This is a genomic window from Streptomyces canus (assembly GCF_041435015.1).
Classification (GTDB): Bacteria; Actinomycetota; Actinomycetes; order Streptomycetales; family Streptomycetaceae; genus Streptomyces; species Streptomyces canus_G.
In genome coordinates, this window is the sequence record NZ_CP107989.1 from 1,423,281 (window position 1) to 1,536,750 (window position 113,470).

A 113,470-nucleotide genomic window follows, 5' to 3' on the forward strand; every position below is an offset into this window, starting at 1 on the left:
AGTGGTTTGACCGCGTTCCGGGAGATCGCGGCCCGGGCGGAGGCGGCCCGGATGGAGGGCCGGCCGGTGCCGACGCTGGAGCGTGAACAGCGGCGCCTGGAACGGGAGATCCGCTCCCGGACCCTCCACATGCGGGGAGACGCACCCGGTGACGGCTACCGGTTCGACCCGCGCAGGCTGCTGGAACGGCTCGGTGACGACGTACGGCTGGTCGAACTGGCCGTGCTCGACGGGCGTGTTCAGGTGCTGCTGTGCGCGCAGGGGCGGGTGCGGCGGTTCGAGGGCGGGTTGCTGGCCGACGCGGAGCGCGAGGCGGAGCATGTCCAGGCGGGGCTGAGGCGACTGGCCCATCCGGGGGCGGAGGCGCGGCTTCCGGTGGTGGAGGCGGCCGGACGGCGGCTGGAGGAGCTGCTGCTCGGGCCGGCCGCGGCACAGCTCGGCTCCGGACCGGTCGTGGTGGTGCCGCCGGGGCGGCTGCACCGGGTGCCGTGGGCGCTGCTGCCCTCGCTGCGGGAACGGGTGTTCAGTGTGTCGCCGTCGGCGAGCAGCTGGCTGCGGGCGAGGGAGACCGTGCCGCCGCCGGGCGGGCGTCAGGTGCTCGTGCGCGGGCCGGGCCTCGCGAGCGGGGGCGCCGAGGTGCCCGAACTGGCCGGGCGCCACGGGTCCGCGACCGTCCTGGAGTACGACGACGCGCGCGTGCCGCGGGTGTTGGCGGAACTGGACGGGGCGGCGCTGGCGCACATCGCCGCGCACGGCACGTTCCGTGCGGACAGCCCGTTGTTCTCGGCGTTGCGGATGGCCGACGGGCCGCTCATCGTCCACGACTTCGAGCGCCTGGACCGCAGCCCGTACCGGATCATCCTGTCGTGCTGCGACACCGCCCGGTTCGCCTCGGTGGGTGCGGACGAACTGCTCGGTCTGGTCACCGCGCTGCTGCCGCTGGGCACGGCGGGAGTGGTGGCGTGCAGCGCGCCGGTCAACGACGAGGCGGTCGTGCCGTTGATGCTCACGCTGCACAAGGGGCTCAGTGCGGGGGCGTCGATGGCGGAGGCGTTGCGCGACGCGCGGGCCTCGCTGCCGGGGGACTCGGTGCATCAGGCGACGGGGTGGGCGTTCTCGGCGTTCGGGGCGGCGTGATGCCCCGGGGGTGCGTGAAGTGTGGGGCGGCCTGACCCCTCCCCCGAATACTGGGGGTCAGACCGCCCCGGTCCGGGTACGGCTCAGGCCGGCTGTGCCTCCGGCAGCTCGACCAGGCACGGCAGCGCGTCGCGGTCGCTCGCACCGAGGCGGGCGTACGCGCTGTAGAGGTGGTTGCCGACGGTGCGGATCGACAGGGTGAGCTTCTCCGCGATCTGGCGGTTGCTCAGGCCGGCGGCCGCGAGGGTGACGATCTGCCGCTGCCGGGCGGTGAGTTCGCCGAGGACCAGCCCGGACAGGGCCGGGGTGCGGGCGCCCTGGCAGCGCCGGGCCAGGGCGACGGCTCGGGTGCGTGAGGTGCGGGCGGCACCGGGGTCGCGGTGCGACCGTACGGCCTGGGCGTACGCCTCGGCGGCGAAGAGCAGGAAGCCGCGCTCCTCCAGCGCTTGCGCCGCCCGGTCGAGGGCGGGACCGTCGTCGTGGGCGAGCGCGTCGGCGTGTTCGGCGAAGACGCCGGTCAGCCGGCCGACGGCCCGCTCGGGCGCGCCGAGCCGGACGGCGTCGTACGGATCCTCGCCGACCGTGCCGAGCGCCGCGTCGAGATCACCGCGGGCGGCGGCCCACCAGGTGACCGCCGAACCGCCCGCGACCTCCCGCGAGTCGGCTGCGCCGCTCGACCCGGTGGGGGGCGCGGTGAGTGGGGGGGTACTGGAGTCGACGACGGCCGCGCGAGGTTGGAGGGGGCCGGCGAATCGACTGTCACTGGACCCGCCTCGGGACTCGACGGAGTCCGGTGCCGTGGACCCGGCCGGGACGACGGCGGCCCTGTCGTCGGACCCGGTCGAGGGCTCAGAGGATCGGTCGACGTCCGGGCCGGCCGGAGGTGCCGCGAGCTCCGGGTGTCCCGACTGTGCCGCGGCCAGGGCGAGTTCGAGACGGCAGGCCGGATCATCGGCAGCGGCTCGCAGTCCCTCCCTCGCCCAGGCCGCGGCCTCCCGCAGTTCCCCCCGCAGGCGTGCGAACCGTGCCCGTACCGCGGCGTGCCGGGCCGGTACGCCGGCGCCTTCGTCCAGGAGCCACTCCCCCACCGGCGCGAAGACGGCGCGTACGTCCCTCTCGCCGATCGCCCGGGCCAGGGCGGCCGTCTCGGTCTCCAGGGCCGCCGCGCAGTCGGCCGGGGTGGGGGCCAGGCGCAGAGCCTTCAGGCGTCCGGCGGCGGCTCGCAGCACCGGGGCGTGGAGCGGGTGGGCGAGGCGGGCGGTGCCCTGCTCGTCGACGTGGACCAGACCGTCGGCCTCCAGACGCTCCAGGGCGTCCAGGTCGAGCGTGCCGGCGTCCACGGGGAGCGGCTCGCCGAAGGCCAGACGGTCCAGGGTCTCGCGCTCGCCGGGACCCGTGCGGTCGAGGAGGTGCGCGGTACGCTCGCGCACGGTCGCGGTGATCGGCACCGGGCCGCGCCACTCCGATTCGGTCGAGTCCGGGACCCGGGCCATCCGGTCCTCCTCGCGCACCGCGTCCACCACCTCGCGCAGCAGTCGCAGATCGCCCCGGCACATGCGGTACAGCCGGCTGACGGTGAGGGCTTCGAGGCCGCCGACGCCGGAAGCGAGCAACTGCGCGGTCTCCTCGCGGGGCAACGGCTCCAGGGCGAGGCGCGGCAGGAGTTCTCCGGTCCACAGACGGGAGATCGCGCCCGGTGCACGGGCCCCGTCCGTGGCGACGACCAGCAGACGGGTGCGGCCGTGCACGGCGAGCTGGTGGACCAGGGCCGCCGAGGCGTCGTCCAGCAGATGGGCGTCGTCGACGAGCAACAGTCGTACGCCCGACAGGAGTTGGACCGCGCGGTGCAGGGACGCGGTCTCCGGGACAAGGTGCGCGAAGGCGGCGAACGGGAGCCCACGGGTCTCGGGCGTGCCCGCCACCCTGGCACAGTCGGTGCCGCGCACGGCCTCCGTGACGAGCCGGGTCTTGCCCCGGCCCGCGGGACCGGTGACCACGATGCCGTGCCGTCCCCCGGCGACAGACCTGCGGACCAGCTCGAGTTCGTCCTCCCGCCCGGTGAACGGCCAGGGCAGCTCCAGGGTCTTCGGGTCCCGTTCGAATGTCATCACGGAAGCAAGAGCACCGCTACTCAGTCCTGATACAGGGGGACTTGAGTAGCCCCCGACTCAGGCGCCCCGAGACGCCTCACGGCACGCTGAACCCCATGACCGCACGCTACTGCTCACTCGCGCAGCAGTCGGCTCCGGCGTTCGCCCCGGGGCTGGCCGCCGAGCGGCTGAGTGCGCTCATCGGCGGCGGCCGGATGTGGGTCAACAGCACGGTCCTGCACTACTGCTTCTTCGACGGCGACACCGACGGGTCGGTCATTCCGGTTCCGGGGACGGGGCAGTCCCGTCCGGTGTCGTGGGTCGGAGCCAAGGAGCAGCGGGACGTGGTGCGCGAGTGCTTCCAGGAGTGGCGGGGCCTCGGGATCGGCGTCACGATCACCGAGGTCGGCGACCGCTCGGAGGCCGAACTGCGCATCGGGTTCCAGCTCGGCGACGGCTCCTGGTCGACGGTGGGCAGGGACGCGCTCCAGGTCGGTCTGAACGAGCGCACCATGAACTTCGGCTGGGACCTGACCGCGCCCGGGGGACGCGGGACGGCCCTGCACGAGATCGGGCACGCGCTCGGCATGCTGCACGAACACCAGAGTCCGTTCGCCGGGATCCACTGGGACGACGAGGCCGTCTACGCCGATCTGGCGGGCCCGCCGAACTTCTGGAGCCGGGACCGGACGTTCTACAACATCCTGCGCAAGCTCGACCCGGACGAGGTGAACGGCACCGTCTGGGACCCACAGTCGATCATGGAGTACGCCTTCGAGGCGGGACTGATCCTGGAGCCGGAGCAGTTCCGCGCGGGCCTCGACCCGCCCGGCACCCTGTCGGCCGCCGACAAGGAGTACGTCCTGCGCTGGTACCCGCCGACCGAGCCGACCCGGCCGCCGGCGCTGGTGCCCTTCCGGTCCGCGCCGCTCGGGCTCGGACCGGGTGAGCAGGCCGACTTCACCGTGGAACCGCCGGAGACCCGCGAGTACACCGTGGGGACCTTCGGCGACAGCGACACCGTGGTCGTGGTCTTCGAGGAGCGGGACGGGGAACCCCGCTATCTCATCGGCCGGGACGACGGAGGCACTCCGCACAACGCCACGATCAGGGCCCGTCTCGTGAAGGGCCGCCGCTACTTCGTCCGTGTGCGCCTGTACTCCGCGTGGGGTTCGGGGGAAACCGCGGTCATGTGCTGGTGACAGCACAGACGGGCCGCACGGGCGAGGCTGGACCGCTGTCCGGCGCCGGGGGAATGGCCGGCGCACGTCACCTTCGGGGGAGGGAGACGTGCGCCGGCCACACGGCGTCCGCGTTCCGGGTGCAAGGGTGGGGCCATGCTGATCGTCATCGGCGGCCTGCCTGCCACCGGCAAGACCACCCTCGCGCGGCTCCTGGCCTCCAGGACGGGCGCGGTCCATCTGCGGGTCGACACCATCGAGCAGGCGGTCGTCCGCTCCGGACTGACCCGGCATCCGGTGGGGCCGGTGGGCTATGTCGTGGGGTACGCCCTCGCCGAGGAGCAGCTGCGGCTGGGGCTCACGGTGGTCGCGGAGTCCGTCAACCCGCTGGCGATCACGCGCGATGCCTGGTGCGGCGCCGCGACGAGGGCCGGGGTGCCCGTGGTCGAGGTGGAGGTCGTCTGCTCCGATCCGGACGAGCACCGGCGTCGCGTGAAGTCGCGCTCGGTGGACATCCCGGACCTGCCGCTGCCCACCTGGCAGCAGATCGCCGACGGGGAGTACGAGCCGTGGCATCGGGACCGCCTCGTGGTCGACACCGCGGGACAGGCGCCCGAGGATTCGCTGGGCCCGCTGATCGACGCGATCCTCACCGCAGGTCCCGGGTGAAGACGACGCGGGGACGGCCGGGGCCGTCGTAGTCCTCCACCACACGGGCGTCGAAGCCGAGGCTGCGGTGGAAGGCGATCGAGCCCTCGTTGGTGACCGAGGTGATCGCCTTGAGGCGGACCGCTCCCTGACCGCCGACGGCCTCGGTGAACGCCTCGTAGAGGGTACGGCCGAGGCCGGTGCCGCGGGCGTCGTCGCGGGTGGCGATCAGGTGGACGTAGCCGGTGTGGTCGGGGGTGACGAATCCGAAGAGGTAGCCGCGGATACCGTCCTCGGCTCTGGCGACCAGACAGGTGGAGCCGAACTCCTGCACCAGCGCCGTGAGATGGAGTGCGCGCAGGTCGCGCTCGCCCCAGTAGCGGGCGTGGTCCGCCAGGACGTGGTGGAGGTCGCTGACATCGGCGAGGTCGATTCGGACGGCCATGGCGCCGATCATGACATGAGGTCGGACGCGCCGTAGCGTCCTCCGTGAAGCCCCCGATCAGCAGGGAGTCAGCACATGATCACCGGATACGTCATCGGCGAGAGCCTTCGGCCCGGCGCGGTGTTCGAGCCGCGCGGACTGCGGTTGCGGAGGGTCAGCAGGGTCGAGATCGGCGGGGCGAGCGACGCGCAGCCGCCGGTGTGGACGCTCGTCGAGTGGGAGACCGACGGGGAGGACGTCGGTACGCTCGCCGACGCCTTGGCCTCGGCGCTGGAGCCGGAGAACGGCTGGTACGCCGACTTCACGGCCGGGGACGAGCGCGTGGTCGTCTTCGCGGGGAAGGTCTTCCGCTATCGGCGCGGCGACAAGGCGGGCCGCGCCGAAGCGGTGGCGTACGGGCGGTCGGTGGGTACGCCCGGGCATCAGCTCGACTGGGAGGAGTGACCTCGCTTCACGATGCGACCCGCTGCTCGTCCCGGACGTCGTCCGGGTGGGCGAGGCCGAGGTGATGGCGGAGGGTCGGACCCTCGTACTCGGTGCGGAAGACGCCCTGTTCCTGGAGGAGCGGGACGACCTTGTCGGCGAAGGCGTCGAGACCGGTCGGGGTGATGTGCGGGACGAGGATGAAGCCGTCGCTCGCGTCGGCCTGCACGTACGCGTTGATCGTGCGGGCGATCGTCTCCGGCGAGCCGACGAAGTTCTGCCGGTTGCCGGTGTTGATGACCAGGTCGCGGATGGACCAGTTGTTGGCGGCGGCCAGTTCGCGCCATTCGCGAGCGGTGGCCAGCGGGTCCCGGTACATGCGGACCTGGGCACGCCCCTTGGAGATGTGGTCGTCGCTGACATCCGGTTCGATGTCGGGGAGCGGTCCTTCGGGGTCGTACGACGACAGGTCCCGGTTCCAGACGAACTCCAGGTGCTTCAGCGCGGTGGCGCCGCTGACCTGCTGACGCCTGACGATCCGGGCCAGTTCCTCGGCCTCGGCGTCGGTGTCCGCGAGGGCGAAGGAGGCGGCGGGCAGAATCAGCAACTGGTCATGACGACGGCCGTACTTGGCGAGGCGGTTCTTGACGTCGGTGTAGAAGGCCTGGCCCTCCTTGAGGGTGGCGTACCGGCTGAAGATCGCGTCGGCGGAGGAGGCTGCGAACTCGCGGCCCTCCTCGGAGTCGCCGGCCTGGAAGACGACCGGGCGGCCCTGCGGGGAGCGCGGGACGTTGAACTGCCCGTGGATGTCGAAGTGTTGCCCGGTGTGGACGAAGGAGCCGGCCTTCGCGTCCCGCAGGAACACGCCCGAGGCCTGATCGGCGAGGATCTCGTCGCCGTGCCAGGAGTCGAAGAGCTCCAGGGTGGTGGCGAGGAACTCCTTGGCGCGGGAGTAGCGCTCCTCCTGGGGCAGGAAGCCGCCGCGGCGGAAGTTCTCGCCGGTGAAGGCGTCCCAGGAGGTGACGACGTTCCACGCGGAGCGGCCGCCGGAGAGGTGGTCGAGGCTGGCGAACTGGCGGGCCACCTCGTAGGGCTCGTTGAACGTGGAGTTGATGGTGCCGGTCAGGCCGAGGTGCTCGGTGACGGCGGCCAGCGCGGCGAGGACGGTGAAGGTGTCGGGGCGGCCGACGACGTCCAAGTCGTAGATCTTCCCTCCCTGTTCCCGCAGACGCAGGCCCTCGGCGAGGAACAGGAAGTCGAACTTGGCGCGTTCGGCGGTCTTCGCGAAGTGCGCGAAGGAGCTGAACTCGATGTGGCTGCCGGCCTCGGGGTCGCTCCACACAGTGGTGTTGTTGACGCCCGGGAAGTGTGCGGCCAGATGGATCTGCTTCTGCGGCTTGCTCATGTCGGTGCGGTCCTTCCGGCTCAGGCGCTGGCGGCGTAGCGGTTGGCGGGGCGGTCGAGGCCCAGCAGGCCTCGCAGGGTGTCGGCCTCGTAGGCGGTGCGGAAGGCGCCCCGGCGCTGGAGTTCGGGGACCAGACCGCGGGTGATCGCCGGGAGGTCGTGGCCGAGGACGGCGGGCCGCAGCCGGAAGCCGGTGAGACCGGCTGCCTGGAACTCACCGAGCAGGTCGGCGAGTTGGGAGGGAGTGCCGGTGAAGACGCGGGCGTCGCTCTGGTACGGCTCTCCCGCGAGGGTGTCGAGACGGTCCCGGCGGGCTGCGGCCGCTGCCTGGTCGTCGTCGAGGAAGACGACCAGGTCGCCGAAGACATGGAGGAGTTCGTCGCTCCGCCCGGCGGTCTCCTGCTCGGCGCGGATCTCGGCGACGATCGCGCGGGCCTGGTCGGTGTCGTGTGGGGTGATGTAACCGACGTCGGCCTGGCGGGCGATGAGCCGGTAGGGAACGGTCTGGTGACCGAGGGCGGTGACGAGCGGCTGGCCCTGCGGCGGTCGTGGCGTGATGGAGGGGCCCTTGACGCTGAAGTGCTTTCCCTCGAAGTCGATGTAGTGCAGCTTGTCCCGGTCGATGAAACGGCCGGTGGCGGCGTCGCGGATCTCGGCGTCGTCCTCCCAGCTGTCCCAGAGCCGGCGCACGGCCTCCACGTAGTCGGCGGCCTCGTCGAAGAGGTCGGTGACCAGTTCCTGGCTCTCGGGACTGTCGTAGGCCTCGATGCGCGGGATGGTGCGGCGACCGAAGTGGGCGGCCTCATTGGGGCGCGCGGTGATCTGGACCCGCAGGCCCGCGCGGCCGGTGCTGACGTAGTCGAGGGTCGCGACGGCCTTGGAGAGGTGGAACGGCTCCGTGTGGGTGACCACCGCGGTCGGGACCAGGCCTATGTGCCGGGTGAGCGGGGCGATGCGCGAGGCGATCAGGACGGCGTCGAGCCGGCCGCGGACCTGGTCGGTGCGCTCGTCGGGGTCGAGGAAGTGGGAGGACTGCGGGCCGAGGCCGTCCTCGATGGTGACGAAGTCGAGCAGGCCGCGCTCGGCCTCGGCGACCAGGTCGGCCCAGTATCCGGCGGTGAGCACGTCGCGGGGCCGGGCCTCAGGCTCGCGCCAGGAGGCGGGGTGCCAGCCGGTGCCGTCCAGAGCGACGGCGAGATGCAGCAAGGAGGGAGACGAAGAAGAGGGGGACACGGGTGGGTGCCTTCCTGGAGGTCCGTACGAGAGGGCCGGCCCGTGGATGCGCGGGGCACGGCGGCTGGGGCGTCTGACGGGTCAGGAACAACAGAGCGCGGTGGACACGCGCTGGAGATCGATGTGGGGCCGGGAGTGGAGGTGGGCGGAGCGGAGTGCGCTGATCACGCCCGTCACCTCCTCCTTCTGAGCGCGCGACGGCGCCCGGCGGATCTCGTCGTGAGTCACAACACCGCGCCCGGGTGGGATGTTCCTGGACTGCGGACCAGGAGGACGGGCGAGCGGCGGCGCAGGGTGAAACCGATCCACTCGTAGAGCCGGATCGCGTCGGCGTTGTCGGCGGCGGCGTGCAGGAACGGGATGTCCCCGCGCTCCCGGATACCGGCGGCGACCGCGCGGACCAGGCGGGTGGCGAGGCCCCGGCCCCGGTACGCGGGGTCGGTGCAGACCGCGCTGATCTCGGTCCAGCCGGGCGGGCGGAGCCTCCCCCAGCCTTCGGCCGGGGGACCCCCATCTCGCTTCGCTCGCCTGCCAGGGCGATCAACCGTCCCCGGTCGCGGATGCCGAGGTAGGTGCCGAGTTCGATGGTCCGCCTGAGGAAGGGTCCCGGGTTGGTACGGGCGACCAGGTCCAGGATCTCGGGCACGTCGTCGGGTCCGAGCCGTATCGCCTCGGGGCCGGGTTCGGCCCGCAGCGCGGTGTCGACGAGCTGGACTCCCACTCCCCCGCCGCGGCCGGGTCGCGGGGATCGGCGAGGGCGGCGAAGGCGTAGACGTCCGCCGGGTAGCGGGCGGCCTGGCCGACGCGTTCGGCGAGGTGGGCGTGCGGCCCGTCGAGGGCGGCCCATACGGCGTTGTCGAGGACGGAGGTGTCATGCGCGGTGGGTCTCGAGGAGGCTCCGCCTGCGCGGATGTCGGTCTGCTGGGCCACGGAGGCGGAGTCCTTTCCCACCGGGTTCGCCGAGGACGGGTCAGGAGTTGTCGAGCGGCAGCCCGGGCGGGTTGACCTCCGCCTTGGAGACGGCGTCGTTGGAGAGGTTCCACGCGGTGAGCCACTTGGCGTACTGACCGTTGTCGATCAGGTAGTTGATCGCGTCGGCGAGGGGCTTGGCGAGGCCGCTGCCCTTCTTGGCGGTCGCGGCGATCAGGCCCTGGAGCGTCTCGCCGGCACCGGAGTACTGGCCCGCGATGCGGGTCGCGTTGGGCGTGCTCGCGGTCTGGGTGACGTGGTAGGAGGAGTTGGGGCTGGGGCCCAGGTAGGCGTCGATCTTGCCGCTGGCGAGGGCCAGGTAGATGCTGGGGGTGTCCTGGAAGTACTTGATGGTGAGCTTCTTGCCCTCCTTCTTCAGCTTGGCCTGCCACTCCAGCAGGATCCGCTCCTGGTTGGTGCCGGCGCCGACCGAGACGGTCTTGCCGGCGAGGGCCTCGTAGTCGCCGTCGAAGGTCCACTTCGAGGTCTTGAGCGTCTCGAAGGCGAGGTCGTCCTTGCGGTAGGAGGCGAACTCGTACTTCTGCTTGCGCTCCTCGGTGTCGGTGATGTTGGAGAAGCCGACGTTCACCTTGCCGCTGTCGATGCCGACGAAGAGGTTCTCCCAGGTGAAACGCTTGACCTCGGGTTCCAGGCCGAGGACGGCGGCGACCAGGCGGGCCAGGTCGGTCTCGGAACCGGTGAGGGTCTTCTGGTCGCTGCCCACGAAGCCCAGCGGCGGGGAACCGGAGGGCAGGGTGCCGGAACCGATCACCAGCTTGCCGCTCTTCTTGACGGCGTCGGGCAGCTCGGCGCTGATGGACTTCACCTCGGCGACCTTGAGCGCGGTCTCCTTGGCGGCGCCGTTGGACAACCGGCCCACGGTGACCGTGCCGGCGCTGTCGCTCGTCCTGGTGGCGGCATCGCTGTCACCGCCGCAGGCCGCGAGCCCGCCGGCGAGGGCGGCGACGGTGGTCGCCGCGGTGATGCCGCGCATCAGGCCGCGTCGGGAGGGGTGAATGGGCATGGCTGTCCTTAGGAGTTGGGAGGAAGAGGGTGAGGAGTGGGGCGAAAGACGGTTCAGAGGACCTTGCTCAGGAAGTCCCGGGTCCGCTCGTGCCGCGGCCGGTCGAGGACCTCGGAGGGCGGGCCCTGCTCGACGATGCGTCCGCCGTCGATGAAGACGACCCGGTCGGCGACCTCGCGGGCGAAGCCGATCTCGTGGGTGACGATGACGAGCGTGGTGCCGCTGGTCGCCAAGTCCTTGATGACGGCGAGGACTTCACCGACGAGCTCGGGGTCGAGGGCGGAGGTCGGCTCGTCGAAGAGGATGACTCCCGGTCGCAGGGCGAGGGCGCGGGCGATGGCCACGCGCTGCTGCTGGCCACCCGACAACTGCCGTGGATAGGCACCGGTCTTGTCGGCCAGGCCTACCCGGCCGAGGAGTTCACGGGCGAGCTCCCTGGCCTCCGTCCCGGTGAGCTTCCCGGTCGCCACCGGCGCGGCGGCCACGTTGTCGAGGACGGTCAGGTGCGGGAAGAGGTTGAAGTTCTGGAAGACGAACCCGATGCGGCTGCGCTGGGTCAGGATGGCGCGCTCGCTGAGCTCCTTGAGGCGGTCGCCCTGTCGGCGGACGCCGATCAGTTCGTCGTTGACGCTGACATGGCCGATCTCCGGCTTCTCCAGGTGGTTGATGACCCGCAGCAGGGTGGACTTCCCGGAGCCGGACGGGCCGAGGATCACGGTGACCTCGCCGGGCCGCACGGTCAGGTCGACCCCGTCCAGGACCCGGTGGGTGCCGTACCACTTGTGCACTCCGTGCACTTCGAGCGCGACGGGGGTGATGTCGGTGACGGTCATATCGCGGTCTCCCTGCGGACACGTGCCGTGAGGTCGGTGAGACCGGCGCGCAGTTTCTGGAGCGGGGTCGGCGGCAGGGAGCGGGTGGCGCCCCGGGCGTAGTACCGCTCGACATAGAACTGGACGACGGACACGGCGCTGGTGAGGATCAGGTACCAGACGGTGGCGACCAGGAGCAGCGGCACGATGTCTCCGGGGTAGGTGGAGCCCATGGACTGCACGGTGCCGAACAGGTCGAGCAGGGAGACGTAGAAGACCAGCGAGGTGCTCTTGATGAGGCCGATGAGCTGGTTGACGTAGTTCGGGGTGATCGAGCGCAACGCCTGCGGGAAGACGACCTTCCGGAACTGGTAGCCCTTCGGCAGACCGAGTGACGAGGCCGCTTCGTGCTGGCCCTGGTCGACGGAGAGGATGCCGCCACGGACGACCTCCGCGGCGTAGGCGGCCTCGTTGAGGCTGAGGCCGATCACCGCGATGACCATGTCGGTGGCGAGCCGGGACTCGTCGAAGGAGAAGAAGGCCGGGCCGAAGGGGACGCCGACGCTCAGCGTCTTGTACAGGGCACTGAAGTTGTAGAGGAACAGCAGGAGGACGATCAGCGGAATGGAGCGCAGAGCCCACACGTAGGTCCAGCTCACCGCCCGCAGCACCGGGCTCTTCGAGAGCCGGGCCAGGGCGAGCAGAATGCCGCCGAGGAGTCCCAGCACCGCGCTGTAGGCGGTGACTTCCAGGGTGATCACAAGCCCGTCGAGGACGGTCGGCCGCAGGAACCAGTAGCCGAACCGGTCCCACTGGTAGAACGGGTTGGTCACCAGGCCGTGGACGAACTGGGCCGCCAGAACCAGGACGACGGCGGTGGCGATCCAGCGGCCCGGTCGCCTCAAGGGCAGAACGCGCTGCGCTGCGAAGGGGTTTGACGGGGCGTCGGGGCGTGGCGGCGCCTCGGTGACGGACACGGCGGCGCCTGGGGGTTCACTCATGAGGGGCTCCGGCGGAGTCGGGATTCCCCTGGGGCACGGCGAACGCGGCGCACTACGGGCGCAGGACGCGACGCACGGGAACCGGGGGCAGGGCGGACAACGGCACACCGCGAGCGCGGTGTTCGTCAGGAACGCGGGGGCTGCGGAGGCGGAACGTCAGCCCCGACAGCGGGCACGGCCCGGTGCGGTACACAGTGCGCTGCTCACGCGGAGCAGATCGACGGCCCGGTTGGCGACGAGCGGGTTGCCGTACGGACGTACGCAGCCCGGGGAACGGCGTGAGGCCGTCCTGGGAGCTGCGTACATGTCGGTCACCGTCGCTGTTCTCGGGGTTCAAGGCTCTTGTGAGCCGCAAGTAAAAGCAGGTGCCCGGACCGGTGTCAACGCCGGTCCGGCAGATGGGACGGTCAGGAGCGCCTGGCGGGCCGGGCGGCGTGCGCGGCCCAGTCCAGAATCTGTACGGCGGCCCCGGCGGCCTCCAGGCCCTGGCAGTGGGCGTGGTGCCGGCGGGCGATGCCGTCGAGGTCGAGGTGGGTGCCGAAGGCCGGGTGGGCGGTCAGCCGGCGGGCGTAGGCCCACAGCGTGGGGTGGCCGGCGATGCGCTGCACCGCGGCGGCGTCGAGGTGGTGGCGGTGCACGGTGTCGAGTTGCACCAGCGTGACCCACAACTCGACGTCGGCGGCGGTGATGTGATCTCGGATCAGGAACTCACGGTCGACGAGCCAGCGCTCCAACGAGCCCAGGGATCCCAGCAGTTGCTCGAGGGCGGCGACACGGTCCTCGTCGTCACCGCCCGCCGACCCGGCCTGCTGCGCGGCCTGCGCGATGCCGCTGCTCATCCGCTCGACGGCCTCGGTCTCCGACTCCGCTCCGCACGGGTACAGGGCCGGACGTCCGCCGCCGAAGTGCCGGGCCAGGTCGCGGGTGATGTCGGTGGCGTGGGTGCTGACGATCCGCCCTGACCAGTCGTCGCTGAGCACCGGTGCGACGGCCGCGCCGGTGTATCGGTGCGCGCTGGCCTCGTACAGCGGGCGCAGCGCGGAATGCCCCCCGTCGGGACAGTCGGGGACCGGGTCCAGGAGGGTCACGGGACAGATGTCGTCGAGGCCGAGCAGGCTGTGCGCGACGGCGATGCGCAGACCGTCCGCGCAGGCTGCGGCCAGGTGCAGCCGGTAGCGGCGCGGCACGGCGTAGTGCCCGCTGCGTGCGTCCTGGCCGATCCGGCCCCGGAACGCGGGGGCCGGGTGGGGTGCGGAGATGCAGGCGAGCGGTGTGACGGACATGGGTCTCCCCGGGGTGTCGGTGCGCAGACGTGTACGCGGCGGAAGCGTCGGGCTCAGCCCAGGGGCCTGATGGCGCTGCAGACCCGCAGCAGATCGATGTGACGGCGGGAGGTCAGAAGAGGCGACGGCCGGGATGTCCGGCTCACTCGGCCGACGGCCGGTTCCACGCGCCTCATATTTCCCTACCTGTTCACTAGGATTCCCATCTGGAGTGTCGATCGGGCCGGAGCGCACGTCAAGAGGGCGTCCACGAGGCGGTCGGGGGCAGGGTTCGCGGCCCGGCCGGGCGGCGAGGTGGGGATCGCCGGCCGCGAGCGATCAGTGCGACTCGCGGCTGACCTGCGAGCCGCTGGAACCGAGGAGGAAGTCCAGGTCGGCTCCCGTGTCGGCCTGTTGGACGTGGTCGACGTACAACCGCTCCCAGCCCCGCCCCGGGTTCGCGAAGCCCTCGACGGTGGCCGCGTTCGGGGTGCGGGCGGCGAGTTCGTCGGCCGGCACCTCGAGGTCGATACGGCGGGCCTCGACGTCGAGGCTGATGACATCGCCGGTCCGCACGAGGGCGAGCGGACCGCCCGCCGCCGCTTCGGGGGCCACGTGCAGGACGACCGTGCCGTACGCGGTGCCGCTCATCCGGCCGTCGCAGACGCGGACCATGTCCCGCACCCCCTGCTCCAGCAGCTTGGTGGGCAGCGGCATGTTGGCCACCTCGGGCATGCCCGGATACCCCTTGGGGCCGCAGCCGCGCAGGACCAGGACGGAGTCGGCGTCCACGTCCAGGTCCGGGTCGTCGACGCGGGCGTGGAAGTCCTCGATGCTGTCGAAGACGACCGCCCGGCCCCGGTGCCGCAGCAGATGGGGTGAGGCGGCCGCGGGTTTGATCAGCGCTCCGTCGGGGGCGAGGCTGCCGCGCAGAACGGCGATGCCGCCCTCCTCGACCAGGGGCCGCGCCCGGGTCCTGATCACCTCCGCGTCCCAGATCGGGGCGTCGGTGAGGTGGTCCACCAGCGGCCGGCCCGTGACGGTCAGCGCCTCGGGGTCCAGGAGGTCGGCGACCTCGCGCAGCACGGCGAGCAGGCCGCCGGCCCGGTGGAAGTCCTCCATGAGGAAGCGTCCGGCGGGCTGGAGGTCCACCAGGACCGGCACCCGGGAGCCGATGCGGTCGAAGTCGTCCAGGGTCAGGTCGACGCCCAGCCGGCCCGCGATGGCGAGGAGATGGACGACGGCGTTGGTGGATCCGCCGATCGCGGCCAGCGCCACGATCGCGTTGTGGAAGGACCCCTTGGTCAGGAAGGTGCTCGGGCGGCGCTCGGCGGCCACCAGCTCCACCGCGAGCCGCCCGGTGCCGTGCGCGGCCGCCAGGAGCCGGCTGTCCGGCGCGGGCGTACCGGCCACCCCGGGGACGACCGTACCCAGCGCCTCGGCGACCAACGCCATCGTCGAGGCCGTGCCCATGGTGTTGCAGTGCCCGCGGCTGCGGATCATCGAGGACTCGGAGCGGATGAACTGCTCCTGGGACAGGGTGCCGGCGCGGACCTCCTCCGACAGCCGCCACACGTCCGTGCCGCAGCCCAGCGGTGTGCCGCGGAAGGTGCCGGTCAGCATCGGCCCGCCGGGCACGACCACGGCGGGCAGGTCCACCGAGGCGGCGGCCATCAGCAGCGACGGGATCGTCTTGTCGCAGCCGCCCAGCAGGACCACGCCGTCGAGGGGGTTGGCCCGCAGCATCTCCTCCGTGGCCATCGCCGCCATGTTGCGCCAGAGCATGGCCGTGGGCCGCACATTGGTCTCGCCCAGCGACACCACCGGCAGGTCGAGGGGGATGCCGCCCGCCTCGTACACACCGTCGCGGACGGACCTGGCCACCTCGTCCAGGTGTGCGTTGCAGGGCGTGAGGTCGGAGGCGGTGTTGGCGATGGCGATCTGGGGCCGGCCGGTGAAGGCGTCGTCCGGGACGCCCCGGCGCATCCAGGCCCGGTGGATGTAGGCGTTGCGGTCCTGTCCCCCATACCACTGTGCGCTGCGAAGGCCCATCGCTCGGCTCTTTCCGGTAATCGGTACGACGGTCTACTATCCGGAACGCGATGCAGCATACGCAGCCCTTCCCCGCTTCGACAGCCCCCGTCACGGACAGCGCGGAGGGCGACCGTCTCGTGGGATCGGACCGGGTGCTCGCCGTGCTCAAGGAACTCGCCCGGCACCCGGACGGGGTGTCGCTCGAAGCGCTCACCCGGGTGATCGGCAGCCCCAAGGCGACCGTGCACCGGGCCCTGGCCGCCCTGCGCCGGGCAGGTCTGGCGGGCCAGGACTCCCGCGGCCGCTATCTGCTGGGCGACGAGTTCCTTCGGATGGCCTTCGCCCATCACGAGGCCCGCCCCGAACACGTGCGTGTCCGGCCGCTGTTGAAGGCACTGTCGGACCGGTTCGGCGAGACCGTCCACTACGCCGTCCTGGACGGCCGTGAGGTCGTCCACCGCGCCAAGGCCGACCCGCCCACCGGCGCCGTCCGGCTGACCTCCACGGTCGGAGGCCGCAGTCCCGCCCACGCGACCGGCGCCGGAAAGGCGCTGCTCGCCCAGGAGTTGGGCACCCTCGACGCCGTACGGCAATGGATCGGCGAGACGCCCCTGGAGCGCCGGACGCCTCGAACCCTGTGCACGGCAGCGGAGTTGCACCGCGAGCTGCGGGCCACGCGCGAGCGGGGGTACGCCCTCGACGACCAGGAGCACGAGACCGGCGTCAACTGCCTCGCGCTGCCCGTGTACGGCACCTCGCCGACGGTTCCCTCCGGGGCGGTGAGCGTCAGCGCGCTGGCGTACCGGACTCCGCTGCGAACGCTGGTCGACGCGGTCGAGGAGATCCGCGACGCCCTCGGCCCCCTGAAGGAGCCCCCGAGTTGAACGCACCCGGCGCCGAGATACGCGCCTTCGTCCTCACGGCCCCCGGCGAGTTCGCGGTCCGGGCGGTACCCGCGCCGGTACCCGCACCCGGCGAGGTCGTCGTCGACGTGGAGCGGGTCGGGGTGTGCGGCACCGACCTGGAGTTCTTCACCGGGGCCATGACCTATCTCCACCAAGGACACGCCGCCTATCCGATGCGGCTGGGCCACGAGTGGGCCGGTCGGGTCCGGACGGTCGGCGCCGGTGTGGATCCCGTCTGGACCGGGCGCCGGGTCATGGGCGACACCATGCTCGGCTGCGGGACCTGCCGCCGCTGCCGGCGCGGAGCGCAGCATGTCTGCGAGCAGCGGGAGGAGGTGGGCATCCGGGGCGGCCGAGCCGGTGCCCTGGCCGAACAACTCGCCGTGCCCGTCGGCTCGTTGCACATCCTGCCCGACTCCGTGGACCCGGTGCTCGGCGCGCTGGTCGAACCGGGCGGCAACGCCCTGCGGGCCGCGCGGGCGACAGGAGCGGGGCCCGGCGACCGGGTCCTGGTGCTGGGTCCCGGGACCATCGGTCTGCTGGTCGCGCTGTTCGCCCGGGCCGCCGGTGCGGAGGTGCATCTGCTGGGCGCCGGCGAAGCCTCCCTCGCCTTCGCGCGCTCGCTGGGCTTCCCGCACGCCTGGCGCGAGGACACCCTGCCGGACCTGCCGTTCGACGCGGTCGTCGACGCCACCAACGCGGTCCATCTGCCCGCCCTGGCACAGGAGCTGGTCGAACCGGGCGGGCGGCTCGTGTACATCGGCCTGGCCGGCGAGCCCAGCAGGATCGACACCCGCACACTCGTCCTGAAGGACGTGACGGCGATCGGCGTCCTGTCGGCCTCCCCCGGGCTCGACGCCACCATCAAGGCGTACGCCGAGAAGGTCGTCGACCCGCGACCGCTCGTGGCCGCCACTGTCGCACTGGACGCGATCGGCGCCGTACTCGCGGGCGAGCGCCCGCCCGGCGCCGGTCCGGGGCCGAAGATCCACGTCGATCCCGGCCTGGTCTGAGTCCGCCTCCGTTCGAGGCGGCTCACGAACGGAGGCTGGCATTCCGCCCGTGCGGTGATCAGACTCGGTCCGTCAAGTGACACCGTCGGCATGTTCGGCGACCAGACATGATCGACGAGACGAAGGGTTCAGTCCGGTGAACTTCAAGGTGCAGCCGACCGCGCAGGTCGACGAGACGGCGGCGATCGGCGAGGGGACGACGGTCTGGGATCTGGCCCAGATCCGCGAGAACGCCCGGCTGGGGAGCGGGTGCATCGTGGGCCGGGGCGCCTATGTCGGCCCCGGGGTGCGGATCGGCGACAACGTCAAGCTCCAGAACTACGCGCTGGTCTACGAACCCGCCGTGCTCGGCGACGGGGTGTTCGTCGGCCCGGCCGCCGTCCTCACCAACGACTACTTCCCCCGGTCGGTGGACCCGCAGGGCAAGCTGAAGCGCGGCGCCGACTGGGAGGCCGTGGCGGTGGAGGTGGCCGAAGGGGCGTCCCTCGGGGCCCGGTCCGTGTGTGTGGCGCCGGTCCGCGTCGGCCGCTGGGCGCTGGTGGCGGCGGGCGCCGTGGTGACCCGGGACGTGCCCGACCACGCGCTCGTGGCCGGTGTTCCGGCGCGCCGGATCGGCTGGGTGGGCCGGGCCGGCGTCCGGCTGGTCGAGCGGGAGGGCGAGCCGGGCACCTGGGAGTGCCCCGAAACGGGCGCTCTGTACGACGAGAAGGACGGCGGACTCGTCGAACGCCCATGACTCCTTCTTTACGCCAAAACGCAAATCATCGAACATTCACCGGCATAACATGTGTGCGAACTGTGCAGACCAAGCACAATGGGCACACGAACCAGTAGTGCCCAGGGGGGGTTACCGGGTGGAAACACCTATGCCTGAAATCAGGGTCGGCACAAGCTCCGAAGTCTGACGTCCGCCTGCCTTCCACCGCCCGGCCGACCGCGCCGCGGCGCTCATAAGTCTGCGCAAAAACAGGGGGGTTGGTGTGTCCAACCGATGAGCATCACACGTCTGGCCGCGCTCGGTCGTGAGGAACCGACGCTGCTCCCACTCGCCCAACGACTCCTCACGGTCGCCGAGTCGGGGCTGCCGTCGATGCTGCTGCCCGGCGGCGAGGCCTTCGCCTTCACCATGGCCGGGCGGCCGACGGCTGCGGGTTCCTGGACCCTGGAGCAGCGCGGCACCAGCACCCGGTACGCGGCCATCACCGCGCTGGGTGTCCGGTTCCTGCCGGAGGACCGCCAGCGCGCGGCCCTCGGCGGGCGCACCGCCGAGGAGTTCACGGGCCTGCTCATCGAGTCGCTGCCCGGCGTCACGAACCTCGGCGACGCGGCGCTCATCGCCTGGGCCGCCGCCGAGACCGGACACCCCAAGCTCTCCGACGCCCTGGCCCGGGTCGACGCCCTGGACGACGAGGGCCGGCCGCAGTACACCGTCGAGGCGGCCTGGGTGCTGTCCGCCCTGGCGACGGCCCGCGACTCGGTCGATGTGGAGAGACGTTTCTCCGCAGCTCGCGACCGTCTGCTGCGGGCCCGCATCGGCGACAGCCCGCTCTTCCCGCACGCCACCGGCCCCGGCCTGGTGCCCTGGTACCGGGCGCATGTGGCCTGCTTCGCCGACCAGACGTACCCGCTCCAGGCCCTGGCCCGCGCCCACGCGAGCGACGGGGCCGGCGATCCGGAGGCGCTGGCCGCGTCCGAGGCCTGCGCCACGCGCATCTGCGAGCTCCAGGGCGACGGCGGACAGTGGTGGTGGCACTACGACGCGCGTACCGGCCACGTCGTGGAGGGCTACCCGGTCTACAGCGTCCACCAGCACGCGATGGCGCCGACCGCGCTGTTCGATCTCACCGACGCCGGTGGCAGTGACTTCGGCCCGGCGATCCGCAAGGGCCTCGGCTGGATGACGGACGTACCCGAACTGGCCGGACACCCGGAGCCGTTGATTCTCGACGAGCTCGGCGTGACCTGGCGCAAGGTCTACCGGGGCGACCCGAAGAAGGCCGTACGCGCCGCCCGGGGGCTCGGCACCCGAGTGGCCCCGGGCCTCCGGCTGAAGGCTCTGGACCGGATGTACCGGCCGCTCTCCGTGGACCGCGAATGCCGGCCGTACGAGTTCGGCTGGATGCTGCACGCCTGGCAGGGGGGACGCATATGAGCGAGCGCCGGACTCTGTTCGGGTTCGAGCTGGACCCGCTGACCATGGACGAGACCGTCGAGCGCTGCCTCGAAGCGGTGCGGGACGACAGACAGCTGGAGATCGGCGTGGTCAACGCCGCGAAGCTGGTCAACATGCGGCGCGATCCCCGGCTCGCCGAGGCCGTGTCGGGCTGTGACCTGGTCCTCGCCGACGGCCAGGCCGTGGTCTGGGCCGGCAGGGTCCTGCGCACCCCGCTGCCCGAGCGGGTGGCGGGCATCGACCTGTTCCTGCGGCTGCTGGCCGAGGCCGAGTCGGCGGGCATCTCCGTGTACTTCCTCGGCGCCAAGGAACAGGTGCTGGAGGAGATGCTGCGCCGGGTGGCCGACCGCTTCCCCGGTCTGAAGGTCGCCGGCAGCCGCAACGGCTACTTCGACGACTCCCAGCAGGAGGCCATCGCGGGCGACATCGCCCGGAGCGGCGCCCAGATGCTCTTCCTTGGCATGACCTCGCCGAAGAAGGAGATCTTCACCGCCGCCCACGGCGCACAGACCGGCGCCCGAGTGGTGCACGGAGTGGGCGGTTCCTTCGACATCCTGGCCGGGATCACCAAGCGGGCCCCCGCGTCATGGCAGCGGTTCGGGGTCGAGTGGCTCTACCGCGCGCTCCAGGAGCCGCGCCGACTGGGTCGGCGCTACCTCACCACCAACACCGCCTTCCTTCTCATGACGGCGCGGGAGTTCATCCGGCTCATCCCGCAGGCCGCTCCCGCGAACAGGAGTCACTGATGCGTGTCGTCGTGGTTGGACAGGGATACGTCGGCCTGCCGCTGGCCATCCGGGCCGCCGAGGTCGGACACGAGGTGATCGGCTACGACGTCGACTCCCGGCGGGTCAAGAGCCTCGCCGCCGGTGAGTCCTTCGTCGAGGACGTCACCTCCGAACGGATCCGCGCGGCCCTGGACAGCGGTGCCTACCGGCCCAGCGAGTCGGCCAAGGACTGCGGCGGCTTCGACGTCGCGGTCGTCACCGTGCCCACCCCGCTGCACGAGGGCACGCCCGACCTGCGCTACATCCGCGAGTCGGCGGTCACCCTCGCCCGCTATCTGAGACCCGGGGCGACCGTCGTCCTGGAGTCGACCACCTATCCCGGTACGACCCAGGAGATGTTCGCCCCGATCCTGGAGGACGGCTCGGGCCTGACCGCGGGCACCGACTTCCAGCTGGGCTACAGCCCGGAGCGCATCGACCCCGGAAACGCCGTCTGGGGCTTCAAGGAGACCCCGAAGGTCGTGTCGGGCGTCAACGAGGCCTCGCTCAAGGCCGTTCAGGACTTCTACGCCGAACTCGTGGACACCACGGTGCCGGTGGGCTCGCCGAAGGAGGCCGAACTCGCCAAGCTCCTCGAGAACACCTTCCGGCATGTGAACATCGCACTGGTCAACGAGATCGCGATGTTCGCCCACCACCTGGACATCGACGTCTGGCAGGCCATCGACGCCGCCTCCACCAAGCCCTTCGGCTTCATGCGGTTCACGCCCGGACCCGGCGTCGGCGGTCACTGCCTGCCGATCGACCCCTCGTACCTGTCCTGGCGGGTGCAGCGCGAACTCGGCCAGAGCTTCCGCTTCGTGGAGCTGGCCAACGACATCAACAACCACATGCCCGAGTACGTGACGCGCCGCATCACGGACCTGTTCAACGAGCGACGCCGCTCGGTGAACGGCTCGCGCATCCTGCTGCTCGGCCTGGCGTACAAGAAGAACACCGGCGACGCACGTGAGTCGCCGGCCCTGCGCATCTCCCAGCTGCTGCTCGACATGGGCGCCCAGGTCAGGGCGGCGGACCCGCATGTCGTCGAGGGACTGCCGGTGGACACCCGGCTGGTGCGGGTCGAACCGGACCCGCAGGAGCTGGCGGCCGCCGACGTGGTGGTCCTGCTCACCGACCACGACGCCTTCGACTACGACCTGATCGCCGAACACGCCCCCTTCGTCCTCGACTGCAGGCGTCGGCTGCCGTCCGGACCCACCATCGAGGTGCTCTGAACCATGCCGCGCATCGTCTGCGTCGCCGGGGCCCGCCCCAACTACATGAAGATCAAACCGGTGATGGACGCCCTGGAGAGCCGGGGCGCCGAGGTGATCCTCGTCCACACCGGCCAGCACTACGACCCGGCCATGAACGACGTGTTCTTCGCCGACCTGGGCATCCGCCCGCCCGACCGCTTCCTCGGGGTCGGTTCGGGCAGCCACGCCGAGCAGACCGGACGCGTGATGACCGCGTTCGAGCCCCTGCTCGGCGAACTCGCCCCGGACATCGTCGTCGTGGTCGGCGACATCAACTCCACCCTGGCCTGCGCCCTGGTCACCGCGAAGGCGGGGCCGCTGCTCGCCCATGTCGAGTCCGGGCTGCGCAGCCGGGACTGGAGCATGCCGGAGGAGGTCAACCGGGTCGCCACCGACCGCGTCAGCGACTATCTGCTGGCCCCCTCCCCCGACGCCGTGGAGAACCTGCGCGCGGAGGGGTACCGGGACGACCAGGTCCACCTCGTCGGCAACGTCATGATCGACACACTGCTGACCAACCTGGAGCGGGCCAGGGCGTCGGACGTTCTCGACCGGTACGGCCTGACCAGGGGCGGGTTCGGCCTGGTCACCCTGCACCGTCCGGCCAACGTGGACGACCCCGAGATCCTCGCCGGGCTGCTGAAGGCGCTCGGCGAGATCGCCGGCCGGCTGCCGTTGCTGCTGCCCGTGCATCCGCGCGCGGCCGGCCGGCTGGCCGAGATCGGCGTACCCGGCGGCATCCAACTGGTGCCGCCCGCCGGTTACCTGGACTTCATCGCCCTGCAGGACGCCGCCCGGATCGTCCTGACCGACTCGGGCGGAATCCAGGAGGAGACCACCGCGCTCGGCGTGCCCTGCGTGACCCTGCGGGACAACACCGAGCGGCCCATCACCGTCGAGCAGGGCACCAATGTGCTGGCCGGCCGGGACCCGGCCCGGATCGTGTCCGTCGTGAGCCGGGTGCTCGACGCGCCTCCCGCGCCACGCCGGCCCGAGCTCTGGGACGGCCACGCCAGTGACCGGATCGCCGAGGTCCTGCTGGAGGGAGGCACGGCGAACACACGACCGAGGCCCACCGATCGAACGTTCCCCATATGATCCGCTTGCAACATATGCTCGTCGAACGTTTGGGCGCGAGGGGGGACCACCATGGATCTCGCTGAGATCTTCCGGGTGATGCGCAGGCGCTGGTACATCCTGCTGCCGGGGCTGCTGCTGACGATCGGCCTGACGGTGGCCGTGGCACTGACGGTCCCGGTCACCTATCAGTCGCAGAGCACGGTGGTCCTGCTGAACTCCGAGAAGGCGACCAAGGCCTACGACGGCAACCCCTTCCTCAGCACCCAGACCTCGCTGACCGGCATGGCCGACAGCCTGGCCCGCAACCTCAACTCCGATGTCTCCCTCCGGGAGCTCAAGTCCCGGGGCGCCACCGGCACGTTCGAGGCCAAGCTCGCCGACAACGCCCAGGGTCCGCTCATGTGGCTCACGGTGACCGGCACGGACAAGAAGGCCGTACTGAAGTCGGACCGCCTGCTCACCGAGTACGCCGACGAGCGTCTGGTGGAGTTCCAGAAGCAGCAGTCGGTCACCGAGAACGCCAGGATCCGCATGATGACGATCGTGGCCCCGCAGAACCCGATGGCGCAGACCAAGACCCGGCTCGAGTACATGATCATGGCCGGGGGTCTGGGTCTGGTCCTGAGCCTGATCGCCACCTTCTACGTGGAGGCGCGCCGGCGGCCGCGTCCGGCGGTGCGGGAGAACGAACCCGCGCAGCCGGCCGCCGAGCCCGAGCCGGTGACCGGGGCGAAGGAGTCGGTCGCCGAGCAGACGATGGCCCTCAGGACGCCGCCCAGTTGGTCGCGGTCCGCCGAGAAGACGCGCGCCGAAGGCCTCAGGGCCGGACGGAACGTCATGACCGTGGCGCCCGCCGCCGAGGCGCTCGACGAGGAGTCGACACATGGACAGCGTTCGCACACCGGACAGCGAGAGACCTGAGGCGGGCGAGAGCCCGTCGTCTCCCGCTCCTGCCTCCCTCGGCAGGAAGGTCCGTTCCGCGGCCCGCTGGAGCCTGATCAACACCGTGGTCATGCGCCTGGGCAACTTCGCCACCGGCATCCTGCTGGCGCGGTTCGCCCTCGGGCCCGCGGAGTGGGGCGTCTACGGCATCGCCCAGACCGTCCTCCTGGTCCTGCTCTCCGCCAACGAACTGGGCGTGGGTCTCGCCATCATCCGCTGGGAGGGCGACCCGCGCCGCTTCGCGCCGACCGTGCTGACCCTGAGCGTCCTGTCCAGCGGCCTGCTGTACATCGCCCTGTTCGTCTCGGCGCCGACGGTGGCCGGACTGCTCGGCTCGCCGGACGCCTCGGGCGTCCTCAGGGTGATGTGCCTGTGCCTGGTGATCGACGCGGTGGCGCATGTGCCCGCCGGCATCCTGACCCGGGAGTTCGCCCAGGGCAGGCGCATGGTCATCGACGCGCTCAACTTCGTCCTCAGCACCGCCGTGACCCTGCTGCTGGCCTTCTCCGGCTGGGGGGCGATGAGCTTCGCCGTCGGCGCGGTCGTGGGCAACATCGCCGCGCTCGTCGGCTGCGCCGTGGCCGTCCCCGGCACCCTGCGGTTCGGCTGGGATCCCGAACAGGCCCGTGCCCTGCTGAAGTTCGGGCTCCCCCTGGCCGGCGCGAGCCTGCTCGCCCTCGCCGTCGTCAACGTGGACACCATGGTCGTGGGCTCCTCCCTCGGACAGATCTCGCTCGGCTTCTACGTCCTGGCGTTCAACATGTCCGGCTGGCCGGTACGCGTCATCTCCGAGGCGGCCCGCCGCGTCTCCTTCGCGGGCTTCTCCCGCCTGGCCGACTCCCCGCAGGCCCTGGCCCAGGGCTTCGGCCGCGCCCTGGGGGTCCTGGTCACCGGCACCGTGCCGCTGTGCGTCCTGCTGGGCGGACTCGCGGCCCCGGTCATCCACCTCGTCTACGGCGGCAAATGGCTGCCCGCCGCCGAGGCGCTGCCGTGGCTGATGGCCCTGGGCCTGATCCGTATCGTCTGTGAACTCGCCTACGACTGTCTCGTCGCGGTCGGACAGCGCCGCTCGCTCATCCTCGTGCAGGGACTGTGGGTCGCCGCCCTCGTCCCCGTCCTGATCGTCGGCTCCCGCATGAACGGCATCGTCGGCGTCTCCCAGGGCCATGTCCTGGTCGGCGCGGGGCTCGTCGTCCCGGTGTTCCTCTACGCGCTCTCCCGCGCCGGGATCGGCCTCGGCCACATCACCAGGGCCTGCGCCTGGCCCTTCCTCGGGGGTGTGGCGATGACGGTGGTACTCCTCGGCGCCAAGCGGCTGCTCGGCGACGGCACCCTCGCCCTGTTCCTCGTCGGCACGACTTCCCTGGCCTGCTACGTGGTGTGCGTGCTGCCCAGCCGCCGCTTCCTGCTCGGCTCCCGGACCCCGGAGACCGTATGACCACGCTCCGCCGACTGCTCGTCGGCCTGGCGCTTTTACTGACGGCCGCCTGCTCCTCGGGAGGGGAAAAGGCAGACCGCGCCGAGCCGACGCCCACGCGAACGCCCTCGGCCGCCGCCGACCCCACGCCGTCCGCGAGCGCCCCGGCCTCCGTGAGTCCCCGTATCTCGACGCCCACCCACAGGCCCAAGCCGTCCGCGCCGCCCCGTTCTCCCGGCACCGCCCCGGCCACCATCGCCGCGCCCCCGGACGCCGGTTTCCCGAACGCCGGGACCACCGGCCCCCGCCTGCGGCTCAAGCCCCGCGCCGCCGGGAACATGAGCGTCACGACCGACGGGGCCGTCATCAGGGGCCAGGACATCACCGGCTCGCTCGACATCTACGCGAACAACGTGACGGTCATCGACAGCAGGATCACCTCCACCAACTGGTGGGGCATCAACCTGCGTCCCGGCCACAGCGGGCTGAGGGTCCTGCACACCACCATCACCGCGGTGCCGGGCAAGGGTCCCGACAACGGGGGCGTGAACTACGCCGTCTCCAACATGGGCAGCAGCTCGATCGAGGTCGGCTGGTGCGACATCTCCGTGTTCGGCAACGCCCTGTCGATGGGCCAGGGGAACCTCCACGACAACTACGTCCACGGCCTGGTCCCCTTCCGCAACAACGGCGGCGAATGGCAGCACACCGACGCGGTGATCAGCGGCGGCGGCAGCGACGGCACGCTGGTGATCCGGCACAACACCCTGCTCAACGCGGTCCCCGTCGACCAGGGGGCGTCCGCCGCCGTCGGCCTGTTCGCCGACACCGGGCACGTCTCCAACACCGTCATCGACGGCAACCTGCTGGCCGGGGGCGCCTACGCCCTCTACGGCGGCGGTGACGGCGCCACCGGGATCACCGTCACGAACAACGTGTTCTCCACCCGGTACCACCGCTACTCCGGCGTCTACGGAGCCGTCACCGCCTGGAACGCGGGCGGCGCGGGCAACGTCTGGCGCGGCAACCGGTTCTCCGACGGCACCCCCATCACCCCCGAACCGGCAGGCTGAGGAAGAGAGTCATGCGACGCATCGCCCGCGCCCCCTGGGAGCTCCTCAAGGGCGCCTTCGGCTGGCTGGTCCTCTTCGAGCTGCGCAACAAGGTCCTGCTCATGGCGTCCGCGGCGCGGCTGCGCCGTCTCGAGAACGCCGAGACCCGCCGGCTGGTGGCTGCCCTCGGGCCCGTGCCCGAGGCCCTGGTCGCCACCGTCATCGCCACCCACCGGCGCCCCGACGCGCTGCGCGCGGCGATCGCCTCGGCGCTGGCCCAGACGGTTCGCGACCAGGTCGTCATCGTCGTCGACGACGGCGCGGGACTCCCCGAACTCCCGGACGATCCACGCCTGTTCGCGGTCTCCCTGACGCGCAACACCGCCGTGGCGGGCGTCGTGCGCAATGTCGGCATCCGCCTCACCCGGTCGCGGTACGTGGCGTTCCTGGACGACGACAACCGGTGGGAACCCGACCATCTGGAACGGGCGTTGGCTGTCCTGGAGGCTCCCGACGGCCCCGCGGGTGTCTACACCGCACTGCGCCGGGTCCTGCCGGACGGCACCGAACGGGACGTCCTGTCCGTGGAGTTCGACCGCCGTCGGGCCGCCCGGGAGTCCTTCCTGGACACCAACGCGTTCGTCGCGCGACGCGACGGTTCGCTGCACTTCAGCCGTCTGCGCAGGACACCGGAGGTGCTTCCGCGCGAGGACTGGGAGCTCGTGTACCGCTACAGCCGTGATCATGTCGTACGCCATGTGCCGCACGCCACCGTGCGGTATCTGGTGAACCCCGGGAGTTTCTACACGACGTGGTCCGGCTGAGCGGCGGCTCGCAGCGCGCCCGGCCGGAGCAGGGCGCCGGCCGCCGCGCGGCTGGCGCGTCTGCCGAAGGCGGCCCGGGACGCCTCGCGCAGGAACACGGCGCCCCGGAAGGACGCTGTCGCGACAGCCCCGTGGCGTCGCCCGTACAACCGCACCCGGTTGAGGGTGAGCAGGGTCCACAGCCGGGGCGACACCTGGGAGTCGCCCCCGAGGTGCACGGCCTCGGCCGACGGCTCCAGCTGCGTGGCGTAGCCCAGATCCCGTGCCCGCAGGCAGTACTCGGTCTCCTCCGAGTAGAGGAAGAAGGACTCGTCCCACGGACCGCAGGCGGCCCGGCAGTCGGCCGCGATCGCCATGAGCGCGCCGGTCGCCCAGTCCGCGCGTGTCGGCCGCCGGTACGCGCCGGGGTCGGTGACGAGTTCACTCAGCCGCGGGAAGCGTCCGGCCCGACGGTTGCCGATGACGGCCTCGCCGAGAGCCCGGAGCACGCTCGACTCCCGGCGCAGTGAGTAATGGGGCGTGTCCCGGCCCTCCTCGTACAGAAGGGGTACGGCGATCCCGACGCCGTCGCCGAGACTGTCGACGAGGCGTTTGGCGCAGCCCTGCCGCATCCGGATGTCCGGGTTGCAGATCAGGGCCGGCCCGTGCTCGCCGACGGCCTTCAGCGCCGCGTTGACGCCGGCCGCGTACCCGGCGTTGCGGCCGGTCTGTACGACGGTGGCCTCGGGGGCCAGCTCGTGGAGGACCTCGACGGTGTCGTCGGCGGAGTCGTTGTCGGCGACGACCAGCCGCCAGTCGAGGCCGGCCATGCCCTCCGGGAGCGCGGCGAGGAACCCGGGGAGCACCTTGGCGCTGTTCCAGGTGACGACGATGACGGCGACGGGGCTCAACGGGACTCCACGAGTTGGGGAAGCCGGTCTTCGGAGACCTTGCGAGGGGCGGCCGGGGCCGCGGCGGCGGCCGCCTCGCGCCGGACGAAGCCGAGATAGCTGCCCCCCGCCCCCAGCACCAGGAAGAACATGCCGGCGAACATGGGGAAGCTCAGCGAGTCGAAGGTCGCGCTGCTGACCAGGGCGACCAGCGACGAGGCGAAGAACGCCTGCCCGAGTTCACGGTCGGACTCGGTGCGGGCGAGTCGGCGGATGGCGCCGCCGTGGTGGATGCCGGTGATGAACAGGACGAGCAGGGCGACGAGTCCGAGCGCCCCCATCTCGGCCAGGGTCAGCATGTACTGGTTGTCCGTGAAGAAGTACAGGTCCGGGGTGAAGGTGCCGAAGCCCCGCCCGAACAGCGGGTGTTCCTTCAGATAGGGCACGATCGCGCTGTACTTGACCGTACGGGCCTGGGTGCTGCTGTCGGAGTTGGACAGGAACGACGCGAACAGACCCGTGATCGTGCCGATCAGTCCGGGGACGAGCACCTTGAAGACGGCCACGGAGGCCGTCATCACGCCGATCGCGGCCCAGCGCCGGGCCGGCTTCCAGCGCGGCACCATCACCAGGGCCACCAGCAGCAGCCCGATGATGGAGGTCCGTGACACGGACAGGGGCAGCGCACCGCCCATGAGCACCACCGGGGCCCAGCGGCGCAGGACGTGGCGGTGACGTCGTACGGGATCGAAGGCCTGCTGGATCGCGAAGGGCAGCAGGATCGCCAGCATGCCGGCGAACTCCAGCGGCTGGGCCGTGGTGGCCCGGGGCCGGGTGAAGGCGCCCCGGTCCATGGCGCTCACCTGGGCCACGCTGGTCTGCAGGCCGGGGATGTGGATGGAGTCGGCGATGTTGGTGGCCGCGAAGAAGTCGTAGAAGCCGATCGCGGCGACGACGGACGCCAGGACGACCACCCGACGCATCAGGACGTCCAGCCGCCCGCGTTCCTGCATGGCCGCCGAGGTCAGGACGACGAGCGACACCCACACCAGGTATCCGATGAGCCCGCGGTCGGCCCCGAGTACCTCCTGGTGCGAGCTCTCGCGCATCGCGTCCGCGATGTAGGCCATGAGGACGGCCGTGCCGAGCACGCACATCGAGACGCGCACGAACCTGGTCCCCGGCGCGGGCAGGATCCGGCCGCCCAGCCAGGTCGCGAGGTACCACAACAGGCCGAGCAGGGCGAAGACGTTGGCCGGGGTGCCGACGCCGCCGAGCGCGGGCAGGGCCAGGTTCGAGGGGATGAAGAAGGCCAGCGCCAGATAGACGGTGAGGATCGCGGTGGCGTCGACGCGGCGGTTCAGCCAGCTCACCCGTTCGCGGGCGGGGGCCTGACGCGGCCGGGCGGGGGCCTTCCGGCGGCGGCGCACCACCGTGACGCCCTCCACCAGGATCGACAGCAGGAACGCGCTGACGACACCCAGGATGACGACGGCCGCGATGCCCTGGTAACGGTTCTTGGACTCCGCCACCGGGGTCTGCGGCAGGACCACGGGGGCCGTCTGCACGAGATACGCGGGCGGCACCTTGGCGGCGGCCTGGAGGGCGTCGAGCTGCTCGCCCGCGAAGGCGGTCAGGATGTCGGTCTCCTTGAGCACCTTCGCCCGGTCGGTCCCGGTGACACTGAGCACGAGCAGCGGGCTCTCGCTGTCCGGGGCGAACCCGGAGGTGTACGGGTCCGTGACGCCCCTGCTGTGCAGCTCCTTGGCCGCGTCGCTCGATTCGAGGGTCCTGATCAGCACGTCGGCCGTGACGATCAGCGAACCGCCCGCGTTCGAGATGGGGTTGCCGAAGGTGGGGGCCAGCCGGGCGACGGCCGAGGAGTCCAGCAGCGCGACCGAGCTCTGCGACTGGTAGGAGACCGGGACGGTCTCGTACAGATAAGCGCCGCCGAGCAGACTCAGCACGGTGAAGGGCACCATGAAGTACCACCGTCGGCACAGAATGGCCCATATCTCACCAATGCTCACGAACCATTCCTCCTTTCGGTGGCATCCGGCCACATGTCCTGCCAGTATCGGGGGCGACGGAAGGAACTCACATGTCGCCCGGGAACGTCGCCGATGCGCTGCTCCGCCGCTGGTACGTCCTGGTGGCGGCGCTGCTGTTGACGGCTGCCGGGGCCTACCACGTGGTGCGCCCCACTCCTCAGTACGTCGGCTCCGCGGTGGTGGTGCTCAAGCCGCCGGTGACGCAGAACCAGCCCAACCAGCTCACCAATCTCCAGCCGCCCCTCGCCGTGCTCTCCTACGGCGTCGTACGGCAGCTTGAATCGCCCGCGGGAACCAAGGAGTTGAAGGCGGCGGGCGTGCACGGGTCCTACCATCTCGTCCCCCGCAACAGCGGCACCAGCGCGACGCCCCGCTACCTGATCCCCTCCCTGCAGGTGCAGTCGCAGGCGTCCGGAGCCGAGGCCGCGGTGACGGCGGTGAGCCGCATCATCGACGTCTACACCCGGCACGTGGACGCGGTACAGAAGGCCGAGAAGGTCCCCGCGGGGGCGCGGATCACCGCGACCGTCCTGACCTCCCCGAGCGCCGCCCAGGTGCAGGGCGACAAGATGCGGGGGCTGGCCGGTACGGCCCTGCTGGGCGCGGCGGGCGGCATCGTCGGCGCGCTGTGGCTCGACCGGTATCTGCTGAGCCGCCGCAAGGACGCTCCGGGCCGGCGCCGTCGCACCGAGCCGGTGCCCGTGGTGAGCTGAGGGGAACGGGTGGTTCATCAGATTCCGCGGCGCTTCCAGGACTCCCACCACAGCCACTCGCGCCCACGTTCGGCCACGGCCGACCACACCAGCGGCTGAAGGTACGGCATGGCCTGGGGGCCGATCCGCCGTCTGAGCCGCAGCGCACGGTACTCGGGCAGGGCCCGGTAGCCGGGCAGGCACTCCTCGGCGAACGCGACGCACTCGTCGACCGGGACGACGGCGGTACGTCCCCGGTCGTAGGCCCGGTAGGCGCGGCGCAGCGCGAAGCGGGCGAGCCGGGTGTGGACCTGGTCGGCCAGGCGGTCGGCGTCGGGCAGCCGGTCGGCGCATTTGGTGAGCACCGAGTCGAAGGCCACGAGCCGCTGGCGCAGGTCGTCCAGTTGGCCGCCGAAGTCGACGGTGGACATGTTCTTGCCGTGGACGCGGTAGAAGGCCTGGTCGGCGCCCCGTATGTAGCCCACGTCGGCGTGCGCGGCGAGCCGCATCCACATCTCGATGTCGCCGGCGTGGGGCAGCGCGGGGTCGTAGCCGCCGACGGTGCGCTGGAGGCTGGTGCGCACGACGACCTCCGGCGAGGTGATGCAGCCGGTGCCTTCGCGAAAGCGCCGGTCCAGCCACCAGTGGCCGGGGTAGACGACCGAACCGGTGCTCCGGGTACGGGCCTCGGGCAGCGGGCCGCCGTGCTGGAAGCGCAGGGGGCGCCCGTAGGCGAAGCCCGCCTCCGGGTGGGCGTCGAGGAGGGCTGCCGCCCGTACCAGCGCGCCCGGGACCAGCCGGTCGTCGGCGGACAGGAGGGCCACGTAGTCGCCGTCGGCCCAGTCCAGCAGGCCTTCGTTGTACGTGGCGATGTGGCCCTTGTTGGTCTCGTGGACGTGGACCTCGATCCGCGGGTCGGAGGCCGCCAGTTTCTGCGCGACCTCCGCCGAGTCGTCGGGCGAGGCGTCGTCGATGATGAGCACCCGGACGTCGACGCCGTCCTGCTCGTCCAGGACGCTGCTGACACAGTCGGCGAGGAAGTGGCCGTACTTGTAGCAGGGGATCACAACACTGACGGTGCTCATCTGTGGGGAAGCCAATCCCCGGTGGCGGTCCGCGCCGGGCTCGGCGCGGACCACCACCGGTGGGTTCTGGTCGGTCAGTTCTTCTTCTTGCGGACGGTCGTCTTGCTGGTCAGGGTCCAGGTCTGGGACTTCACCGTGTGGCCCTTCTTGTCCCGGGCCTTGACGCCGACCTTGAACCGGGTGCCGTCCGGCAGCGGGGACGACAGGTGGACGGACACCTTGTGGGTGGCCCTGTTGTAGGAGGTGACGGCCGTGACGTGGAGCTTCTTGGCGGCCTTGGAGCCGCTCAGGATGGTCACGGTCGCCTTGACGGACGACAGCTTGGTCGAGGCGGGCAGGGTCGTGACGAGGGGGCTCGTCGCGTCGGCGGTGTGCGCCAGCGAGGACGCTGTCACCTCCGAGGCGTTGGCCGTCGCCAGGGACGCGCTCGGGTCGTCGGCGGTGAAGACCGGGCCGACCCAGTAGTTCGCGGATCCGTAGGAGCCGTTCGGGAAGGCCGCCGAACTGCCGTACCGGTAGAGCCCGTTGTGGTGGGCGCTGGTGTCGGCCGTGGCCGTGAGCGGATACGACTGGTGGGCTGCCGTGAAGTAGCCACCGTCCACCGCGTAGTTGCCGTTCGGCGCGTGGTAGGAGGCGACGTAGGCGGTGCCTGCGGTGACGGCCACCGGGGTGGCGAAGGTCATCGTCTGCCAGCCGGATGCCGACTCGGTGGTGAAGGTGCCGGTGGCGAGCAGCGTGCCGTCGTCGGACCACAGGCTGCCGGTGTGGGTGCCGGTGTTGGTCGCGCCCTTGTAGAACGTGACACCGGTGATCCAGCCGTCCGCCGAGGAGATGAACCGGGTGCCGAGTTCGACCGAGTTGCCGTCACCGGTGACGGCGGCGGTGGCCGGGGTGGCGGAGGCGCTCCACAGGGTGCAGGGGCAGGTGACCGCCGGCGGCTGGGAACTGGTGGTGAAGCTCCAGGTAACTGGGTCCGCCATTTCGTTGCCCCACAGGTCGGAGGCCTGGACGGACGCGGTGTACGTGGTGTGCAGTGCCAGCTCGGTCGACGGGGTGAAGGTCGCCTTGTTCGACGCGGGAAGCGTCTTGGTGCCCGGCACGGTGTTGCCGTCCGGGTCCTTCACGGTGAACGTCAGGCTGTCGACGTCGATGGCGTGGTCGAAGACGGCCGACACCGGTGCCGTGATCGACGTACCGGTCGCGCCGGACGTCGGCGAGGTGGAGGTGACGGCCGGCGGGGTCGTGCTGGCCGTCGAGGTGTCCAGCACCACGTCGACCCAGTAGTTGCTGCCGGAGGACGCCGAGGACGGGAAGGCGCTGGTCGAGCTGTAGCGGTAGACGCCGTTGCCGCCGTCGGTGCCGGACTGGAGTCCGGTGAGCGGGGCGAGGCCCGCGGCCTTGTCGGAGAAGTAGCCGCCGTCGTAGGAGTATCCGCCGTTGGGGGCGAAGTACGAGGCGACGTAGGTGGTGTTGGCCTTGACGGTCACCGGGGTGGAGAAGTTCAGCTGCTGCCAGCCGGAGGCCGTCTCGCTGCTGAAGGTGCCGGTGGCCAGACGGGTGCCGGAGGCGCTCCACAGGCTGCCGGTGTGGGTGCCGGTGTTGGCCGGCGACTTGTAGAAGCGGACACCGGTGATCGAACCGGCCACCGTGGTACGGAACTTGACGCCGAGCTCCAGGGAGCTGCCGTCACCCGCGTTGACGGTGCCGGGGACGGCCGAGGCCGGCCAGATGGTGCAGGGGCAGGCCTGGGGGCCGACGGTGAGCGCGACGGTGGTGGTGGAGCCGATGTTGACGCTGTCGTCCACCGCGCGGACCTTGATCGACGCCGAGCCCGGGGTCGTCGGGGTCCACGTGTAGCTCCAGGACGTGAGGCCGGTGGCGGCGTTCCACGTCGACCCGCCGTCCGTGGACACCTCCACGCGGGCCACCACGCCACCGGAGTCGGAGGCGGTGCCCTTGATGGTGACCGGCTTCAGCGCCGGGACGGTGGTCCCGGAGGCCGGACTGGTCACGGTGACGGCCGGCCCGGTGGTGTCGGTGGAGGCCGTGGCGGCGACGAGGTTGCTCTGCCGGGTGAGCGGCTGGACGCCCATGTCGGCGAGGATGTTCACGGTCGCCTGCTGCATACGGGCGTCCTCGGTGACCACCGTGTCCGCGGGGTCGTAGGTCGGCAGGTTGGTCAGGCCCCACGACCACTGCACGGTTCCCGCCCCGAACACCAGGGCTCCGGAGTCCTGGTCGCGGAACTCGACGAGATTGTGCGTCGCGGTGCCGTTGCCGTACATGTTGCCCCAGTCGAGGCGGTACTTCCCGTCGTTGATGTCCACCGTCGTGGACGACAGGTCGATCGCGCCGGCCGGTCTGGTGCTGTTGGAGATGTCGCTGTCCCACTCGTAACCGAGCGTCCCGGTCGGGAAGGTGGCCGTCTGGCTCGCCGTGAGGTTCGCGATGGAGGTGCCCCGCCACAGCCGGTTCTTGCCGTACGAACCGGGGACGGTGATGGCGTCGGAGCGGTAGCCGTTCACCGTGAACATGGAGCCGGTGAGGATGTTCGGCGGCTGGTAGGTCTGGCCGTAGTTCGTGCTGGCGGGGTCCATCCAGGTGCCGGTCCACTCGCCGCTGGGGTCGGCGATGCCGTTGTTCTGGGCCATCTTGGTCATCTTGTAGCAGACCAGGGTGCGGTTGGCGGTGCTGGTGCCGTCGATGCTGGGCGTCAGACGGGTCTTCCAGAACACCTCGTTGCCGCTGAAGAAGGCCTGCCGGACGCCTGCCTTCCGGGCCGCCAGGACGTTGCTGTACTGGCTCTGCGTCCAGTACTCGTCATGGCCCGAGGACATGTACACCTTGTGCTTCTTCAGCAGGGTGGCGCCGTTGGTCGACACGTCCACGCCGGAGAGATAGCTGACGTCGTAGCCGTTGCGCTCCAGCCAGGACAGCATCATGAACTCGGAGCCGTAGATGCCGTTGTCGCCGCCGATGTCCAGCGGGCGGTTGTAGCTGACCTCGTAGGCGCGGCCGTCGGGCGCGGGCCCGGTGCCGCCGTAGAGGTCCTGGCCGCCGTAGTCGTTGTACGCCTGCCAGGTCTGGTCGCTGGTCTGCACGACGACGTCGGAGGTGCTGGAGTCCTTGCGGACGACGAACGGGTACGGCATCAGGCCGTCGCCGTCGTTCTGCGTCAGGTTCGCGATGTACAGGCCGGACACGGCGTCACTGGGCACGGTCCAGTTCGCGGTCACGGGCCAGTTGCCGCAGTCGACCAGGCCGGTGGCGGCCTTGGTGGTGCAACTGGCGGCCTTGGACGTGTAGTTGGCCGGGTAGGTCACCGCTGCCTGGGCCGCGGTCGACATCAGGCGCGCACCGTCGCCGCCGTACCAGCCGAGGCGGTAGATCTCGACGTGGTAGGAGACCGGCGACTGGATCTTGAACTGGACGGTGTCTCCGGCCTGGACGCTCTCCTTGGTGGAGAACCCCTTGATGTCACCGTAGGCGTTGGGCGAGAACCAGTCGGACTTGGGGCTGCCCGTCTTGCTGTTCTCGCAGACGATCGGGTTCGAGCCCGTTCCGCAAGGATCGGAAGCCGCCTGGGCGATCCCGGCCTGCGGGAGCACCGCCCATATCAACGCGGCTATGACGGCGAGGCGGCCGCCCCGGAGCCGTCTGCTCCATCTGTTCATGTGTACCTCTCAGCGGTGCTGTGCAGGACCGACCCGGAAGTCGGGGGTGAGGCGTGTGGTGAGGGGACCGATCAGCCTCGGAGCGCTTCGGCGAGCGCGGCCACGACCCGTTGCTGCTGGTCGGGGGTGATCTGGGGGTAGAGCGGAAGCGACAGGATCCGCTCCGCCGCCTTCTCGGCGTGCGGGAAGTCGCCCGGGACGTGGCCGAGATGCCGGTACGCCGGGGTGAGATGGACCGGAGCGGGATAGTGCACGCCCGCACCGATGCCCTCGGCGTTGAGCTTGCCGACGATGTCGTCGCGGTCGGATCCGTCGACCTGGACGACGTACAGGTGCCAGACGTGGACGTTGCCGGCCTCGGTGGTCGGGAGCACGACCTGTCCGGTGGCCGCCAGGTCGGCGAGCAGCTCGTCGTAGCGGGCGGCGGCCGCCCGGCGGGCCGCGTTGCCGTCCGCCAGCCGCCTGAGCTTGGCCCGCAGGACGACGGCCTGGAGTCCGTCGAGGCGGCTGTTGAACCCGGGGACGTCATGGCGGTACTTGGCGACCCCGCCGTGGTTGGCGATCGCCCGAACCAGACCGGTGAGTTCCTCGTCGTCGGTCAGCACCGCGCCGGCGTCGCCGTAGGCGCCGAGGTTCTTGCCGGGGTAGAAGCTCGTGGCCGCGACGGTGCCGCTGCCCGGCGACCGGCCGTCGCGGGTCGCGCCCTGGCACTGGGCGGCGTCCTCCACGACCCGTACCCCGTCGGGCAGTCGGGCGGCCAGGTCGGTCACCTCGGCCATCTGCCCGTACAGGTGGACCGGCACGACCGCGCGGGTGGCCGGGCCGATCGCGTCCAACGCCTTCTGAGGGTCGAGGAGATGGCTGTCGGGCAGGCAGTCCGCCAGGACCGGGCGCGCGCCGATGCGGGCGACCGCGCCCACGGTGGCGATGAAGGTGTTGGCGGGCACCACGACCTCGTCGCCGGGGTTCACCCCGCTCGCGCGCAGGGCGAGTTCGACGGCATCGGTACCGTTGGCGACGCCGACGCAGTGGGCGACGTCGCCGAAGTCGGCGTATTCGCGCTCGAATCGGCGCACCTCGTCGCCGCCGACGAACGCGGTGTTCGCCAGGATCCGGTCGAATCCGGCCCGGACCTCGTCGGCGACCTCTTCGTGGGCCGCCTTGAGGTCCACAAGCGGAATCTGGTTCATGTCAGCGGTCCCCCCACTGTTCTGTTGGCAAGTTCGTTCAGCGCCGGCTCCCCCGCCGCGCGCAGCCGCCGGGCCGGGCTCCCCACCCAGATCTCGCCCGGCGGGACGTCACCGAGTACGGCACTCCCCATGCCGATCTGTGACCAGGCACCCACCGTGGTGCCCTCCCGGACCAGAGCGCCGGAGCCCACATAGGCGCCCCGCTCCAGCCGTGCTCCCCCGCCCAGGCGGACTCCGGACGTGAGCGTCACGTAGTCCTCGACGACGTCGTCATGGGTGAGGACGACCTGCGGCATCACCGCGACATGCGCGCCGACCCGCACGGCGGCGGTCAGGACGCAGTGCGCGAGCAGGACCGAGCCGGGGCCGACCTCGGAGGTCGCCGACACCACCGCGGTCGGGTGGACCACGGTGGCGTAGCGGCCTTCGGGCAGGCCGAACCTGCGGACCAGCCGGGCCCGGACCGCGTAGTCGCGCGGGTTGCCCACGCAGACCACCACCCGCGCCTCGGACAGGTCGTTCACCAGGTCGCAGCCGCCCAGGACGGGCACCCCGTCCACGTCGGTGCCGTGCAGGTCGGCGTTGTCGTCGAGGTGCCCGAGCAGCGTGAAATCGCCGGCGTCCCGTACGGCCTGCGCGGTCTCCCGGGCGAAGCCGCCCGCCCCGACGATCACCAGTTCGTTCATCTTCGGGCCTGCTCGCGCAGTGCCGCGACGACTCGGTCCTGCTGGGCCTCGGTCATCGTGTGAAACAGCGGCAGGATCAGCGAGTCGCGGCTGATCCGCTCGGTGACCGGCAGCGGCACGCTCGGGTGGTCCGCGTAGGCCGGTTCGAGGTGCGCGGCCATGATCCCGCGCCGGGCGGAGACTCCGGCGTCGGAGAGCGCGGCGAGCAGGTCGTCCCGGCCGACCGGGAAGTACTCGGCGAGCAGCACCCAGTAGGACTGGAAGTTGCTCTGCCCGTGCCCGGGGTCGCGGACGGGGGTGAGGCCGGGGACGTCGCGCAGCAACGCGTCGTAGCGCGCGGCCAGTTCACGGCGGCGGGCGATCATCGCGTCGAGCTTGCCGAGCTGGACCAGGCCGATCGCGGCCTGCACGTCGGTCATCCGGTAGTTGAAGCCGACTTCCAGGTAGCTTTCCAGCACCGGCTTGTTGCTCGCGTGGCGTTCCGCCGCCGAGGCGTTCATGCCGTGCTCGCGCAGCCGGCGCAGCCGGACCGCCCACTCGGCGTCGTCGGTGGTGACCATGCCGCCCTCGCCGGTGGTGACCACCTTGCGGGGGTGGAAGGACCAGGCGGCCAGCAGCGCGCCGTGGCCGACGGGCTTCCCCCCGACGGTCGAGCCGATGGCGCAGGCCGCGTCCTCGACCAGCGGCAGGTCCCAGTCGGCGCAGGCGGCGCGCAGGGCGTGCACATCGGCCGGCACGCCGCCCTGGTGGACGGCGAGGACGGCCCTGGTGCGCGGGGTGCGGACCTGGTCCACGGTGTCCGGCGTCAGGTTGCCGCTGACCGGGTCGACATCGGCGAACACCGGCTCGGCGCCGACGTACCGTACGGCGTTGGCGGTGGCGATGAACGACAGCGACGGCACCACGACCTCGTCGCCGGGCCCCACCCCGAGAGCGACGAGCGACAGGTGCAGCGCGGTGGTGCAGGAGCTGACCGCGACGGCGTGCTCGGCGCCCACCCGCTCGGCGAACGCCTTCTCGAAGGCGGCGACCCGGGGGCCCTGGGCGACCCATCCGGACAGCACCGCGTCGGAGGCGGCGCGCGCCTCCTCCTCGCCGAGCCAGGGGATCATCACGGGGATGCGGTCGGTGCTCACTTGGCGTCCTCCTGGTCGGCGGAGCGCTCCGCGCGCCACCACTGGACCAGGTCCCTGAGCCCCGTGCGCAGGTCGATCTCGGCGGTGAAGCCGAGCCGTTCGGCGGCCTGCGAGGTGTCCGCGAGCCTGCGGACCACCGAGTTCACCGAGCGGGCGGGCCCGTGCACCGGCTCGAGACCCTCGGCCCCCATCGCCTCCAGCAGGCCGTCGGCGAGTTCGCGCAGCGAGGTCTCGGTGCCGCTGGCGACGTTGAAGACCTCGTCGGTGACGTCCGACTCTGCGGCCAGCACATTGGCTCTGGCGATGTCGCGGACGTCGACGAAGTCCATGGTCTGCGTGCCGTCGCCGAGGATGAGCGGCGGCTCGCCCGCCTCGATGCGCTCCATCCAGCGGATGAGCACCTCGGTGTACAGGCCGTGGATGTCCATCCGGGGGCCGTATACGTTGAAGTAGCGCAGGGCCACGTAATCGAGCCCGTACATGGCGTGGAAGCTGCGCAGCATCCCCTCGTTGAAGGCCTTCGCCGCGCCGTAGAACGTGTCGTTGTTGTACGCGTGGTGGCGCTCGGTCGTCGGGAAGACCTCGGCCATGCCGTAGACGGACGCCGAGGAGGAGGCGATCACCTTGCCGACGCCGGCCGCGGCCGCCGCCTCGAGCACGTTGAAGGTGCCGTCGACCAGGACCTCGTTGGCGAGCCTCGGCTCCTCCGCGCACTGGGTGATGCGGATCGCGGCGAGATGGAACACCAGGTCGGCGCCCTCGGTGACCTTCTTCACGGTGTCGATGTCCCGGACGTCACCCTCGACGACCTCGACGACTCCGCTGGGCAGCGCCTGCGCGAGGTTGGCCCGCCGCCCGCGCACGAAGTTGTCGAGTACGACGACCTCGCGGGCGCCGGCCTCGGCCAGCAGGTCGACCAGGTTGGAGCCGATGGTGCCCGCTCCCCCGGTGACCAGGATCTTCTTGCCACGTACGCTGCTCAACTGCTGTGCCCTCTCAGGGAATTGCATCGCTTGTTGGATGTCGCTCAACGACCGGCGCGCAGGCCGACGACCGCGCCCTTGAACTCCAGGCTCCGCGAGGCCGCCTCGAGGATGTCCAGCACCCTGAGGCCCGCCCGGCCGTCGGTCAGCGGCGCGCGGCCTGTCCTGATCGCGTCGGCGAACTCGTCGACCATGCTGCGCAGCGCTTCCTTCTCGCCGATCGCGGGCGCGACCATGTCTCCGGAGCGGTACGAGATGAGCATGTCCCTGCGCTCGTCCGCGCCGATCTCCTGCGGTGCGGCCATGTCCACGCCCCGGTCGTAGACGGACACCCGCTGGAGGGGGTTGAGGTCGTCCCAGAGCAGGGTGCGCTTGGAGCCGCCCACCATGGTGGTCCGCACCTTGGTCGGTGACAGCCAGTTGACGTGTACGTGGGCGATGGCCCCGGTGCTGAGTGTGAGCGTCAGATAGGCGATACAGGCCTGTCCGGCGCCGATCGGGTCGGCACCGTGGGCGGCGACGGCGACCGGCTCGACGCCCTCGGGGAGGATGAAGTCCAGGATCGACAGGTCGTGCGGGGCGAGGTCCCACAGGACGTCGATGTCCTTCTGGACCAGCCCCAGGTTGATGCGGACCGAGTCGACGAAGTGGACCTCACCGAGTTCACCGGAGTGGACCAGGTCCCTGATGCGGCCCACGGCGGGGGTGTAGCAGTAGGTGTGGTCGCACATCAGGGTGAGCCCGCGTTCCTCCGCCTCGGCCACCAGACGCATCCCGTCGGCGTACGTCGCCGCGAGCGGCTTCTCCACCAGGACGTGTTTGCCGGCGCGCAGGGCGGCCAGGGCGATGTCGAGGTGGGTTCCGGCGGGCGTGGCCACGGCTATGGCGGCCACCTCGGGATCGGCGAGTACGGCCGCGTAGTCCGCGGTGGCCTCGACGGTCGAGTAGCCGCCGAGAACCCGGCGGGCACGGTCCACGTCGAGGTCGCACAGATAGCGCAGCCGGAACTGCTCGCCGGCCTGGAAGTTGCGGACGAGGTTGGGGCCCCAGTAGCCGGCCCCGACGACCGCGACTCCCAACGGCTCACTGGTCTGCGTCACTTGGTTCCTCTTCCTTCGGTCCATCAGTAGGCCCCCGTTCCGCGCACCACCGCTGTCGTGGTGCGCGCCAGGATGGACAGGTCGAGGCTGGTCGACCAGTTGTCCACATATGCGAGATCGAGCCGGACCGCTTCCTCCCAGGGCAGGTCCGAGCGGCCGCTGACCTGCCACAGCCCGGTGAGGCCGGGCTTCACGAGCAGTCGGCGCCTGACCTCCGCCGGATACCCGTCCACCTCCTCGGGCAGCGGCGGGCGCGGGCCGACGAGTGACATGTCGCCCCTGACCACGTTGATCAGCTGCGGCAGTTCGTCGAGCGAGCTGCGGCGCAGAAAGGATCCGACCCGCGTGATCCGGGGGTCCCCCTTCACCTTGAACAGCAGACCGTCGCTGTTCTGGTTGAGGTGTTCCAGCTCCTCGCGCAGCGCCTCCGAATCGGGGCGCATGGTACGGAACTTGAACATGGTGAAGTGGTCGCCGTACCGGCCCACCCGCTGCTGCCGGAAGAGTGCCGGCCCGGTGCTGTCCAGGCGGACGATCAGGGCGAGCACCAGCATGGGCAGGGCGAGCAGGAGCAGGAGCGCCGCCGCGAAGGAACGATCCAGCAGTTCCTTCGGCAGCCGCGAGGTCCTGGAGAGGTTCGGCGCCTGGATACGTACCAGCGGCACCCCGTTGGTGGGCCGTACCGCGAGCCGGGCGGTGGACACGTCGGCCAGGACGGGGGCCAGCAGGAAGTCGACGCCCCGCGCGGCCGCCGTCCAGGACATCCGGCGCAGGACGGAGGCATCGAACTCGGGCGCGGGCAGCACCACCACGGTGCCGATGCCCATGGCCCGGATGACGTCGTCCATGGTGTCCACGCCACCGAGGACGGGGATCCCCAACTTGCGGACCTCCGTGGCGTTTCCGGGGTCGCTCAGACACACGCCGGCGGCCCGGAGTTCCTGGACACCGTCGCGCCGCAGCACGGCGACCAGCTCCGCGACGCCGCGCGCCGGACCGACCAGGAGCGTCGCGCTCCGGCCCCGGTTCCTGGCCCATCGCCGGTGCAGCCGGCGACGGAGCGCGTACCGGGCCGGCAGGGCGATGGCAGCCGCCGGCACCGCAGCCATGATCATGTCATGAAGGAGGCCCGCATCGTGGGTGAACGACCAGTGCGCGATCGCGGCGAGGGCCGGCAGTGCCACGGCTCCGCGGAGCACCCGTCGGTACTCCTCGGTCCCCAGCCCCAGGGCGCTGCGGTCGTAGGTGCGGTGCGCGACCATGGCCACGATCCACGTCGGAGGCAGCACCAGGGCCACCGCCCAGCGACCGTACGCCGCATGGATCACGAAGGCCGCGGCAACAGCGGCGAGGCTGTCCGCGACCAGCAGGACGATCCGGTACTTCTGTTCCCAAGGTCTTCGGCGACCTTGTGGACTGCTGTGTTCCACAAGCTGTTGCTCATGCGTGACCTCAATGGTCATGCGCCCCCCACACGTGCACGGTTACCCCTGACCGAACGCCGATGCGCCCCCAGCACATCGGCGGGTGAAAACAAAAGAAGCCTCAGCGGTTCCCCAACCGCCTCATGTCCCCATACATGTCGGCTCGGGTCTCATGTTCCCCACCCAAACCGGTTCGGCGGCCCTCAATCTAGACCACCGAACGCAGTCACGGGAACAGTTGGACGAAACACACATCGCATTAGTGACATCGACTGCATACTGCCCACGTGACGAGCATCGTGATCCCGGCCCACAACGAGGCGCAAGTCATCGGCCGGCTCCTCGATTCACTTCTGGCCGAATCCCCGGAGGACGAGACAGACATCGTGGTCGTGTGCAATGGCTGTACGGACGACACCGCGCATATCGCGGCCGCTCGCGGTCCACGCGTGCGGGTGGTCGAGATCCCCGTGCCGTCCAAGCACGCCGCTCTGCGCGCGGGCGACGACCACGCGCGCGGCTTCCCGCGCCTGTATGTGGACGCCGACGTCGTGATCGGGAGCGCCGACGTACGGGCACTGACCGCGCCTCTGGACGACGACGCCTCGGGCATCCTCGCCACCGCGCCCGAACGGCGCATTCCGCTGGCCTCCTGTGCCTGGCGGGTGCGCGCCTACTACCGGGTCTGGCAGCGGCTGCCCGCCGTACGCGAGGGGCTCTTCGGCCGGGGCGTCATCGCGGTCTCCAAGGCCGGGCACGTCCGGCTCGCCGCGCTGCCGCCGCTGATGGCCGACGACCTGGCCGCGTCCCTGGCCTTCGCGCCGGAGGAACGGCTCGTGGTGGACGCCGCCCAGGTCGTGGTCCAACCGCCTCGAACATGGCCGGATCTGATCAAGCGGCGGATCCGGGCGGCGGTGTCCACCGCCCAGGTCGAACAACATCATCAGGGCCCGGAAGAGGCTTCGGCGCGTACGAGCAAGGCGGATCTGATCGCCCTGGTCCGCGGCGAGCCGAGGCTGATCACGGGTGTCGTAGTCTTCGTCGCGGCGGCGCTTGTCGCCCGGCGCGGGGCCGCGAAGGCCATCCGGGCACAGGACTTCGGCACCTGGCTGCGGGACGAGAGCAGCCGACAGAACTGAAGCGCACCAGATCCGGAGTTCCCGATCATGTACCTCACCGACCGCACCGCGCCCGCGGGGGCGGGCACCGACCGGGGCCGAAGACGCGGCCCACGTCCCGGGGTCGCCCCGGTCGTGCTCGTGCTGGGCACGGTCAGCCTGATCACCGACATCTCCTCGGAGATGGTCACCGCCGTCCTGCCGCTGTACCTGGTCACCACGCTCGGCTTCAGCCCGCTGGCCTTCGGCACCCTCGACGGTGTCTACAACGGCGTCGGCGCACTGGTCCAACTGACCGGCGGCCACCTCGCCGACCGCATCCGCAACCACAAACTGCTCGCCGGACTCGGCTACGGTCTGTCCGCGCTGTGCAAACCGCTGCTCCTGCTCGTGAGCAGCATCGGCGCGCTCGGCACGGTCCTCGCCCTGGACCGCACCGGCAAGGGCCTGCGCACCGCCCCGCGCGACGCGATGATCTCCCTGTCCACACCGTCCGGGAAACAGGGCCGGGCCTTCGGCGTGCACCGGGCGATGGACACCACCGGAGCGATGCTCGGCCCCCTCGCCGCCTTCCTCATCCTGAGCGCGGCGGCCGACGGCTACGACGCGGTGTTCGGCGTGAGCGCGTGCGTGGCGGTGCTCGGGGTGGTCGTCCTGGTGCTGTTCGTGCCGGGGAGGAGACGTGCTGCGCGAGCGGATCGGGCAAGTGAGGCGGAGGGCCGGCAGCCTGGTGTGGTTCGCGAGGCGGGTGCGGCGGACACCGGGGTGCCGGAAGCCGGTGCCGCCGACGGCAAGCCTCCCGTGCGTATCCGCGAAGCGTTCGCGCTCCTGCGCCTGCCCCGCCTGCGAGCACTCGCCGGCTGTGCCGCGCTGCTCGGCCTGACCACCGTCAGCGACGCCTTCGTCTACCTGCTCCTGCAGCGGCGCGCCGGCATCGGCGAACAGTGGTTCACGCTCCTGCCGCTGGGCACCGCACTGGTGTTCCTGCTGCTGGCCGTGCCCCTCGGCGCGCTGGCCGACCGGGTCGGACGGCACACCGTGTTCCTCTCCGGGCACGGGGCACTGCTCACCGGTTACGCCCTCCTCCTGTGGGCCCCTGCCACCCCGGCCCTCCCCTTCCTCGTGCTCGCCCTGCACGGCGTCTTCTACGCGGCCACCGACGGCGTGCTCCCGGCCGCCCTCGCGGACATCGTGCCCGAGGAACTGCGGGCCAGCGGTCTCGCCATCGTCGGCACCAGCCAGGCGCTGGCCCGGTTCTGCTGCTCGCTGGCCTTCGGCGCGGCCTGGACGGTGTGGGGGGACGGCCCGGCGCTGGCCGCGTCGGCGGTCGGCCTGCTGTGCTGCGCGGCCGTCGCGGGCAGGGTGCTGCGGCCGGCGGACGGCAACCGATGACCACGACAGCCCCGAGGGCGCGCGGGTCCCGATGATCACCACAGCCACGAGGAACCACATGACACCGATACGCCGCCGCCTGCTCGTTCTGGTCACGGCGGTCGTGCTGCTCGCGGGCGTGGGCACCGGGATGGTGCTGCACGCCGCCGACCGCGCCGACCGGGCGAACCGGCCGCAGTCGGGCGGCCCCGCCGTCAGCACGGGCCGGCTGACGCTCGACCAGAAGAACCGCCTGACGTTCATCAACGCGGCCGCCGGCCCGCACCGCACCGCCGTCGCCTCGGTCCCCTCCGCGGATCCGAAGGGCGGTCGGACCGCCTCCGACCTCAAGTGCGCGCGCTTCTACGCGGCGGCCGGCACCGGTATCTGCCTCCAGTCCAACCCCGGTGTCCTCAAGCAGAGCAACCGCGCGCTGCTCCTGGACGCCGACCTGCGCACCCGGCACACCTACGCCCTCGCGGGCACCCCCAGCCGGGCCCGGGTCTCCCCCAGCGGCCGCTTCGTCGCCTGGACGGTCTTCGTCTCCGGCGAGTCCTACTCGTCGGCCTTCTTCTCCACCCGGACCTCGGTCCTGGACACCCGCACCATGAAGCTGACGCCCAGTCTGGAGACGTTCTCCATCGTCCTGGACGGCACGTCGTACCGGGCCTCGGACGTCAACTTCTGGGGCGTCACCTTCGCTTCGGACGACGACACGTTCTACGCCACCCTCAACACCGCCAACAAGACCTATCTGGTGCGGGGTTCACTCTCCCGCAGGACGGTGACCACGCTGGCCGAGAACGTGGAGTGCCCCTCGCTCTCCCCCGACGGAACCCGAGTGGCCTTCAAGAAGCGGGTGTTGTCCCGTACCGACCTGTGGCACGAGTACGTTCTCGACCTGCGCACCCTCAAGGAGACCGCGCTCGCCGAACGCCACAGCGTCGACGACCAGGCCACCTGGCTCGACAACAGGACCGTCGCCTACGCCCTGCCCACCGACGGCAAGGTCGGCAGCAGCGACCTGTGGAGCGTGCCGGCCGACGGCACGGGCATACCCCGCCTGTTGATCTCGGGTGCGTCCTCCCCGGCACCCCTGTGAACCACCCCGTTCAGTGCAACTCGACCTCCACGGGCTCGTCTTCGAGGAAGCCGCCCGACTGGTGGTGCCACAGCTTGGCGTACGGGCCGTCCAGCGCGAGCAGTTCCTGGTGACTGCCCTGTTCGACGATCCGACCGCGGTCGAGGACGACGAGCTGGTCCATGCCCGCGACCGTGCTCAGCCGGTGCGCCACCACGAGCGCCGTCCGCCCCTCCATGAGCCGCCACAGCGCCTCCTGGACCAGGATCTCGCTCTCCGAGTCCAGGGCGCTGGTGGCCTCGTCGAGCAGCAGGATCGGCGCGTCCCGCAGGATCGCCCGCGCGAGGGCGACGCGCTGGCGCTGTCCGCCGGACAGTTTGACGCCGCGCTCGCCCACCAGGGTCTCGAAGCCCTCCGGCAGCGCGTCGGCGAACTCCGTGACGTGTGCCGCCTCGGCCGCGCGGCGGATCTCGGCCTCGGTGGCGTCGGGCCGGGCGAAGGCGATGTTGTCCCGCAGGGTGCGGTGGAACATCGCCGGGTCCTGCGGCACATAGGCCATCAGACCGCGCAGGTCGGTCTGGCGCAGTCTGCTGATGTCCTGTCCGCCGACCAGGATCCGGCCGCCGTCGATGTCCTGCATCCGCAGCAGCAGCCGGGTGAGTGTGGTCTTGCCGCCGCCGGACCGGCCGACGAGCCCCACCTTCGTCCCGCCGGGCACGAACAGGTCGAGGCCCTCGAAGAGCAGCTCCGCACCTGTGTGGGCGAAGTTCACCCGCTCGAATCGGACGTCGGCCTTCCCGGGCAGCAGCGGCTCGGGCGCGGGCGGGTCGAGCACCGTCGGCGGAGTCAGCAGCAGCTCGGTGAACTGCGCGGCCTCCGTCATCGAGCTCTCCAGGCGACGGTAGATCTGGTTGAACTCGAACATGATCCGGGTCGCGTTGGAGTAGTAGGTGAAGGCGACCACGACCGCCTCCACACCGTGGCTGCCTCCGCCGAGCGTGACCGCGAGGAGCAGGCCCAGCGCGTTGGTCAGCACGGACATCGGCGCCACGAAGGTGTCGATGCGCAGGTTGCCGTAGTCCCACGACCGGAGCGTGAGCCGGCGTGAGGTCGCGACGCGGGAGCGGTGTTCGGCGGCCTCGCGTGCCTCGGCGCCGAACGCACGGACGGTGTCCATGTTCATCAGGCTGTCGGCGACGTGTCCGGAGACCCGCGCGACCGCCGCCTCGCGCTCGGCGACCAGCGCCTGGCGGCGCCGGATGAGGGGTGCCGCGCACAGCGCGGTCACCGCGATCATCGTCAACAGGCCGACGACGAGCAGCGGTTCGTAGCGCCACAGCACCACCGAGCCGAACAGCAGCGGTACGACGTTGCCCACGACCTGGAACGCCAGGGTGTCGACGAACGGCTCGAAACGGGTGGCGAAGCTCAGGACGCGCTTGGTGAGGGACCCGGCGAAGTTGTCATGGAAGAACGTGGCGTCCTTGGCGAACAGTTCGTCCATTCCGATCACGTACAGATGCTCGATGCCAAGGGCGTCGAGACGGTTCATACAGTGCAGGGCGACTCGCCACAGCGCCTCCGCGAGCAGCAGGACACCGGCGAAACCCAGGACGTACGGGAGTGCCGACCCGGCGGTCAGTTCGGCACCGTCGGCGATGTCGCCGGCGAGCCTCGCGACGATCAGCGGGGCGATGTAGTTGAGGCCGATGCCGCCCAGCGCGAACAGCACCATGGCGGGAACCGTCAGCCGGCGGAGCCGGGCCAACTCCCGTCCGTAGTAACGAAGCGCGAGGAGCACCGCGCCCCTGCGCGGCGTGATCTTCTCCAGCTCAGGTGTGTGCATCCTAACCCTGTGTGTATGGGGCGTAGCGGTCCGAGTTCGGCAGTGTCCCGCGACGGCACCTTCGCGGTCCACGCGTTTTTCGGCAGGTCACACCCCCCGGGGACGGTCACATCCCGAGTGACGCAAGGGGATTGACGTAGAAAGCGCTTGCCGCCTACGGTCCCCCGAATGGGTATGCAGCGAAGATTCGGCTGGGCGTCCCTCGCCGCGGCGACCACCATGGCACTGGCGGCAGGAGTGACCGCGGCGCCCGCCGCCCACTCCGCGGACGACCCCGTGCAGATCGTGGTCGACGGGAACGACGTACGCGCGGACAACGTGAACGGCCTGACCTACAAGGGCCTCGGCCTGCTCAGCTGCAACAGCACGAGCAATCTGCTGATGGACTACAAGGCGGAGCACCCCGAACGGTACTGGCAGCTCATCAGGGTCCTGTTCGGCGGGAAGAGCCCCCTGATCAACCACGTCAAGATCGAGATGGGTTCGGACACCAACACCTCCACCGGTTCCGATCCCGCGACGATGCGCACCCGCGACGAACTCGCCGACGCGTCCCGCTCCCCCGGCTTCCAACTCGCCGCCGACGCCAAGACGGTCAACCCGAGGCTCAAGGTGTCGATCCTGCGCTGGGTGATGCCCCAGTGGGTGCAGAGCGAGTGGAACAAGGGCACCGGCACCGACGAGATGTACCGGTGGTACAAGGAGACGATCCTCGACGCGTACCAGAAGTACGGGTACATGGTCGACTACGTGAATCCGGACACCAACGAAACCCAGAAACCGGACATCTCCTTCATCAAGTGGTACAAGAGCACGCTGGCGAACGACACCGAATTCAGCGATTCACGCTATGGCCTGACTGCCCGTCAGCAGAAGTCGGCCGCGAAGGCGTACCACGACATCAAGATCGTCGCCTCGGACGAGAACACCACGAAGAACATCGGCCCGGCGATGCTCACGGACACCGAGCTGTTCGGCATGGTCGACGCGGTGGGCTACCACTACACCACCGACGACCGGCTCGACGGCACGTCGGACAGCGCCACCTACCGGCCGTACACGAAGCTGGCGACCGGCGACAACACCTACGGTCAGGACAAGGAGGTCTGGTACAGCGAGGGCGTCGGCTCCTTCGGCTGGACGGACTACCGGGTCTCCAACACCGAGGGGCCGGGCGGCGCGAGCACGGGCATCGGCGGTGTGCAGAGCGCCCTCGACGTCGCCAACCGCTCCGTGAAGAGCTACGCCAACTCCAAGCGGACGCACTACATCTTCCAGCCGGCGATCGGGTCCTTCTACGAGGGCGCGCAGTACAGCCACAAGGAGCTGGTCAGCGCCCGTGACCCGTGGTCGGGGAGCATCCATTACGACGCCGCCGTGTATGTGATGCAGCACTTCACCCAGTTCGCGAAGACCGGCTGGGAGAACGACACCAACACGGCCGGCATCTGGCGCACCGTGCCCGAGGCGAGCTACAGCGGCGTCAGCGGCACCGAGAACGTCGACGGCTCGAACGGCGCCCCCAGCTACATGACGCTCGCCGACCCGGCGAAAAAGGACTTCTCGACGATCGCCGTCAACGACAGCGACCGGACGAAGAGTTACCGCATCAAGGCCGAGAACATGGCCCTGGGCGGCGATCCCACCATGGAGGTCTGGGAGACCCGCGCGGCGGACCCCGGCCAGGCCTACGACGCCAACTTCAAGCATCTGGCCGCGCAGATCCGGCCCGACAGCGACGGCTACTACACCTACACCGTCCAGCCGCGCTCGATCGTCACGTTCACCACCCTCGACCGCAGCTCCGACAAGGCGACGAAACAGCGCCTTCCGGAGTCCGCCGCCCGCACGGTCCTCGACACCGACGTGGCCGGCAAGAGACACGACACCCACGACAGCGTCCTGTATGCCGACGACTTCGGGTACAAGGAGGAGGGCCGGGTCCAGGTCGGCACGGACAACGGCGCCCGCAAGGTCTCCCAGTCGTACCTCGCCTCCCGTGGCAACCAGCCCCGTTACCTGGTCGACCAGACCGGCGCCTGGGAGGTCGGCAAGGGGCCGAGCGGCGACAACGTGCTGTACCAGTACCTGGACCAGTCCATGAAGGACACCGGCGCCTGGAACCGGAACACCCCCAACACCACGGTCGGCGACTTCCGTTGGGAGAACTACCGGGCCTCGGTCGATGTCTCCTTCCCGGACCCGGCCGGCGGCCTCGCCACCCTGGGCGTACGCCAGCAGAAAGGCATGGCCGCGACCGACGCCGCGTACAGCGTCGGGATCGGCCCGAGCGGGAGCTGGACCTTTTACCGGTACGGCACGGCGCTGCGGACCGGGACGGTCGCCGCGTCCGACGGCTACCGCCTCGCCGTCGAGGCCAAGGGCGCGACCGTCACCGCGTACGTCGACGGCCAGGCCGTCGCCGGCTACCAGGACCCGACGCCGGTGACCGAGGGCCGCGTCAAGCTCGGCACCGATTTCCACACGACCGCGTTCGACAACCTGCGGGTCGAGAAGGTCGCCGGCTACACCCCGTACGCCACCACGCTGACCGACAACATGGACGGCTCGGTCGCCTACGAGGGCACCTGGAGCCGGAACGCCTCCCTCGGCGACGCGATGAACTGGTACCGCTCGACGTCGACCAGCGCCACCGCGGGGGCGACCGTCACCGTCCCGTTCCGCGGCACGGGCATCGACGTCATCGGCGGCAACGACGGAAGTGCCGTCCTCGACGTCCTGGTGGACAGCCGGCCCGTCGCCCGGAACGCGAGGACCACCGCCACCGACAAGCGTCAGGCGACGTACTCGCTCCGCGGCCTGCCCGACGGCAGACACACGGCGACGTTCACCCTCAGGTCCGGGAAGATCGTGCTCGACGCGTTCACCGCACTCTCCGGCGACGTGGACGGGCCGGTCGACACGACTCCGCTCCGGACCGCCCTGGACGCGGTGGGCTCCCCGGACCGGAGCGACTACACGGCCGACTCCTGGGCCGACTTCGCCACCGCACGCACGGCCGCCAGAGCCGCGGTGCGCGGGCAGAAGGGCCTCGACGTCCTCGGCGTCGGCCAGCTCGCGAGCAGGCTCGTGGATGCCTACGACAGGCTGGTCCGCACGGAGCCCTGACGACGCCACCGGCGGGCCCGTCCCTTCGGGCGGACCCGCCGGCCAGGGGCAGCGAGGGGGAACCTGCGAAGGCGTCGTCCCGGCATCGATTCAGTACCGGTTCCTCACCTGCCGTCCACAACCTCCCGCGTCGCTCCCGAAGATAACCTGGTCTGCGGTAACTCCGGGGGAGGGGGACGAGTTGGGGTGGATGGGCGACCGGGGCTCGGCACGGTCGGGCTCGTTGGAGGACGCCGACGAACGCCGTCGGCTGTCCACACTGGATCTGGTGGGGCTCGCCGCCGGCGGTGTCGTGGGTTCCGGGTGGCTGCTGGCGGCCGGTAAAGCCCACTGGGCGGCCGGTGACAACGCCGTGTGGGCCTGGGCGGCCGGCGGAGCGCTGATGCTGCTGATAGCGGCCGTGATGGTCGAACTGGGCATCGCCGTCCCCAAGACGGGCGGCCTGATCTTCCTCCCCCTGCAGGCCGCGGGCCCGCTGGTGGCCACGGTCGTGGCCGCCGGGCTGTGGATCGTGTACGCGGTGAATCCGGCCAGCGAGGCGGTGGCCATGGTGCACGGACTGGCGTACTGGTTCCCGTCGTTGCTGCGGAACGGGGAGGCGCTGAGGAACGTCGCCGCGCCCACCCCGCAGAGCATGGAACACGCCTACGACTTCTCCATGACCGGCGTCCTGTGGGCTGTGGTGTTCATGGCGCTGATCGTCGGGCTCAACCTGCTGCCGCCGCGCCGGCTGATCAGGCTGAACCTCTTCATCACCATGGTGAAGGTCCTGGTGCCGGTGCTGATCATCGTCTGTCTGGGGTTCGCCGCGTTCGACGCCGCCGAGAGCTGCAAGCCGGAGCAGGTCTGGTACCTCAGCGGGCGCTCGGGAACCGCCGAGCACCTGCAGAGCCAGGCCGGGCACCTGTCGCCGCTGTACGTGGTCCTGGGCGGCGCCGTCATCTACGCGTACATCGGCTTCCAGGCGCCGCTCGACTTCGCCGGCAACGTCAAACGGCGGGGCATGGGCGAGGCGGCGCGGCTGCGCTGGGCGGTGTACGGCACGCTCGTCGGCGCGTTCGTGCTGTACACGGCGCTGCAGTACGTGTTCGGCAGGCACTGCCAGGGGCTCACCGGGAACATGCTCGAATCGCCGTACTCCCAGTTCGCCGCGGCGGCGACGCTGACCTGGCTGGCCTGGCTGATCCGGGTGAACGCGGTGCTGTCGCCGATGGGGTCAGGCCTCGTCTTCACCCACGCCCTGACCCGTGAGGTCGCTGCCCTCAGCCGCGCCCACCTCACCCACCGCGGGCTGCAGACGGCGCGCCGGGCGTCGTTCCGGTTCCGGGACGGCGAGATCGACGCGTACTGGATGATCCTGCTGGTCAACTTCGCGATAGGGCTGGCGATGCTCGTCGTGGTGCGGGGCAACTGGGAGGAACTGGTCACCCTCAACAGCGTCCCGACGCTGGTCGTGTACGCCACGCCGGGCGTCGTCCTGGTGGCGCTGAAACTGCCCGGGTTCGGGCGCACGCGCCGGATGGTGCACCTGACGCTCTCCGCCACCGCGTTCGTCGCGATCGCCGTCGTGATGCTCGAGGCGGGGTGGCCCAACGTGTGGCGGGGCATGGCCGCCGTGGGAATCGGCTCGGCGCTGCTGCTCGGGCTCCCCTGGCTGGCCAGACGCGATCTGCCCTTCATAGGAGGCCTGTTCAGGCGCTACGACGCCCGGGACCACGTCTCTCGCTTCGCCACCCGCGGGGACCCGGCGGTACGACCGGTGCTGCTGTTCCTCGCGCACTGGGCGGTGATCGTGTCGTGCACACTGCTGCGGGACGTCCTGAGCGAGGATCTGGCCATAGTGCCGCAGCTGATCGTGGCCCTGTCGGCGGCTGTCGTCTTCCCGCTGCTGGTCCGGGCCTGCCGACGCTACATGGACAGAGTGCCGCCCACCCTGCCCGTGCCCCGCCGTGAACCTCAGGAAGTGCCCGTCACCGCAGGGACTTGATGACCCACTCCGCCGCCTCGTGCTGCTCTGCCGCCCGCAGTTCGGCCACCGCGTCATCGCGGTGGCCCACGTCCGACCAGCGGCCCACGGTGGCCCGCAGCAGCAGCTCGGCGTCCGGCAGCGGCAGTGCCAGTACCCCGCCCACGACCTGGACTACGGCGGCCGGAGTCACCAACTGCTCGTTCTCCAGGAACCGTTCGAGCAAGGTCCAGGCCTCGTCGCGCAGGTCGGCGCGGTGCAGACGGGCCGCGACGTCGGCGACGAGGGCTGCGTCGACCGTCAACCAGGTCGAGGGGTCGGAGAGTTCGCGGCAGGCCGCGTCCACCGCGGCCGAGTGGCGGGTCCGCAGCGCGCTCACGCACTCCACGAACCAGTCCCGGTCCGCGTGCGGCTCCATGACGGCCAGAGCCAGCCGGCGTCCCGCCTCGTCCGCGGCCCGGGTCCGGTCACGACTGCGCTCGACGTTGTCCAGCAGCGCCACCAGTTCGATGCCGGAGCGCCCCTCGACGCTCACGGCGGCGACGTAGCGCAGCAGCCGGGAGCACTCGGGAGCCGCGTCCTTCTCCGGCAGCCACTCGTCCAGGTGTTTCAGCTCGTCGAGGGGGCGGGGGGCGGAGCCCGGGGTGGCGGAACCCGCCACGATGTCGGCCAGCAGCTCCCGGGTGGTGCGGGTCAGGGCCGGCTCCTTGTGCCAGTACGACACGAGCGCGGCGAGTTCCTGGACGTTCGTGTGCCCGGCCGCGTAGTGACGCACCAGGGCGCACTTGGCGGGTGAGTCCTCCTCCTTCGCCAGCAGCGCGCAGAGCTTCACCACGTGCCGGGGCCGCGTGGTGCGGCCGATGTGCTCGGCGAGGGCGTCGTGGCCGGTCCCGCGCCGGGCGACCAGCTTCGCCACCAGTCGCCGGGTCATCTCCACCTGGGTCGCGTCCGAGGCCTTCAGTCTCTCCTCGATCCAGCGCTCCAGAACCCGCCCGACCGGGCTGAGGTGCTGGAACGCGCCCGACAGGTCGGCGATCTCCTCGCCCTCCTCGCCCGGCCCGGCGCCCGGGTCGCTGTCGGCCATCGCCCGCAAGGTCAGTTCCAGCAGCCGGTCGGCCTCACGGTCACAGCCCTCGTCGCGGAGCGCGGTGTACAGCAGTGCCTTGTCGAGGTTGGTGCGGCCGGAGCCGGGGCCCGCGAACACCTGCACGGTGCGCTCCGCGAGGTCGGACCCCCGCTCCTCCACGACCCGCACGAACACCGCCACGTCGAAGGCCGTGCGCTGGCAGGCCACGTCGTGCACGATGCTCGCGGTGATCGGGGCGCGCTCGCTGCCGGACTCCGCCTCCTGCTGCATCACGGCCAGCTCGGCGGCCTCTCCGACGGGCCGTGACAGGGCGGCCGTCGCCATCAGCATGACGCCGTCCCGCGGGTCGAAGTGGTGGGCGAGCTCGACCAGTTCGTCGACCGGACGGCGCAGCGCGAAGGCGTACAGGGCGCGCATGGCCATCGCCTCGCGATGCTCCTTGCGCATCCTGTCCAGGATGCCCATGAAGTGCCTGACCTCGGCCCGCGCGACCCAGGCGTACGCCTCGTTGAGCGACTCGGCCAGGTCCGGCTGGAAGAGGTGATGGGTGCGGCGGTCGCCCGCGGCGCTGTCGGCGCCGGTCATCCGCCGCCCAGCATCGCGGGTTCGATCTCACCCCAGTACCTGACGAAGTCGGCGGGGTCGGGCAGCAGTTCGCCGGCCTTCCGGTCGACGCGGCGTGCCAGGTCCCGGCTCTGCTCGTCCCCGGCCTTCAGTCGTACGACCACGCGGCCCGCGAGGTCGGGTCGGCGCATCAGATCGGCCAGGTTGCGCTCGCCGTTGAGGAGCAGCTCGCGCACCCATTCGTCCACCGTGCCGAGCGCGCGGGTCCGGGGCCGGCGGCCCTTGGCGTGGTTGGTGAACAGCGGGGCCGCCTCCGAGGCGTCGTTCAGCAGCATCCGCGGCGCGTGGTGCACGCCGCACTCCTGCATCCCCTCGTCGATACCGGCGCGGAGTGCGCCGAGGGTGAGGTCCTCGGGGTGCTCGGGCATGCCCTGCCCGAGCACGTTCAGCAGATGGCCGCTGAACGGTGTGCAGGTGTCGAGGGGGTGAGGCAGGTTCTGGCAGGCGCCGGCCCACGCGTTGTGCACGCTGCCGCCGACCGCGGTGAGGACGCAGGTGCCGTTGTAGCGGGTGCCGAGAGCGCCCGGCAGGGCGGACTCGGGTCCCAGGTGGGGCAGCATGCTGGAGTAACAGCAGTCCGCTATCAGCACTTTGAGGCCGGCCTTGCTCTTCCTGATCGCCCGGTACACGTACCAGGCGGACAGCCATGTCCAGGGTTCGCTGACGCGCGAGGAGCCGACCGCGAAGTGGACCTGGCCGCCGGGCACGTCCTGCCAGTAGGCGCCGTGCCCGACGTACACCACGAGCAGGGTGTCCTCCGGGCCCTCGCCGGCCGCGGCCGCCTCCTGGAGGGCGCACATCACGTCGTCGGCCGTCCGCACCTCGTCCGGCTCCAGCACCGGGGAGCGGTCGGCGGCGCCCCACCGCGGGTCCCGGGCCAGCGCGGCCCCGTAGGCACGGGCGCTCGCCTCGATCGTCGGATAGCCCTGTATGCCGGATTCGTCACCGTATGTACCGACGCCGATCACCAGCGCCCGGGATGCCATGCCGGTCAGCTCCCCTCGGGGGTGGTGAGGCCGTCGGTGCGCGGCGCGGGCCGCGGGTCCTGGGCGGGCGGCGGGGCCTGCGGGGGCTGGACGACGATGATGGTGACGGGTGGCGGATCGAGCCTGCGGCCCCGCCAGGTCTCGATCGCGCGTTGCACGGCGACCTGCACCGCGGCACCGACAGCGCCGCCGAGCACGGCCTCCAGCATGATGGCGGCGAGGCCGCCGTCGAGGGTGCCGTCCTGCCCGGCCGTCTCCAGCCGCCAGGTCAGCCCTGTCTCCCGTCCCAGCTCCTCCAGGAGCTGCTCCGGCTCGTCGAGCCCGACCGGTCCCTCGACCTTCACGGAGATCGTCGCCGTCATCCCTCGTGCCTCCCCTGCCGCCGCGCGGCGTACCCACCCCACTCTGCCAGGCCGAACGCCTGCTGTGCGAGGGCGCGTTGACGCTCGTTACAGGGTCAGTACGTCCGCGCCCGCGATCGCCCACAACGGCGGAGGGGAAGCGGGCCGTTGTGCGCCGGTTCCTCCCGGCAGCCTCCATCGAAAAGGGCCCTCGCGGGTTGTCACCCACGAAGGCCCTCCGTGCCGTCGGGACGACAGGATTTGAACCTGCGACCCCTTGACCCCCAGTCAAGTGCGCTACCAAGCTGCGCCACGTCCCGGCCGCGTCTCCCACGGATGTTCCGTGTGATCGCGCAGGTAGACCCTACCTCACACGCGCGGCCGGACCGACTGGCGGAAGGTCAGCCCCGGGTGGCGACCGGCTCGCGAAGCTCCGTGGTCCCGGTGACGATCCGGCGCCCGGCCCGCCGTACCGGAACCAGCAGGGCAGCCAGCGCCGCCGCCAGGCACAGCACCGCGAGCAGGGTGAAGCCGTGGGCGTAGCCGGACTCGTACGGCAGTCCCGAGGCCTGCAGATGCCCCGTGACCAGGACGCTGGTCACGGCCGCGCCGATGGAGCCGCCGATGGTGCGGATGTTGGCGTTCATACCGGTGGCGGCGCCGGTCTGGTCGGCCGGGACGCTGCCCACGATCAGGTTGGCCATGGAGGCGAACGCAAGACCGATGCCGAGGCCGAACAGGCCCGCGACCACGGCGATCTGCCACTGCTCGTCGTGCCAGAGAGCGAGGAAGCCGCAGGCCACCGCGCCCAGCGCGGCACCGGTCACCAGAAGAGGCTTGGCGCCGACGACCGGCTCCAGACGGCCGCTGAGCACACCGGAGAAGAACATCGCCACCAGCATCGGCAGCATGAGCAGCCCGGCGGCGGTGACGCTCGCGCCGAAGCCGTACCCGGCCGACGACGGCGTCTGGACGAAGCCCGGCAGGAAGGACCAGATGGAGTACATCCCGGCGCCGAAGAGCAGTGCCACGGCGTTGGTGGCCCGGACGGCCGGCAGGCGCATCACCTTCAGGTCGATCAGCGGGCTGCGGGAGCGGGCCTCGGAGTACAGCCACAGCGCGAACAGCACGACGGCCGCGCCGAACAGACCGAGCACCCGGGCCGAGCCCCAGCCCCACGTACCCGCCTGACTGAGCGGCAGCAGCAGCGCGACCAGCCACGCGGACAGCAGGACGGCACCGAGCCAATTGACGTTCCCCTGGGCCCTGTTGGGCGACTCGGGCACATATCGTACGGCGATGAGGGTGGCGGCGATCACGATGGCGACCGGGATCCAGAACAGCCAGCGGTAGTCGAGCGCGGTCACGATGGGACCGGCCGCCACCATGCCCACGCCACCGCCGGCGGCGATCACGGCGGAGAGGTTGCTGATGGAGCCGCTCACCTCGGACGCGGCGAACTCGTCCCGGATGATGCCGAAGGAGAGCGGGAAGAGGGCGCCGCCGACACCCTGGACGACCCGGGCGACGATGAGGACGCCGATGCTCGGCGCGAGCGCGGCGAGGAGACAGCCGACCGCCACGGTCACGAGGACGGCGACGAGCGTGCGCTTCTTGCCGATCAGGTCGCCGACGCGGCCGAGGATCGGTGTGAAGATCGAGGCGGACAGCAGATACGCGGTCATCACCCAGGTCGCGGTGGACTGCGAGGTGTGCAGCGCGTGCTGGACGGTCGGCAGGGCCGGCGCGATCAGCGACTGGAGCATGGAGAACACGCCGGCACCGGTCGCGAGGACCGCGAAGGTGAGGCGGGTGGACTTGCGGGGCATGAAGAGCCTCTCCGAACACAGAGTGCGGCCGGAGCCTCGTGGGAAGCGGTCGCGGAAAGGACGATGGAGGTACCTCGACTGCTAAAGTGGAGGTACGCCTCCACTCTATCGGAGGCAAGCCTCCGCTTCAACCCGTACCGGAGGTGCACCTCCGTTTCCTCCCCGGGAGGCAGCCGTGACCGCCCCGTCGTTCCCCGTCACCGAGATCGTCGCGTCCCGTCGGCCCCACCGGAAGGACGCCGCCCGCAACTACGACGCCCTGCTGGCCGCCGCCCGCGAGGCGTTCGCGGAGCACGGGGCGGAGGCCTCCCTGGAGGACATCGCGCGCCGGGCGGGCGTGGGCATCGGCACGCTGTACCGGAACTTCCCCACCCGCCGCCATCTCTTCGAGACGGTCTACGCGGACGACGTGAACACCCTGGTGCAGGTGGCCCAGGACCTCGCCGACGAGGAGCCCTGGCAGGCCCTCACGACCTGGCTCGACCGGTTCGCCGGCTACATGGTGACCAAGCGGGCCGTCCGCGAGGCCCTCAACGACGAGTCGGAGATCTTCGCGGCCTGCCGGGACTCGATGTACGCGGCGGGCGGGCCGTTGCTGGAGCGGGCGCAGGAGGCGGGCCGGGCGCGGCGGGACATGGACTTCGTGGACCTGTTGCGGATGGTCGCCGGCATCACGGCGACGGCCTTCGACGACGACGCCCAGCGCGACCGGGTGCTGTCGATCGCGCTGGACGGGGTGCGCGTGTCGCACTGAGCCGGAGCACGCCCGGGAACTCGGGGCGACCTGTCGTGTTGATTACGTCAGCTCCCCCGTCCCCCACCTCTCCCGCAACATCGGCAACAGCCTGGCGACCCGGCGGCACCGCCGCCGGAGCGTCCGCGCCGAACGCCGGCTCCCGCGTCCTCGCGGTGGCCGGCATTCGTCCTCGCCCCCTGGGGCGGCAGGTCGGGTCAGTGTGCGGCCACCAGTTCCCGCTCGCCGTCGGTGGCCGTCCGCTGGGAGCTGCGCAGGGCGGCGATACCGATGAAGACCATCAGCTTCTTGCGCCCGATCCGGTCGGCGATCGTGCCGGCGACGAGGGCGCCGACCAGCATGCCGAAGGTGGCGTAGCTGCCGAGGTCGCCGGCCTGGTCCGCGGTGAGGCCGAAGGTCCTGGTCTCCAGCAGGTGCGGCAGCACCGAGCCGTAGATGAACATGTCGAGACCGTCGAAGAGCACGGCCAGCCAGCACAGACCGACGACCAGGAGGGCCAGCCTGCTGCCGCGGGCCGACAGGAGCGGGGAGGGGGAGGTGGACATCGTTGGTTACCTCTCGTACGTGGTGCGCCAGACGCTAAGGAGCCACCGCCCGGAGTGTCACCTCTTTTGTCAACAATCTCATTGACAATCGATGCCCGGGGGTGGCTCCACACGCCTCAGCCGACCGGCGGCGTCCCGTGCGTGTGGAACGACTCGATGGTCTTCAGCCCCCAGGCCTGCCCCTTCTTCCGCTCGTCCTCGGTCCAGGTGACGAGCGGCCAGTCGGGCGCCAGCACCAGCCGGGTGAGCGGGTTGCACAGCTCGATGCGGTTGCCGCCGGGCTCGTAGACGTACAGGAAGAACGTCTGCTGGATGGCGTGCTTGTGGGGGCCCGTCTCGATGAACACACCGGTGTCGATGGCGAGATCGGCCGCGCGCAGGATGTCCTCGCGGGTGTCGGTCGCGAAGGCGATGTGGTGCAGCCGTCCCTCGCTGCCGGTCCAGTCCGAGGTGTAGACGACGTCGTACGACTTGTTCGTGTACGTCAGCCAGCGCGCCGCGATCTTCCCGCTGTCCAGCCGGATCTGTTCGGTGGGCCGGGCGCCGAGGACGTGTCGCTGGAACTCCGCGTTCGCGAGCACGTCGCCGGCGAGAAAGTTGATGTGGTCCAACCGCCGTACGCCCACTCCCCTGTTGGGCTTGGCCTGCGGCTGGTTCTTCAGCGCCGGTCGGAGTTCCTCCGGGGCACGGTAGTACTCGCTCTCCCAGTAGAGGGCGTGCTCATGACCGTCCGGGTCGGTGGTGACGTACAGCTTGCCCAGGCCGGGTTCGTCCTCGACCCATCTGCCCGTGCCGCCCGACTCCTCAACCGCCTTGATACGGCGGTGAAGTGCCTCCTCGCCGGAGGTGCGCAGGGCGAGCCTGCCGAGGCCGGGCCGGTCGCGGGCGGTGAGCACCAGGCTGTGGTGCTCGTAGTCGTCGTAGGTCCGCAGATACACCGTGTCGCCGTCCTGGCCGTTGACCGTCAGGCCCAGGTAGTCGGTGAAGAAGGCGACGCTGGCGTCCAGGTCCGGGGTGAAGAGCTGGGTGTGGCCGATGTGGGCGATGTCGCCGAGCGGCGGAGTCATCAGAGACCTCCTGTGAGTCGGTCGACGGCCCGGGGGAACACGGTGCCGTCGAAGATCTTGCGGGCCGTACGGACCACGGCGGTGCGCCGGGCGGAGGGCGGGCCGCCGGGGCCGGCGGTCAGGCTGCTCTCGATGTCCAGGAATCCCGTGGGGTGTTCTATGCGGACGCGGTCGCTCCCGGGATCGATCTCCGCGAGGCCGGCGCCCACACCCCCCTCGATCCGCAGGCCCGCGGCCACACTGGCCGCGCCCAGGACGCCGATGGAGGGGTGGCAGCGCACCGGGATGAAGGTGCGGGTGGTCACCGCACCGCCGTCGCGCGGCGGGGCGAGCAGCGTGAGCTTGGGGACGGTGGCGTCGGACACGTCCCCCAGGCCCATCAGACGGCCCGCCGCCAGCCGTATGGAGTGCAGCCGGTCGGCGAGGGCGAGGTCCTCCTCCAGGTCCCCGGGCCGCTCGTAGCCGGTGACCTCGAGCGAGGACGCCGGGATCAGGACGGTCGGCATGCCGTTGTTCACGCAGGTCACCTCGACGCCGTCGATGACGTCGGCGGCCTTGCCGGTGGGCAGCAACTCCCCGGCGCCCGGCGGGAACTCGATCACCACGGGCGCGGCCGTCCCCGGCACGCCCGAGATCTCGGCGTCCCCCGTGTACCGCACCCGGCCCCCGGGGGTCGGGAAGGTCGCCGTCGCGTGGTCGCCGGTGTTGACCATGCGGATCCGGACGGAGGTCTCCTGCTCCCCCGCCGGGACGAGTCCGCGCTCGACGGCGAACGGGCCGACGCCGGCGAGGAGGTTCCCGCAGTTCTGACGGTCACTCACCTCGGGTCGGTCGAGCACGACTTGGAGGAAAAGGTAGTCGACGTCGGCCTCCGGGTCGGCGGACGGGGAGATCACGGCGACCTTGCTGGTGAGCGGGTGCGCGCCGCCCAGGCCGTCGATCTGCCGTTCGTCCGGGCTGCCCATGATCCGCAGCAACAGGTCGTCGCGCAGGGCGGGTTCGGCGGGCAGGTCGTCGGCGAGGAAGTAGGCGCCCTTGGACGTGCCGCCCCGCATCAGCAGGCAGGGCACCCCCTCGGTCACGGCCGCTCCCCCTCGCACTCCTCGTACGTCCGGTACTCCACGCCGAGCCTCTTCAGCGTCTCCCGCAACCCGTAGCGATCCAGCCCGAGTTGGCCCTCGACGAAGGCGGCGCGGGTGGCGGCCTCCTTGGCCTCGCGGGCTTCGGACCTCTCGACGGTCTCGCGGGCACGCTCGCGGGGGACGACCACGACACCGTCGTCATCGGCGAGGATCACGTCGCCCGGGCGGATCACCTGGCCGTCGATGGCGATCGGCACGTTGACCGAGCCGCCCGTGGCCTTGACCGTGCCCTGCGAGGAGACGGCCCGGGACCAGGCGGCGAAGCCCATATCGCGCAGCTCCTGGGTGTCGCGGATGCCGGTGTTGGTGACGACCCCGCGCACCCCGCGCTGCCGCAGGGCGGTCGCGAACAGCTCGCCGAACAGGCCGTCCGTGCACGGCGAGGTGGTGGTGACGACGAGGAGGTCGCCCTCGCCGCACTGCTCGACGGCCGCGTGGATCATGAGGTTGTCACCGGGCCAGCCGATCACGGTGACGGCCGTGCCCGCGACGCGTACGCCCTGCTGGACAGGGCGAACGGCCGGGCCCAGCAGGCCGGTTCGGCCCATCGCCTCGCTGACGGTGGCCACGCCGTACCGCGCCAGCGCGTCGACGTCCTTCAGGTCCGCCTTCGGTGGGTTGGTGACGATCACGCCCATCACGCCAGCTCCTTCGCGATCTGCGGGTAGGGGCGCATGTACGCCTCGGCCATGGTCTTGTGGGCCAGACCCAGGTTCGGGCCCGCGTTGCGCTTGAGCTGGACGCCCCGGCGGACGGCGAGGTCGGTGTAGTAGTCCCACAGGTGCTGCTGGGCGCCGAGGCACTCCATGGCCTTGCGCTTGGTCTCCCAGACCTCGGTGATGTCGAGGAGCACCTCGGGCTTGAAGCCGCTCATCTCGGGCTGGTGGGGCTCGAAGTAGAAGACCGGCGGGGCGCCGATGATCTCGCCCTCCCCCGGGTAGCCGATGGCCTGCGCCAGGACCCTGGCCTCCAGGGCCATACGGTGGGCGGCGGGATGGTCGCCGTTGTACGGGTCCTCGACCGGGTGCGTGAGCACGACGTCGGGCTGCGTGGCCCGGTAGACCCCGACGAGCTTGTCGGTCAACTCGGCGGTGGCGACCAGCGGGTAGTCGCCGGCGTCGAAGAAGCGCACCTCGGCGCCGAGGGTCGCGGCGGCGCGCTCGGCCTCGTCCCGGCGTATCGCCTTGATCTCGTCGAGTTTCCTGCCCTCGCGCCAGGCCTTGGCGGACTCCCCGCGCTCGCCGAAGGTCAGACAGGCGATGGTGACCTTCTCGCCCCGGGAGGCGGCCAGGGCGATGGCTCCGCCCGCCCGCCACACGAAGTCCCCGGCATGCGCGGTGATCACCAGTGTCGAACGTGGAGGGGCGGGCGCGCCTGACTGCGTCATTACGGACATCTCCTTGAAGTCGACAGGTTCGCGCCCGCCTCGCGCGGCTCAGTCGCGCAGCGCCTCGATCACGCTGGTGAGGTGGGCGCGGACGGCCTTCTCGGCCGCCTGCGGGTCCCTGGCCCTGATCGCCTCGATCATCGCCAGATGCTCGTTCAGGGAGTGCTGCGGGCGTCCCGGCCGGAGCGCCAACTGGAAGCGGTGACGCACCAGTTGGGCGTTCAGCCGCTCCAGCAGATCCACGGCGGTCCGCTGGCCCGAGAGCTCCCGCACCCGGGCGTGCAGCTCCTGGTTGAGCTCGGAGTAGGTCATCGGCTCGCCGTCGGCCACGGCCTTGGTCATCGCCGTGCCCAGTTCGGTCAGCTCGGCGAGCTGCTCGTCACTGGCCAGGGTCGCCGCCTTGGCCGCGCACAGTCCTTCGAGGACCATGCGGCACTCGGTGATGGCGACCGCCTCCTCGACGGTCACCACCCGCACCCGGGAACCCCGGTTGCGGATCCGCTCGACGAGGCCCTGGGCCTCCAGATCGATGAGTGCGGCCCGGATGCTGGCCCGTGTCACACCGAACTGCTCGGCGAGCTCGTTCTCCACCAGCCGCTGCGCCGGTGCCATCTCGCCGTGCAGGATCGCCTGCCGCAGCTGCGCGAGCGCGTGCTGTTTGGCCTGCTCCCCGGTGCTCGGACGGGCTTCTTTCGGCATCGCTGCCCTCCCTGAGTGAGTGCCTGTCGAACCTAAATCTAGCCAAACAAGATTGTCAACAATTTTGTCTGCCATATCGGGAAGCCGCGCCGCACAGCACACCGCCATTGAACTTGCTTAAGTCAATCAATTGCGATTCACTTGAGTGAGTCAAGCAATACCAGGTTCCCTGCCGGAGGCCCAGCCATGTCCGACGCCCTTGCCCAACCCGCCGAACCGGGGTCGTCAGCCCCACCCGAGCCGAACGCCGTGGTGGCGGTCCTGGCCCTGGCCGGAATCGTCGTCTCGCTGATGCAGACCCTGGTCATCCCGATCGTTCCCGAGCTGCCCGAGCTCCTGCACGCGGAGCCCTCCGACACCGCCTGGGCTGTCACCGCCACCCTGCTCGCCGCGTCCGTGGCCACGCCGGTCGTCGGGCGGCTCGGCGACATGTTCGGCAAGCGCCGGATGCTGCTGCTCAGCATCGTGCTGCTGGTCTCCGGTTCGCTGGTCTGCGGCCTCGCCGACTCCCTCGTCCCGATGATCGTCGGACGTGCGCTGCAGGGTCTGGCCGCCGCGGTCGTACCGCTCGGCATCAGCATCATGCGGGACGCGCTGCCGGCCGACCGGCTGGCCGGGTCCACGGCGTTGATGAGTGCCTCGCTCGGTGTCGGTGGTGCGCTGGGGCTGCCCGCCGCCGCGTTCATCGCCGACAACTGGAACTGGCACATCCTGTTCTGGGTCTCGGCCGCTCTCGGTGCCGTCGCCTTCGTGCTCGTCCTGCTGATCGTGCCCGAGTCCAAGGTGCGCGCCGGGGGCCGGTTCGACCTCGTCGGTTCGCTGGGTCTGTCGGCCGGTCTGGTCTCGCTGCTGCTGACCGTCTCCAAGGGCGGTGACTGGGGCTGGACGAGCGGCACCACAGTCGCTCTCGGCACCGCCGCGGTCGTGATCCTGCCGGCCTGGGGCTGGTGGGAACTGCGCAGCCCGCAGCCGCTGGTCGACCTCCGGACCACCGCCAAGCCGCAGGTGCTGTTCACCAAACCTCGCCTCGATCGCGCTCGGGGTCTCGATGTTCGCGATGTCCCTGGTGCTCCCGCAGTTGCTCCAGCTGCCCGAGCAGACCGGCTACGGCCTCGGCAAGTCCATGCTGACGGTCGGCCTGGTGCTGCCCCCGCAGGGCCTGGTGATGATGGCCATGTCCGCCGTCTCCGCGGCCGTCACCAAGGCCAAGGGCCCCAAGGTCACGCTGATGATCGGCGCGCTGATCGTGGCCGCCGGCTACGCGCTCAACATCGTCCTGATGTCCGAGGTCTGGCACCTCGTCCTGGTCTCCTGCGTCATCGGCGCCGGCATCGGCTTCACCTACGGCGCGCTGCCCGCCCTGATCATGGGTGCCGTGGACCCCACCCAGACAGGCGCCGCGAACAGCCTCAACACCTTGATGCGATCCCTGGGCACCTCCTTCGCCAGCGCTCTCGCCGGTGTGATCCTGGCCCGGATGACCACCGATTTCGGCGGCACCGCGCTGCCCTCGGAGATCGGCTTCAAGGTCGTCATGGTGATCGGGGCGGGGGCGGCGCTGCTCGCGTTCGCCGTAGCGACCTTCATCCCCCGCCGGCGGCACGCCACCCCGCAGCCCCCGGCCGACGGGCCGACGAAGCCGACGGAGGTCGGCGCCAAGGCGTAGGACCGGGCTCGGTACCGGACTGACCGGCCGTCGCTCCCTGGTCGGGGCGGCGGCCGGGGCGGCGTTGGCGTGGCCGCGCCCGACCGCGGGGCGGCGACCACGATCACCCGGGCCACCAGGCGCCGCCAGGTCGCGACGGAGTGTCCTCCCACCTGCGCCGACACTCCACACACTGTCGACCCACGGGCCGGGAACGACCTCGCTAGGGTCTCACCATGGACCACAGCTTCGTACTCCACATCCCCGACGCCGAGCTCGAATCCGAGCCCCTCGCGCGGGAGCAGATCGTCTCGGGGACGCCCGAGGTGACCGGAAAGGTGGTCTGGGAGTCGGAGGACGGACGACAGATCCGTGGCATCTGGCAGATCACGCCCGGAGTCGTCACCGACACGGAGGCGGACGAACTGTTCGTCGTGATCAGCGGGTCGGCGACCATCGAGGTCGAGGGCGGGCCGACGCTGAAGGTGGGGCCCGGCGACATGGCCGTACTGCGTGCGGGCGACCGTACGACGTGGACCGTGCACGAGACCCTGCGGAAGGCGTACGCGATCAATCTGTGAGCGGGCCCGCCGTGGTCCCCCGGATCTCCAGCACCGGCGCTGCGAGATCCGTGCGCCCCTCTCCCCCACGCCCCTCGAACCGGTCGAGCAGACACCGCGCGGCCCGGCGGCCGACCTCGTGGCTGGCGTTGTCGACGGTGGTGAGCCAGACGTGGCGGAGCCGGGCGATGCTCGTGTTGTCGTAGCCGACGACGGACAGGTCGCGCGGGACGCTCAGGCCGAGTTCCTCCGCGGCCGACACCGCGCCGATCGCGGCGATGTCGTTGAAGGCGAAGACGGCCGTCGGCCGGTCGGGGCGGCTCAGCAGCCGGACCGTCGTGCGGTAGCCGCCCTCCTCGGTCATGTCACTCGCCTCGACGACCGCCTCCTGGGCGAGGCCGTGCGCCCGCATCGTCGCCTCGAAGCTGCGCCGGCGCAGCTCGCCGACCGCCCCGTACCCCGCGATGTGCGCGACGCGGCGGTGACCGAGGCCGATCAGGTGCTCGGTGACCAGGCGGGCGCCGCGCTCGTCGTCGTTGGCGACGACGTCCACCCCCGGCAGCCTGGGCTCGCGCGCGCCCGCCACGACCACCGGGAGCCGCTCGGCCACCGCCCCGAGCGCGGCGGCGTCGGGCAGCGTGCCGACCACGATCAGGCCGTCCACCCCGAGGTCCAGGAAGGGACCGGCCGGATCCTGTCCGGTACGGCGGTTGAGACGGGCGTCGGCCAGGAGCATGCGCAGGCCGTTGTCGTGGAGCAGGGAGTTCAGACCGTCGAGCAGATCCACGAACCAGGGGTTGCGCAGGTCGTTCAGGAGGACGCCGACCGTGCGGGTGCGCTGCTCGCTGAGGCTCCGGGCGGCGGCGTTCGGACGGTAGCCGAGTTCGCGCACGGCCCGCAGCACGGCCTCCCGCTTCTCCGGGCGCACCTGCTCGGAGCCCCGCAGCACGAGGGAGACCAGCGACTTCGAGACACCGGCCCGGTCGGCCACATCGCGGATCGTCGGCGCTCTCATGGGTATGGACCGTTCCATGGCGCAGCACGGCTTGTCAAAGGGTTGACATCAAGCAAATACGGCACCCAAGGTGGCCTGGACAGGAAATGGACCGGTCCAAAGAGGTGCTCCCCCATGGTCGATACGCTCGGTGTCGCCGTCGTCGGATTCGGCTGGATGGGGCGGGTGCACACCCAGGCCTACGCCCGTGTCCCGCACCACTACCCCGGGCTCCCGCTGCGCGCCGAACTCGTGACCGTCGCCGAGGACGTGCCGGGACGGGCCGAGGAGGCGGCCGCGCAGTTCGGGTTCGCCTCGGCCACCCACGACTGGCGCGAGGTCGCCGCCGACCCGCGTGTCCAGGCCGTCAGCATCACCGCGCCCAACTTCCTGCACCGCGAGATCGGCGTCGCGATGGCCGGGGCCGGCAAACACATCTGGATCGAGAAGCCGGTCGGCCTCACCGCCGAGGACGCCCGCGCGGTGGCGGACGCCGTGGCCCGGACCGGCGTGCGGAGCGCGGTCGGCTTCAACTACCGCAACGCGCCCGCCGTAGAAAGCGCCCGCGAGCTGATCGCCTCCGGGGAGATCGGCACGGTCACCCATGTCCGCGTCCGGCTCTTCAGCGACTACGCGGCCCACCCTCAGGGTGCCCTGACCTGGCGTTACGAGCGTGAACGCGGCGGCAGCGGAGTGCTCGGGGACCTCGCCTCGCACGGCGCCGACCTGGCCCGCTTCCTGCTCGGCGACATCGCTTCCCTCACGGCCGACACCGCGATCTTCGTGCCCGAGCGCGCCCGCCCCACCGGGGCCACCGCAGGGCACACCCTGGCGACCGGAGAGCTCGGGCCCGTCGAGAACGAGGACTACGTCAACTGCCTGCTGCGCTTCACCTCCGGTGCCCGTGGCGTCCTGGAGGCCTGCCGGGTCTCGGTCGGCGAGCAGAACAACTACGGCTTCGAGGTGCACGGCACGAAGGGCGCGGTGTTCTGGGACTTCCGCCGCATGGGTGAGCTGGGCATCAGCCGCGGCACCGGCTACCAGGACCAGCCCGTCAGCACGGTGCATGTCGGCCCGGGCGACGGCGAGTTCGGCGCCTTCCAGCCGGGCGCGGCCAACGCCATGGGCTACGACGACCTCAAGGTCGTGGAGGCGTACCGCTTCCTGCGTTCGGTCGCCGAGGGCACGTCGTACGGGGCCACGGTGGAGGACGCCGTGCACAGCGCCGTCGTACTGGACGCCATGTCCCGCTCCGCGGAAAGCGGTTCATGGGTGGAGGTGTCGGCATGACGGTCCGGGTGGGGGTGATCGGGGCCGGGGTGATGGGTGCCGATCATGTGCGGCTGCTGCACGGGTTCGTGTCGTCGGCCGAGGTCGTGGCGGTGGCGGATGTCGACCAGGCGCGGGCGAGGGCCGTCGCGTCCGGTGTACCGGGGGCGCTCGTCAGCCCCGACGCGTGGGCGCTGATCGCCGAATCCCGCGTGGACGCCGTCGTGGTCGCCTCGCACGACTCCACCCACGCCGAGCTCACCGTGGCCGCCGTGCGCGCCGGGAAGCCGGTGCTGTGCGAGAAGCCGCTGGCGCCGACGGTCGCCGAGTGCGTCGAGGTCGTCCGTGAGGACGACAAGGCGGGCGGCGGGCTCGTGTCGGTGGGCTTCATGCGGCGGTTCGACCCGGCGTACGTCGCGCTGAAGGCCGCGCTGGGAGAGGGCCGGTGCGGTCGGCCCAGGGTGGTGCACTGTGTGAGCCGGGGTGTGACCTCGGCACCGGGCGCGGTCAGCGAGTTCAGCGTCACCGGGTCCTCGATCCACGAGTTCGACGTCGTGCCGTGGCTGCTGGACTCACCCGTCACCGCGGTGTCCTGGCACGCGCCCGAGGGTGAGTCCGCTCCCGGTCTGCGTGACCCCCAGGTCATGCTCCTGCACACCGCCGACGGCACGCTCACCACCCTCGAGACCTTCCTCAACGCCCGCTACGGGTACGAGGTCCGCTGTGAGATCGCCGGCGAGCGGGGCGCGCTGCGGCTGGCCGATCCCGCGCTGGTCGTGAGTTCGCTGGAGCGCAACCGGTCCACCGGATACCCGGCCGACTGGCGGCCCCGGTTCACCGAGGCCTACCGGCTGGAGCTGCAGGCGTGGATCGACTCGGTCGTCGCCGGACGGTCCTCGCCGCTGGCCTCCGCGCGTGCGGGGCTGACCGCGTCCGCGGTCGCACAGGCGGTGATCGCGTCGATGCGGGACGGCGGCCGGACCGTGCCCGTGTCCGTACCGGCCCTGTGAGGCATGCCGTGACCACACTTCCCGCGCCCCGCACCCCCGATCCCATGGCCGCGCCCGCCCTCAACTGGGGTGTCCTCGGCACCGGTTGGATCGCCGAGCGGTTCGTCGATTCGGTCCAGCGGCACACCCGTCAGCGGTTCACCGCCGTGGCTTCGCGCGATGCCGCCCGGGCGCAGGAGTTCGCGGCCCGGCACGGGATCAGGCGCGGATACGGCTCGTACGAGGAGCTGGTGGCCGCCGCCGACGTCGATGTCGTGTACGTCGCCACCGAGCACACCGCCCATCTCGCCTGTGCGCGACTGGTGTTGGAGGCCGGCAAGCACGTCCTGGTCGAGAAGCCGCTCGGCCTGAACGCGGCGCAGGGCGCGGAGATCGCCGAACTCGCCGCCTCGCGTGGGCTGTTCTGTGCCGAGGCGTTGTGGACGTTCTTTCTGCCGCGCTTCGATGTCGTACGGCAGGTGCTCGACTCCGGGATGCTCGGCCAGGTGCGGTCCGTGCTGGCCGACCTCGGTGAGTACTTCGACCCTGCGGGGGGACATCGCATCCTGCGTGCCGATCTCGCCGGTGGGCCACTGCTCGATCTCGGTACCTACCCGGTGTCGCTGGCCACCTGGGTGCTGGGCCCCGCGGAGAACGTGCAGGCTTCGGGGCAGGCACACCCCTCGGGGGTGAACGGGCAGATCGGTGCCGTCCTGGACGGGCGGGCCGTCCTTCACACCACCCTGTTCAGTGACACTCCGAGCACGGCGGTGATCGCGGGGACCGAGGGGACCCTCCGGCTGCCGGGGCCCTTCCACCAGCCCGGGGACGTGGTGTTCAGGCCGGCCGGAGGGGGCCCGCCACTGACGTACACCGAACCTCGTACGGGCCACGACGGCCTGCACTTCGAGGCCGCCGAGGCAGCCCGCCGCATCCGGGACGGCCTCGTCGAGACGCCTCTGCGGCCGCTTGCCGACTCGGTCGCCACGCTGCGGGTGATGGACGAGATCAGAAGACGGTGCGGGATCGTCTTCCCCGGCGAACAGCCGGCCCGGACCCGCGGCCGGACAGCGACCTAGTACGGCATGTTGTACGGCGTCACCACCTGGATCGCCGAAGGTGTCGTCGGCCCCGCCGGCGGCAACGCCCCGTGCGCCCGCATCACGATGTGGCACGCCTCTCGCATGTCCTGCCGCAGGTCGTGATGGAGGACCGCCGACAGGCGGTGTTCGCGCAGCAGCCGGTCGTTGTCGTGGTCCAGGTCGTGGGCCACGAACACCGCGCACTCCCTGTCCAGGTCCTCGAAGGCCCGGAGCGTGGCGATGTTGCCGCCGCCGATGGAGTAGACCGCCCGGATCTCCGGATCCCGCTCCAGGGCGGCCCGGACGAGGTCGTACTGCGTGGCGTCCAGGCCCTGTCCCTCGGCGATCTCCACCACCGCGCGTTCCGGGTGGCGGGTGCGCATCGCGCTGCGGAACCCCATCTCGCGCTCCTCCTCGTTGCGGAAGAAGCCGCTGCTGAGGCTGGTGAGGACGTTGCCGGGGCGGTCGCCGAGCCACTGGCCCATGAGGTAGGCGGCGGTCGCTCCCGCCGCCCGGTTGTCGATGCCCACGTAGGCGAGGCGGGCCGTGGAGGGCAGGTCGGTGACCAGGGTGACCACGGGAATGCCCGCCTCCGCGAGCCGGCCGACCGCGGCCGTGACCTCGGGAACGTCGGGAGCCTTGAGGATCACGCCTTGGGAGCCGCGACGGGCTATCCGGTCGAGGGTCTTGGTCAGCTCCGCGCCGGGGCCCGTCTCGCGGAAGTGGAAACGGGAGCGCAGGACGGCGGGATGCAGCGCGGGCAGCTCGGCCTCCAGAGCGGCGCGGACGGCCGTGGAGAAGCGTTCCGGCGTCTGCATCACTATGTCGATCATGAACGTGCGGCCGACCAGCCGGACCTGGGTGCGCTGCCGGTCCAGGTCCGTGATCGCCTGGCGGACCTCGCGGGCGGTGTTCTCCCGCACCCCTCCCCTGCCGTTCAGGACCCGGTCGACGGTGGCCTCGCTCAGCCCCGCCTGACGTGCGATTTCCCGGATCGGGTACGGGTGGCCCACGCGGCTGCTCCTTGAGGGGTTTTTGATGGCTGCCTGCTGGTTGTTCGACGCCTTTGTCATGACAAGAATGACAGCGCTGAGTCGCCCCTGTCACCGAGAGGACGCCGATGTCCTTCACCGCCGTACACCGCCGCGCCTGGCTGTCCGAGCAGGACTGCGACCTCGACTCGTTCCGCGCGCTCGTCGAGCGGGCGGCCGACCCCGCCGACTACCCGCACGCCGCCGCCGTGGAGCGGAACGTCCTGCTGTACGACGCCGAGCGCGTCCGCGGTGCCAAGGACCGCAGGGAAGTACAGGAGGAGCTGGTGCGGGCCCTGGCCGACGGCCCCGGGGTCGTGGTCTTCCAGGGGGCGTTCCCCGACCACGCGGTCGTCGACCGCTTCACCGAGGTCTTCGACTCGCTGATCCGCGAGCAGTACGCGGCCGGCACGACCGCGGGCGACCACTTCGCGAAGCCCGGCGCCAACGAGCGGGTGTGGAACGCGCTGGAGAAGGCGGCCCTCTACGACCCCTCGGCGTTCGCCGACTACTACGCCAACCCGGTCCTGGCCCTGGTGTCCGAGGCCTGGCTCGGCCCCGGTTACCAGGTCACCTCCCAGGTCAACGTGGTCAACCCCGGCGGCCTCGCGCAGACCGTGCACCGCGACTACCACCTCGGCTTCCTCTCCGACGAGGTCGCCGCGGCCTATCCGGCGCACGTGCACCGTCTCTCCCCCGTGCTCACGCTCCAGGGCGCGGTCGCGCACTGCGACATGCCGGTGGAGTCGGGGCCGACGCTGTACCTGCCGTTCTCGCAGATGTTCGAGCCCGGGTATCTGGCATGGCGGCGGCCGGAGTTCCAGGCGTACTTCAAGGAGCACCACGTCCAGCTGCCGCTCGCGAAGGGCGACGCCGTCTTCTTCAACCCGGCGCTGTTCCACGCGGCCGGGACCAACCGCACCACCGACGTGCGGCGCATGGCCAATCTCCTGCAGGTGTCCTCGGCCTTCGGGCGTGCCATGGAGACCGTGGACCGGGAGGCGGTGTCGAACGCCGTCTACCCGGCGCTGCTGCGCCGCAGGACGGACGGCGCCGACGCGGAGTGGCTGGACAACGTGATCGCCGCGAGCGCCGAGGGCTACCCCTTCCCCACCAATCTCGACAGCGACCCACCGGTCGACGGACTCGCCCCGCCGTCCCAGGCGGACCTCGTACGACGGGCACTCGCCGAGGGCTGGACCCCGCGGACCCTCAGGGACGAGCTGCGCGCGGGCGCCGACCGGCGTACGAGCTGAATCGGCGCCGCACGAGCTGAAAGGTACTGGCACATTCATGGGACTTCTCGACGACAAGGTCGTCCTCGTCAACGGCGGCAGCCAGGGCGTCGGTGCCGCCATCGCCCGGGCCGCCGTCCGTGAGGGCGCGGTCGTGGCCGTGACCGGCCGCCGCCCCGAGCCCGGTGCGGCACTGGTGGCGGAGCTGGAGGCGGCCGGCGGCAAGGCGCTGTTCGTCCGCGCCGACCTCGCCGACGCCGAGCAGGCCAGAGCGTCCGTCACCCGGGTCGTCGAGGCGTACGGCCGTGTCGACTGCCTGGTGAACTCCGCCGGGCTCACCTCCCGGGGCACGCTCCTCGACACCACGCCCGAGCTGTTCGACCAGCACATCGCGATCAACCTCAAGGCGCCCTTCTTCGCCATGCAGGCGGCGGTGGCGGACATGGTCGGCCGCAAGGCGCCCGGCACGGTCGTCAACATCATCACGTCCTCGGCACACGGCGGGCAGCCGTTCCTCGCGCCCTACGTGGCCGCGAAGGCCGGCCTGATCGGCCTCACCCGCAACGCCGCGCACGCCCACCGCTGGGACCGGGTCCGGATCAACGGCCTCAACATCGGCTGGACGGCGACCGAGGGCGAGGACGCCACCCAGAAGACCTTCCACGGCGCCGGCGACGACTGGCGTGAGGAGGCCGCCGCCAGGCTCCCCATGGGAAAGCTCGGCCAGCCCGACGAGATCGCCGACTTCGTCGTCCTCCTGCTGTCCGACCGGTCGGGCGTGGTGACCGGTTCGGTGATCGACTGGGACCAGAACGTCCTCGGCGGCCTCGACTGACCCTTCGCCCCACTTGAGAAACACCGCTCGCAAGAACCACCCTCAAGGAGCTGCACCCCCATGCGCATCGGAATCCTCGGCCTCGGCCGCATCGGCGCCTTCCACGCCGAGACCCTCTCCGGACTCGACGCCGTCGAGTCACTCGTACTCACCGACCCCTTCGCGGAGGCCGCCAAGTCCGCCGCGGAGCGGTTCGGCGGCGAGGTCGTGGACTCGCCGGAGGCCCTGCTGGCCGCCGGCGTGGACGGCATCGTGGTCGCGGCGGCGACGGACGCCCACCCCAAGCTGATCCTGGCCGGAGTGGAGGCCGGCATCCCCGTCTTCTGCGAGAAGCCCGTCGCCAAGCACATGAGCGAGGGCGTCGAGGTCCTCAGGGCCGTCGAGGGCAGCGACGTGCCGATCCAGATCGGCTACAACCGCCGCTTCGACACCGGTTTCGTCAACGCCCGGACCGCCGTGCAGAGCGGCGAGCTGGGCAAGCTGCACACCGTGCGCTCGACCACGCTGGACCCGGCCCCGCCGCCGGCCGCGTACATCGCCGCCTCCGGGGGCATCTTCCGGGACTGCTCGGTGCACGACTTCGACATCATCCGCTGGGTGACCGGCCGCGAGGTCGTCGAGGTGTACGCCGTCGGCGGCAACCGGGGCGCCGAGTACATCAAGGAGGCGGGCGACGCCGACACCACCGGCGCGATCCTCACCCTCGACGACGGCACGATCGCGGTGGTCTCCAACTCCCGCCACAACGCCCGCGGTTACGACGTCCGCATGGAGATCCACGGCTTCACGGACTCCATCGCCGTCGGCCTGGAGGACAAGCTCCCGCTGCGCTCGGTCGAGCCCGGTGTGACCTTCCCGGCGGGCACCCCGCACGACTTCTTCATGGACCGCTTCACGGCCGCCTACCGCGCCGAACTCACCGCGTTCACCGAGGTCGTGGCCGGCACCCGGCCCTCGCCGTGCACGATCGCGGACGCCCTGGAGGCGGGCTGGATCGCCGAGGCGTGCACGCTGTCGCTGCACGAGCACCGCCCGGTGACGATCGCCGAGGTCCGCTCCGCCTGAGTCGCCGCAGGCGTCCCGGGTGCCCCGGGCCCCGGGACGCCGGCGCACGAACGCTCCGGCCCCGGCGCCCGTTCACCGCGAACCGTGGCCGTCGTACGCGCCGGGCCGAGCGGCCCGGTCCTGGCCCGCGCCCAGGACCTCGCGCGCCGCCACGTCCCGCCCGCGCGGCGCACACTGATCCGGCAGGACCCCCGTCCTGCCGCCATCGAGGAGGAACCGCGGACATGAGCGAACCGCTGCGCATCGGAATACTGGGAGCCGCGCGGATCAGCGGCGCCTCACTGATCGGCCCGGCCCGGGCGACCGGTCACCGGGTCGTCGCGGTGGCCGCGCGGGACCGGTCCCGCGCCGAGGCCTACGCGGCCGAGCACGGTGTGGAGCGGGTGGCGGGGTCGTACACCGAGCTGATCGCCGACCCCGAGGTCGAGGTCGTCTACAACCCGCTCGCCAACGGTCTGCACGGCCCGTGGAATCTCGCGGCGCTCGCCGCGGGCAAGCACGTCCTGAGCGAGAAGCCGTCGGCGAGCAACGCCGAGGAGGCCGCTGAGGTGCGGGAGGCGGCCGCGAAGGCCGGCACGGTGTTCATGGAGGCCTTCCACTACCTCTTCCACCCGGTCACCCGGCGGCTCCACGAAGTCCTCGCGAGCGGTGAGATCGGCGAGTTGCGGCACGTGGAGGCCATGGTCGCGATCCAGGCGCCGCCGGACTCCGACCCGCGCTGGTCGCTGCCGCTGGCCGGCGGGGCGGTGATGGACCTCGGCTGCTACAGCCTGCACGCGCTGCGCATGCTGGCCCCGTGGGCCGGCGGCGCGCCGCGGCTGGTCTCCGCGCGGGGCGGCGAGCGAAGCGAGATGGGGGTCCCCCCGGACGGAGTCCGGGGGAGGGCGGGGGCGCCCGGCGTCGACGAGTGGCTCGACGCCGACCTGGCCTTCCCCGGCGGCGCGACCGGGTCGGCGCGCTGCCACATGGCGTACGACAGGCTGGAGATGAGCTGCCGGATCATCGGTTCGCGGGGCGAGGTCCTGGCGCCGAACTTCGTGCTGCCGCACACGGACGACCGGGTCGTGGTGCGCACCGGGGAGGGCGAGCGCATCGAGCGGCTCGGCACGCGGTCGTCGTACACCTACCAGCTGGAGGCGTTCGCGGACGGGGTGCGCGGGGGCGCCCCGCTGCCGCCGGACGCGGACGACGCGGTGGCGACGATGACGCTGATCGACGCCGCCTACCGCGCGGCCGGGTTCGAGCCGCGGCCGCGCGTGTCCTAGCTGTCGCGCAGCTCGGCCAGTTCACGCCGGGTGATCGACTCCTTGTCGGTCTGGCCCAGTTCACCGAGTACATCGGCCAGGCAGTCCAGCGCCGAGGTCAACTCGCCCGCGCCGTGCGGCTTGCGGGCCTCGGCCACCGCCGCGACGGCGCAGGCGCGGGCCTCGGCCGGGTCCCCGGTGGCGGTGTGGCAGCGGGCGAGATCGATCAGGAGCCGTACCCGCAACGGCAGAACGATCTCGGGGACGGCCCACGCGAGGGGCCCCCGCAGCGCCTCCCGGGCCTCGGGGCCCACGCCCAGCGCGTCCCCGTACCGCCCCAGCGCCCTCAGCACACCGACCAGTTCGGCGAGCGCCTGCGGACGCACCAGCTCGACGTGCGCCAGCTCCCGGAGCGACATGGCGGCGAGGAGCGCGGCACACTCCTCGTAGACGGCCACGGACTCCTCGCTGCGGCCGACCGCGGCGAGCAGCATCCCGTACGTCCGCAGCGCGCCGGGCAGGCTGCCGAGCGCCCGGTCCCTGCGGTCGGGGGCGGACAGGTGGCGGTACGTCTCCACGCACTCCTGTGCCACCGACACGGCCTCCTCGGTCCGGCCGACGCCCGCGAGCGCCTGCGCCCGCACGTCCCCGACGAAGGCGGTCAGCGCCCCGGACGCCTCGCCCGGTACGGCGGTCGCCGCCGTGCACGCCTCCTCGAAGCGGCCGGACAGCAGCAACGCGTGGGCACGCAGCGCCAGGGCACGGCTCAGCCCCTCCGTGTCGGCCGTTCCGCGGTAGACCTCGACCGCCTCCTCGGCCCAGGCCAGCCGTCGCGCGGGCGACGGCGGTGGCAGCCCCGCCCAGGAAGGCGTGACGCAGGACGACAGCGCGGCCCCCAGCAGCGGTCCGCCCTTCTCCGGCGCCCATTTGGCCGCCGCGCGCGGCAACGGCAGCAGTATCCGTACGAGTCCCATCCGCACCCCCTCGCCGCCCCGCCGAGGACAGCCGCGCCATGGTCGCACAGCGGGTCACGCCGACGCCGCGATTCGCCGAGTACGTAGCGAGCACGGGGGAACTTCGCCGGACTCCCCCTGTACGGCGCGAAGTCAGCCGTACAGGGCGGGCCGTTCCACGAGTTCCACGGTCATCCGGCCGCCTTCGTTCAGCGACCTGACGCCCGCCTCGCACACCGCGGCCGCCGCGTAGCCGTCCCACACGCTGGGGCCGGTGACCTCGCCGCGGCGGGTGGCGTCGACCCAGGCCTGGACCTCACGGTCGTAGGCGTCGGCGAAGCGTTCGACGAAGTCCTGGGCGATGGTGCCGCCCCAGCGGCCTGCCATGTTGGTGACCATGGCGTGGCCGTCGCCGACGCGGGCGGTGCCGCGTTCGCAGACGGCCTCGGCCTGGACCTGGTAACCGAAGCCGCAGTTGACGAAGATCTCGACGTCGGCGAGCGCGCCGCCGTCCGTCTCGAAGATGACGAACTGCGGGTCCTGGAGGTCGTCGGGGGCGTTCGCGGACGGCGTCGGGCGCAGGACGGTGACCGCGGTGATCTCGTGCCCCAGCAGCCAGCGGGTCACGTCGGTCTCATGGGCCACGGAGTCGCTGATCAGCATGGAGCTGGTGAAGAAGGGCGGGCTCGCGGCGTTGCGGTGCCGGTTGTGCAGCATGAGCGGCCGCCCCAACTGGCCTGTCGCCAGCAGGGACTTGAGCTTCATGTACTCGGTGTCATAGCGCCGCATGAAGCCGACCTGGGCACGTCTGCGACCCAGTCGTTGCTCGGCCTCCACGACCCGCAGCGCGGAGGCCGCGTCGGGGGTGAGCGGCTTCTCGCACAGCACCGGCAGATCGTGCTCGAAGGCCTGGAGGAGGGCCGCCTCGTGGGCGGGGCCCGGCGAGGCGATCAGGACGGCGTCGACATCGGCCGCCGCCATCGCGGAGGCCGGGTCGGTGTAGGCGGTGCAGCCGTCGACGCGGGCGGCGATGTTCTTGGCGCGTTCCGCGTCGACGTCCACGACGGCACTCACCCGGGCGCCGCTGACGACCTCATGGATACGGCGGACGTGGTCGGCGCCCATCTTGCCGGTGCCGATGACGGCGACGCCCAGGGTGGCTCGCTCGGTCATGGTCATCCCTTCAGGCGCCGCAGGACCTCAGGAACTTACGGGTGCGCACCGCGATCGGCAGCGGCTTGTCCGGCTCGCACGGGTACATGTCCTGCTCGACGATGGCGAACAGCTCCACGCCGAGCTTCTGCGCCGCGACCAGCACAGGCTCCAACTCGGGCACGCCGGACGGCGGTTCGCACATCACTCCGCGCTGGACGGCCGGGCCGAACGGCACCTCGTTCGTGACGACGTCCGCGAGGATCTCCGGGTCGACCTGCTTGAGGTGCAGATAGCCGATGCGCTCGCCGTACGTCTCGATGAGCTTGACGCTGTCGCCGCCGCAGTAGGCGTAGTGCCCGGTGTCCAGACAGAGGTTGACGAGCTCGGAGTCCGTCGAGTCCAGGAAGTGCTCGACGTGGTCCTCGGTGTCCAGGTGGGTGTCGGCGTGCGGGTGGACGACGATGTCCAGGCCGTACGCCTCCTTCACCTCGTGGCCGAGCCGTTCCATGCCCTTGGTCAGGTGCGCCCACTGCTCGTGGGTCAGCTCCGGCGGCTCGAGGATCTCGGCGGTCTTGTCGTCGCGCCAGAAGGACGGGATGACGACGAGATGCCCGGCGCCCATGGCCTGGGTGAGCGCGGCGACCTGGCTGACGTGCTCCCAGGTGGACTCCCAGACCGTAGGGCCGCGGTGCAGACCGGTGAAGACCGTGCCCGCCGAGACCTTGAGGTCGCGCCGGGCGATCTCGTCGGTCAGTCGGGCCGGATCGGTCGGCAGATAGCCGTAGGGCCCCAGCTCGATCCAGGAGTAACCGGCCTCGGCGACCTCGTCCAGGAAGCGTTCCCACGGCACCTGCGCCGGATCGTCGGGGAACCAGACGCCCCAGGAGTCCGGGGCCGAGCCGACGCGGATACGGTCGAGTGGGGCCGCCATCTCAGGCCTTCCCCTCGCCGGTGCCGGCCACCGGTGCCGTGAGGTCCTGCTCCTCGGGGAGGGCTTCGGTGTCGACGCCGCGGACCTGGCTCAACTCGTGTTTGAGTGCGGCGAGTTCGGCGCCGCCGGCCATGTGGTTGGTGAGTTCTTCGAGGGTGATCCGGTCGCGGGCGGCGGACAGTTCCATGGTGCCCAGGCGCAGCACGCTGAAGTGGTCGCCGACCATGTAGGCGTGGTGGGGGTTGTGGGTGATGAAGATGACGCCCAGGCCGCGGTCGCGGGCGGCGGCCACGTACTTGAGCACCACGCCGGACTGCTTGACACCCAGCGCGGCGGTGGGCTCGTCGAGGATGAGGACACGGGCGCCGAAGTAGACGGCGCGGGCGATGGCCACGCACTGGCGCTGGCCGCCGGAGAGGGTGCCGATGGGCTGTTCGAGGTCGTCGAGGACGATGCCCATCTCGCGCAGTTCGTGGTCGGCGGTCTTCTTCATCTGCTCGATGTCCAGGCGGCGGATCGGCCAGGGGCCCTTGGTCATCTCGGAGCCGAGGAAGAAGTTGCGCCATACCGGCATCAGGGGGACCACGGCGAGGTCCTGGTAGACGGTGGCGATGCCCTTGTCGAGGGCCTCGCGGGGGGTGGAGAAGCGTACCGGGGTGTTGTCGACGAGGAACTCGCCCTCGGTGTGCTGGTGCAGGCCGGAGATGATTTTGATGAGGGTGGACTTGCCGGCGCCGTTGTCGCCCAGCACACAGGTGACCTGGCTGGGGTGCACCTTCAGGCTGACCCCGTGCAGGGCACGGATGTTGCCGTAGGACTTGCCCGCGTTGCGCAGCTCGACGATCGCCCCGTCACCGTCGGCCGGGCCGGGGGTGTCGGTGAGGATGGCGCCGTGGGTGCCGGATTCTTCAGTGGTCATTGCGCGGTTACCTCCGGGTCGCGGTGCGGCTGACCCACAGATTGATCAGGACGGCGCCGAGCAGCATCACGCCGAGGAAGGCCTTGAACCAGTCCGGGTTCCAGTTGGCGTAGACGATGCCCTGCTGGACCATGCCGAACATGAACGCGCCGAAGACCGGGCCGATCGCGGAGCCCGCGCCGCCGGTCAGCAGACAGCCGCCGATCACCGCCGCGGAGATGTAGATCAGTTCCTGGCCGACGCCCTCGCCGGACTGCACGGTGTTGAAGGAGAACAGGTTGTGCATACCGACGAACCAGGCGGCGAAGCCCACCAGCATGAACAGGGAGATCTTCGTGAAGGTGACCGGCACGCCCACCGCCCGCGCGGAGTCCTTGTTGCCGCCCACCGCGAAGACCCAGTTGCCGTACTTGGTGCGCAGCAGCACCCAGGTGGCGATCGCGGCGAACACCAGCCAGTACACAATCGTGATCTTGATCTGGACGCCACCGACGTCGAAGGAGCTCCCGAAGACCTTCTTGGCCTGGTCGAAGCCGTCCATGGTGCTGATGTCGTCGGTGGCCACATTCCCGGTCACCAGCTTGGTCACCGCCAGGTTGACACCCTGAAGGATCAAGAACGTGCCCAGCGTGATCAGGAAGCTGGGCAGACCGGTCCTGACCACCAGCCAGCCGTTGAGGAACCCGATCGCCAGCGACACCAGCAGCGCCACCACGACGCCCGCCCACACGTTCAACGTCAGCTGGAAGGCGAACATGCTCGCCGTCAGCGCCGACGTGATCACCGCGACACCCGCCGACAGGTCGAACTCCCCGCCGATCATCAACAGCGCCACCGGCAACGCCATGATCCCGATCGTCGACGACTGATACAGGATGTTCGCCATCGAACTGCCGTCCCGCACCGGCGGCGCGGCGATCAGGAAGAACACCCACACCGCCACCGCACCCAGGAACACCCCGACCTCGGGACGCGCCAACAGACGCAACGCGAGCGGTCGTTCCGAGGTCCGGCCGTCCTTGACCTTGCCCGGGCCGGAGGCCGGCGGTGACGACACCGCCGGCTCGGCGTGCTGGGTCATACCCATCACCTGGTGCCCTTCGCGGCGAACGCAGCCACCGCGTCGACGTTGGACTTGTCGACGAAGGCCGGGCCGGTCAGCACCGGCTGCTCGCCACCGCCCATGTAGTTGCCGTTGTTCTTGTAGAGCCACAGCGAGTCGATGGCCAGGTAGCCCTGGAGGTAGGGCTGCTGGTCGACGGCGAACTCGATGGTGCCCTTGCTGATGGCGCCCGTCAGGTCCTTGTTGAGGTCGAACGTGGCGATCTTGGCCTTGCTGCCCGCGTCGGACGCCGACTGCACCGCGGTCAGCGCGAAGGGCGCACCGAGGGTGACGACGTAGTCGATGGACTTGTCCTGCGTGAGCTTGGCGGTGATCGTCGACTTCACGGACGGCATGTCGGTGCCGTTGACGTTCAGCGTCTGCAGCTTGCCGGTGAAGGTCTTCTTCACACCGTCGCAGCGCTGGGTCAGGCCGATGTTGCCCTGTTCCTGGATGACACAGACGGCGCTCTTGGCGCCGGCCTCGTTCAGCCGCTTGCCGAGTGCCTCGCCGGCCACGGACTCGTCCTGGCCGAAGAACTCCATCAGGCCGAGCTTCTGCCAGTCGCTGACACCGGAGTTGAGGCCGACGACGGGTATGCCGGCCTTCTTCGCAGTGGCCACGACGTCCTTGAGGGCGTCCGGCTTGGCGAGGGTGATCGCGATGCCGTCGACCTTCTGGTCGATGGCGTTCTGGACCAGGTTGGCCTGGGTGGCCGCGCTCGGGTCGGCCGAGTAGACCAGCTTGACATTGTCCTTGTTGGCGGCGGCCTGGGCGCCCTTGCGGACGATGTCCCAGAAGGTGTCGCCGGGCGACTGGTGGGTCACCAGCGCGATGGTCATCCGGGGGGTGGTGGCCTTGCCCGCGGAGGCGCCGTCCGCGCTCTCCTCGGACTTCTTGCCGCCCGAGCTGCTGGAGCAGCCGGCGAGCGTCAGGGCCGCGGCCGCAGCCAGGGCCACGGCGGGAGCGAATCTCCGCGAACGGGAGAGAGAAGAGCGGTCCATCTTTCCTTGCACCTCACTGTGCGACGGGGAGAACGTCGGGAAAGGGGGTGGGATTCATGGCCCGGGACCTCGGGAGTTCCGGGTCTGGTGCCGCGACAGCACGGCAGTTGCGTTGGGACGGAATCCAATCCCCGAGCGCGCCCGCTGTCAATACTTTGTTAAGACATCATTTCACAAGCAGGTCCGAATGTAAGTACAAACTATTGACAGCGTCACCCTTCGGGTCCTACACCTGGGGAAGCAGCGGGCCCGTAGGGCCCGTACGTCCCCAGGTCGGATCGAGGAGCGTCGCGCATGGTCGAGCCAGTCCAGCAGTTCGACGTGATCAGTATGGGCCGTATCGGAGTTGATCTCTACCCGCAGCAGTCGGGGGTGCCTCTGGCGCAGGTCCGGTCCTTCGGCAAGTTCCTCGGAGGATCGGCCGCCAACGTCGCGGTCGCCGCGTCCCGGCTCGGCCGCTCCACCGCGGTCATCACCCGCACCGGAGCGGACCCCTTCGGCACGTATCTGCACCAGACCCTCACGGAGTTCGGCGTCGACAACCGCTGGGTGACTCCCGTGGCGGCCTACCCGACCCCGGTCACCTTCTGCGAGATCTTCCCGCCGGACGACTTCCCGCTGTACTTCTACCGCCGCCCCAAGGCTCCTGACCTGGAGATACACACCGACGAGCTCGACTACTTCGCCATCCGCGCGGCCCGGATCTTCTGGATCACCGGCACCGGTCTGAGCGAGGAGCCCAGCCGCTCGGCCACGCTCGCCGCCCTCAAGTGCCGCGACCGGGCGGGCACCACGGTCTTCGACCTCGACTGGCGGCCCGAGCTGTGGAGTGACACGGCCTGGGCCGACCCCGACGAAGCCCGCCCGTACTACGCCGAGGCCCTGCGGCACGCGACCGTCGCGGTCGGCAACCTCGACGAGTGCGAGATCGCCACCGGGGAGCGTGACCCCCGGGCGTGCGCCGAGGCCCTGCTGGCGGCCGGTGTGGAGCTCGCCGTGGTGAAGCAGGGTCCGAAGGGCGTCCTCGCGGTGCACCGCGACGGTACGACGGCCGAGATCCCGCCCATACCGGTCGAGGTCGTCAACGGCCTCGGCGCCGGTGACGCGTTCGGCGGCTCGCTGTGCCACGGGCTGCTGTCCGGCTGGGAGCTGGAGCGGACCGTCCGGTACGCCAACGCGGCCGGCGCGCATGTCGCCGCCCGTCTCGCCTGCTCCTCCGCGATGCCGACGCAGGCGGAGGTCGACGGTCTCCTGAACGGCGTCGTGCCATGACCGGCCCGCCCGCCGGCGGCTTCGCGCACGGGCCACGGGATTGCCGTACGACGATCCCGGCACCCGGCGGCGGACGGTTCCGGGCGCCCGCCCGTGGCCATGCCCCGCCACTCCCCGTACCACCTCGACGTCGCGGCGCGCCCGGCTGATCCGCGCCCACCCCGACCGGCCCACCGCCCCCGCCTCCCCTCCACACGGCACCGGAGAAGTCCTGATGAGCAGCACCACCCGCCTGACCGTCGCCCAAGCCCTCGTGCGGTTCCTCTCCGTCCAGTACACGGAGCGGGACGGCGTACGGCACCGGCTGATCGCCGGGACCTGGGGCATCTTCGGCCACGGCAACGTGGCCGGCATCGGGCAGGCCCTCCTGGAGGCGGGTGAGGACGCGATGCCGTTCCACCAGGGCCGCAACGAGCAGGCGATGGTCCACGCGGCCGTGGGCCACGCCCGCCAGCTGAACCGCCTCTCGGCGCAGGCGGTCACGACGTCGATCGGCCCGGGCGCCACGAACCTGGTCACCGGCGCGGCCCTGGCGACGATCAACCGCCTCCCGGTCCTGCTCCTGCCCGGCGACTACTTCGCCACCCGCGCCGCCGACCCGCTCCTGCAGCAGCTGGAGCATCCGACGGAGGCGGACGTGTCGGTGAACGACACCCTGCGCCCGGTGTCCCGCTTCTTCGACCGCGTCCATCGCCCCGAGGCCCTGATCCCCGCCGCCCTCCAGGCCATGCGGGTCCTCGCCGACCCGGCCGAGACCGGCGCGGTCACCCTCGCCCTCCCCCAGGACGTGCAGGCGGAGGCGTACGACTGGCCGACGGAGTTCTTCGCCGAGCGGGTGTGGCGGGTACGGCGTCCCGCGCCCGACCCGGTGGAGCTGGCGGAGGCGACGCGGGCGATCCTGGGAGCCGCGCGCCCGCTGATCGTGGCGGGCGGAGGGGTCCACCACAGCGAGGCCGAGGAGGCGTTGAAGGCCTTCGCGGACGCCACCGGCATCCCCGTCACGTCCACCCAGGCGGGCAAGGGCTCCCTGCGCCACGACCACCCCGCCGAACTGGGCGGCATCGGCCACACCGGTACGGCCGTCGCCGACGACCTCGCGCGCACCGCGGACCTGGTCATCGGCGTGGGCACGCGGTACTCCGACTTCACCACCGCCTCCGGCACCCTCTTCCAGAACCCGGACGTCCGCTTCCTCAACCTGAACATCACCTCCTTCGACGCCCACAAGCTGGCCGCGCGGACGCTCGTGTGCGATGCGCGAGCAGGTCTGGAGGCGCTCACGTCGGCGCTGGAGGGCCACCGTGTGAACGCGGCCTACGCGGCCGAGTACGGCGCGGGCAAGGAGCGCTGGGAGCGGGTCGTGACCCGGGCCTTCGACGCCGCGGACGAGAACGCGGTGCCGACCCAGACCCAGTTGCTGGGCGCGCTGGACGCGATCGTCGGCGACGAGGACGTGGTGATCAACGCGGCCGGCTCGCTCCCCGGCGACCTGCACAAGCTGTGGCGGGCCCGCAGCCCCCGCCAGTACCACCTGGAGTACGGCTACTCCTGCATGGGTTACGAGATCCCGGCCGCGATCGGCGTGCAGCAGGCGACGCCGGACACCCCGGTGTGGGCGCTGGTCGGCGACGGCACCTACCTGATGATGCCGACGGAACTCGTCACCGCCGTCCAGGAGGGCCTGCCGATCAACCTGGTCCTCATCCAGAACCATGGCTACGCCTCGATCGGCGGGCTTTCGGAGTCGGTGGGCGGCGAGCGGTTCGGCACCGCCTACCGCTACCGGGCGGCCGACGGCACCTTCAGCGGCGCCCCGCTGCCGGTCGACCTGGCCGCGAACGCGGCGAGCCTCGGCATGGACGTGCTGCGCGCCAAGACCGTACGGGAGCTGCGCGAGGCCCTGGCCACCGCCCGCGCCTCGGACCGGCCGACCTGCGTCTACGTCGAGACGGACACCGCGACCCCGACCGCTCCCCCGGCGGAGGCCTGGTGGGACGTGCCGGTGGCGGAGACGGCGTCGCGCGAGGCCGCCGTGGCGGCGAGGACGGAGTACGACCGTCAGGCAGCCGCTCGCCGCACCCACCTCTGATGGCCCGCCCCCGACCCTTTGAGGGAGGTACCCCCATGGCGAAGCCCGGCGACACGTCACGTGCCGCGACCGCCCCCGCGCTCGACTCCCTGGACTTCGCCCTGGACCGGGGCAGTCCGGTGCCCCTGTACTACCAGCTCGCCCGGCAGCTGGAGGCGGCGATCGAGCACGGGGCGCTCGCCCCGGGAAACCTCCTGGGCAACGAGATCGACCTCTCGATCCGCCTCGGCCTGGGCCGCCCGACCGTCCGCCAGGCCATCCAGACCCTGGTGGAGAAGGGCCTGCTGGTCCGCCGGCGCGGGGTGGGCACGCAGGTGGTGCACAGCCAGGTCAAGCGCCCCCTGGAGCTCAGCAGCCTCTACGACGACCTGGAGGCGGCCGGGCAGGGTCCGGCGACGCGGGTCGTGCGCAACGAGACCGTGTCGGCGTCCGCCGACGTGGCGGCCGCGCTGTCGGTCCCGGAGGGCAGCGAGGTCACGGCGCTCGAGCGCCTGCGGCTGACCCACGGCCAGCCCGTGGCCCTCCTCTGCAACTACCTGCCCACCGACCTCCTCCACCTCGACAGCGACCGCCTGGAGGCCACCGGCCTCTACCGCATGCTGCGCACCGCCGGCATCACCCTGCACAGCGCCCGCCAGACCATCGGCGCCCGCTCCGCCACCGCGGAGGAGGCCGCCCGCCTCGACGAGGAGGCGGGCGCGGCGGTCCTGACGATGCAACGCACGGCCTATGACGACACCGGCCGCCCGGTCGAGTACGGCACCCACATCTACCGGGCGTCGCGGTACGCCTTCGACTTCCGGCTGCTGGTCAGGCCCTGACCGGGCACGGCGAGCAGAATCAGTGCGCCGAGTCCAACCGCGCCCGCTGCTCCCCCGTGAGCTCCAGATCGATCGCCGCCAGGTTCTCCTCCAGCTGAGCCACCGACGACATCCCGACCAGCGGGACGATCGGCAGGTCGCCGCCTGCCTGCCAGGCCAGGACGACCTGGTTGACGGTCGCGCCCGTCTCCTTCGCCACCTCGGTCAGAGCCTTCAGACGAGCCGGCGTGCCCGAGTGGTCGAAGTCGGCGGGGAGGCGGTCCGGGTGGGTGTAGGCGCCCTTCAGGAGGGGTGAGTACGCGACCAGGGTGAGGCCGGGCTCCGCGCGCAGGTAGCTCAGCAGGTCCGCGCCCGCGTGACCGAGGCTGCCGTCGGGGAAGAGGGGGTCCGGGACGTCGGTGCGGGGGCGCAGGTGGCTGTGGGCGTACTGGAGGACCTCGTAGGCGGGAAGACCGGCCGCCGCCGCCAGGGCGCGGGCCCGTTCCACCCGCCACACCGCGTGGTTGCTCACGCCCAGCAGGCCCACCGTGCCCTCGGCGACCAGTTCGGCGAATCCCTCCACCGTTTCCTGGAGCGGGACTCGGTGGTCCTCGATGTGCGCGTAGAGCAGGTCCAGCTTCGACACACCCAGGCGTTCCCGGCTGCGTTCCGCGGCCTCCCGGATCACCTTCGCCGACAGTCCCTCCGCGTTGTCGAGGTAGCTCGTGCCGGGCGCCAGGGGCCGGGCGCCGAGCTTCGTGGCGATGACGATCTCGTCTCCGACGCCGCGGCTGCGCCGCCACCGGCCGAGCAGTTCCTCGCTCTGGCCGCCCTGACCGCCGTCCTCCCAGAAGGCGTAGTTGTCGGACGTGTCGATGAAGTTGCCGCCGGCCTCGACATAGCGGTCGAGGACGGCGAAGGAGGTCTCCTCGTCGGTCCGTGAGCCGAACAGCATCGCGCCGAGCGCGAGGACGCTGACCTCGCGGCGGGTCGCCGGATCGGTGCCGATGGTGCGGTACTTCATGATGATTCCCTCCCGTGTGTACCCGTCTTCGGGGCACACCCGGGAGTCTTCATCTTGAAGCGCACTTCAAGTCAAGGGCCCGCGTGGTCATTTGGCGAACGGGCCCTCCAGCGCCGCCCACTGGAGCAGCATGATGGTCTTGGCGTCGGCGATCTCCCCGGTACGGATCATCTCCAGGGCCCTGCGGAAGGGCAGTTCGAGGATCTCGATGTCCTCGCCCTCCTCGTCGAGGCCGCCGCCCTCGTGCGTGCGGGTCGACGGGGCGTACTCGGCGGCGTAGAAGCTGACCCGCTCCGTGACCGAACCGGGGCTCATGTAGACGTCGAAGACGTGCCGGACCTCGCCGATGGTGTGCCCGGTCTCCTCGACGACCTCGCGCCGTACGGCGATCTCGGGGTGCTCGTCATCGTCGTCGAGCAGGCCGCCGGGAGTCTCGATCAGCAGTCCGTCGGGGTGTCCGTTGACGTACACCGGGAAGCGGAACTGGCGGGTGAGCAGGACGGTTTCGCGTTCGGTGTCGTACAGCAGCATGGTGGCGCCGTTGCCACGGTCGTGGGTCTCGCGCTGCTGAGTGCTCCAGCTCCCGTCGGCGTGCTGGATGTCGAAGGTCGTGGCCCGTTCGACGTACCAGTGACTGGACAGCAGTTTCACATCGCGGACCTTGACGCGCGGGTTGCCGGTCAGGTTCAGGCCGGTGCGGTCGAGTCCGGTGCGGCCCCGGCCGTCGGGAGTGTCGATGCCCTCGGTCATCGGACACCTGCCGGACGGGGGGAGGAGCAGGAGAAGTGCGCGTTGGTCATGACCGCTTCTACCATTCCGGGGCGGGCCGCGTCGCGCACGGCACCCCTTCCCCCGCGGGCCTCGCGCTGCTTAGCGTGCTCGTATGGATCATCCGTCGCAGCCGTCCGTACGGCACTTCGACCACTGCCCCTGGCTCTTCGCCGACGCGGCGACCGAAGAACAGCGCGCCGCGCAGCGGGAGGTGCAGCGGACCGTCGGCGGCGACACCGGGATCGGTGAGCGGTGTTACGTCGCCGAGTCCGCGGCGGTGTTCCCGGACCGGCTGCGGCTCGGCGACGACTCGTACATCGCCGCGCACGCCTATGTCACCGGGGAGTTGGACACCGGCTCCCACTGCACGCTCAACCCCTTCACCACGGTGCGCGGGAACGTCGTACTCGGTGACGGCGTACGCATCGGCGCCCACACCTCGCTGCTCGGCTTCAACCACTCCATGGCTCCCGACCGGCCCGTTTACCGCCAGCCGCTCACCAGCCGGGGCATCCGGGTCGGCGACGACGTCTGGATCGGCTCCCATGTGATCGTCGTGGACGGCGTGACCATCGGCGATCACTGCGTGATCGGGGCGGGAGCGGTGGTCACGAGGAATCTGCCGGCGTGGTCGGTGGCCGCGGGGAACCCTGCACGAGTGCTGCGGGACCGGCGAGAGGTGCGGGGGATGAGGGCGGCTGCGGCTGCGACTCCGGCTCTGCCAGGGATGCGGCCGGATGACGGCCGTACACCGACGACCCGCCCGGCACGCGACCCCGAGCCCGGGGCGGCCCCCGCCGACAATCCGCAGCCGGCAGCGCACGATCGGCGGGCGGGGTGGGTGGCGGGGGCGGCGAACGCCGAGGCGGCTGCGGCTGCGCCGGGTAGACAGCCGGATGACAGCTGTACGCCTACCACCCACCCGGCACCCGACCCCGAGCCCGGGGCGGCCGCCGGCGACCAGGAGCGGGCGCCGCACGATCGACGGGAGGTGCAGGTGGCGGGGACAGCGGACTCCGAGGCAGCTGCGGCTGCGCCGGGGAAACGGCAGGATGACGGCCGCACGCCTACCGACTGCCCGGCACGCGACCCCGAGCCCGGAGCGGCCCCCGCCGACAATCCGCAGCTGGCAGCGCACGATCGGCGGGCGGTGTGGGTGGCGGGGGCGGCGAACGCCGAGGCGGCTGCGGCTGCGCCGGGGAGACAGCCGGATGACAGCTGTACGCCTACCCCCCGCCCGGCACCCGACCCGGGGGAGCCGCACGATCGGCGGGCGGTGCGGGTGGCGGGGGCGGCGGACGCCGAGGTGGCTGCGGCCGTGGGTGCCGAGGTGGCGGATCTGTCAGGGATACGGCCAGGGGGCGACCGTACGCCTACCGCCCGCCCCGCACCCGACCCCCGCACAGCCACCCTGGCTGCCTTCGCCGACACCGCCCGGGATCAGGCTGCCGGACTCCTCGACCGTTGCTGGGACGGTGAGCGGTACGTCGATCGGCCCGGCGCCGTTCCCACCGTGCGGGCTCACTGCGACGCCGTGGAGATCGCCGACCTGTTGCTCGGGGCTGTGCCGGAGCACTTGTCCACCGAGGAGCACATCGGGCGGCTGAGCGGGCTCCAGGATCCGAAGAGCGGTCTCGTGCCGGAGTTCGGCGAGCCGCTGCCGGTGGCGGACGCCGACGGGTTCATCGGGGAGGGAGCGGCGCTGTACCACGTGCTGTGCGTGGGCTACGCCCTCGATCTGCTGGGCCCCGGGATCCCCCATCCGGTGCGCGGCGTACGGGACATGACGGCACGTCAACTCATCGTACGGCTGGAGGCGTTGCCCTGGCTCACGGGTGCGTGGGGCGCAGGCGCCTGGGTCGACAGCCTTGCTACCGCCGCCCATTGGAACCTGCGGCACGACGACGGCGGCGACAGCGGCCACGGGACGCCGGAGGCGCTGTTCGGGTGGCTGCTGACCAGGGCCGATCCCTGGACCGGGCTATGGGGCAGCCCCTCTGCCGAGGAGGGCCGGCTCCAGGTGGTCAACGGCTACTACCGGCTGACGCGGGGCTCGTTCGCGCAGTTCGGGCTGCCGGTGCCGTATCCGGAACGGGTCGTGGACGCGGTCCTGGACCACGCGCGCGACGCCCGGCACTTCGGTCCCGGCCGGGAGAACGCCTGCAATGTGCTGGATGTCGCCCATCCCCTGTGGCTGTGCACCCAGCAGCTCGGGCGCGGCGCCGACGGCTACCGCTCCGGCGAGATCCACGACTGGGCCGAGCGACAACTGGCCACGGTTCTGCCGCGCTGGCAGGACGGCCGGGGCTTCGGCTTCGGCCCGGGCGCCGCCGGCCCCGGACCCGAGCCCGGGCTCCAGGGCACGGAGATGTGGCTCGCCATCGTCTGGTACCTCGCCGACCTGCTGGGCCGCACCGCCGAACTGGGTTACCGCCCCCGCGGCATCCACCGCCCAGAACCGGCCCGACAGGGAATCACGGGCCTGAGCCGAGCCGGCGGAGCTTCGGGGTCCTGACCGATCGACGGACCATCGGCGTTCTGGACGGACTCGACCGCTTTCGGAGTCCACCATTCCGGATGCTCCCACGGGACATCGAGCCTCAGCCAATCCGACAGAACCTCAGGCACCCGGCCGTCCCAACGGAACATCGACCCCTGGCCGATTTGCACGGGACATAGCGGTCCCGGCCGACCGCACCGCCTCGGAGCCCGGCCGACCCGACAGGCCCCCGGAATCCCGGGACACCCGCCCACCCGACAGGACATCAGCCCCGTCCCCGCCGATCCGACAAACCCCCCGAACTTCCCCGCAGCCCGCCCGACTCCGCGCCGAACCGACCGTCAGCCCGCGAAGTCGCCGCGCCCCGGTCCAAGCCTGACCACCGGTCCGCGCACCGGCGCCGCACCCTTCCTCAGCGCCGCCTCCAAGGCAGCACCGCCGGATCCGCCTCCGCACTCTCCACCCGGTGCAACGCCTCCCCGATCGCCTCCCCGATCTCGGCGAGTTGGCGCACCTGCTCCCGGCTGAGCGCGTCGAAGACGGCCCGGCGCACTGCTTCGACGTGTCCGGGAGCGGCCTGCTCCAGCAGGGTCATGCCCTCGTCGGTGAGGACGGCGAGCCGGCCGCGTCCATCCGCGGGGTCCTCGATCACTCGCGCGGGTTCAGGTACACCGCCCGAGCTGCGCGAGGATCGTCGGGTCGGTGATCTTCATGTCGTCGGCGAGCAGGAACGCCTTGCTGAGGACCACCGACAGCCGGTCGTCCTCGAACGGCAGGAACACCTTGCCGCCGCCCTTCCCCCGCGCCGGGACGATGCACAGATAGGAGTTGTCGGGCTCCATCAGGATGTTCGCCGAGCCCAGATGAATCCGGTACGTCCGCAAGCTGCCTCGTACGACGAGGTGGCGGCCGTCGAGCGAGCACCGGTCGCTGATCTTCAGCCGGGGCAGGATCCGCGCGAGGACGTCCCTGCGCGCCTCCGCGCTCGCGGTCAGCTCGGCGAACCCGGCCCGCTCCCAGTAGGCGCGCTCGGGGCCCCGGTCGGTCCACTGGGGGTCCGCGGCGATCGAGGTCACGCCGACGAAGAGGTCCACGTCGCGCATGGCCTCGCTGAACACCAGCCGGGGCACGTCGGTGAGCGGGGTCTCCTGCCAGTCGCCCGCAACCCGGCGGGCGAAGCGCACCTGGTCGGTCGCGGCCAGCAGATCCTCACCCTGCCGGTCGGCGAGTCCGTGGTGGAAGCGGGCCCGCCACTGCCCCGCTCCGAGCGTCCGCTCCGCCGCGTCCTCGTCGCCGCCGTCCCAGGGCCCGAGCCGGTCGCTCGCCCATCCCCGGGCTCTGAACAGCGCGAACATCCGGTGGTAGTGGACAAGATGCGCGGCGAAGCGGTTGGAGTAGACACGGGTCTCCGCCTCGGCCGGGGTGAGGAGATAGATCTCCCGGAAGGCCTGCTTGAAGGGCTGCCGTATCTGCCGCTCGACCAGCAGATCGCGCCAGGCCCGCACGGCGTCAGGCTCGGAGCGGAGCGGGTGCCACAGCCGTACGGCGGCGTCGTCGGGCGCCTCGGGCAGTTCTCCGGCCCCGGGCAGTACGGCCCGCCAGGCGCCGGGCGCGACCTCGACCTCCCAGATCAGTCGGCGTACGACACCCCGGGCGAGCGGATGCCCGGCGAGCGCGGCCCGCCACCAGCCGTACGGGTGTACCGCGTCGACGGTGTAACCGCCTTCCAACGCGCGTGCCAGGGTGAGGAGTTGGGCGTCCACGCGCTTGACGAGGTCGCGCAGTTCCCTGACGAGGGCGGGCTGTTCACGGCGTACGGGCGCGGGGACACCGCGCAGGGGGCGGTTGTCCTTGTGCCAGGTCAGTGTGGCGGTGTCGGTGACGGTGACGACCGCGGCGTAGCCGTCGCCCGCCTCACGGCGCAGGACGCCCTCGTCGTCGAAGCCGAGCGCGGGGAGCCGTAGCGCCACGTCGGTCCGCTCGGCGAGGGCCGCCTCGACCTTCCTGAGCATCTTGTCGAGCTGCTTCGGGACTCCGGCGTGCCGGACGCTCTTGCGGACGGTCCGCAGCGACGTGACCAGTTCGGGGGTGGGGAAGTCCTGTGCGGCACGGACGAGTTCGTACAGGAGGGCCTGGGAGGGGAGAGTCCTCGCCGCGGTCGGGGCGAGGGTGATGCCGGGCAGGAGATGGTCGAACAGGTCCGGCAGCCAGGGTTCGTCACGCAGCAGAGCGACCCGTGCCGCCTGTCCGAGGGTGATGACCTCCCGGTCCGTGAAGGCCTTGTCCGCCCGGTAGGGGATCCCGCCGGCGTGGATCGCGTCGGCACGTTCGGCCGCCGCCTCCAGGGCTCGGCGGGCGAACGCGACGTAGGCGGGGTTCTCCGCGAACAGCTTCCACGTGTCAGGGGCGTTCGGCGCCTGGATGAGCCTGTGCTGCCGGTCCAGCTCGGACAGCCGGGCCTGTTCGGCCGGGGCGAGACCGACGACGACGGCGATCTCGTCCGCGACGATGGGGCCCATGCCATGGGAGAGACGCTCCACGACCGCGTGCAGGGTGTCCTCGCCCGCGAGCCGCGCGACCGCGATCAGCGGATGCAGCTGGTTCAGGGTGTCCTTGGCCAGGAGGGTCTCGACCAGGGTCAGGACCGGGGCGGAGACATCGGGAAGCGGGCCGCTGCACTGCTCAAGCGCCTGCACGCCCCGCGTGATGTCCACCCACCCGCGCTCCTCGCTCCGCTCCACGAGCACCTCGAACATCCGGCGGCACGCGTCGGGTGTGTAGCGCGGCCGACGGTCCCTGGCGGCGTGCTCGATCGCGTGGGCGAGCCTCGTCGACCTGCCCGGGGCCGACAGATGCACACGGCGGGCCTCCGGCAGAAGCGTCCCGAGCTCCTCGTCGGACAGCCGCGGCAGCTCACCGTACGGGACCTCGATCTCGAAGCCCGGGTCGGTCAGCGCACGCATCAGCCGCCCTGCGAGGTCCGGCTCCTGAGTGTGGGAGAGCATGGTCGGATCATGGCAGCCGCCACTGACAACGCGACCGGATCGGGGGGTTCGCGATGCCGGAGCGCTCGTCAGCGGCGGCCGACCGGGAACGGCACTCGGTTCAGGAGATCTCGAAGGCACCGAGATCCGGCGCCTGCCCCTTGTACGGCAACCCGACGTTCACGCCTTTGTCGATCAAGGTGCTGCTGGCCGTGGGGCGAAGGCCGGACAGCACGGGCAGGCTCCCGTCGGCCTGGCGCGACGCGTCCCAGCCGGACGTCGACACGCTCTGGAACTGCGCGTCCGACAGGGCGACGCCCAGGTTCCACGAGTTGTTCGCGGCACTCGTGCCGGTCATGTTCGACGTCAACGTGCCCGTGTACGCGAGGTTGTTGCGCAGGTTGCCCCGGCCGACGTCGGCGCCGCCGGAGTCGACTCCCAGCATGTTGAAGTCGGGGTGATTGCCGTAACCGGTGTTGTTGAAGTAGTCGTTGGCGACCGGGTGATGGTTGGCGTAGAAGCCGGACGCCCTGTTGAGGAACGCCACCGACGTGCGCACGGTGTGCTTTACTGCGCCGGCGTCGTAGTCGCCGCCGTAGCCGCCCGCCTTGAAGCCCGTTCCGTTGCCGGCCGCGGTGGTCGTTCCCGGCATGTACCCGTTGCGCCACGCCCAGGAGTTCTCGATGGTCACGGACGAGTAGGCGCTGATGAGGTCGAAGCCGTCGTCGGCGTTCCACCACGCGCGGCAGCCCCGGAACACGTTCCCGGGGTTGCCCGCCGAGATGTGCGCGCCGAACCCGTCGGCGTTCTCCCCGGCCCCGTTGGAGGAGTTGGTGTCGTAGTTGTCGTGCGCGTCGGAGTTGAGGACGAGGTTGTTGCCGCCGTTCTGGATGAACAGGCCGGGTCCCATGTGGTGGTGGGTGTCGATCTGCTCGAAGGTGTTGTTGCTCCCCGAGATCCAGATTCCCCAGGACTCGTGGTTGAGGTTGTTGTTCTGGCGGACCCCGGTGACCTCCAGCCCCTTGAGGTGGAGCCAGTTCCCGGTGACGTCGAAGCCCTTGATCCGGCAGTCGTCCGTCATGCCCGAGAAGTCGAACACGGGCTTCTCCCCCGGGTAGGCCCAGTAGCGGATCGGGCTTCCCGAACTGCCGCTCCTGTTCAGGGTGATGGCGTCGACCCTGGCCGTCCGGCTCGTACAGTCGCTGTTCGCGCGGGTGTAGCGGTAGGTGCCGCCCCGGAAGTACACGGTGTCACCCGGCTGGGCCACGGCCTGCGCGTGGGCGATCGTCGCCCAGGGAGCGGCCTGGGTGCCCGCGGCACCGTCGTTGCCACCTGGGGCCACGTAATAGGCGGCTGCCGCTGCGGCGTTGCTCACGGCCACCGAACCGGCGGGGGTCGCGAAGGGGCTCAGGGTGACCGCCGAGATCAGCAGGGCACGCCCGACAAACGTGGCAGAACTCATCACTGACTCCTGGTTCACCCGTTGAGGAATCCGTCCATGGCCGCGGTGGGCCGCCGTGTGCTCTCGTCCCAGGCAGAGCTGTTGTAGTTGTTGAACGACGGGTAGCCCTCGGGCTCCCAGAAGAAGGTGCCGAGGCCGCCGAAGCCCTGCAGCCCGGTGACGAACGCCCGCAGCGAGTCGCGCACCTGGGTGGGCTTGCCGACCGGCCCGCCGTACTCCACCTGCATGACCGGCTTGCCGTAACCGGACTGGATGGTCTGCATGTTGGCCAGCACGGCGGGCACGTTGCCGCCCTGCGCGTACGAGGACAGGCCGGTGATGTCCCACCTTCCGCCGTTGTCCCGGTAGGCGTTGAGGAAGTTCTGGACGCCGGCCAGGTTCTGCGGCTGGGCCAGGTGCACCAGCACCGGCGTGCTCGGGAAGACCTGCTTGGACATGTCGTGCGCCGCGTTCAGCAGGCCCGTCATCTGGGCGGGGCGGCTGATGCTGCCGACCGGCTTGCAGATGCCGGAGTTGGTCTCGTTGCCGATCTTCACCCAGGCCGGTGTGACGCCGTAGTACTTGATGATGTTGCACGCGTGGTAGACGTAGTCGTACATGGCGTCGAGCATCTGGCCGTAGGTCATGCTCGCCCAGGCCGCCGGCGGGTTCTGCACCCCGACCGAGTTCCAGGTGTCGCCGAAGTGGAAGCCGATGAGGACCTGCAGGCCGGCGTCCTTGGCGCGCTTCGCCAGCTGAGCCGTCTCCTCGATGGAGCAGTGCCCGTTGGCCGGATCGCTGGACGGGTTGACCCAGGTCCGCAAGCTGATCGCGGTGATGCCGTAGCCCTTGAGGATGGTGAACAGGTCCTGGCGCGCTCCGGCGCTGTTGTTCCAGTAGTAGCCCCGCGCCTCCATCTGCGGCAGCCAGCTGACGTCGGCGCCCTTGACGAAGGACGCGGCCTGCGCCGGGGTCGCCAGGGGCCCTGCGCCGAGGGCGAGCGCGCCGGCGGCTGCGCCGAGCAGGACACTGCGCCGCCGTAAGCCGGAGGGCTCGTTTCGTTCGGTGTCGGTCATGTGGGGGTTCCTCGGTTCGTCGGATCCGGTCCGCAGGGCGGCCCGGGTGGGGGTGAGGCGGTGCGGAACGCCTCCCGCCGGCGGGCCGGGCCGCTTGCTGACGCGTACCGGGGCGGGAGCCGTCCGGAACTTCGCCTGTAGGTCGCCGCAGGACTCGGCGAGGTTGCCGCCGTCGTGGAGCCCTCCAGAGGCGCCGGAACACACGAAAAGGGCCCTCACAGGCTCTCGCCTGCGAAGACCCTTCGCGCCGTCGGGACGACAGGATGTGAACCTGCGACCCCTTGACCCCCAGGAGTGCGGGTCACCTGCGTTGTCGGCACATGACAGACGCACACCGGGCGTGTGTGGTGCGTCGACAGCCCTACCGGGCACCATCGCGCACACCGTGTGGTCCCCAACTGGCCCCAAGCCGATTCAGACGAGCGCCTTACACCGGCCGCCGGTGGCGCCTGACACCACGCGCCACCTCCACAGGGAACATCCCCTTTCCGGGACACCTTCGCAGTCGACAACGACCAGCCGCCCGTTGAGTCGCCGTGTACACGGATGCGGATCGCGCCCTGTGGTGCATCGTCAGTCCGCCCTCACTGGATGCGTGAGGTTCGCTCCGGTCGCCGGGTCGAACACGTGAGCCTTGGCCATGTCGACCTGCAGCTCTACCGGTTCGCCCTCGTGGGCACGCGTGGCGGCGTCCAGGCGGGCCACGATCTGATGGGTGTCGGCACCGGTGTCGCGCAGGCCCGAGTCCTTGGCGAGCTCCTCCAGTTCGGTGGTCGTCACGGGCCCGCCCTCCGCGGCGAAGTAGACATACGCGTCGGAGCCCAGCGACTCCAGTACCTCCACGGTGGCGGTGAAGACCGGGCCTGTCCGGTCTTCACCCTGTGACAGGGCCACGTCCTCGAATGCCTCCGGTCGTAGCCCGACGATGACCTCGCGGGGCGCGTTCTGCCTTTCCAGCGCCTGCCTCGTACGGTCGTCGAGAGTCAGGTCGCCCAGGGACGAGCGCAGGGCACCGCCCTCCAGAGTGGCGTTCAGGAAGTTCATCGCCGGGGAGCCGATGAAGCCCGCGACGAAGATGTTGCGCGGCAAGTCGTACAGCTCGGCAGGTGTGCCGATCTGCTGGACCAGGCCCTGCCTCATGACCACGACCCGGTCGCCGAGCGTCATCGCCTCGGTCTGGTCGTGGGTGACGTACACGGTGGTCGTGCCGAGGCTCCGCTGCAGCCGGGAGATCTGAGTGCGCATCTGTACCCGGAGTTTGGCGTCCAGGTTGGACAGTGGCTCGTCCATCAGGAACGCCTTGGGATCACGGACGATCGCCCGCCCCATGGCCACCCGCTGGCGCTGACCGCCCGAGAGGTTGGCGGGCTTGCGGTCCAGGTGATCGGTGAGGTCGAGGATCCGGGCGGCTTCCGTCACCTTGGCGTTGATGGTGTCCTTGTCCACCTTGGCCAGGCGCAGCGGGAAGCCCATGTTCTCCCGGACGTTCATGTGTGGGTACAGGGCATAGCTCTGGAACACCATGGCGACGTCGCGTTCCTTGGGAGCCAGGTCGTTGACGACCCGGTCTCCGATGCGCAGGGTGCCCTCGGTGATGTCCTCAAGTCCGGCGATCATGTTCAGGGTGGTGGACTTGCCGCATCCCGACGGACCGACCAGGATCACGAACTCGCCGTCGGTGATCTCGAGGTCCACGTCCTTCACGGCGAGGGCCCCGTCGGGAAAGCGCTTGGTGACTCCCTCGAGGATGATCTCGGCCATGGTGGTGCCTCCTTGCCTTCATGCCTTCCGGGTCCGAGCACTGCGGTCGGTGTCTCGGACCGGTGGCCTGTCTGCCGCGGTCGGCCCGTTCACCCCTTGACTGCCCCGGAGGTCAGTCCGGCGACGATCCGCCGTTGGAAGAGCAGGACGAAAACGATGATCGGGATGGTGATGACCACAGCGGCGGCGGCGATCGACCCTGTGGGCTGCTGGAACTGGGAGCTCCCCGTGAAGAACGCGATCGCGGCCGGCACTGTGCGCGCGGCCTCGGTGGACGTCAGCGAGATCGCGAACAGGAAGTCGTTCCAGCAGAAGATGAACACGAGAATGGCCGTGGTGAAGACGCCCGGCGCGGCCAGCGGCGCGATGACCAACCGAAAAGCCTGCGCGGGCGTCGCCCCGTCGACCTTGGCCGCCTTCTCCAGATCCCAGGGGATCTCCCGGAAGAACGCCGACAGGGTGTAGATCGCAAGCGGCAGGGAGAAGGTCATGTACGGGATGATCAGCCCGATCCAGGTGTCGAAGATCCCGATGATCCGTTCGATGTTGAACAGGGGCGACACCAGGGAGATCGGGGGGAACATGGCGATCAGCAGTGACATGCCGATGAGCACCCGCTTGCCGGGGAAGCGCAGCCTGGCCACCGCGTAGGCGGCCATGGTGCCCAGCGCCACCGCGATCACCGTGGCGATCAGGGCGATACCGATCGAGTTGATCAGTGCGCGGGTGAACTCTGAGGTGTCGAAGATGCCCCGGTAGTTCTCCAGGGTCCAGTCCCTGGGGATGTAGTCGCCGTCCGTGAGGGTGCCGGGGTCCTTGAACGACAGCGCGGCGATCCACCACACCGGGAACAGGGCGTACAGCACCACCACCACGTTCAAGACGCCCCATCGGGCGGCATGTGTCTTTCCCGCCGCGGCCATCAGCGCTTCACCTCCGCGCCCGGTGCTGCCGTGCCGAACAGTTTGACGAAGGCGAAGGCGATGATCCCGACGCAGATGAAGATCAGGACCGAGATCGCCGACCCGATACCCAGGTTCAGCGAGGTGAACAGGTTGTCGTACCCGAGGATCGACAGAGAGCCGGTCCCCTGGGCGCCCGCGGTCAGGATGTAGATGTTGTCGAAGATCCGGAACGCGTCCAGTGTGCGGAAGAGCAATGCCACCAGGATGGCCGGTTTCATCAGCGGCAGCATGACCTTGGTGAAGCGCTGCCAGGCGGTGGCACCGTCCACCATGGCCGCCTTCAAGGTCTCCTCGGGGACCAGCGCGAGGCCCGCGAGCAGCAGCAGGGCCATGAACGGCGTCGTCTTCCACACCTCGGCGAGGATGATCAGCCAGAGGGCGGGCCACTGCTCGGTCAGCGGGGCCTCCCCGCTGGGCAACAGTGCGGCGAGGTATCCGAGCTCCGGGGTCCAGGCGTACTGCCAGGAGAAGGCGGCGACGACGGTGACGATCCCGTACGGAATGAGGACCGACGTGCGGACGACGCCGCGCCAGAAGATCGTGCGGTGCATGACCAGGGCGAGCCCCATTCCGAGGACCAGTTCGATCGTCACGGACACGGCGGTGATGAACAGCGTGACCCAGAAGGCGTCCCACCAGAACGGGGAGGACAGCACCGATCCGTAGTTGCTCAGGCCCACGAACTTCGCCTGTCCCGGGAAGCGCAGGTCGTACCGCTGGAGGGACAGATAGACGGCGTACCCGATGGGGTAGGCGGTCACAGCGATCATGACGACGACCGCGGGCGCGCAGAGCAGCCAGCCGAGCCGCCGCTCCTGCCTGGCGCCCGCCGAGAGTGCCGCCCGGTCCGGCCCCGCCTGCTCCGTCTCCGCCTCGGGAGGCGGCGGGGTTGCGGCCGGTTGCGCCCGCGTGCTCATCTCGGGCCGTCCGAGGACGAGGCCCGCGCGCTGCGGCGCCGGTTGACGGAGTGATGCGGGAGGAGGTGGTTCACGGGATCACACCCTCGGATCGCAAGGCATCGTCGATCTGCTCCCTGATGGTGTTGACGGAGCTCTCCGGTTTGATCGCGGACGGCGGAGACAGCGTGTGGGAGACCGCGATCGACACGTTCTGGTAGACCGGGGTGATCGGGCGCACGCTCGCCGACTCCAGGGCGGCCAGCACCTGCGCGGAGAAGGGGTACTCCTTCATGAACGCGGGCTCGTCGTACAGGGCGCGCAGGGTGGGCGGCAGACCGCCCTCGAGCGCGGCGGTGAGCTGGTTCTCCCGGTTGCGCAGGCACAACGCCGCCTCGAAGGCCAGGTCTGGGTGGCGCGAGTAGGCGCTCACCGCCAGATCGATGCCGCCGATGGTGGGCCGTGCCGGGCGGTTCGCGTCGACCCGAGGGTACGGCGCCCAGCGGAAGTTCTTGAACAGCTCGGGGTTGTTCGCCTTCATCGACGGATAGACGAACGGGTAGTTGAGCTCGAACGCCGCCGTCCCCGACTCCATGGCGAGGCGGTTCTGGTCCTCCATCTGGTTGGACAGGGAGGGGTCCGCGGCCGGGGACTTCGCCAGATCACGCATGATCCCCGCGGCCCGCACGGCAGGAGGACCGAGGGAGGGCTCGGTCGCGCTCGCGTTGAGGATGGAGCCGCCCGCACTGTTGATCAGCGTGTTGAACCAGACGGTCAGGCCCTCGTACTGGGCGCCCTGGATCTCCACGAAGTGCGGTTTGCCCTGCCGGGCGAGGGCGCCTGCCATGTCCAGCATCTCGGCCCAGGTCCTGGGCGGGGTGGGCACCAGGTCCTTGCGGTACCACAGGAGCTGGGTGTTGGTGTTGTACGGGACGGCGTACAGCTTGCCTTTCCAGGTCGAGGTCTGCAGCGGCACGCGCAGGGTGCCCTCGACGGCCTTACGCTTCGCCGGCCCCGTCCATTCCCGGATCCAGCGTGCCTCGGCGAACTCCGCCGCCCAGGTGACGTCCAGGCCCAGGATGTCGAGCGAGTCGTCCTCAGCCGCGAGTCTGCGGACAAGCTGCTGACGCTGACCGTCCGCGGCACGCGGGAGCTTGTTGTAGCTGATCCTGTAGCGGCCGCCCGACGCCTGGCTGCACCGGTCGGCCGCCTTCTGGAGCGCACCGGAGTCGTCGGGGAAGTTGTACCAGTTGAGGGTGGGCCTACCGGAGCCCTCGTCACTGCCACAAGCGGCGAGCACCGACGCCAGCAACGGCAGTACGGCGAACGCCCGTAGCCATCGCGTCCCTCTGGGGCGTCCCTTCTGACCCGAAACGGGCCGGCAGCCGCACCTCGTGTGCACGCGCTCCACACCTCGCTTCCGGACGGTGGCACGGGACTCGGACCTCGCAGCGTTTCCCTCCCGGGCGAACACTAAAGACTGCATAAGCCAAGATCAAGCACATATCGCATCAAATCGCCCAGCCTGGCCCACCGGTGGGACCGACCCAGCGAACCTGTGGGCAGGGATGAGGGGACGATTGCCTTCGGCTGCTTCCGCCGCTCTACGGCAGGGTGCGCGATCTGTTCGACATGGAGGAGTCCGCCGAACCCGATGGGGGCGCCAGTTGGGCGCGGCCGCGCACTGTCGGCCGGACGGATATCAAGGCAAAAATGACGAAGAGGCCACTTCCGATCAACCGGAAATGACCTCCGACCTGCTACTTCGCAAGTCGGGACGACAGGATTTGAACCTGCGACCCCTTGACCCCCAGTCAAGTGCGCTACCAAGCTGCGCCACGTCCCGGTGCGCTGCCCCGCGGTGGACCGCGTGAACGCGCGTACAGAACTTTACCCCACGTCGGGGGCGGGGCCGAAGCGGGCACCCGGCGCGGGACAATCGACGTATGGCCAGTACATCCTCAGGACGGCAGACGGGCGCGCGGGACCGGGACAGCGACGGGCGGGCGCGCAACGCCCGGCCGCGGGACGGGCTCGGGCGGCCACTGCCGTACGGCGCCGAGGGCGTCGCCCGGCAGCCGGAGGGCGTGGTACGCACCCCGCAGGACACCGTGGCCGAGGCCCAGGAACTGCTGGACGCGGGGCGCCCGTTTCATGCGCACGAGGTCTTCGAGGACGCCTGGAAGTCGGGTCCCGACGAGGAGCGCGCCCTGTGGCGGGGGCTGGCCCAGCTCGCCGTGGGGCTGACCCACGCGGCCCGGGGGAACGTCACGGGCGGGGCGCGGCTGCTGCGGCGGGGCGCCGGGGCCGTGGAGGAGTGGGCCGCGTCGGCTGCCGAGCGGGGACGGCCGTACGGAATGGATCTCGCGGGGCTGGCGGACTGGGCCCGGCGGCTCGCGGACCAGGTGGAGGAGACCGGCACGAGCGTCGACGCGGGGGCACGGGCACCGCGGCTGCGCGGTTAGGCCTCATCTGGAGTGCCGGGTCGGGTTGTCGGGTGGGTGCGGGTGACTGGGGGCTGGTCGCGCAGTTCCCCGCGGGTCGCGTGCGCGGGGCCTGAGCCGGGTGCCTACGGGGGTACCTCGTCGGGTCCTTGCGCGTCTGCAGGCCGGTGGGGGGCTGGTCGCGCAGTTCCCCGCGCCCCTGGGGAGTTGCAGCCTCCCGCGTCACGGCGGACCGTCGCCGCCTCACCCCCGGCTGCCGCCTGCCCCGCGGACAGCCCCAGGCTGCCAACCGACTGCACACATGGCCCGGCCACTCCCCGCGGACCGAACAGCCCCTATCGACACGGTCACGCACACCATCCGGCTGCCGCCTGCCCCGCGGACAACTGCACGCACGACCCCGGCTGCCCCCGGCTGGCCGGACAGCCCTGATCGATCCCCGGCGAGACGAGCCGCGATCGCCCCCAGCTGCCGAACAATTCCGGTTGCCCCCAGCCGGCCACACCGCCCCGTCCGCCGCAAAGCCTCGCGGGCAGCCCTGATGGACGCGGTGTACGTGCGGTCAGTTGCGTGGGGCAGACTCGGGGGGTGCGAAAGATTCATGTCATCGGTATCGGCGCGGGCGACCCCGAGCAGCTGACCCTCCAGGCGGTCAGGGCGCTGCGGAGCACGGACGTGTTCTTCGTCCTGGACAAGGGCGAGGTGAAGAGCGACCTGACGCAGCTGCGCCGGGACATTCTGGACGCGCACATACCCGAGGGGTCGTACCGGGTGGTGGAGGCCCGGGATCCGGAGCGGGACCGCGGTGCGGGCGGCGCCGCCTACTCCCCCGCCGTCGGGGACTGGCGCAGCGCCCGTGCCGACATCTACGAGCGGCTGATCACCGAGGAGCTGGGCGAGGAGGAGAGCGGCGCGTTCCTGGTGTGGGGAGATCCGGCGCTGTACGACAGCACGCTCGGCATCCTGGAGGAGATCCTGGAGCGCGGCTCGGTGTCCTTCGCGTACGACGTCGTGCCGGGCATCAGCAGTGTGTCGGCGCTGGTGGCACGGCACCGCACCGGGCTGAACCGCGTCGCGCGGCCCGTCCAGATCACCACCGGCCGCCGTCTCGCCGAGGGCTTCCCCCAGGGGGTGGACGACGTGGTCGTGATGCTCGACGCCCACCAGGCCTTCCGCGCGTACGCCGACCAGGACATCGACATCTACTGGGGCGCGTACATAGGCACGCCGGACGAGATCCTCGTCTCCGGGCCGATCGCCGAGGCCGCGCCCCGGATCGAGCGGCTGCGTGCCGAGGCCCGGGAGCGCAAGGGCTGGATCATGGACACGTATCTGCTGCGCCGGGACCCGAAGCAGCGGTAGGCCCACGGCCGGGGCCGCACCCGAGCGAACCGCCCTGACATGCAAGGACACCGCCTCTCCCGGCGCCGCCCGCCGCCCGTGCTGGACGCGCGCCGCCGCAATGTCGTCTTCGTGACGATCATGCCGGGGATGCTGTTCGCCGGCCTCGACCAGACCCTCGTGGGCACCGCGCTGCCTCGCACACCCGGGCGGGCGCGCGGGGGCCCGGGTCGTCGGCATGGCGTGGAGCAACTGGCCGGCGGCCGGGGTCAGCAGGACATCGGCCGCTCCTCGGGCACGGACCTGAAGGCAGCGGTGGACACGACCGCGAAGACGTCGGCGGGCAGCTGTACCTCCTGAGCGGGTTCGTGGCCGCCTCCCTGCGTCACGGCGAGTTGCGATCCAGCCACCGCTGCACTCCCGCCACGTCCGGCACGGAGCCGACCCCCTCCGGGAGGGGCGGTCGGCGTACGACCACTACGGGCAGGGCCAGTTCGCGGGCGGCCGTGAGTTTGGCGGACGTGGCCGCTCCCCCGCTGTCCTTGGTCACCAGGACGTCGATGCAGTGGTCGTAGAGGAGCGTCGACTCGTCGGCCACCGTGAACGGGCCCCGGGCCAGGAGCACTTCGGTGTGCGGGGGCATGGGCGGCTCGGGCAGCTCCACCGACCGTACGACGAAGTGCAGTTCGCTGAGGTGGGCGAAGGCGGCGAGCTCCATGCGGCCGGTGGTCAGGAACACTCGCCGACCGAGGCCCGGCAGCAACGCGGCGGCCTCAGCGAGGGAGTCGACCTGATGCCAGCGGTCCCCCGGTCCGGGGCGCCAGCCCGGGCGGCGCAGCACCACGGTGCGCACACCGGTCGCCGCAGCTGCCTGCGCCGCGTGCGCGGTGATCGCACGGGCGAAGGGATGGGTGGCGTCGATCAGAGCGTCGACGTGCTCCTCCCGCATCCAGTCGGCCAACCCCGCCGCTCCGCCGAACCCCCCGATTCGCACCTCCCCCGCGACCGCGCCCGGCCGGGTCACCCGCCCCGCGAGAGAGGTGGTCACCCGAACTCCCGGCCGCGCCGTGAGCACGGCGGCCAGTTCGCGGGCCTCGGTGGTGCCGCCGAGGATCAGGATGTGGGGGGCCATGGCGGGTAGCGTACGAGGTCAGGGGCGGAAGTCGGCCCGGCGGGTGCGCTGCCGTCGGCCGACGGCAGCGCATGCGAGACGCACGACGACAGGCGCTCGCGTCCGTCCGTGGTTATCGTCCGGGCATGGCATCCGTGCGCGCGGTCCTGATCGACATCGACGGGGTTCTCACCGTGTCGTGGGAGCCGTTGCCGGGGGCGGTGGCGGCGTTGCGGGAGGTTCGGGAGGCCGGTTTCGGGGTCGCGCTGGTGACCAATACGACCTCGCGGACACGGGCGGCGATCGCCTCGGTGCTGGAGGGGGCGGGATTCGCCGTGTCGGCGCAGGACATTCTCACCGCGCCCGCGGTCACCGCCGCGTATCTGGCCGAGCACTGTCCCGGCGCGCGCTGCACCCTGCTGAACAGTGGGGACATCTCCGAGGATCTCCCGGGCGTCACGCTTGTGGGTGGCGAGTCCGAGGACGTCGATGTCGTCGTCCTCGGGGGTGCCGGGCCCGAGTTCGGCTACGCGGCGCTCAACCAGGCGTTCGCGCACCTCCAGCGCGGGGCCCGGCTGGTGGCGATGCACCGCAATGTGTACTGGCGTACCGACGACGGGCTCCAGCTCGACTCCGGGGCCTTCCTGGCCGGGCTGGAGAAGGCCGCCCGGACCGAGGCGGAGGTCACCGGCAAGCCGTCGCCCGCGTTCTTCGAGGCGGCGCTCGCACGGCTCGGGGTCGGGGCGGACGAGGCGCTGATGGTGGGGGACGACATCGAGTCGGACGTGCTGGCCGCGCAGCGCGCCGGACTCACCGGGGTGCTCGTGAAGACCGGCAAGTACCTCCCGGAGACCCGCCGCTCCGCCAGTGGCACGCCCGACCACGTGATCGAGTCCTTCGCGGACCTGCCGACGCTGCTGGGCGGGTCAGTGGACCAGTAGCTGTACGCCGCCCACGATCGTCGCCGCGATCACCAACTGTTCGAAGAGCCTCTGGTTGATCCGGTTCACAGCCCATTTGCCGAGGAACGCACCGGGCACGACGAACGCCACGAGGGCGAGGTCGAGCAGCAGCGAGTGGCCGTCGATCAGGCCGAGGCCGACGCTGAAGGGCACTTTGGAGACGTTGACGATGAGGAAGAAGAACGCCGAGGTGCCGAGGAAGCCGAGTTTGCGGAAGCCCGCCGACAGCAGGTACATCGACATCACCGGGCCCCCGGCGTTGGCGACCATCGTGGTGAAGCCGCCGAGGACGCCGTAGGAACGGGCCTTGACGCGGCCCGTCCGGGTGGCGACCTCGTCGGGTTCCTCGGTCGAGTCGGCCGCGCGACGGCGCCACAGCGTCACTGCGGCCATGAACAGCAGGATCGCGCCGATCGACGTCCGTACGATCCCGTCGTCCGCCCATTGCAGGAACAGCGTGCCGGCGACCACGCCGACCGCGACCGCCGGGAACAGGCGCCAGAGGGTGGGCCAGTGGGCGTGCCGGCGGTAGGTGAGCACCGCGAGCACGTCCCCGGCGATCAGGATCGGCAGCAGGGCGCCGGTGGAGGCGCGGGCGGGCAGCACGGCGGCGAAGATCGCGAGGCTGACCGTGTTGGCACCGCTCACGGCCGTCTTGGAGAAGCCGACGAGCACCGCCGCGGCGGCGAGCGCGGCGAAACCCCAACCGGAAATGTGCCAGAGCGTCATCGTGTCCATGCGGAGACCGATGCTAGGTGCAGGTAGGCGGTCTCGTAAGTGCCGTCTCGCCGAGTGGTCCTGTTGGCGAGCTCCCGCTGGTGCCGCTCCACCGGCACCGCGCCCCCTGCCCGACACCCACGCACATGGTCGCCGGCCGCCGTGCCGCCGCTGTCCGTCCGCCTCACTCCCTGTCGGCGACACGATGGGACTCCCGACCGTCGCCATCGAGAGTCCGGCAAGCTTTGATTAGCAGTGCTAGTTTCGGACTGCAGCCCCACTGGAGGAGACATGGCCGAGCGCGTCCTCGCCGGAACTCAGGGCCCCCTCACCGTGCGCGAGTGGCCCCACGACCGGCCCCGGTACGTAGCACTCCTCGTGCACGGCTACGGCGAGCACGCCGGCCGGTACGAGGAGCTCGCCGGGGTCCTCGTGGCGCACGGCGCGGCCGTCTTCGGGCCGGATCACACCGGGCACGGGAGGTCCGCAGGCGAGCGCGTCCTGATCGAGGACTTCGAGGACGTGGTCACGGATGTGCACACGGTGGCCGACATGACCCGGAACGCCCACCCCGGGGTGCCCCTCGTGATGGTCGGGCACTCCATGGGCGGTCTGATCGCCGCCCGCTTCGCCCAGCGGTACGGCACCGAGCTCGCCGCGCTCGTGCTGTCGGGGCCGGTGATCGGCGCCTGGGAGCTGCCGGGGGCGCTGCTCGCCCTCGACGAGATCCCCGACACGCCCATCAGCCCGGCCTCGCTCTCCCGCGACCCGGCGGTGGGCGCGGCGTACCGGGCCGATCCCCTCGTCTGGCACGGTCCGATGAAGCGGCCCACGGTGGAGGCCTTCGCCCGCACCCTGGAGACCGTGTCCGGGAGCGGTGACGTCGGCCCGCTGCCGCTGCTGTGGCTGCACGGCGACGACGACCGCCTGGTCCCGCTCGCCGGGAGCCGCGTCGGTGTCGAGGAGCTCAGGGGCGGGACGTTCGCCGAGCGGATCTACGCCGGTGCCCGGCACGAGGTGTTCAACGAGACGAACAGGGCGGCGGTCTTCGCAGACGTGACGGACTTCATCGACGCCGTGCTCACACGCTGAGACGCCGCTGTTTGCACGAGTAGGCCCTGGGCACCCGCGCCCCCATGGAGTGGTTGCGTCGAGCGGCCTGCGTGGGAGAGGACCCTGAGCTGTTCTTCCCTGTGGGCACACAAGGCCCCGCGCTGCGGGACATCGCAGCGGCGAAGCGCGTGTGTGCCCGCTGCCCGGTCACCCCCGAGTGCCTCGACCTGGCGCTCAGCGGTGGGCAGACCTCGGGCGTGTGGGGAGGTACCTGCGAGCAGGAACGCGACGCGCTGCTCCGTGACGGCATGGACCATGCCAGAAGGAGGAGCACGGTATGACTGTGGTGAGGAGCACCCTGCCCGATGCGGCCCGCGAGGCGGTCGGAGAGGCCCTGCAGAGCACTCTGGTGGATCTGCTCGGCGTGTCGCTGATCGGGAAGCAGGCGCACTGGAACATCGTGGGCCCGCGTTTCCGGTCCATCCACCTCCAGCTGGACGAGGTGGTGGCGACGGCCCGCTCGTTCTCCGACACGGTGGCGGAGCGCGCCGCAGCACTGGGCCTGCCGCCCGACGGCCGGCCGGAGACGATCGCCGCGGCCTACACGCTGCCCGGCTCGAAGAGCGGCTGGATCCGGGACGACGAGGTCGTCCGGTTGATCGTCGAGACGCTGGAGGCGGCCATCGGCCGGCTGCGTGAGCGCATCGGCGCCACCGAGAAGGCCGATCCGGTCACGCAGGATCTGCTGATCGGCATCACCGCGGAGCTCGAGAAGCAGCGCTGGATGTTCGAGGCCGAGAACTGGCCCCGGGACTGACCGGCCCGACGCACCACGGAAAGGCGCATGCGATGACCGACGCCCTCGAACTCGACGCGTTGTGGGAGGACTTCCACCGCGCGGTGAACATGACCTCGCAGGAACTGGCAGCCTGGCTGCGGGTGAGCGACGCCGACGAGTCGACGGAGCCGCTGCCGGAGCACGCGGGTGAGCCGACCGGGCAGCATGTCCTCGCGATCCTGCAGAAGCGGCGCACGGACCTGACCGACGACGACATCGAGGTGATGTACGAGGTCGTGGACACCGTCACCGCCGAGGCCGACGTGGAGAACGAACCCGAGGCCGAACAGACCGTGCGCAGGCATCGGTTGATGACGCTGGGGCACGACCCGCTCAGGCCGTAGCCACAGCCGGACGACGGGTCATGGCCGACGGGTTTCCGCCCGTCGGCCATGTCTGCTCGGCCATCCATGACGAGCCGGCCGAAGACGCCCTCCGGCGCGCCGGGCGCCATGGCACACTGCTCGCACATCCAGTCGAGCAGAGGAGTGTGTGTGACCGGGACCGAGTCGGCCGGCCGACGGATCGACACGAGCAGGCCGCATCCGGCCCGGGTGTACGACTGGTTCCTCGGCGGGAAGGACAACTACCCCGTCGACGAGGAGCTCGGACGGCGGATCACGGCCCAGGGGGACGCGCCCCGGCAGGCACGCGCCAACCGCCGGTTCATGGAGCGGGCCACGCGGGTCGCCGTACGGGAAGCGGGAATCCGCCAGTTCCTCGACATCGGCTCGGGCATCCCCACCGAGCCCAATCTCCACCAGATCGCCCAGACCGCGGTACCGGACGCGCGGGTGGTGTACGTCGACAACGACCCGATCGTCCTCGCCCACGCGGCAGCCCTGCTGCACGGCACGCCGGAGGGGGCGACGCACTACCTCCAGGCCGACGCGCGCGAGCCGCAGCGGATCCTCCAAGGGGCCTCCGCCGTCCTCGACTTCGAGCAGCCCGTCGCGCTGTCACTGGTCGCGCTGCTGCATTTCATCTCCGACGAGGACGGCGCGCAGGAGCTGGTGGACACGCTGGTCGGCGCGCTGGCACCGGGCAGTTGTCTGGTGCTGTCGGCGATGACGGCGGACTTCGATCCGGAGAAGGTGAACGCGGGCATCGCGGCGTACACGGCGAGCGGGGTGACCCTGGTGGCCCGCTCGCACGACGAAGTGAGCCGTCTCTTCAAGGGACTCGAGGTGCTGGAGCCGGGGATCGTGTCCCTGTCCCGGTGGCGTCCGGACGCTCGGGAGGACGGCGATCCCGTATCGCTGTACGGCGCGGTCGGCATCAAGCGCTGAGTTCGCGAGCCGGCCACTCACCCCAGCAGCCACCCGCCGTCCACGCTCAACTCCACCGCGTTGACAGAGCCGTTGCGCAGCAGGAAGTCCACGGCGTCCACCACGTCCGCCACGGTCGCGAGCCGTCCGGTCGGGGTCCTGGCCCGCACTCCCGCCAGGACCTGCTCCGGTTTGGCCCGCCAGTGGGGGCTGTCGCCCACGACTCCGGGGTGGATCGCGTTGACCCGGACGGGCGCGAGTTCGACGACGAGGGTGTGCATCAGCCCGGTCACCCCGGCGTTGACGGTCGCCACCGTCGTCGCACCCGGGTAGGGCCGCTCCTTGGCCTGTCCGCCGAACAGCACGACGGCGCTGTCGTCGTGCAGCCGGGACCGCAGCGCGTGCACGACGGCGGTGTAGCCGACGAGCTTGAGGGTGACGAGGTGGATGGCGGCGTCGATGTCGTACGCGGTCACCCGGTTCTCGTCCCGGGAGATGCCCGCGATCACCAGGTGGTCGACGCTCCCCACCTCGCCCAGCGCGTCGGCGATCCCCTTCGGCCGCGCGAGGTCCAGGGCGAGCCCCCGGGCGCCGATCTCCTTGGCCGCGGTGTCGGTGCGGTGGGCGTCGCGCCCGGTGATCACCACCTCGTCGCCGCGCTCCGCCCGCACCCGGGCGAACTCCCTGCCGATACCCGAGGTTCCGCCGATCACCACCACGCCGCTCATCGGGAAGCCTCCCTCAGGTACTCCCAGTCCCGCGTGAAGCGGTACGCGTGCCGCGCCGGCGGCTGCGGGGCCTGTGTCTCCAGCCAACGCAGCGGCCCGTCACCGGCGTTGGAGAAGCCGTGCACACAACCGGCGCCCGCCCAGGCGCAGTCGCCCGGACCGAGCCGGTGTCGCGCGCCGTCGAAGACCGCGTCCGCCTCGCCCTCGAGGAACAGGTACGTCTCCTCGAAGGGATGGTCGTGCGAGCCCGCGACGCCGTCGGGGGCGTACTGCACCATGAACATCGTCGAGGCCACCGCTCCGAGATCGCTGTCGACCATCATCTTCACCGTGATCCCGCTGTAGACGAGGAGCGCGGTCCGCATGCTCGCCGACACCGCGAGCAGGTCCTGCGACTGCTTGCCGGGGTCCATCTGGGCGACCTCGAAGTGACCGAAGGACCGGGTGCGCGGATCACGGACGTCGATGCGGACGGGCGGGCGCGCGGGCCACGCCGGGACCGCCTGGGTGTCGTACCCGTACCGGGCCCGCGGCACCGGCGCGAGCATGTCGGCCCAGCGGGCGACGGTGTCCCCGGCGCCGCGCCAGGCGTGCGGGACCCCGGTCGGGAGGAGTCCGTAGTCACCCTCCTCCAGCAGATACGACCCCTCGGGCACATCGAGGACCACGGTCCCGTCGAGGACGTGGAAACTCTCCTCGTACGAGTGCACATGAGCCGCGACCGCGCCGTCGGGCCGCAGCTCGCACACCCCGAATCCGGTGTGCGAGCTGCCGTCGCCCTCGCCGACCAACTCCCGCCGTCGGTAGCCGTGTTCGTCGTGCGACGGCTCCGGCACGTCGGCGGCCCGGCGCACCAGGTGTCGCGTCACGCCCGGGCCTCCTTCGCGGCCAGCAGCCGGTCACGGGACTCCTCGACCAGGCGCCGGGCCCGCGCCACGTCGGCCGTGAGCCTGCCGTTGCGCTTGCGGACGACGCCGTCGACGAGGACGGTCTCCACGTTGGACACGTCGGCGCTCAGCGCGACCGCCGCCGCGGCGTCGTGAACCGGGGCCACGTTCAGGGCGGTTGCGTCGATGGCGACGACGTCGGCGCGCTTGCCCGGGGTGAGGGAGCCGGTGCGGTCCTCCAGGCCGGCGACATGCGCGCCGTTGCGGGTGGCGATCTCCAGCATCTGACGTGCGGTCAGCATCGTGTCGGGGACCGGGACATCGGCCTGCCAGCTCGCCGCGTTGACGCGGGCTCGCTCGGCGCCGAAGGCCGCGCGGATCTGGGTGAACATGTCGCCGGGCACGGTGGTGACGACGTCGATGCTGAGCGAGGGGCGCAGTCCGTGCTCGATCGCCTTCATCACCGGCGGCCAGCCGTGCCCCATCTGCGTCTCCACCTGCGGCGCGATGGAGACCGTACCGCCGGTGTCGGCGACCAGCCGCCACTCCTCCTCGCTGAAGTAGCAGCAGTGGACGTAGGTGGTGTCGGGGCCGAGCAGTCCGAGGTCGTGGAGCTGCTTGACCATCCCGAAGCGGCCGGCGAGCCGTCCCATGGCCACGTGCACGGTGATCGGGATGTCCAGATCGCGGGCGAGGGCCCACTCCGAGGTGACGACGTCGTTGACGCAGAAACCGGGGCCGCGGGTGGCGAGGGCCAGGGTGAGCAGGCCGCCGTCCGAGGCGAAGTACTCGGTGCGGACACGGCGTACGTCGTCGCCCGGGATCGCGATCTTGCTCTCGAACCAGTAGTCGGCGAGGGAGGTGTTGGCGCTGCCGTAGGCGTACTGTGCGCGGATGCCGGTCTCCGTGAGGGCCCGGATCGCCGCGTCCGGGTGCTCGGGCGTGTTGTTGATGTGGGACCAGTCGACGAGCGTGGTGATGCCGGCGTTCAGGCACTCCAGGGAGCCCGCGAGGTTGGCCGCGTACACGTCCTCGGGCGTGTACAGGGGCGCGAAGGTGTCGAGGATGTCGACGAAGTAGTCGTCGAGGGTGGCGTCGGGCGCCACGTTCCGGATCGAGGCCTCCCAGGTGTGGCGGTGGGTGTCGACGAAGCCGGGGATCACGATGCGGCCGGTCATGTCGAGGACTTCGGCGTCCGCGCCGATCTCGCGGTCCACGGCCGCGATCTTCCCGTCCTCGATGAGGACGTCACCCTGGGGCAGGTCCCCGATTGCGGGGTCCATCGAGAGCACGTGTCCGGCACGAAGGAGTATCCGATGGGTCATCGCGCTTCCTCCTAGAGGGTGTTCAGTACGCGGCCAGGCTCCTGACGGCCGCCACGACCTTGTCGACGGTGGGGATGACCTGCTCCTCCAGCACGTCCGCGAACGGCAGCGGCACACACTCCGCCGCCACCCGCCGCACCGGCGCGTCCAGCAGAGCGAAGCCCTCGTCGGCGACGACGGAGACGAGCGTGGCGCCCCAGCCGCCCTGGTACGGGTTCTCCTCGACGGTGACCAGCCGGGAGGTCCGGCCGAGCGAGGCGAGGACGGTGGCCATGTCGAGGGGCACGAGTGAGCGCAGGTCGACGACCTCGACGCCGATGTCCTCCTCGGCAAGCCTTTCCGCGGCCTTCAGCGCGACCGGCACCATCGAGGCGAGGGCCACCAGTGTCACGTCCGCTCCTTCGCGGACGACGGCCGCGTGGCCCAGCTCGACGACGTGGTCCGGCGGCGGGGGTACTCCCTTGCTCGCCAGCAGCCCCTTGTGCTCGAAGAAGACCACGGGGTCGTCGCTGCGGATCGCGGCCGCCATCATGCCGATCACGTCGGCGGGGGTGGAGGGTGCCGCGATCTTCAGCCCGGGGACGGTCAGGGCCCAGTTCTCGGTGGCCTGCGAGTGCTGCGCGCCGAAGCCGAGCCCGCCGCCGTTGGCGGTGCGAACGACGAGGGGCACGGTGACCTGGCCGCCCGTCATGTAACGCACCTTGGGTATCTCGTTGGCGAGGTAGTCCCAACAACAGGCCAAAAAGTCGGAGAACATGATCTCCGCGACGGGCCGCATCCCGGTCATCGCGGCGCCCATCGCCGCGCCCACGATGGCCTGTTCGGAGATCGGCGTGTCCCACACCCGCTCCCGCCCGAACTCCTTGAACAGCCCGGCGGTCGTCTTGAACACCCCGCCGGCCTCGCCGATGTCCTCCCCCAGGCAGACGACGGACGGATCGCGTCGCATCTCCCGCGCGATGCCCTCGGCGACCGCCTCCCGGTACGTGATCACGTCCGCCATGCCGCACCCCCGTCCGCCCACACATCGGTGAACGCCTCCCGCGGATCCGGCGGCGGCGCGCTCTTCGCGGCCTCGATCGCCTGCCGTACGACCGTCTGCGCGCGCTCGTCGGCCGCGGTGACCGTCTCCTCGGGCACCCCGGCCTCGATCAGCCGCCCGTGTGCGATGTCCAGCGGGTCGTGCTTGAGCCAGCGTTCGACCTCCTCGGCCGGGCGGTAGGTCGCCGGGTCGGCCCGGCTGTGTCCGAAGTGGCGGTAGGTCTCGGCCTCCAGCACGGCGGGCCCGTCTCCGGCCCGGGCCCGCCGCGCCAGCCGTGCCACCGCCTCCTGGACGGCGACGACGTCGTTGCCGTCGACCACCTCACCGGGGATGCCGTACGCGGGCGCCCGGTCGGCGGCCGGCCGGGGCACCGCCGTGACGTCGGCGATCCGCGTGTACTCCATGTACAGGTTGTTCTCGCAGACGAACAGCACGGGCAGCTTCCATACGGCGGCCAGGTTCAACGCCTCGTGGAAGGAGCCGATGTTGGTGGCGCCGTCCCCGAAGAAGGCGACCGCGAGCTGTCCGGTGCCGCGCAGCCTCGCCGACCAGGCGGCGCCGACCGCCATGGGGAGGTGGGCGCCGACGATGGCGTAGGAGCCGAGCATGTTCGTCGCGGCCTTGGTGAGGTGCATGGAGCCGCCCTTGGCCTTGCACAACCCCGTTGCTCTGCTCATGAGTTCGGCGAGGCACTCCTCGGGGGTGGCGCCCCGGGCCATCGCGTGGTGGTGACCGCGATAGGTGGCGAAGACGTAGTCGTCGGGGAGCAGGGCGGCGCTCGCGCCGACGGCGATCGCCTCGTGACCGGCCGCGAGGTGGGTGGTGCCCTTGACGAGCCCTTGGAGGAACAGGTCGTGGGCGGCCTTCTCCGTACGGCGGATGAGGGCCATCTGCTCGTACAGCGCGAGGAGTTCAGCGGTGTCCATCGGTCGTTCCCGTGTTCAGGTGGGACTGCGCCTCCCGTGCGGTGTTCAGCTCGCCGCCCACAGTCCAGTACTTGCGGCCGGCCACCAACAGCTCCTCGGCCGGGAACTTGGTGATGACCTCGCAGCCGTCGGCGGTGACGACCAGCTCTTCCTCGATCCGGGCGGCGGACCAGCCGTCGGCGGCGGGCCAGTAGGTCTCCAGGGCGAACACCATGCCCTCCTCGAGGACTTCGGGGTGGTCGAGGGAGACCAGGCGGCTGAAGATGGGCTTCTCCCAGA

At 71.0% G+C, this 113,470-nt stretch carries 101 protein-coding genes, 2 tRNA genes and 3 pseudogenes (2 of these 106 only partly in view); 45 read left to right on the forward strand and 61 right to left on the reverse strand.

Going from position 1 to position 113,470, the window contains the following annotated elements:
• A protein-coding gene (locus OG841_RS06655) for a CHAT domain-containing protein (protein WP_328643723.1) crosses the window boundary here: on the forward strand, nt 1–1,137 show its 3' end. The gene continues 1,431 nt to the left of window position 1, outside the view; the window shows 1,137 of its 2,568 coding nt (coding positions 1,432–2,568); its start codon lies beyond the left edge, outside the window; its stop codon occupies nt 1,135–1,137.
• Nucleotides 1,138–1,220: 83 nt separating this feature from the next.
• Here the strand turns inward: OG841_RS06655 and OG841_RS06660 are convergent, their stop codons facing one another.
• Nucleotides 1,221–3,245: a LuxR C-terminal-related transcriptional regulator gene (locus tag OG841_RS06660; RefSeq protein ID WP_328642313.1), complete on the reverse strand. Its 2,025-nt coding sequence runs from the start codon at nt 3,243–3,245 to the stop codon at nt 1,221–1,223.
• A 98-nt stretch (nt 3,246–3,343) separates the two neighbouring features.
• On the opposite strand from OG841_RS06660, the gene absR1 reads away from it, so the two are divergent.
• Both absR1 and OG841_RS06670 read left to right on the forward strand, forming a co-directional pair.
• A complete protein-coding gene (absR1, locus tag OG841_RS06665; RefSeq protein ID WP_371563993.1) occupies nt 3,344–4,429 on the forward strand; it encodes a beta-glucuronidase AbsR1 in 1,086 nt (361 codons plus the stop codon).
• A 135-nt stretch (nt 4,430–4,564) separates the two neighbouring features.
• A complete protein-coding gene (locus OG841_RS06670) occupies nt 4,565–5,077 on the forward strand; it encodes an AAA family ATPase (protein WP_371563995.1) in 513 nt (170 codons plus the stop codon).
• On the opposite strand, the gene OG841_RS06675 is transcribed toward OG841_RS06670, so the two are convergent.
• The gene (locus tag OG841_RS06675; RefSeq protein ID WP_328642310.1) at nt 5,058–5,501 is read right to left on the reverse strand and encodes a GNAT family N-acetyltransferase; all 444 of its coding nucleotides are present in this window, start codon (nt 5,499–5,501) and stop codon (nt 5,058–5,060) included. The two genes, OG841_RS06670 and OG841_RS06675, sit on opposite strands and share 20 nt — an antisense overlap.
• Before the next feature lie 75 nt (nt 5,502–5,576).
• Between OG841_RS06675 and OG841_RS06680 the strand changes: the two genes are divergently transcribed.
• The gene (locus tag OG841_RS06680; protein WP_371563998.1) at nt 5,577–5,945 is read left to right on the forward strand and encodes a hypothetical protein; all 369 of its coding nucleotides are present in this window, start codon (nt 5,577–5,579) and stop codon (nt 5,943–5,945) included.
• Nucleotides 5,946–5,952: 7 nt separating this feature from the next.
• Here the strand turns inward: OG841_RS06680 and OG841_RS06685 are convergent, their stop codons facing one another.
• From OG841_RS06685 to OG841_RS06730, 10 genes and pseudogenes are all read right to left on the reverse strand, one after another.
• Nucleotides 5,953–7,329: an NtaA/DmoA family FMN-dependent monooxygenase gene (locus OG841_RS06685; RefSeq protein ID WP_371564000.1), complete on the reverse strand. Its 1,377-nt coding sequence runs from the start codon at nt 7,327–7,329 to the stop codon at nt 5,953–5,955.
• A 20-nt stretch (nt 7,330–7,349) separates the two neighbouring features.
• On the reverse strand, nt 7,350–8,561 hold the full coding sequence (locus OG841_RS06690) for an LLM class flavin-dependent oxidoreductase (protein ID WP_371564002.1): 1,212 nt from the start codon (nt 8,559–8,561) through the stop codon (nt 7,350–7,352).
• An 81-nt stretch (nt 8,562–8,642) separates the two neighbouring features.
• Complete coding sequence (locus OG841_RS06695; RefSeq protein ID WP_365118738.1) at nt 8,643–8,870, reverse strand: putative leader peptide; 228 nt, start codon at nt 8,868–8,870, stop codon at nt 8,643–8,645.
• A pseudogene (locus OG841_RS06700) lies at nt 8,786–9,491 on the reverse strand (GNAT family N-acetyltransferase). The gene OG841_RS06695 and the pseudogene OG841_RS06700 overlap by 85 nt, the downstream one beginning before the upstream one ends.
• A gap of 40 nt (nt 9,492–9,531) precedes the next feature.
• Nucleotides 9,532–10,554, reverse strand: a complete 1,023-nt coding sequence (locus tag OG841_RS06705) for a transporter substrate-binding domain-containing protein (protein WP_371564004.1) — start codon at nt 10,552–10,554, stop codon at nt 9,532–9,534.
• 53 nt (nt 10,555–10,607) lie between these two features.
• Complete coding sequence (locus OG841_RS06710) at nt 10,608–11,387, reverse strand: amino acid ABC transporter ATP-binding protein (RefSeq protein WP_371564006.1); 780 nt, start codon at nt 11,385–11,387, stop codon at nt 10,608–10,610.
• A complete protein-coding gene (locus OG841_RS06715; protein ID WP_365118742.1) occupies nt 11,384–12,367 on the reverse strand; it encodes an amino acid ABC transporter permease in 984 nt (327 codons plus the stop codon). Before OG841_RS06715 ends, OG841_RS06710 begins: the two co-directional genes overlap by 4 nt.
• A gap of 407 nt (nt 12,368–12,774) precedes the next feature.
• Nucleotides 12,775–13,650 carry a glutathione S-transferase C-terminal domain-containing protein gene (locus OG841_RS06720; RefSeq protein WP_328642303.1) on the reverse strand — a complete coding sequence of 292 codons (876 nt, stop codon included), beginning with the start codon at nt 13,648–13,650 and terminating at the stop codon, nt 12,775–12,777.
• Nucleotides 13,651–13,703: 53 nt separating this feature from the next.
• Entirely contained in the window at nt 13,704–13,826 is a 123-nt protein-coding gene (locus OG841_RS06725; protein WP_328642302.1) for a putative leader peptide, read from the reverse strand.
• Nucleotides 13,827–13,968: 142 nt separating this feature from the next.
• Entirely contained in the window at nt 13,969–15,681 is a 1,713-nt protein-coding gene (locus OG841_RS06730) for an IlvD/Edd family dehydratase (protein ID WP_328642301.1), read from the reverse strand.
• Between the two features lie 50 nt (nt 15,682–15,731).
• Here OG841_RS06730 and OG841_RS06735 point away from each other — a divergent pair, with 50 nt between their 5' ends.
• The 11 genes from OG841_RS06735 (at nt 15,732) to OG841_RS06785 (ending at nt 27,095) form a co-directional block, all read left to right on the forward strand.
• Nucleotides 15,732–16,547, forward strand: coding sequence for an IclR family transcriptional regulator (locus OG841_RS06735; protein WP_328642300.1), 816 nt, complete (start codon nt 15,732–15,734; stop codon nt 16,545–16,547).
• Between the two features lie 17 nt (nt 16,548–16,564).
• A complete protein-coding gene (locus OG841_RS06740; protein ID WP_328643720.1) occupies nt 16,565–17,581 on the forward strand; it encodes a zinc-dependent alcohol dehydrogenase in 1,017 nt (338 codons plus the stop codon).
• Between the two features lie 136 nt (nt 17,582–17,717).
• A complete protein-coding gene (locus OG841_RS06745) occupies nt 17,718–18,317 on the forward strand; it encodes an acyltransferase (protein ID WP_328642299.1) in 600 nt (199 codons plus the stop codon).
• Between the two features lie 255 nt (nt 18,318–18,572).
• A complete protein-coding gene (locus OG841_RS06750) occupies nt 18,573–19,733 on the forward strand; it encodes a hypothetical protein (protein ID WP_328642298.1) in 1,161 nt (386 codons plus the stop codon).
• Entirely contained in the window at nt 19,730–20,500 is a 771-nt protein-coding gene (locus OG841_RS06755) for a WecB/TagA/CpsF family glycosyltransferase (RefSeq protein ID WP_328642297.1), read from the forward strand. The genes OG841_RS06750 and OG841_RS06755 overlap by 4 nt, the downstream gene beginning before the upstream one ends.
• Nucleotides 20,500–21,759, forward strand: coding sequence for a nucleotide sugar dehydrogenase (locus tag OG841_RS06760; RefSeq protein WP_328642296.1), 1,260 nt, complete (start codon nt 20,500–20,502; stop codon nt 21,757–21,759). The genes OG841_RS06755 and OG841_RS06760 overlap by 1 nt, the downstream gene beginning before the upstream one ends.
• A gap of 3 nt (nt 21,760–21,762) precedes the next feature.
• Nucleotides 21,763–22,878 carry a non-hydrolyzing UDP-N-acetylglucosamine 2-epimerase gene (gene wecB / locus OG841_RS06765; RefSeq protein ID WP_328642295.1) on the forward strand — a complete coding sequence of 372 codons (1,116 nt, stop codon included), beginning with the start codon at nt 21,763–21,765 and terminating at the stop codon, nt 22,876–22,878.
• A gap of 51 nt (nt 22,879–22,929) precedes the next feature.
• Nucleotides 22,930–23,781: a Wzz/FepE/Etk N-terminal domain-containing protein gene (locus OG841_RS06770; protein ID WP_371564012.1), complete on the forward strand. Its 852-nt coding sequence runs from the start codon at nt 22,930–22,932 to the stop codon at nt 23,779–23,781.
• Nucleotides 23,744–25,240 (forward strand): oligosaccharide flippase family protein, encoded by a 1,497-nt coding sequence (locus OG841_RS06775; RefSeq protein ID WP_371564014.1) that lies wholly within the window; start codon nt 23,744–23,746, stop codon nt 25,238–25,240. The genes OG841_RS06770 and OG841_RS06775 overlap by 38 nt, the downstream gene beginning before the upstream one ends.
• Nucleotides 25,237–26,292, forward strand: a complete 1,056-nt coding sequence (locus OG841_RS06780; protein ID WP_371564016.1) for a hypothetical protein — start codon at nt 25,237–25,239, stop codon at nt 26,290–26,292. The genes OG841_RS06775 and OG841_RS06780 overlap by 4 nt, the downstream gene beginning before the upstream one ends.
• Before the next feature lie 11 nt (nt 26,293–26,303).
• On the forward strand, nt 26,304–27,095 hold the full coding sequence (locus OG841_RS06785; protein WP_371564018.1) for a glycosyltransferase family 2 protein: 792 nt from the start codon (nt 26,304–26,306) through the stop codon (nt 27,093–27,095).
• On the opposite strand, the gene OG841_RS06790 is transcribed toward OG841_RS06785, so the two are convergent.
• Both OG841_RS06790 and OG841_RS06795 read right to left on the reverse strand, forming a co-directional pair.
• Entirely contained in the window at nt 27,074–27,985 is a 912-nt protein-coding gene (locus OG841_RS06790; RefSeq protein WP_328642290.1) for a glycosyltransferase family 2 protein, read from the reverse strand. The two genes, OG841_RS06785 and OG841_RS06790, sit on opposite strands and share 22 nt — an antisense overlap.
• Complete coding sequence (locus OG841_RS06795) at nt 27,982–29,994, reverse strand: O-antigen ligase family protein (protein WP_371564020.1); 2,013 nt, start codon at nt 29,992–29,994, stop codon at nt 27,982–27,984. Before OG841_RS06795 ends, OG841_RS06790 begins: the two co-directional genes overlap by 4 nt.
• Nucleotides 29,995–30,065: 71 nt before the next feature.
• On the opposite strand from OG841_RS06795, the gene OG841_RS06800 reads away from it, so the two are divergent.
• Nucleotides 30,066–30,728 (forward strand): hypothetical protein, encoded by a 663-nt coding sequence (locus OG841_RS06800; RefSeq protein ID WP_328642288.1) that lies wholly within the window; start codon nt 30,066–30,068, stop codon nt 30,726–30,728.
• 17 nt (nt 30,729–30,745) lie between these two features.
• Here the strand turns inward: OG841_RS06800 and OG841_RS06805 are convergent, their stop codons facing one another.
• The 8 genes from OG841_RS06805 to OG841_RS06840 form a co-directional block, all read right to left on the reverse strand.
• Nucleotides 30,746–31,792 carry a glycosyltransferase family 2 protein gene (locus OG841_RS06805; RefSeq protein WP_371564023.1) on the reverse strand — a complete coding sequence of 349 codons (1,047 nt, stop codon included), beginning with the start codon at nt 31,790–31,792 and terminating at the stop codon, nt 30,746–30,748.
• 74 nt (nt 31,793–31,866) lie between these two features.
• Nucleotides 31,867–35,466 (reverse strand): DUF4082 domain-containing protein, encoded by a 3,600-nt coding sequence (locus tag OG841_RS06810; protein ID WP_328642286.1) that lies wholly within the window; start codon nt 35,464–35,466, stop codon nt 31,867–31,869.
• A 71-nt stretch (nt 35,467–35,537) separates the two neighbouring features.
• Nucleotides 35,538–36,656 carry a DegT/DnrJ/EryC1/StrS family aminotransferase gene (locus OG841_RS06815; protein WP_328642285.1) on the reverse strand — a complete coding sequence of 373 codons (1,119 nt, stop codon included), beginning with the start codon at nt 36,654–36,656 and terminating at the stop codon, nt 35,538–35,540.
• On the reverse strand, nt 36,653–37,342 hold the full coding sequence (locus OG841_RS06820) for an acetyltransferase (RefSeq protein WP_328642284.1): 690 nt from the start codon (nt 37,340–37,342) through the stop codon (nt 36,653–36,655). The genes OG841_RS06815 and OG841_RS06820 overlap by 4 nt, the downstream gene beginning before the upstream one ends.
• Entirely contained in the window at nt 37,339–38,478 is a 1,140-nt protein-coding gene (locus tag OG841_RS06825; protein WP_328642283.1) for a DegT/DnrJ/EryC1/StrS family aminotransferase, read from the reverse strand. The genes OG841_RS06820 and OG841_RS06825 overlap by 4 nt, the downstream gene beginning before the upstream one ends.
• Nucleotides 38,475–39,461, reverse strand: coding sequence for an SDR family NAD(P)-dependent oxidoreductase (locus OG841_RS06830; protein WP_328642282.1), 987 nt, complete (start codon nt 39,459–39,461; stop codon nt 38,475–38,477). The genes OG841_RS06825 and OG841_RS06830 overlap by 4 nt, the downstream gene beginning before the upstream one ends.
• Nucleotides 39,462–39,505: 44 nt before the next feature.
• Nucleotides 39,506–40,561: a Gfo/Idh/MocA family protein gene (locus OG841_RS06835; RefSeq protein ID WP_328642281.1), complete on the reverse strand. Its 1,056-nt coding sequence runs from the start codon at nt 40,559–40,561 to the stop codon at nt 39,506–39,508.
• Between the two features lie 23 nt (nt 40,562–40,584).
• Nucleotides 40,585–42,024 carry a sugar transferase gene (locus OG841_RS06840; RefSeq protein ID WP_328642280.1) on the reverse strand — a complete coding sequence of 480 codons (1,440 nt, stop codon included), beginning with the start codon at nt 42,022–42,024 and terminating at the stop codon, nt 40,585–40,587.
• A gap of 248 nt (nt 42,025–42,272) precedes the next feature.
• On the opposite strand from OG841_RS06840, the gene OG841_RS06845 reads away from it, so the two are divergent.
• From OG841_RS06845 to OG841_RS06855, 3 genes are read left to right on the forward strand one after another with little or no spacing between them, the layout of a single operon-like run.
• Nucleotides 42,273–43,124: a glycosyltransferase gene (locus tag OG841_RS06845; protein WP_328642279.1), complete on the forward strand. Its 852-nt coding sequence runs from the start codon at nt 42,273–42,275 to the stop codon at nt 43,122–43,124.
• 27 nt (nt 43,125–43,151) lie between these two features.
• Entirely contained in the window at nt 43,152–44,495 is a 1,344-nt protein-coding gene (locus OG841_RS06850) for an MFS transporter (RefSeq protein WP_328642278.1), read from the forward strand.
• 58 nt (nt 44,496–44,553) lie between these two features.
• Nucleotides 44,554–45,576 carry a TolB family protein gene (locus OG841_RS06855; protein ID WP_328642277.1) on the forward strand — a complete coding sequence of 341 codons (1,023 nt, stop codon included), beginning with the start codon at nt 44,554–44,556 and terminating at the stop codon, nt 45,574–45,576.
• A 10-nt stretch (nt 45,577–45,586) separates the two neighbouring features.
• On the opposite strand, the gene OG841_RS06860 is transcribed toward OG841_RS06855, so the two are convergent.
• The gene (locus OG841_RS06860; RefSeq protein WP_365118761.1) at nt 45,587–47,401 is read right to left on the reverse strand and encodes an ABC transporter ATP-binding protein; all 1,815 of its coding nucleotides are present in this window, start codon (nt 47,399–47,401) and stop codon (nt 45,587–45,589) included.
• 168 nt (nt 47,402–47,569) lie between these two features.
• Here OG841_RS06860 and OG841_RS06865 point away from each other — a divergent pair, with 168 nt between their 5' ends.
• Nucleotides 47,570–50,530: a GH59 galactosidase gene (locus OG841_RS06865; RefSeq protein WP_371564029.1), complete on the forward strand. Its 2,961-nt coding sequence runs from the start codon at nt 47,570–47,572 to the stop codon at nt 50,528–50,530.
• A gap of 190 nt (nt 50,531–50,720) precedes the next feature.
• Nucleotides 50,721–52,517, forward strand: a complete 1,797-nt coding sequence (locus OG841_RS06870; RefSeq protein ID WP_371564031.1) for an APC family permease — start codon at nt 50,721–50,723, stop codon at nt 52,515–52,517.
• Here the strand turns inward: OG841_RS06870 and OG841_RS06875 are convergent.
• From OG841_RS06875 to OG841_RS06895, 5 genes are all read right to left on the reverse strand, one after another.
• On the reverse strand, nt 52,501–54,168 hold the full coding sequence (locus OG841_RS06875; protein WP_371564033.1) for a hypothetical protein: 1,668 nt from the start codon (nt 54,166–54,168) through the stop codon (nt 52,501–52,503). The two genes, OG841_RS06870 and OG841_RS06875, sit on opposite strands and share 17 nt — an antisense overlap.
• Nucleotides 54,165–55,193, reverse strand: a complete 1,029-nt coding sequence (locus tag OG841_RS06880; protein WP_328642272.1) for a hypothetical protein — start codon at nt 55,191–55,193, stop codon at nt 54,165–54,167. Before OG841_RS06880 ends, OG841_RS06875 begins: the two co-directional genes overlap by 4 nt.
• A gap of 5 nt (nt 55,194–55,198) precedes the next feature.
• Nucleotides 55,199–55,555 carry a hypothetical protein gene (locus tag OG841_RS06885; protein WP_328642271.1) on the reverse strand — a complete coding sequence of 119 codons (357 nt, stop codon included), beginning with the start codon at nt 55,553–55,555 and terminating at the stop codon, nt 55,199–55,201.
• Nucleotides 55,556–55,780: 225 nt separating this feature from the next.
• Nucleotides 55,781–55,854 (reverse strand) — tRNA-Pro (locus tag OG841_RS06890).
• A gap of 81 nt (nt 55,855–55,935) precedes the next feature.
• Nucleotides 55,936–57,363, reverse strand: coding sequence for an MFS transporter (locus tag OG841_RS06895; RefSeq protein WP_371564035.1), 1,428 nt, complete (start codon nt 57,361–57,363; stop codon nt 55,936–55,938).
• Between the two features lie 175 nt (nt 57,364–57,538).
• On the opposite strand from OG841_RS06895, the gene OG841_RS06900 reads away from it, so the two are divergent.
• Nucleotides 57,539–58,117, forward strand: a complete 579-nt coding sequence (locus OG841_RS06900; RefSeq protein ID WP_371564037.1) for a TetR/AcrR family transcriptional regulator — start codon at nt 57,539–57,541, stop codon at nt 58,115–58,117.
• Between the two features lie 212 nt (nt 58,118–58,329).
• On the opposite strand, the pseudogene OG841_RS06905 reads toward OG841_RS06900, so the two are convergent.
• From OG841_RS06905 to OG841_RS06930, 6 genes and pseudogenes are all read right to left on the reverse strand, one after another.
• A pseudogene (locus OG841_RS06905) lies at nt 58,330–58,662 on the reverse strand (MFS transporter); the annotation flags it as partial.
• 116 nt (nt 58,663–58,778) lie between these two features.
• A complete protein-coding gene (locus OG841_RS06910; protein WP_328642268.1) occupies nt 58,779–59,729 on the reverse strand; it encodes a catechol 2,3-dioxygenase in 951 nt (316 codons plus the stop codon).
• On the reverse strand, nt 59,729–60,784 hold the full coding sequence (locus tag OG841_RS06915; RefSeq protein WP_371570596.1) for a 4-oxalomesaconate tautomerase: 1,056 nt from the start codon (nt 60,782–60,784) through the stop codon (nt 59,729–59,731). Before OG841_RS06915 ends, OG841_RS06910 begins: the two co-directional genes overlap by 1 nt.
• Nucleotides 60,785–60,807: 23 nt before the next feature.
• Nucleotides 60,808–61,509 (reverse strand): 4-carboxy-4-hydroxy-2-oxoadipate aldolase/oxaloacetate decarboxylase, encoded by a 702-nt coding sequence (locus OG841_RS06920; RefSeq protein ID WP_371564039.1) that lies wholly within the window; start codon nt 61,507–61,509, stop codon nt 60,808–60,810.
• The gene (locus OG841_RS06925) at nt 61,509–62,258 is read right to left on the reverse strand and encodes a PIG-L deacetylase family protein (protein ID WP_328642265.1); all 750 of its coding nucleotides are present in this window, start codon (nt 62,256–62,258) and stop codon (nt 61,509–61,511) included. Before OG841_RS06925 ends, OG841_RS06920 begins: the two co-directional genes overlap by 1 nt.
• 48 nt (nt 62,259–62,306) lie before the next feature.
• Nucleotides 62,307–62,957, reverse strand: a complete 651-nt coding sequence (locus OG841_RS06930) for a GntR family transcriptional regulator (RefSeq protein ID WP_328642264.1) — start codon at nt 62,955–62,957, stop codon at nt 62,307–62,309.
• Nucleotides 62,958–63,143: 186 nt separating this feature from the next.
• Here OG841_RS06930 and OG841_RS06935 point away from each other — a divergent pair.
• Both OG841_RS06935 and OG841_RS06940 read left to right on the forward strand, forming a co-directional pair.
• Nucleotides 63,144–64,623, forward strand: a pseudogene (locus OG841_RS06935) (MFS transporter).
• A 215-nt stretch (nt 64,624–64,838) separates the two neighbouring features.
• The gene (locus OG841_RS06940; protein WP_328642262.1) at nt 64,839–65,183 is read left to right on the forward strand and encodes a cupin domain-containing protein; all 345 of its coding nucleotides are present in this window, start codon (nt 64,839–64,841) and stop codon (nt 65,181–65,183) included.
• Here OG841_RS06940 and OG841_RS06945 read toward each other — a convergent pair.
• Complete coding sequence (locus OG841_RS06945; protein WP_328642261.1) at nt 65,173–66,177, reverse strand: LacI family DNA-binding transcriptional regulator; 1,005 nt, start codon at nt 66,175–66,177, stop codon at nt 65,173–65,175. The genes OG841_RS06940 and OG841_RS06945 overlap by 11 nt on opposite strands.
• 114 nt (nt 66,178–66,291) lie before the next feature.
• Here OG841_RS06945 and OG841_RS06950 point away from each other — a divergent pair, with 114 nt between their 5' ends.
• Genes OG841_RS06950 through OG841_RS06960 form a run of 3 tightly spaced genes read left to right on the forward strand, consistent with a single transcriptional unit; the run spans nt 66,292 to nt 69,493 of the window.
• Nucleotides 66,292–67,446, forward strand: a complete 1,155-nt coding sequence (locus tag OG841_RS06950) for a Gfo/Idh/MocA family protein (RefSeq protein ID WP_328642260.1) — start codon at nt 66,292–66,294, stop codon at nt 67,444–67,446.
• Nucleotides 67,443–68,435 carry a Gfo/Idh/MocA family oxidoreductase gene (locus tag OG841_RS06955; RefSeq protein WP_328642259.1) on the forward strand — a complete coding sequence of 331 codons (993 nt, stop codon included), beginning with the start codon at nt 67,443–67,445 and terminating at the stop codon, nt 68,433–68,435. The genes OG841_RS06950 and OG841_RS06955 overlap by 4 nt, the downstream gene beginning before the upstream one ends.
• An 8-nt stretch (nt 68,436–68,443) precedes the next feature.
• Nucleotides 68,444–69,493 carry a Gfo/Idh/MocA family protein gene (locus OG841_RS06960; RefSeq protein ID WP_371564043.1) on the forward strand — a complete coding sequence of 350 codons (1,050 nt, stop codon included), beginning with the start codon at nt 68,444–68,446 and terminating at the stop codon, nt 69,491–69,493.
• Here the strand turns inward: OG841_RS06960 and OG841_RS06965 are convergent.
• Nucleotides 69,490–70,509: a LacI family DNA-binding transcriptional regulator gene (locus OG841_RS06965; RefSeq protein WP_328642257.1), complete on the reverse strand. Its 1,020-nt coding sequence runs from the start codon at nt 70,507–70,509 to the stop codon at nt 69,490–69,492. The two genes, OG841_RS06960 and OG841_RS06965, sit on opposite strands and share 4 nt — an antisense overlap.
• Before the next feature lie 107 nt (nt 70,510–70,616).
• Between OG841_RS06965 and OG841_RS06970 the strand changes: the two genes are divergently transcribed.
• The 5 genes from OG841_RS06970 to OG841_RS06990 all read left to right on the forward strand — a co-directional run bounded on the left by OG841_RS06970 (nt 70,617) and on the right by OG841_RS06990 (nt 74,927).
• Nucleotides 70,617–71,783, forward strand: a complete 1,167-nt coding sequence (locus tag OG841_RS06970; RefSeq protein WP_328642256.1) for a phytanoyl-CoA dioxygenase family protein — start codon at nt 70,617–70,619, stop codon at nt 71,781–71,783.
• 37 nt (nt 71,784–71,820) lie between these two features.
• Nucleotides 71,821–72,597: an SDR family oxidoreductase gene (locus OG841_RS06975; protein WP_328642255.1), complete on the forward strand. Its 777-nt coding sequence runs from the start codon at nt 71,821–71,823 to the stop codon at nt 72,595–72,597.
• Nucleotides 72,598–72,657: 60 nt separating this feature from the next.
• Nucleotides 72,658–73,662 carry a Gfo/Idh/MocA family protein gene (locus tag OG841_RS06980; RefSeq protein WP_328642254.1) on the forward strand — a complete coding sequence of 335 codons (1,005 nt, stop codon included), beginning with the start codon at nt 72,658–72,660 and terminating at the stop codon, nt 73,660–73,662.
• Nucleotides 73,663–73,746: 84 nt separating this feature from the next.
• Entirely contained in the window at nt 73,747–73,890 is a 144-nt protein-coding gene (locus OG841_RS06985) for a hypothetical protein (RefSeq protein ID WP_328642253.1), read from the forward strand.
• Entirely contained in the window at nt 73,887–74,927 is a 1,041-nt protein-coding gene (locus OG841_RS06990) for a Gfo/Idh/MocA family protein (RefSeq protein ID WP_371564046.1), read from the forward strand. Before OG841_RS06985 ends, OG841_RS06990 begins: the two co-directional genes overlap by 4 nt.
• Here OG841_RS06990 and OG841_RS06995 read toward each other — a convergent pair.
• From OG841_RS06995 to OG841_RS07020, 6 genes are all read right to left on the reverse strand, one after another.
• A complete protein-coding gene (locus OG841_RS06995; protein ID WP_371564048.1) occupies nt 74,924–75,880 on the reverse strand; it encodes a hypothetical protein in 957 nt (318 codons plus the stop codon). The genes OG841_RS06990 and OG841_RS06995 overlap by 4 nt on opposite strands.
• A gap of 132 nt (nt 75,881–76,012) precedes the next feature.
• Complete coding sequence (locus tag OG841_RS07000) at nt 76,013–77,032, reverse strand: Gfo/Idh/MocA family protein (protein WP_371564050.1); 1,020 nt, start codon at nt 77,030–77,032, stop codon at nt 76,013–76,015.
• Nucleotides 77,033–77,042: 10 nt separating this feature from the next.
• Nucleotides 77,043–77,945: a sugar phosphate isomerase/epimerase family protein gene (locus OG841_RS07005; RefSeq protein ID WP_328642249.1), complete on the reverse strand. Its 903-nt coding sequence runs from the start codon at nt 77,943–77,945 to the stop codon at nt 77,043–77,045.
• Between the two features lies 1 nt (nt 77,946).
• Nucleotides 77,947–78,864, reverse strand: coding sequence for an ATP-binding cassette domain-containing protein (locus OG841_RS07010; protein ID WP_371564053.1), 918 nt, complete (start codon nt 78,862–78,864; stop codon nt 77,947–77,949).
• Nucleotides 78,865–78,871: 7 nt separating this feature from the next.
• Nucleotides 78,872–79,951, reverse strand: coding sequence for an ABC transporter permease (locus OG841_RS07015; protein WP_371564055.1), 1,080 nt, complete (start codon nt 79,949–79,951; stop codon nt 78,872–78,874).
• A complete protein-coding gene (locus OG841_RS07020) occupies nt 79,951–80,970 on the reverse strand; it encodes a sugar ABC transporter substrate-binding protein (RefSeq protein WP_328642246.1) in 1,020 nt (339 codons plus the stop codon). The genes OG841_RS07015 and OG841_RS07020 overlap by 1 nt, the downstream gene beginning before the upstream one ends.
• Before the next feature lie 294 nt (nt 80,971–81,264).
• On the opposite strand from OG841_RS07020, the gene iolC reads away from it, so the two are divergent.
• The 3 genes from iolC (at nt 81,265) to OG841_RS07035 (ending at nt 85,152) form a co-directional block, all read left to right on the forward strand.
• Nucleotides 81,265–82,242, forward strand: coding sequence for a 5-dehydro-2-deoxygluconokinase (gene iolC, locus OG841_RS07025; RefSeq protein WP_328642245.1), 978 nt, complete (start codon nt 81,265–81,267; stop codon nt 82,240–82,242).
• Between the two features lie 214 nt (nt 82,243–82,456).
• On the forward strand, nt 82,457–84,331 hold the full coding sequence (iolD, locus tag OG841_RS07030) for a 3D-(3,5/4)-trihydroxycyclohexane-1,2-dione acylhydrolase (decyclizing) (protein ID WP_328642244.1): 1,875 nt from the start codon (nt 82,457–82,459) through the stop codon (nt 84,329–84,331).
• 35 nt (nt 84,332–84,366) lie between these two features.
• Entirely contained in the window at nt 84,367–85,152 is a 786-nt protein-coding gene (locus OG841_RS07035) for a GntR family transcriptional regulator (RefSeq protein WP_371564058.1), read from the forward strand.
• Between the two features lie 19 nt (nt 85,153–85,171).
• Here OG841_RS07035 and OG841_RS07040 read toward each other — a convergent pair whose 3' ends face one another.
• Both OG841_RS07040 and OG841_RS07045 read right to left on the reverse strand, forming a co-directional pair.
• Nucleotides 85,172–86,155, reverse strand: a complete 984-nt coding sequence (locus OG841_RS07040) for an aldo/keto reductase (protein ID WP_328642242.1) — start codon at nt 86,153–86,155, stop codon at nt 85,172–85,174.
• Nucleotides 86,156–86,242: 87 nt separating this feature from the next.
• Nucleotides 86,243–86,905 (reverse strand): NUDIX domain-containing protein, encoded by a 663-nt coding sequence (locus tag OG841_RS07045; protein ID WP_326661629.1) that lies wholly within the window; start codon nt 86,903–86,905, stop codon nt 86,243–86,245.
• Nucleotides 86,906–87,038: 133 nt separating this feature from the next.
• Between OG841_RS07045 and OG841_RS07050 the strand changes: the two genes are divergently transcribed.
• Nucleotides 87,039–89,441: a DapH/DapD/GlmU-related protein gene (locus tag OG841_RS07050; protein WP_371564060.1), complete on the forward strand. Its 2,403-nt coding sequence runs from the start codon at nt 87,039–87,041 to the stop codon at nt 89,439–89,441.
• A 397-nt stretch (nt 89,442–89,838) separates the two neighbouring features.
• Here the strand turns inward: OG841_RS07050 and OG841_RS07055 are convergent, their stop codons facing one another.
• The 9 genes from OG841_RS07055 to OG841_RS07095 all read right to left on the reverse strand — a co-directional run bounded on the left by OG841_RS07055 (nt 89,839) and on the right by OG841_RS07095 (nt 100,395).
• Nucleotides 89,839–90,078, reverse strand: a complete 240-nt coding sequence (locus OG841_RS07055; RefSeq protein ID WP_328642240.1) for a hypothetical protein — start codon at nt 90,076–90,078, stop codon at nt 89,839–89,841.
• 10 nt (nt 90,079–90,088) lie between these two features.
• Nucleotides 90,089–92,431, reverse strand: coding sequence for a DUF4132 domain-containing protein (locus OG841_RS07060; RefSeq protein ID WP_371564062.1), 2,343 nt, complete (start codon nt 92,429–92,431; stop codon nt 90,089–90,091).
• 100 nt (nt 92,432–92,531) lie between these two features.
• The gene (locus OG841_RS07065) at nt 92,532–93,872 is read right to left on the reverse strand and encodes a right-handed parallel beta-helix repeat-containing protein (RefSeq protein WP_371564064.1); all 1,341 of its coding nucleotides are present in this window, start codon (nt 93,870–93,872) and stop codon (nt 92,532–92,534) included.
• A 14-nt stretch (nt 93,873–93,886) separates the two neighbouring features.
• Nucleotides 93,887–94,927: a glycosyl hydrolase 53 family protein gene (locus tag OG841_RS07070; RefSeq protein ID WP_365119145.1), complete on the reverse strand. Its 1,041-nt coding sequence runs from the start codon at nt 94,925–94,927 to the stop codon at nt 93,887–93,889.
• Nucleotides 94,928–95,500: 573 nt separating this feature from the next.
• The gene (locus OG841_RS07075; RefSeq protein WP_328642236.1) at nt 95,501–96,688 is read right to left on the reverse strand and encodes an ABC transporter ATP-binding protein; all 1,188 of its coding nucleotides are present in this window, start codon (nt 96,686–96,688) and stop codon (nt 95,501–95,503) included.
• 89 nt (nt 96,689–96,777) lie between these two features.
• A complete protein-coding gene (locus OG841_RS07080; RefSeq protein ID WP_328642235.1) occupies nt 96,778–97,611 on the reverse strand; it encodes a carbohydrate ABC transporter permease in 834 nt (277 codons plus the stop codon).
• A complete protein-coding gene (locus OG841_RS07085) occupies nt 97,611–98,570 on the reverse strand; it encodes a carbohydrate ABC transporter permease (protein WP_328642234.1) in 960 nt (319 codons plus the stop codon). Before OG841_RS07085 ends, OG841_RS07080 begins: the two co-directional genes overlap by 1 nt.
• A gap of 70 nt (nt 98,571–98,640) precedes the next feature.
• Nucleotides 98,641–99,849 carry an ABC transporter substrate-binding protein gene (locus OG841_RS07090; protein WP_371564068.1) on the reverse strand — a complete coding sequence of 403 codons (1,209 nt, stop codon included), beginning with the start codon at nt 99,847–99,849 and terminating at the stop codon, nt 98,641–98,643.
• 472 nt (nt 99,850–100,321) lie between these two features.
• A tRNA-Pro gene (locus tag OG841_RS07095) sits at nt 100,322–100,395 on the reverse strand.
• Nucleotides 100,396–100,495: 100 nt separating this feature from the next.
• Between OG841_RS07095 and OG841_RS07100 the strand changes: the two genes are divergently transcribed.
• From OG841_RS07100 to OG841_RS07110, 3 genes are all read left to right on the forward strand, one after another.
• A complete protein-coding gene (locus OG841_RS07100) occupies nt 100,496–101,014 on the forward strand; it encodes a DUF309 domain-containing protein (protein ID WP_328642232.1) in 519 nt (172 codons plus the stop codon).
• Nucleotides 101,015–101,581: 567 nt separating this feature from the next.
• Nucleotides 101,582–102,355, forward strand: coding sequence for a precorrin-6A synthase (deacetylating) (gene cobF, locus OG841_RS07105; RefSeq protein ID WP_328642231.1), 774 nt, complete (start codon nt 101,582–101,584; stop codon nt 102,353–102,355).
• Nucleotides 102,356–102,394: 39 nt separating this feature from the next.
• On the forward strand, nt 102,395–102,694 hold the full coding sequence (locus OG841_RS07110) for a hypothetical protein (RefSeq protein ID WP_371571056.1): 300 nt from the start codon (nt 102,395–102,397) through the stop codon (nt 102,692–102,694).
• Nucleotides 102,695–102,719: 25 nt separating this feature from the next.
• Here OG841_RS07110 and OG841_RS07115 read toward each other — a convergent pair whose 3' ends face one another.
• Complete coding sequence (locus OG841_RS07115; protein WP_328642230.1) at nt 102,720–103,466, reverse strand: cobalt-precorrin-6A reductase; 747 nt, start codon at nt 103,464–103,466, stop codon at nt 102,720–102,722.
• Between the two features lie 125 nt (nt 103,467–103,591).
• Here OG841_RS07115 and OG841_RS07120 point away from each other — a divergent pair, with 125 nt between their 5' ends.
• Nucleotides 103,592–104,386, forward strand: coding sequence for an HAD-IIA family hydrolase (locus tag OG841_RS07120; RefSeq protein ID WP_328642229.1), 795 nt, complete (start codon nt 103,592–103,594; stop codon nt 104,384–104,386).
• Here OG841_RS07120 and OG841_RS07125 read toward each other — a convergent pair.
• Entirely contained in the window at nt 104,372–105,145 is a 774-nt protein-coding gene (locus tag OG841_RS07125) for a sulfite exporter TauE/SafE family protein (protein ID WP_328642228.1), read from the reverse strand. The two genes, OG841_RS07120 and OG841_RS07125, sit on opposite strands and share 15 nt — an antisense overlap.
• Nucleotides 105,146–105,415: 270 nt before the next feature.
• Between OG841_RS07125 and OG841_RS07130 the strand changes: the two genes are divergently transcribed.
• The 5 genes from OG841_RS07130 to OG841_RS07150 all read left to right on the forward strand — a co-directional run bounded on the left by OG841_RS07130 (nt 105,416) and on the right by OG841_RS07150 (nt 108,304).
• Nucleotides 105,416–106,216 carry an alpha/beta hydrolase gene (locus OG841_RS07130; protein WP_371564071.1) on the forward strand — a complete coding sequence of 267 codons (801 nt, stop codon included), beginning with the start codon at nt 105,416–105,418 and terminating at the stop codon, nt 106,214–106,216.
• Between the two features lie 44 nt (nt 106,217–106,260).
• Complete coding sequence (locus OG841_RS07135; protein WP_328642226.1) at nt 106,261–106,518, forward strand: WhiB family transcriptional regulator; 258 nt, start codon at nt 106,261–106,263, stop codon at nt 106,516–106,518.
• Nucleotides 106,515–106,994: a Dps family protein gene (locus OG841_RS07140; RefSeq protein ID WP_371564074.1), complete on the forward strand. Its 480-nt coding sequence runs from the start codon at nt 106,515–106,517 to the stop codon at nt 106,992–106,994. The genes OG841_RS07135 and OG841_RS07140 overlap by 4 nt, the downstream gene beginning before the upstream one ends.
• 32 nt (nt 106,995–107,026) lie before the next feature.
• Nucleotides 107,027–107,359, forward strand: a complete 333-nt coding sequence (locus tag OG841_RS07145; protein ID WP_266556733.1) for a DUF3140 domain-containing protein — start codon at nt 107,027–107,029, stop codon at nt 107,357–107,359.
• Nucleotides 107,360–107,509: 150 nt separating this feature from the next.
• Complete coding sequence (locus OG841_RS07150; protein WP_328642224.1) at nt 107,510–108,304, forward strand: SAM-dependent methyltransferase; 795 nt, start codon at nt 107,510–107,512, stop codon at nt 108,302–108,304.
• Nucleotides 108,305–108,321: 17 nt separating this feature from the next.
• On the opposite strand, the gene OG841_RS07155 is transcribed toward OG841_RS07150, so the two are convergent.
• The 6 genes in view from OG841_RS07155 to OG841_RS07180 are tightly spaced (at most 22 nt apart) and all read right to left on the reverse strand, a layout consistent with a single transcriptional unit that may run on beyond the window.
• The gene (locus OG841_RS07155) at nt 108,322–109,011 is read right to left on the reverse strand and encodes an SDR family NAD(P)-dependent oxidoreductase (protein ID WP_328642223.1); all 690 of its coding nucleotides are present in this window, start codon (nt 109,009–109,011) and stop codon (nt 108,322–108,324) included.
• A complete protein-coding gene (locus OG841_RS07160) occupies nt 109,008–109,880 on the reverse strand; it encodes a cupin domain-containing protein (RefSeq protein WP_328642222.1) in 873 nt (290 codons plus the stop codon). Before OG841_RS07160 ends, OG841_RS07155 begins: the two co-directional genes overlap by 4 nt.
• The gene (locus tag OG841_RS07165; protein WP_371564077.1) at nt 109,877–111,223 is read right to left on the reverse strand and encodes an amidohydrolase family protein; all 1,347 of its coding nucleotides are present in this window, start codon (nt 111,221–111,223) and stop codon (nt 109,877–109,879) included. Before OG841_RS07165 ends, OG841_RS07160 begins: the two co-directional genes overlap by 4 nt.
• A gap of 22 nt (nt 111,224–111,245) precedes the next feature.
• A complete protein-coding gene (locus OG841_RS07170; RefSeq protein WP_328642220.1) occupies nt 111,246–112,226 on the reverse strand; it encodes an alpha-ketoacid dehydrogenase subunit beta in 981 nt (326 codons plus the stop codon).
• Nucleotides 112,214–113,191, reverse strand: coding sequence for a thiamine pyrophosphate-dependent dehydrogenase E1 component subunit alpha (locus OG841_RS07175; RefSeq protein WP_371564079.1), 978 nt, complete (start codon nt 113,189–113,191; stop codon nt 112,214–112,216). The genes OG841_RS07170 and OG841_RS07175 overlap by 13 nt, the downstream gene beginning before the upstream one ends.
• On the reverse strand, nt 113,178–113,470 hold the 3' end of the coding sequence (locus OG841_RS07180) for a M24 family metallopeptidase (protein WP_371564081.1). Its footprint extends 1,045 nt past the window's final position; 293 of the gene's 1,338 nt are visible here — the last part of the coding sequence; the start codon falls outside the window, past its right edge; its stop codon occupies nt 113,178–113,180. Before OG841_RS07180 ends, OG841_RS07175 begins: the two co-directional genes overlap by 14 nt.

Bases quoted from the DNA above. Each gene is read 5' to 3' on its own strand.
- OG841_RS06660 (WP_328642313.1), bottom strand. From the start codon at position 3,245: ATGACATTCGAACGGGACCCGAAGACCCTGGAGCTGCCCTGGCCGTTC.
- absR1 (WP_371563993.1), top strand. From the start codon at position 3,344: ATGACCGCACGCTACTGCTCACTCGCGCAGCAGTCGGCTCCGGCGTTC.
- OG841_RS06670 (WP_371563995.1), top strand. From the start codon at position 4,565: ATGCTGATCGTCATCGGCGGCCTGCCTGCCACCGGCAAGACCACCCTC.
- OG841_RS06675 (WP_328642310.1), bottom strand. From the start codon at position 5,501: ATGGCCGTCCGAATCGACCTCGCCGATGTCAGCGACCTCCACCACGTC.
- OG841_RS06680 (WP_371563998.1), top strand. From the start codon at position 5,577: ATGATCACCGGATACGTCATCGGCGAGAGCCTTCGGCCCGGCGCGGTG.
- OG841_RS06685 (WP_371564000.1), bottom strand. From the start codon at position 7,329: ATGAGCAAGCCGCAGAAGCAGATCCATCTGGCCGCACACTTCCCGGGC.
- OG841_RS06705 (WP_371564004.1), bottom strand. From the start codon at position 10,554: ATGCCCATTCACCCCTCCCGACGCGGCCTGATGCGCGGCATCACCGCG.
- OG841_RS06710 (WP_371564006.1), bottom strand. From the start codon at position 11,387: ATGACCGTCACCGACATCACCCCCGTCGCGCTCGAAGTGCACGGAGTG.
- OG841_RS06715 (WP_365118742.1), bottom strand. From the start codon at position 12,367: ATGAGTGAACCCCCAGGCGCCGCCGTGTCCGTCACCGAGGCGCCGCCA.
- OG841_RS06720 (WP_328642303.1), bottom strand. From the start codon at position 13,650: ATGTCCGTCACACCGCTCGCCTGCATCTCCGCACCCCACCCGGCCCCC.
- OG841_RS06725 (WP_328642302.1), bottom strand. From the start codon at position 13,826: ATGAGGCGCGTGGAACCGGCCGTCGGCCGAGTGAGCCGGACATCCCGG.
- OG841_RS06730 (WP_328642301.1), bottom strand. From the start codon at position 15,681: ATGGGCCTTCGCAGCGCACAGTGGTATGGGGGACAGGACCGCAACGCC.
- OG841_RS06735 (WP_328642300.1), top strand. From the start codon at position 15,732: ATGCAGCATACGCAGCCCTTCCCCGCTTCGACAGCCCCCGTCACGGAC.
- OG841_RS06750 (WP_328642298.1), top strand. From the start codon at position 18,573: ATGAGCATCACACGTCTGGCCGCGCTCGGTCGTGAGGAACCGACGCTG.
- OG841_RS06755 (WP_328642297.1), top strand. From the start codon at position 19,730: ATGAGCGAGCGCCGGACTCTGTTCGGGTTCGAGCTGGACCCGCTGACC.
- OG841_RS06760 (WP_328642296.1), top strand. From the start codon at position 20,500: ATGCGTGTCGTCGTGGTTGGACAGGGATACGTCGGCCTGCCGCTGGCC.
- wecB (WP_328642295.1), top strand. From the start codon at position 21,763: ATGCCGCGCATCGTCTGCGTCGCCGGGGCCCGCCCCAACTACATGAAG.
- OG841_RS06770 (WP_371564012.1), top strand. From the start codon at position 22,930: ATGGATCTCGCTGAGATCTTCCGGGTGATGCGCAGGCGCTGGTACATC.
- OG841_RS06775 (WP_371564014.1), top strand. From the start codon at position 23,744: ATGGACAGCGTTCGCACACCGGACAGCGAGAGACCTGAGGCGGGCGAG.
- OG841_RS06780 (WP_371564016.1), top strand. From the start codon at position 25,237: ATGACCACGCTCCGCCGACTGCTCGTCGGCCTGGCGCTTTTACTGACG.
- OG841_RS06785 (WP_371564018.1), top strand. From the start codon at position 26,304: ATGCGACGCATCGCCCGCGCCCCCTGGGAGCTCCTCAAGGGCGCCTTC.
- OG841_RS06800 (WP_328642288.1), top strand. From the start codon at position 30,066: ATGTCGCCCGGGAACGTCGCCGATGCGCTGCTCCGCCGCTGGTACGTC.
- OG841_RS06805 (WP_371564023.1), bottom strand. From the start codon at position 31,792: ATGAGCACCGTCAGTGTTGTGATCCCCTGCTACAAGTACGGCCACTTC.
- OG841_RS06810 (WP_328642286.1), bottom strand. From the start codon at position 35,466: ATGAACAGATGGAGCAGACGGCTCCGGGGCGGCCGCCTCGCCGTCATA.
- OG841_RS06815 (WP_328642285.1), bottom strand. From the start codon at position 36,656: ATGAACCAGATTCCGCTTGTGGACCTCAAGGCGGCCCACGAAGAGGTC.
- OG841_RS06820 (WP_328642284.1), bottom strand. From the start codon at position 37,342: ATGAACGAACTGGTGATCGTCGGGGCGGGCGGCTTCGCCCGGGAGACC.
- OG841_RS06840 (WP_328642280.1), bottom strand. From the start codon at position 42,024: ATGACCATTGAGGTCACGCATGAGCAACAGCTTGTGGAACACAGCAGT.
- OG841_RS06850 (WP_328642278.1), top strand. From the start codon at position 43,152: ATGTACCTCACCGACCGCACCGCGCCCGCGGGGGCGGGCACCGACCGG.
- OG841_RS06855 (WP_328642277.1), top strand. From the start codon at position 44,554: ATGACACCGATACGCCGCCGCCTGCTCGTTCTGGTCACGGCGGTCGTG.
- OG841_RS06860 (WP_365118761.1), bottom strand. From the start codon at position 47,401: ATGCACACACCTGAGCTGGAGAAGATCACGCCGCGCAGGGGCGCGGTG.
- OG841_RS06865 (WP_371564029.1), top strand. From the start codon at position 47,570: ATGGGTATGCAGCGAAGATTCGGCTGGGCGTCCCTCGCCGCGGCGACC.
- OG841_RS06870 (WP_371564031.1), top strand. From the start codon at position 50,721: ATGGGCGACCGGGGCTCGGCACGGTCGGGCTCGTTGGAGGACGCCGAC.
- OG841_RS06875 (WP_371564033.1), bottom strand. From the start codon at position 54,168: ATGACCGGCGCCGACAGCGCCGCGGGCGACCGCCGCACCCATCACCTC.
- OG841_RS06880 (WP_328642272.1), bottom strand. From the start codon at position 55,193: ATGGCATCCCGGGCGCTGGTGATCGGCGTCGGTACATACGGTGACGAA.
- OG841_RS06885 (WP_328642271.1), bottom strand. From the start codon at position 55,555: ATGACGGCGACGATCTCCGTGAAGGTCGAGGGACCGGTCGGGCTCGAC.
- OG841_RS06895 (WP_371564035.1), bottom strand. From the start codon at position 57,363: ATGCCCCGCAAGTCCACCCGCCTCACCTTCGCGGTCCTCGCGACCGGT.
- OG841_RS06910 (WP_328642268.1), bottom strand. From the start codon at position 59,729: ATGACTCCGCCGCTCGGCGACATCGCCCACATCGGCCACACCCAGCTC.
- OG841_RS06915 (WP_371570596.1), bottom strand. From the start codon at position 60,784: ATGCGGGGCGGCACGTCCAAGGGCGCCTACTTCCTCGCCGACGACCTG.
- OG841_RS06920 (WP_371564039.1), bottom strand. From the start codon at position 61,509: ATGGGCGTGATCGTCACCAACCCACCGAAGGCGGACCTGAAGGACGTC.
- OG841_RS06925 (WP_328642265.1), bottom strand. From the start codon at position 62,258: ATGACGCAGTCAGGCGCGCCCGCCCCTCCACGTTCGACACTGGTGATC.
- OG841_RS06930 (WP_328642264.1), bottom strand. From the start codon at position 62,957: ATGCCGAAAGAAGCCCGTCCGAGCACCGGGGAGCAGGCCAAACAGCAC.
- OG841_RS06940 (WP_328642262.1), top strand. From the start codon at position 64,839: ATGGACCACAGCTTCGTACTCCACATCCCCGACGCCGAGCTCGAATCC.
- OG841_RS06945 (WP_328642261.1), bottom strand. From the start codon at position 66,177: ATGAGAGCGCCGACGATCCGCGATGTGGCCGACCGGGCCGGTGTCTCG.
- OG841_RS06950 (WP_328642260.1), top strand. From the start codon at position 66,292: ATGGTCGATACGCTCGGTGTCGCCGTCGTCGGATTCGGCTGGATGGGG.
- OG841_RS06955 (WP_328642259.1), top strand. From the start codon at position 67,443: ATGACGGTCCGGGTGGGGGTGATCGGGGCCGGGGTGATGGGTGCCGAT.
- OG841_RS06970 (WP_328642256.1), top strand. From the start codon at position 70,617: ATGTCCTTCACCGCCGTACACCGCCGCGCCTGGCTGTCCGAGCAGGAC.
- OG841_RS06975 (WP_328642255.1), top strand. From the start codon at position 71,821: ATGGGACTTCTCGACGACAAGGTCGTCCTCGTCAACGGCGGCAGCCAG.
- OG841_RS06980 (WP_328642254.1), top strand. From the start codon at position 72,658: ATGCGCATCGGAATCCTCGGCCTCGGCCGCATCGGCGCCTTCCACGCC.
- OG841_RS06990 (WP_371564046.1), top strand. From the start codon at position 73,887: ATGAGCGAACCGCTGCGCATCGGAATACTGGGAGCCGCGCGGATCAGC.
- OG841_RS06995 (WP_371564048.1), bottom strand. From the start codon at position 75,880: ATGGGACTCGTACGGATACTGCTGCCGTTGCCGCGCGCGGCGGCCAAA.
- OG841_RS07000 (WP_371564050.1), bottom strand. From the start codon at position 77,032: ATGACCGAGCGAGCCACCCTGGGCGTCGCCGTCATCGGCACCGGCAAG.
- OG841_RS07005 (WP_328642249.1), bottom strand. From the start codon at position 77,945: ATGGCGGCCCCACTCGACCGTATCCGCGTCGGCTCGGCCCCGGACTCC.
- OG841_RS07010 (WP_371564053.1), bottom strand. From the start codon at position 78,864: ATGACCACTGAAGAATCCGGCACCCACGGCGCCATCCTCACCGACACC.
- OG841_RS07015 (WP_371564055.1), bottom strand. From the start codon at position 79,951: ATGGGTATGACCCAGCACGCCGAGCCGGCGGTGTCGTCACCGCCGGCC.
- OG841_RS07020 (WP_328642246.1), bottom strand. From the start codon at position 80,970: ATGGACCGCTCTTCTCTCTCCCGTTCGCGGAGATTCGCTCCCGCCGTG.
- iolC (WP_328642245.1), top strand. From the start codon at position 81,265: ATGGTCGAGCCAGTCCAGCAGTTCGACGTGATCAGTATGGGCCGTATC.
- iolD (WP_328642244.1), top strand. From the start codon at position 82,457: ATGAGCAGCACCACCCGCCTGACCGTCGCCCAAGCCCTCGTGCGGTTC.
- OG841_RS07035 (WP_371564058.1), top strand. From the start codon at position 84,367: ATGGCGAAGCCCGGCGACACGTCACGTGCCGCGACCGCCCCCGCGCTC.
- OG841_RS07040 (WP_328642242.1), bottom strand. From the start codon at position 86,155: ATGAAGTACCGCACCATCGGCACCGATCCGGCGACCCGCCGCGAGGTC.
- OG841_RS07045 (WP_326661629.1), bottom strand. From the start codon at position 86,905: ATGACCGAGGGCATCGACACTCCCGACGGCCGGGGCCGCACCGGACTC.
- OG841_RS07050 (WP_371564060.1), top strand. From the start codon at position 87,039: ATGGATCATCCGTCGCAGCCGTCCGTACGGCACTTCGACCACTGCCCC.
- OG841_RS07060 (WP_371564062.1), bottom strand. From the start codon at position 92,431: ATGCTCTCCCACACTCAGGAGCCGGACCTCGCAGGGCGGCTGATGCGT.
- OG841_RS07065 (WP_371564064.1), bottom strand. From the start codon at position 93,872: ATGAGTTCTGCCACGTTTGTCGGGCGTGCCCTGCTGATCTCGGCGGTC.
- OG841_RS07070 (WP_365119145.1), bottom strand. From the start codon at position 94,927: ATGACCGACACCGAACGAAACGAGCCCTCCGGCTTACGGCGGCGCAGT.
- OG841_RS07075 (WP_328642236.1), bottom strand. From the start codon at position 96,688: ATGGCCGAGATCATCCTCGAGGGAGTCACCAAGCGCTTTCCCGACGGG.
- OG841_RS07080 (WP_328642235.1), bottom strand. From the start codon at position 97,611: ATGGCCGCGGCGGGAAAGACACATGCCGCCCGATGGGGCGTCTTGAAC.
- OG841_RS07085 (WP_328642234.1), bottom strand. From the start codon at position 98,570: ATGAGCACGCGGGCGCAACCGGCCGCAACCCCGCCGCCTCCCGAGGCG.
- OG841_RS07100 (WP_328642232.1), top strand. From the start codon at position 100,496: ATGGCCAGTACATCCTCAGGACGGCAGACGGGCGCGCGGGACCGGGAC.
- OG841_RS07110 (WP_371571056.1), top strand. From the start codon at position 102,395: ATGCAAGGACACCGCCTCTCCCGGCGCCGCCCGCCGCCCGTGCTGGAC.
- OG841_RS07115 (WP_328642230.1), bottom strand. From the start codon at position 103,466: ATGGCCCCCCACATCCTGATCCTCGGCGGCACCACCGAGGCCCGCGAA.
- OG841_RS07120 (WP_328642229.1), top strand. From the start codon at position 103,592: ATGGCATCCGTGCGCGCGGTCCTGATCGACATCGACGGGGTTCTCACC.
- OG841_RS07125 (WP_328642228.1), bottom strand. From the start codon at position 105,145: ATGGACACGATGACGCTCTGGCACATTTCCGGTTGGGGTTTCGCCGCG.
- OG841_RS07130 (WP_371564071.1), top strand. From the start codon at position 105,416: ATGGCCGAGCGCGTCCTCGCCGGAACTCAGGGCCCCCTCACCGTGCGC.
- OG841_RS07135 (WP_328642226.1), top strand. From the start codon at position 106,261: ATGGAGTGGTTGCGTCGAGCGGCCTGCGTGGGAGAGGACCCTGAGCTG.
- OG841_RS07140 (WP_371564074.1), top strand. From the start codon at position 106,515: ATGACTGTGGTGAGGAGCACCCTGCCCGATGCGGCCCGCGAGGCGGTC.
- OG841_RS07145 (WP_266556733.1), top strand. From the start codon at position 107,027: ATGACCGACGCCCTCGAACTCGACGCGTTGTGGGAGGACTTCCACCGC.
- OG841_RS07155 (WP_328642223.1), bottom strand. From the start codon at position 109,011: ATGAGCGGCGTGGTGGTGATCGGCGGAACCTCGGGTATCGGCAGGGAG.
- OG841_RS07165 (WP_371564077.1), bottom strand. From the start codon at position 111,223: ATGACCCATCGGATACTCCTTCGTGCCGGACACGTGCTCTCGATGGAC.
- OG841_RS07170 (WP_328642220.1), bottom strand. From the start codon at position 112,226: ATGGCGGACGTGATCACGTACCGGGAGGCGGTCGCCGAGGGCATCGCG.
- OG841_RS07175 (WP_371564079.1), bottom strand. From the start codon at position 113,191: ATGGACACCGCTGAACTCCTCGCGCTGTACGAGCAGATGGCCCTCATC.